The sequence below is a fragment of the Flavobacterium sp. GW823-FHT04A11 genome, from assembly GCF_058796535.1.
In genome coordinates this window covers 692,057-807,399 of record NZ_CM179503.1, presented here as the reverse complement: position 1 = coordinate 807,399, position 115,343 = coordinate 692,057, and the positions used below count along the sequence as shown (strand labels likewise).

The window sequence follows — 115,343 nt, the reverse complement described above, 5'->3', positions numbered from 1 at the left end:
AAATTACAAGATACTCTGATGCAGATTTAGCAGAGTTCAAAGAAATTATTCAAAATAAAATACAAAAAGCACAAGCCGATCTGGATTTAATAAAAAGTGCTTACATGAACGATTTAAATAACGGAACTGATGACACTTCGCCAACTTTCAAAGCTTTTGAAGAAGGAAGTGAAACAATGTCTAAAGAAGCAAACTCACAGTTGGCTATCAGACAGGAAAAATTCATCCGTGACCTTAAAAACGCATTATTCCGTGTAGAAAATAAAACTTACGGTATTTGTAAAGTAACAGGTAAATTAATCAGTAAAGAAAGACTGAAAATTGTACCTCACGCAACTATGAGTATCGAAGCAAAAAATCTACAACGATAACATATAATTACGCTCCTTTTTAGGGGCGTTTTTTTATTGTATTAAAAAGGAAAAATTGCCTTTGAGGAAAAATCTGCTCTGAAAGGAAAGGATCAGGCTGGAAATAACAGAAAGTGAAAATATATAAAAACAATTTAGAACTATCCTTTTTAGAAGATAGTTCTAAATTATCTTGATTGCTTAAGCAAGGTTTTTCTCTAAATCTAATTTATGTTTTCTTAAAACAGCTCTTGTCATTCCTAAATTCGCTTTTGAAGCATCTGCTGCAAGATAAATCATGAATTTCTTGTTTGGAGAAATGTCGATAATGTGAATTTGATTCGAAAGTGTAATCAAAATATCTTCTATATCCTGATTTAAATTTAGGGCTTTTACAGCGCTTAATTTTGCTTTTACTACTTCCAGGTTATAAGCCGCTGCAAGTTCAGGATCAAAAGACGGATCAATTGTTAAGTTACCAAAACTTAATCCGGATTCAATTTCAGTTACAGCTACGGCTATAAAGCCATTTACGTTGGTTTTCATTTCGTTTAAAAACACATTTAAAAAATCGTTACTCATAGTTTGTGGGGTTTGTTGTTAATAGATGTATGTTTATTTTAATAGGGAATTTTTACTGAGTTCGCTCGAAAGTTCATCTGTATTTCGCATTAATAATCCCAGATTACTTCCGTCTTTTGAAAAAGCAATCACAAAATTGGAACTATTTATCTTGTTTCCAATTACGACTCCTTCAGATGTTTTTAAAAATAATTGTTTCAGTGAGCCTTTTTCTAAATCAGACAGAAATTTTTCGCTCATTGATAAAATTGCGGCACTCATAACAGCAACGCTGTCACCGTAATCCAGATGCAGGGAAGTGATTAGTTTTCCTTTTCCGTTTAAAATTAAGGCTGAGGTAGACTTTGTAGTAGTCAAAAATGTGTTTAGGGTAGAGGTGATTTCATTCATTCTTTCAGTTGTTTGGGAGTTGTTAAAAATGATAGATATCAACAGCTTATTTAAAGTAAACATGAATATTTACTTTAAACAAGTGTTAATTTTATTAACAAATATAAATTAAATTATGTATCATTGTAATATCAAACCGTTAAATAATTTATTTTTTTACTTAAAAAACTTACATTATGGCTAAAGTACTGAAATTCAAAGATGTGAACTCTGATGTTGAAAGCAGATTGAAAGAATTTGAAAAAGCAAGGCTTAAATTAAAGTCTCAAATTGAGAAAGATGTTGCAAAGAAAGGAAAAGACGGAAAAGAGGGGAAAGGTTTGCTAAAATCGATTTCTGAATTTTTTGCCGATAGTCCAAAAACCGCCCCTAAAACTCCTGTTAAAAAATAGATTTTATTCTGTTTAACATTTAGGCCTGCAGTGAATAATTTATTGCATAAACAATTAACGTTCTATAGGGAGCGTTTTTTTTGATTAAATTGTTACTTTTGCGCATCAAAAATTCATAAAATGTCATTACGAAAAGCGTATTTCCTTATATTTTTAGTTTTACTTATCGATCAAATTTCAAAAATCTATGTAAAAACCAATTTTATTTTAGGTGAAGAGGTTACAATTTTTAACTGGTTTAAAATACATTTCATCGAAAATGAAGGAATGGCTTGGGGAACAAAAATTCCAGGTGAATACGGAAAATTAATTTTAACCGTTTTCAGGATTTTCGCAGTATTCGGAATTGGATACTGGTTAGCTGATGCAATCAAAAAACGTCATTCGAATTATTTGATCGTGGCAATTGCATTAATTTTTGCCGGAGCGGCCGGAAACATTTTAGATTCTGTTTTCTACGGAGTAATTTTTGATGACAGTACACACAATCTTGCAACACTTTTTTCGCCACATCCGTACGGAACATGGTTTCACGGTTTGGTAGTAGATATGTTTTATTTCCCTATTTGGGAAGGAAATCTGCCAACCTGGATACCTTTTTTTGGTGGAAAACACTTTATGTTTTTTAATGCCATTTTTAACGTTGCCGATATGGCGATTTCTACCGGTGTTGGTATTTTGCTTATTTTTAATAAAAGAGCATTTCCAAAAAATTAAATTCCAAATTATATAAAATCTCAATCATTTAAAATTCCAAATTCCAATATTTGAAGCGCTAATGGCATGCAGATATTGGGATTTGGAATTTTTATTATTGGAATTTCTTTTTAATATTTAATGTGCTATTTTTACAGATACTAAAGTCAAACTCATGCAAAGTCCGTCTTTTTCTATATATGATGCATCTGCAGGTTCAGGAAAGACCTATACTTTGGTCAGAGAATATCTTAAAATCATTCTTTCGTCACCCAAAAACGATGCATATCGTAATATTCTCGCCATAACTTTTACCAACAAGGCAGTTCATGAAATGAAAAGCCGTATTGTGGGAAGTTTGTCTGAATTTACCAAAGACGAACCTTCGGCGAAAGCCCTTGATTTAATGGAAGATTTGTCTCGCGAAACAGGACTTTCAATAATTAAAATTAAAACCAAATCTCAAAATATCATAAAGCATCTTATTCATAATTATGCCGCTTTTGATATTTCGACCATAGATAAATTCACCCATAAAGTGATTCGTGCTTTTGCACACGATCTAAATTTGCCAATGACTTTTGAGGTTACTTTAGATACCGAAAATTTATTGGTAGAAGCCGTTGATGCCATTATTGCGCAAGCGGGTCAGGATGAAACTCTGACAAAGCTGCTCATTGATTTTACGATGGAAAAAACCGATGATGATAAAAGTTGGGATGTTTCGCGCGAAATTCTTGAAACAGGAAGATTGGTCCTGAATGAAAATAATCGAAATGAAATTTCGCATTTTCATGATACTACAATAGAGGAATTTGTTGTCATAAAAAAGAAAATGACGCTTTTGTGTGCCGATTTAGAAAAAGAAAATGCTGAATATGCTTTACAGCTTCTTTTGCTGATTGAAAAAAACGGAATTGATTTAAAATCATTTTCAAGAGGTACTTTTCCAAATCATCTGGAAAGTATTCGTGATGGAAAATTCAATCCCAGAAATAAAACCTTTCATGAATTTGAAGATATAGCGATTAATAAAACAGCCAAAGACAGGGTTTTAATTGAAAATATAATTCCGGAGTTGCTTCAAAATTTAAGTAAAGTTTATAAAAATTTCGAAAAAAGAGATTTTTACAAAGCGTTCTTAAAAAATATTACACCGCTTTCACTGCTAAATACCGTTAGTAATGAATTGGCTAAAATACAATCAGAACAAAATATTTTGTCGATTTCAGAATTCAATGCCATAATTCACCGTGAAATTCAAAATCAGCCCGCGCCTTTTATTTATGAACGCCTGGGGGAAAGATACCGCCATTTTTTTATAGATGAATTTCAGGATACTTCTGAAATGCAATGGCAAAATTTGATTCCGTTAATTGATAATGCACTTTCCGGTCAGGATGATTTAGGAAATAAGGGGACGTTAATGATTGTTGGCGATCCTAAACAATCAATTTATCGCTGGCGCGGAGGAAAAGCAGAGCAATTTATTGAATTAAGTAAAGACATCAATCCATTTAATAATCCAGATAAATTAATCAAACATTTAGATACGAATTATCGGAGTTATAGCGAAGTAATTGATTTTAATAATGCTTTTTTTAAATTGATTTCTGCTGAATTTTCAAATGCTGATTATAAGGATTTATATGAAAATCATAGTTTTCAGAATTCAAATTCTAAAAAAGGCGGTTATGTAAATATTTCTTTCCTTCCGATAATTGAAAAAAATGATTTTGCAGATGAAGAAGAGGTAGTCGAAAAATCAGATTTGTATGTTTTGGCGACTTTAAATACGATTCAGAATGTTGTTCGTGAAGGTTTTGAATATCGCGATATTGTCATCTTAACCCGAAAAAGAGACCAGGGAATTGCCATTGCAAATTATTTGACAGAGCAGAATATTCCGCTTTTGTCCTCAGAAACTTTGATGATTCAAAATGCAACAGAAGTTCGTTTGATAGTGCATTTGCTGAAATATCTCAACAACAGTATCGATTTGGAAGCAAAAGCGAATTTCCTTCATTTTTTAGGAAATACGAAAGAAATCGAAATGCCCATTCATGATTTTATCGCGCAGGGAATGGCTCAGAAATTTGAAAATGATTTCGAAAAATGGCTTTTGTCTTTTGATGTTTCCCTTTCTTTTGAAGATATTCGAAAAAAATCATTGTATGAAGCTGTAGAGATTATCATTTCTAAATTTGTACTTCCTTCAGAAGGAAATGCTTATGTTCAGTATTTTCTGGACATTGTTTTAGAACGGGATATTCGTAATCAGGCTGGAATTGCAGATTTTTTGAGTTATTGGGATAAAAATGCGCACAAATTCAGCATTCCGTCTCCTGAAGGAAATAACGCAGTTCGAATTATGACTATTCATAAATCAAAAGGTTTGGAATTTCCTGTCGTAATTATGCCTTTTGCGGAAGAAGATTACAGCAGAAAACCAAAAGATAAATTATGGCTCGATGCCGAAGAGGCTGATTTAGGCGTTCCAAAAGCTTTGATAGATAATAGCAGCGCTGTGGAAGGTTTTGGCGAAAGTGCATCGGCAGTTTTTAATTTGAAAAAACAAGAAGAATTACTGGATAATATTAATGTTTTGTATGTCGCATTAACACGTGCCGAGGAACAGCTATATGTTATTTCTCAATCTTTGATGGAAAGAAAAGATGGAGAATTTCCGAGTAATATGGCTTCTTTTTTTATTAAATATCTCATACATAAAGGAGTTTATGATCCGGAGAAATTAGAATATGAATTTGGAAATAAAAAAAGACTTTCTATTCCTGGTGAAATATTAAATCTGGTGAAGACAATTCCTGTTGTTTCGGAAGTTCTGAATCCGAAAAATATCAAAATTGCTCAGCGAGAATCCTTAATGTGGGGAACGCATCAGCAGGAAGCCATCTCTTACGGAAATATTGTTCATGAGATTTTGGCTTTTATAAAAGATAAATCAGATGTTGATCTGGCAGTTACAAAGGCATTAGAAAATGGTTTAATTACTTTTGATCAGTCCGAAAAAGTTTTGCAGACGCTTTTGGAAATAGTCAATCATCCGGAATTAAATATTTGTTTTGACGGAAAAAATAATATTCTGAACGAGCAGACAATCGTGCAAAAAGAAGGTAAGATTTTAAAACCCGACCGAATTGTTTTAACTCAAAACAAAGAAGCGTATTTGCTGGATTATAAAACCGGTGCAATTAATTCAAAATATACACAGCAAATTCAAGAATATCAGCACGCGATTGAAGATTTAGGATACAAAGTGTTAAAAAGGGCATTGGTGTATATTGGAACCGAAATCGATGTGGTAAATTTGTGATAAAATTAATCAGATGTTAAGAGGTTTAACTAGTGTAACTTGTTAATATTTAACATATTAAATATATAAAAATGTACGGTAAAATTAAAGATTATCTGCAAAGTGAGCTGCAGACCATTGAAGAAAACGGGATTTTCAAAAAAGAAAGAATTATAACTTCAGCACAAGATGCTGAAATCACTATTTCGACAGGAGAAAAAGTTTTAAATTTTTGTGCTAACAACTATTTAGGGCTTTCATCACATCCGGAAGTTGTTCAGGCTGCAAAAGATGCCATGGACACACACGGTTTCGGAATGTCATCTGTTCGTTTTATATGCGGAACACAAGATATTCACAAAACATTAGAAAAGAAGATTGCAGAATTTTATGGCACAGAAGATACTATTCTGTATGCTGCCGCATTTGATGCCAACGGAGGTGTTTTTGAACCATTGTTAGGAGAAAATGATGCGATAATTTCAGATAGTTTAAATCATGCTTCTATTATAGATGGTGTCCGTTTGTGCAAAGCAGCGCGTTATCGTTATGAAAATAGCAATATGGAAGATTTAGAACAGCAATTAATAAAGGCAAATGAAGCCGGAGCGCGTTTTAAATTAATCGTTACAGATGGAGTTTTCTCTATGGATGGGGTTGTTGCGCCTTTAGATAAAATCTGTGATCTGGCTGATAAGTACGATGCCATGGTAATGGTAGATGAATGCCATGCTGCAGGATTTATTGGGGCGACAGGAAAAGGTACACTTGAGGCAAAAGGTGTGATGGGAAGAGTTGATATTATCACGGGAACACTTGGTAAAGCATTAGGCGGTGCAATGGGAGGCTATACAACAGCCAAAAAAGAAATTATCGAATTATTGCGCCAGCGTTCACGTCCTTACTTGTTTTCAAACTCTCTTGCGCCGGCAATTGTTGGGGCATCAATCAAGGTTTTTGAACTATTAGAAAAAGATACTTCGTTAAGAGATAAGTTAGAATGGAATACAAATTATTTTAAAGCTGGAATGAAAGAAGCCGGTTTTGATATTATTGACGGAGATTCGGCTATCGTACCAGTTATGCTATACGATGCCAAATTATCGCAGACAATGGCAAATGAATTGTTGAAGCAGGGTATTTATGTAATTGGTTTCTTCTTTCCTGTAGTTCCTAAGGAAAAAGCAAGAATTAGGGTGCAATTATCGGCTGCTCATACCAAAGAGCACCTAGACAGAGCGATAGATGCTTTTAAAGTTGTCGGTAAAATGTTAAAAGTTATATAATTTCCATATAGGGAAATTTTTGTAGGTTTTTTTTAACATTTCATTTTGTATTTAAAAATTTTGGTGTTACTTTTGTCTGTAATTAACTAAATTGTAATTAAAAAAATTAAGTATGAAACATCTTAACAAACTTTTAGTTGCTGTATTGATGACGATGGGTTTAAGTTCTCACGCACAAGATAGTAACAATCCATGGGCAATCTCTTTCGGAGTTAATGCTGTGGATACTAGAACAAGCTCAGGTTCTGGTCATGGTTTCTTTGATCAGCACTTCTCACAGCCATTCGCTGTAAAAGACAACTGGAATATTCTTCCTTCTCTATCTTACATTGGTGTGTCTAGATATGTAGGTAGTGGTTTCTCAGTTGGTTTGCAAGGATCTGTAAACAAAATTGATAAATTCGTTATCCTTGATCGTACTAGTCCTGATGCAGATGGTAGAGGTAATGTAGTAGTTAATCCTGGAGATTTAATGTACTACGGAATTGATGCTACTATTAAATATAGCTTCCAGGAGTTAATCAAATCCAAAGTGATTGATCCTTCGTTATCTGTTGGTGGAGGTTATACTTTCTTTGGAGATAGCAGCTATGGCACAGTTAATCCAGGTGCTGGTTTAACTTTTTGGTTTACAGATGCTATTGGTCTTGAACTTGCTACTAGATACAAATGGTCAGTTAGTGGAGATAGAGTAGATGCTTCGGGAACTCCAGATGCTCCATCTCACTTCCAACACACTGCAGGTTTAATCTTCAAATTCGGAGGTAAAGATACTGACGGAGACGGAATCTATGACAAAGACGATGCTTGTCCAGATGTTGCTGGTTTAAAACAATTCAACGGATGTCCTGATACTGACGGAGACGGAATTGTTGACGCTAGTGATGCTTGTCCAGATGTATTTGGTTTAGCTGCATTAAACGGATGTCCTGATACTGACGGAGACGGAATTGCTGATAAAGATGATGCTTGTCCAGATGTTGCTGGTTTAGCTGCTTTAAGAGGTTGTCCAGATGCTGACGGAGACGGAATCGCTGATAAAGATGACAAATGTCCTACAGTTGCTGGTCCTAAAGAAAATGGTGGTTGTCCTTTCTTAGACGCTGACAAAGATGGTGTTTTAGACAAAGATGATGACTGTCCTACAGTTGCTGGTCCTGCTTCAAACAGAGGATGCCCAGAAGTAACTTCTGAGGCTTTAGAAGATCTTAAAGTTCAAGCTAGAGCAATCTACTTCAACTCAGGAAAAGCTACTTTCAAAACAGGAGACAAAGAAACTCCAGCTAGATTAGATGCTATTAAAGAAATCCTTAAAAACTATCCAAACGCGAAATTCTCTATTGAAGGACACACAGATAGTACAGGTTCTGCAAAAGTGAACGAAAAACTATCTCAAGATAGAGCGGACGCTGTTAAAAATGCATTAATCGAAAGAGGTGTTAATCCAGAAAACTTAGAGTCTAAAGGATTTGGATCTTCTCAACCAGTTGCAAGTAACAAAACTGCTGCAGGTAAAGCACAAAACAGAAGAACTGAAATCAAACATATTGGTTCTAAATACCAAGGTAAACTATAATTTACCTTAGTAAAATAATACAGAAAAGCCATTCTTAATTGAATGGCTTTTTTTATTTTTATAAAATGATAAATTCTTCTTTTCTCGAAAAAATAGCCAATGTTATAATTCAGGATTATTCAGCTAAACTTGCTGAAACAACTATTATTTTACCAAATAAAAGAGCCAAAGTTTTTTTAATAGAAGCTCTGAAAAAAGAAATTAAACACACTATTCTTTCTCCTGAAATTATTAGTATTGAAGAGTTCGTTCAGGATGTTGCTTCTATTAGATCTGTTGATTCTATTGAGCTTCTTTTTGAGTTTTATGAAGTCTATCTTTCGGTTACCGAAAAACAAAATCAACAATCATTTGAATTGTTTGCAAATTGGGCCAAAACGCTGTTGCAGGATTTTAATGAAATTGATCGTTATTTATTAGAGCCATCCCATGTTTTATCTTATTTGAAAGATATTGAAGATATTAAAAAGTGGGGTATCGAGGTTGAAAACAAGACAAAACTTCTGGAAAATTATATTGATTTCTGGAAACTCCTGCCACTTTATTATACTTCATTATATGATCATTTGCTAAATAAGGCAATTGGTTATCAGGGTTTAATTTATCGTGAAGCCGTTAATAATTTAAATCATTTTTCGAATACAATTTCAAATCAGGTTTTTGTTTTTGCAGGGTTTAATGCTTTAAATGCAGCCGAAGAAAAAATTGTGCAGCATCTTTTAGCTCTTGATCAGGCTAAAATCTATTGGGATGCAGATCAGACTTTTTTAAATGATCCCTATCATGATGCCGGTTTATTTGTCAGACGTTTTAAAGAGAACTGGAAACATTATAAATCAAATCCTTTTGAGTGGATTGTTGATGACTTTTCTCAATCTAAAAATATTCAGGTAATAGGAACTCCAAAAACAATTGGCCAAGCAAAATTAGCGGGTAATATTATTGATAGAATAATAAATGAAAATCCAACGACGTCTCTTGATAAAGTCGCCATTGTTCTGGGTGAAGAAAATTTATTAATGCCGGTTTTATATTCTCTGCCATCTTCTGTAGGAGCATTGAATATAACAATGGGATATTCCGGTAAAAATAATCCTTCGCAAATATTGATTGCAAAATTGTTTAAGATGCATACAAACGCGCTTTCAAGAAAAGGCGAGAGTTATGTGTTTTATTATAAAGATGTGCTCGATGTTTTAACACATCCCTTAATTGAGCCTTACGCCAAAACAAATAATTTGGTAAAAATCATTAAGGAGAACAATTATACTTTTATTACGCACAACAGACTCATCGAGCTTGGATATAATTCCTCAAATTTATTTCAGTTATTATTTCAGAAATGGGAAAGTGGTGCAATTGCAGTTTTAGAGAATATATCGGCACTTTTACTTTTGATAAAAGAAAATTTCAACAATGATAATGAAGAAGAAAAAATCGCCAAAGCATTTGTTTATGCAATCTTTAAGGTAATTAATAAACTGATCAATTATTATTCTAAACATAAACACATTGATAATATCGATACGTTGTATGCAATTTATAAACAGGTTATAGATGTTGCAGAAGTTTCTTTTGAAGGCGAACCTCTTCGCGGATTACAGATTATGGGAGTTTTAGAAAGTCGTGTTTTAGATTTTGATACCGTGATTGTTACTTCTATGAATGAAGGGAAATTTCCTGCCGGAAAATCTCAGAATTCCTTTATTCCTTATGATGTAAAGAAAGAATTGGGTTTGCCTACATTTAAGGAAAAAGATGCAATTTATACCTATCACTTTTATCATTTATTGCAAAGGGCAAAAAACATCTATCTTATCTATAATACAGAAAATGATGGTTTAGATGCTGGTGAACGCAGTCGTTTTATCACGCAATTAGAAGTCGAAAAACAGCGAAACCACAATCTTACTTTTGATATTTATAATCCAGCTTTGCCCACAACAGCATATCAGCCAATGGTTATTCCAAAATCTGAGGCAGTTATGGAGCGTTTAAAAGAGATTGCACTGAATGGATTTTCTCCTTCGGCACTGACAAGTTATATTCGGAATCCGATTGATTTTTATTTCCAGAAAATCCTGCGCATTCGCGAAGTGGAAGAAGTGGAGGAAAATATTGCGTTGAATACTCTTGGAACAATTATTCACGAAACTTTAAAGGCATTATACGAGCCATTTATTGGTAAGTTTATTTCGGAAACAGATATTACAAACTGCTTTAAATTGTTGGATGACGAGGTTTTAAAACAATTTAAATTAGTTTATAAAGAAGGTGAAATCAAAAAAGGACGTAATCTTTTAGCTTTTGAAGTGGCAAAACGCAATGTTTCTAACTTTCTAAAAATAGAATTGGATTTAATTCAAAATGGCGATGCAGTTCAGATTATTGCTTTGGAACAAACTTTTGGACGCGAATTTATTCATCCAGCTTTGCCTTTTCCTGTTTTAATTAAGGGAAATGTCGACAGAATTGAGTTGCGCAACGGACAAATAAGAATTATTGATTATAAGACCGGAAAAGTTGAAAAGACTAATGTTATACTGAAATCCTGGAATGGATTGACGCAGGAGCTTAAAAACGATAAAATTATTCAGGTTCTGGCGTATGCATTCATGTTTGAGAAAGAAGCGAAAGGTGTTCCTATAGAAGTTGGAATTATTTCATTCAAAAATCTAAAATCCGGGTTTCTGCCTTTTGGTTTCAAAGAAGATAAAGAGCTTACTATTACAGTTACTTCTGAAATCCTGAATAATTATTTGGAAGAAATTGCGGTGCTTTTAAAAGAGATTCTTGATGTTAATATTCCTTTCGAAGAAAAAATTGTTTAACATTTTCATCAAAATGAGACGATTTTGTTAACAGCCAAAAATAAAAGAATAAACAATTTTTAAAATTATCGGCTTGTTTATTATTTATTAGGGAAACAAATATAAAATTGGATAGTAAGAATTTTATTATTCTCAAATAAAATAATGATTCGGTATTTTTTGATAAAGATAATTTTTGAAGTAGACTTCTTTTTAGATTTTATTTTAAAAAGATATACTTCGAGAAATAAATTGAAAAGAGAAAAAGCGATGAAAAAATAAAGAAATTAGAGTTGATAAATTTGTTAAAATGTAATCCTTATTTTTACCGGATTTAGGTTTAATCAAAACGTAAATTTCTCCTATTAAAAGAAAAAAGCTAAAACTTTTAGAAATTTGTGTCTAAAAATTTTAGCTTTTTTGTAAGTAGTTTTTAACTGAATATTTTTTTAAAGAACCCTTTTTTTATAGGTTCTTCTGTTGGAATATTGTTTATGCTTCCGTTTTCAAAGCGAAATCTTCTGAACTTCATTAGCTTTACATTCAGGTCAAATCTTAATTCTTCTACAGTTTTCATCTTGATAAAATTTTTGCAAATTTATGAAAACTTCTCCTAATCACGCTTGGGCGCATTCGGTTAATTTTAAAATTGAATTAAACAGAAGAAAATGTTTTATTTTTGAATGAATCCTCTTTTTCTGTTAAATATTTTTGCATATTTTATTCTAAAAATTGCCAAAAAATAGAGGATAAGTAAAAGTAAGTGAGATGATTGTGCGAATGTTATTTTTTAACAAGTGTTTATCGGGCAGTTGTGTTTTCTTAAAATATCTTTGATTATTGATAAACAATATAAAATACATGATTGACATAAATACATTAGTAGAAGAGACTGGCGCTGAATCCGGATTGGTTTTTAACATAGACGGAATTTTGCTTAAATCTGTGAATTTAGAATATGACGGGAATGTAGCAGCAATGATTGGAATGATATTGAAGATGAGTTTAGAGATGTCTGAAGATCTAAATAACGGAGATCTTAAACAAATCATGATCAAGAACAATGATGGAATCGTGGTTGCAAATAAAGATCAGGACGACAATTGTGTTGCACTGCTTTCTAAAGATATAAGTAAAATGGGACTTTTGTTACGCAAAATGGATACCGTTTTCAACAATTAATAAAATACACATTAGATGTTTATGAAGATGGTAAATACATTATTTATTTGGCAGTTGACTCCAATAAAACCAATTTAGGTTTGACAAGAGCAACGTTGTTCTAAATTTAAAAAGACATCATCTCAAACTATAGTTTTGCCCCCAACAATGAGAAAAAGGCTGTTTCAAAATTCTTTGAACAGCCTTTTTTGATTTATGTTATTTCGGTTATTGAAAAAACTCTGATAATACGATTTTCAATTCTCCCTTGTTTTCAATCGCACTCATATGTCCGTCATTAAAAGAAACAAGTTCTGCGGTTGTGTCTTCGATTTGGGCAATACTTTCTTCGTAGTTTAAAACCGGATCTTTTTTTCCTAAAATCAATAAAACCGGAAATAGGTTTTTTTGCAAAAGTTCTTCCCTGTCTTTTCTGATTTTCATTCCTTCCAGCGAAGCGATAATGCCTTGTAGCGGAGTTTTTAGTGCTTCTTCTTTTACTTTTTCGATTTCTGTGGCAAGACGCGTTCTGTTGTTTTCGCTAAACAAATTGGCAATTGCAAGACTAACAAAACCTACATAATTTTGTTTTACAGCTTTTATGGCGCGGGTTCTGTTGAGTTTCTTTTCGGCGGTATCTTCTTTTGAAGTCGAATTTAGCAAAACTAATTTCAGGATATTCTTGGGAAATAATTCGGCGAAAGCCACACCAACATAACCTCCCATAGAATGCCCAACAATAATGGCTTTTTCGATTTGTAAATGCTCTAAAACTTCGTGAACAGCATTTGCATTTTCTTCCATCGAATGAACATAACCCAAACAGTCTGATTCACCGTGGCCTAATAAATCAATTGTAATAACGCGATGTTTTGCTGAGAAGAGATCAACATATTCCGCCCACATTTTTTTGTTTTCCAGAAAGCCGTGAAGGAGTACAATTGCTGTTCCTTTGCCCGAATCTGTAAAAGATATTTTGGTGTTTTTATATAGAATAGTTTTCAAAATAATAGTTTAAATGATAAAACACAAATATAAGAAAGCACAAACTTTATAAGAAATATATGTGCTTTTGAGTTAACATTTATTCTATTAATGCTATCATTTATTAGAATCGGGAAGTTGTGAAATAGAAAATGGTTTCCATTTCTGAAAACCATTCTATAAATTAAAACCGATTATCGCCATCCAGAAGATTTCCTAATCCGCCAAGCAGGCTTCCTTCGTCACGGCTGTTTCCGCCAGATCTTGGTGCCGAAGCAATAATGCGGTCGGCTAATCTGGAGAAAGGCAATGATTGTATGTAAACCGTTCCGGGACCTTTTAAAGTAGCGTAGAATAAACCTTCACCACCAAAAATGGAATTCTTGATTCCGCCAATAAATTCAATATCGTAATCTACGTCTTTGGTAAAACCAATGATGCAGCCTGTATCTACTTTTAGAACTTCACCGTGCGCTAATTCTTTTTTAGCCATTGTTCCTCCGGAATGTACAAATGCCATTCCGTCTCCTTCAATTTTTTGCATAATAAAACCTTCACCGCCAAATAAGCCGCGGCCAAGTTTCTGAGAGAATTCTATTCCTACCGAAACTCCTTTTGCAGCGCATAAAAAAGAACTTTTTTGGCAGATAAACTTGCCCTGAAATTGCGTTAAATCAATAGGAAGAATTTTTCCCGGATAAGGAGATGCAAATGAAACTTTGCTTTTTGTATTTCCCTGGTTTAAAAATGCTGTCATAAACAAGCTTTCGCCGGTAAGAACTCTTTTTCCGGCATTCAAAAGTTTGCCAAACAAACCCGATCCTTGTTGTTGTGAACCATCTCCAAATATAGTTTCCATCTGGATATTATTTTCCATCATCATAAAACTGCCGGCTTCGGCAATTACAATTTCCTGTGGATCCAGTTCTATTTCCACATATTGCATTTCTTCTCCAAAAATCTGATAATCTATTTCGTGTGCCTGCATGATTTCTACATTATTTAGTTTTAAAATAAGTCGAACGATGTTTTAGAACGTTACAGGGTTTTCTATATTTTCTTAAAAGGCTGTTTTTTAATGAGAAAAATGGTGATAAAGTTTTTTTTTAAAAATATAAAATGCTTTTGTTATTTTAAATTAGTCTTAATTACGTGTTTAATTAGTTTAAATTCTATATTTTTGCAGCGTTATTAATTTTATCAAAATGGCATTAGTTAGCGATTTGACCACCAAAATATTGTTTGAAACCGAAAAAGGATACAGTTATCAATGTGATTTGACTAATAGTATAATTATCAATTTTGTAGATACAGTATCAAGTTATAAAATTCATGATTTTTTGATTTTTCAAAGAAAGGTAAATAACGTTGACATTCTCAACATGCTTTATGACTTGTCTGATAAGTCGGATGCACAATTGATTGAAACTACAAAAAGAAACTTCTCAAGAAATCTCACAATCTGCGAAATAGTTCAGCTTAGGGAATTGTTAAACGGAACTAAATTTACTCTCAACCTGCATTCTATGCTTTGCAATATTCTTAAAGTTGAGTTAATTTAAGGCTTTACTTAGATTAAATCCAAATTTGCAAGTGTCTAAACCTGTTCGCTTTAATTTTTGTAACTTTACATGTATAAAAATTATAAGGTTATGAAAGATTTACTAAGAACAAGTACTTCATTAGTTGAAGGAATAGAAGATATATTGAATTTACAGGCAAAAATAGAAAGTGACGCTTCCAATAAATATTTAGCTATGGCTGCATGGCTTGATAGAAACGGTTTTGACAATACAGCATCGTATTTGTATAAGCAAGCCGAGGAAGAAAGAGAACATTTTCTTAAAGTTTTCAGATATATTACAGATATGGGAGGGATTGCAATTACGCCATCTGTTCCTGAAGTGCAGCAGGAATTTGCTTCTTTCAGAGAAGTATTTGAAATTGCTTTGCAAAATGAAATCGCCGTTACTCAGGCCATTAACAGGGTAATCGCAAAATGCAGGGCAGAAAATGATTATGCTACAGAAGATTTTATGATGTGGTATGTTGCTGAGCAAAGAGAAGAAGAGAAAAATGCAAGAAGAGCTTTAGAGCTTTTTGAGTTGATTAACGAAAACGAAGCTACAGGCAAATTTGAATTAGATTTACAAATATCAAAGATTGGATAATAACCAATTTATAAAATAAAAAAAGCCCTTAATATTCAATTATTAAGGGCTTTTTATTTATTTACTCATTCATCAGGCTTTCAATCTCATCCACTTCAACCGGAATATTGCGCATTAAGTTAAAAGGAGCACCTTTTTCCTGAACTACAACATTGTCTTCCAGACGAATTCCGAAACCTTCTGCCGGAATGTATATCCCTGGTTCAACCGTAAAAACCATATTGGCTTTCATTGGTTCGTGAAGCAAACCGTAATCGTGCGTGTCAAGTCCCATGTGGTGAGAAGTTCCGTGCATGAAATATTTTTTATAAGCTGGCCAATCCGGATTTTCGTTCTGAACATCAGCTTTGTCGATTAAGCCTAAACCAAGCAATTCTGAAGTCATGATTTTACCCACTTCAACATGATATTGTTTCCAAAGCGTTCCCGGAGTTAACATTGTTGTAGCTTCATTTTTTACATTCAAAACCGCTTTATAAACCGCTTTTTGACGCTCAGAAAAACGTCCTGAAACCGGAATCGTTCTCGTCATATCGCTTGAATAATTGGCATATTCTGCTGCAACATCCAATAAAATTAAATCTCCGGCTTTACATTGCTGATTGTTTTCGATATAATGCAAAACATTCGCATTATTTCCCGAAGCAATAATTGGCGTATAAGCAAAACCTTTAGAACGGTTTCTGATGAATTCGTGTGCTAATTCAGCTTCGATTTCATATTCAGTAACATTTGGTTTTACAAACGACAATAATCTGCGGAAACCTTTTTCGGTAATATCACAAGCATGCTGAATCAAATCGATTTCTTCGCTTTCTTTTACAGAACGAATGCGTTGTAATATTGGATTACTTTTCGCCACATTATGTGCCGGATAACGTTCTTTCCACCATTTTACAAAACGAGCCTCGCGGGTTTCAGTTTCAACAGTCGCGCGGTAATGTTCGTTTGTGTTAATATACATCGTATCTGCATATGTCATCATTTCGTTCAAAATTTTATGAAAATCCTGCAGCCAATAAACCGTTCTGATTCCTGAAACCTGATAAGCACGTTCTTTAGTCAGTTTTTCACCTTCCCAAATTGCAATGTGTTCGCTGGTTTCTTTCAGGAAAAGCATTTCTTTTTGATTCTCAAAAGGCGCATCCGGAAATAAAAGCAAAATACTTTCTTCCTGATCTACACCACTCAGATAAAAAATATCCCTGTGTTGAGCAAACGGCAAAGTACTGTCGGCACTAATTGGATAAATGTCATTTGAGTTGAAAACGGCAACAGAATTAGGTTTCATTTCTGCCGTAAATTTTCTGCGATTTTTTACAAAAAGAGCGCTGTTTATTTGATGATATTTCATAATAATTTCATTTTTGAACTTCGAATTTCAAAATTACATTTTTTTACAGAAGTGACGTATAATTGATTTATTAAAGTTTTCTTATTTGTTTGAGATTTTTTGCACGCAGATTTATACGGATTGAAACAGATTTTCGCAGATTTTATTAATGCAATATTTGTCTTCACAATCTTGTCATTCTGAGGAACGAAGAATCTCCGCAAGTAACTCGACAAAGATTGATAAATGCAAAGTTTTCTCATTTCAATAATATGAAAAAATCTTAGCATCTCAGAATCTTACTAAGGGCGTACCCCTCCGGGTCGGGCTTTCGGCTATATCTTTTGTTCCGTTTCACTTCACAAAAGGATACCGCCTCTATCCCTCACGCGAATCTCAGTTCCATAAGAAAATAAAGTTACAATGTCCTTGCGAGGAACGAAGCAATCTCATGCGGATATAACATTAGTTGTTTTTTTAGTGAGATTGCTTCGTTCCTCGCAAAGACAAAAAAAACCGAAGTTTGTGGCTTCGGTTTTTTTATAAATATATCGTAGAAATTATTTTTTCTCGCTCAACAACTTCTCCAAATAAGCAGCTTTATCTTTTTCAACCTGAATCAATCGTTCATAAAGTTTTTCATTCTTGTCAATAGTTTCAAGAAGTTTATCTAACGGATTAAAAGTGCAATTGTAATTTTTTATAGAAGAAGAATCGTCATGATAAGTATTCCCAATAATATTAAAAACAGCTTCTTCAGAAAAATTTCTGATTACTTCAGCCGGAACGCCCAAAGCCTCGGCAATAGCTTTTAGTTTTTCGTCATCAACGCTTTCGCTTCCTTCAATAATAGAGATCGATTGTTGCGTAGTGCCAATTGCAATCGCAAGCGCTTCTTGTTTCATATCTCTAAGTTCTCTAATTCGGCTTATGTTTCTCCCGATGTGTCTTGGTTTTGGTGCTGTGCTCATAGTTCAAAGATATTTAAAATTCTTTTACATTTTCGGTTTCGGTAGAAAACAAGTGTGTGTTTGTGAGATACATTTTGTAAATTATTTTCTCGGTTGTAAAAATACAATTTTTCTGACGATTGTTGATTTTGAATATAGAATTGTGTAATCTTGGTAATCAATAGAAGTTGTAAAAACTAAAAAATGAAATTAAGTACAGATATAAAATATCTAACAATTAAACAAAGTGTAATCTTTTTGCTGGTTTCTTTGTCTCTTATTTGGTCTTGGATGCTTATTACTTCCAAAATTGATAGAGGAAATGATCGGGGATTGATGACTAGTTTTGGGGTGATAATAATTTTGACTTTTATACTGGTGAAATTCTTTGCAAAAATTAAATCAGGAGAGTATCTGGCAACATTCTTTTATCTCAGTTTTGGGAGTTTATTAAGTTTTTTTATAATCATTACAATTGGGCTCATTATTTCGGCAGTTATCAAATCGGGTTGGGTTTGGTTTATAGTTCCGTTAACGGCAACTGGTTTTTTATTGTTTTTTATTCTTAGACGATTGTTTTCTTTTCCTGATAATTTTGTTGCATTTTGGGTATTGTTTTCATTGCCAATCCTAACAGTTGGGATTTTAGAACTATTACCTTTTTATGATAGTATTGCTAAGTATAAATTAGGATTAGGGTTTCCAATTGCAATTTATCTTAGTTCTGTTTTTGTTGCAATTGCAATACTTTGCAGGGAAAGAATAAATAAAGTAGATTAATTTATGTCATTAAAGATTAAAATAAAAAAAGCTGAAAAACAAGACCTCGATTTCGTTTTCAAATCAATCTGCGAACTCGAAAACCAAGTTTTAGATTTCGAAGTATTCAAGGCAATCTTCAACGAAAACATTTCGAACCCAAACAATTTATATTTACTGGCCGAAAACGAAATTGAACGTGTTGGTTTTATTAGTTTTCACATACAAAATTTGCTGCATCATTGCGGATTAGTGGGCGAAATTCAGGAATTTTTCATACACCAAAATTATCGCGGACAAGGAATTGGTCGACAATTAATAAATGAGATCATGCACTATGCCGATCAGAATAAGCTAAAAAGTATTGAAGTAACTACAAATAAAAAGCGAACAGAAAACGTGTTTATTTACGAAAATCTTGGTTTTAAGTTAACGCATAATAAGTTTACGATTTATAAGTAACTCTTCCCGGCGATGGAAAGGTTCAATATAAAAAAACTGCTATTTGTTAGTAGCAGTTTTTAATAAATTGATAATTATGTTGTTATAGTGCGTATTCCATACAGATACTATTTGTTGCTGTTCTGTATAAATACCAACCACATAGGTTTCTTCCATAGTAAGAAACTTCATCGCCGTTGCATAGTGGATAAGGTACGCAATTTACAGCTCCACCGTTAATTGATTTCAATTCCTCTTTTGATAGTTTTTGTAATTTTGATAATTTTTCAAGATTTTTCATAGGTAATTTGTTTTTGGTTTTCCTACTCTATAAGTTTTTCGGATACGACTGTGATAAAAATACAAATTATTTCTAAATAAATACTTACAAAAAAAGCAATCCTAAGTCTTTGCGAGGAACGAAGCAATCTCACGTAGAAGATCGTCAAGGTTTGCTCTTTTTAGTGCGGGTGCTTTGTTTCTCGCAATGACAAAACAAGGCTAAATAAAAAAAACCTTTATCAAAGTTTAAAACTTTGACAAAGGCTCTATAAAGTAACTAATTGGAATTTGGTCCCGAAGCCTCGGGATAAAAAATTGGAATTTACCTTTTAGTCAATCCATTTATAATATCTCGCTCCAATTAAATTTGGAATTTCCTTTTCGATTCTGTCCAAAACCCATTCGTTTTTAGGAGTTCGAATGCTTTGTTTTTGTTCTTTTTTGTGAAGACTTTCGTAAGTTTCAAAACCAATTTCTGTACTTTCTTCCAGATTTTCAAAAAGTTTGGTATTGGCTAAAGCCGATTGCCATTCCGGTTGAATTGTTCCTTCAAAAACTTTCGATTTCGATCCGCTTCCGTAAGCCAGAAATCCGAATTTAGTTCCGGCAATTTCTTTCTTCGTATCATAATAATGAGCCAAAGTGGATAATAATCCCATGAAAATGGAACCTGTATAAAGATTTCCAATTAAAGACGAAGCTAATTCTGCAGGTTGTAATTTCTCGGTTACAAACTTTTTATATTCCTCAGATTTTCCAACTTCTTTTATTTTAGTTTGATAATCTGCTGACTCTATATTTTCTGAAATGATTTTATCAGCGTGATCTAGAGCATAAATTTCAGATAACATTCTGCGTCCCTGAAAAGAGTAGGGAAGATGCATAATAATGCTGTTCCAGGAATTGTATAAAGTTTCGGTTGTATTTTTTAATTTCTTAAATGAAAAGTAGGCAGATCTCGTACGATCCATATAACATTGATTCGAATACTGACCATCAAAAACCGGTTGGTCTTTATGAATTTCGATTTCGGCTTCTAAATTATCAAACCAGGGATCGTTGTTTTCGTTTTGCGTAATCGCTTCTTTTGCAATACTTCTGTAAGGTTTAAAAAAGTCAAAAACACCTTTTGTGCTTGTGGCCCAATTTTCATCAAAAGCAATAATTCTTGGGTTTGAAGTTACAAGCATTGCAAGAGCTCCTGCGCCTTGTGTGTATTCTCCGGTTGAATTCAAATCGTATTTTGCAAAATCAGTCGTAACGACAATTGCTTTTTTGGTTGGATTCAATTTTACAAAATCTATACAGTTTTGCAGCGCGTCAACTCCGCCAATGCAGGCAAAAGTAAAATCGACAACATCACATTCGGCTAAAGAATCTTCACCAAGTTTTTGCTCCATTAAACTAATTAAGAAAGAACTGATTGGTTTCGAACTGTCGATTCCGCTTTCTGTTCCAACATAAATTCTGCTTATTTCGTTTAAATTTATATTGTTTTCAAGGATAAGTTTTGTCAAAGCGTTTGCACCAAAAACAACGGCGTCCTGATGAACGTCAGGCAAAGTCATTTTAATTAAGCCAAGACCTTTTTCTAGTTTTTCCGGTTCTATATTTCTGGCTACAGCCAAAGTTTTTATGGGTAAATGTATGTTGGCTACGTCAAAAGAAATAGCGTCAATTCCTGTTTTCATTCTGATTTTTTTTGAAGCCGATAAAGGTAAAATTATGCTATTAAAATTCGGCCGTTTTCTTGGATTAAAATTAGTGACGGCTTTATTTTTGAGGAAAATAAATCAAAAAGCTTAAAAAAATAGCAAATTAGTAATTGTATAAAAATCAGGATTTCGGCAAAACGCCTTTTTAATTTCGCTTATTTGGTTGTTTTCTAATATTTTGTACAATAGTCTTAAAAGCTCTTTAAAATCATTATAAATAACAGCGAAATGGTTGTAGTTCTTTTGTAATTGAGTTATTTTTGTCTAATTTTTTAAAACAAACTACTTAAACACTTATGGCACAATCTGCACTATTGAATGCTTCCATCTTAAAGAAAGTGGCTATGGCTCTTTCGGGAATATTCTTAATCACGTTTTTAGCGCTGCATGTTTCCTTAAATTTCATTTCTATTATTAGTGAAGATGTTTTTAACGAAGCTTCTCACTTTATGGGTTACAATCCGCTAATTCAATATGTAATGCAACCTGTTTTGGCATTCGGAGTAATTTTCCATTTCGTTATGGGATTTGTACTAACGGCTCAAAATAGAGCTGCACGACCAATTGCTTATGCAAATTACAACGGAGCTGCAAATGCTTCATGGAGTTCTAGAAATATGATTATTTCTGGATTGGTTATTTTGGCTTTCTTAGGATTGCATTTCTATGATTTTTGGTTTCCTGAAATCGGATACAAATATGTGGAAGGTAATGCTCCTGATGCAACAAGATATTATGGAGAGTTAGTGCATAAGTTTCAAGATCCAATTCGTACAGGATTGTATTGTATATCATTTGTGTTATTAGGTTTTCACCTTTGGCACGGATTCGGTTCATCTCTTCAGTCAATGGGGATGCATAACAAATATTCAAGATTTTTAAGTAAAGTAGGGTACTGGTTCGCTGTTGTAGTTCCGGCTGCTTTCGTAATTATCGCATTATTTCATCATTTCAATCAACATAATTAATATCAATTATAATGGCATTAGATTCAAAAATTCCACACGGCCCAATATCGGACAAATGGACAGATTATAAAGATCATATTAATTTAGTGAACCCTGCAAACAAGCGTAATTTAGATATTATTATTGTTGGTACAGGTTTGGCTGGAGGTTCGGCTGCGGCTACTTTGGCTGAGCAGGGATATAACGTAAAAGCTTTCTGCTTTCAGGATTCACCTCGTCGTGCGCACTCTATTGCTGCACAAGGTGGTATCAATGCGGCAAAAAATTATAAAGGTGACGGTGACTCGGTTTACAGATTATTTTATGATACTGTAAAAGGAGGTGACTACCGTGCACGTGAGGCAAACGTTCACCGTTTGGCTGAAGTTTCTGCTAATATTATCGACCAGTGTGTGGCTCAAGGAGTTCCATTGGCTCGTGAATATGGTGGATTATTAGATAACCGTTCTTTTGGAGGAACTTTGGTTTCTCGTACTTTTTATGCACAAGGACAAACCGGACAACAATTATTGTTAGGAGCTTATTCTGCAATGAACCGTCAGATTGGTCGTGGAAAAATAAAAATGTACAACCGTCACGAAATGCTTGACCTTGTTATCGTGAACGGAAAAGCAAGAGGTATTATCGCTCGTAACTTAATCACCGGAGAAATAGAAAGACATTCTGCTCACGCGGTAGTAGTTGGTTCTGGAGGATACGGAAACGTATTTTTCTTGTCAACAAATGCTATGGGAAGTAACGCAACAGCAGCCTGGAAAATACATAAAAAAGGAGCGTTTTTCGCAAATCCTTGTTATACACAAATTCACCCAACATGTATTCCGGTTTCAGGAGATCACCAGTCAAAACTGACTTTGATGTCTGAATCTTTACGTAATGATGGTCGTATTTGGGTTCCTGCAAAATTAGAAGATGCTCAGGCAATTCGCGAAGGAAAGAAAAAAGCAACTGATTTATCTGAAGCTGAGAGAGATTATTTCTTAGAAAGAAGATATCCTGCTTTTGGTAACTTAGTACCTCGTGACGTTGCATCTCGTGCTGCAAAAGAAAGATGTGATGCTGGTTTTGGTGTTAACAAAACCGGAGAAGCTGTTTACTTAGACTTTGCTGCGGCTATCAAACGTTACGGAACTGAAGAAGCTTTCGTAAAAGGTTTAGATGCTAACGATGCTGCTTTGGTAACTAAATTAGGAGCTGAAATCGTGAAAAGTAAATACGGAAACTTATTCCAGATGTATTACAAAATCGTTGACGAAGATCCGTATACAACACCTATGATGATTTACCCAGCGGTTCACTACACAATGGGTGGAACTTGGGTTGATTATAACTTAATGACTACAATTCCGGGATGTTTCTCAATTGGAGAATCTAACTTCTCTGATCACGGAGCAAACAGACTTGGAGCTTCTGCTTTGATGCAAGGTTTAGCTGATGGATATTTTGTGTTACCATATACTATTGGAGATTATTTGGCTCCGGATATTAAAATGGGACCAATTTCTACAGATTTACCAGAATTCGTAGCAGCAGAAAAAGAAGTAAAAGATCAAATCGACAGATTTATCAATAATAAAGGAACTCATTCTGTAGATTATTTCCATAAGAAATTAGGAAAAATCATGTGGGATAAAGTAGGTATGGCTCGTAATGCTCAGGGATTAACTGAAGCTATCGAAGAAATTGCCGCTTTACGTGAAGAGTTTTATAAAGATGTAAAAGTTCCTGGAAGCGCAAACGAATTTAATCAGGAATTAGAGAAAGCGACACGTGTTGCCGATTTCTTAGAGTTAGGAGAATTGTTCGCAAAAGATGCATTGCACCGTAATGAATCTTGTGGAGGTCACTTCCGTGAAGAATACCAAACAGAAGAAGGAGAAGCACTTCGTGATGACGAAAACTTTGCATACGTTGCAGCTTGGGAATACAAAGGAAAACCAAGTGATGCCGTATTACACAAAGAACCTCTGGTTTACGAAAACATTAAATTAGTTCAAAGAAGCTACAAATAGTATTTAAAAAAGTCCAGATACTTTTTGATACTTAAAACTTATACAAAATGAAACTTACATTAAAAATATGGCGTCAAAAAAACGCCCAGGATAAAGGAGGAATCGTTGATTACCCAATCGACGGAATCGAACCAGATATGTCTTTCCTAGAAATGCTTGACGTTCTTAACGAACAATTAATCAACAAAGGAGAAGAGCCGGTAGCATTTGACCACGATTGTCGCGAAGGAATCTGCGGAATGTGTTCTTTATTCATCAACGGAGAAGCACACGGACCAGACAGAGGAGTTACAACTTGTCAGTTACACATGCGTATGTTTAAAGATGGTGACACGATTTTTATCGAGCCATTTAGAGCAAAAGCTTTCCCGGTAATTAAAGATTTAGTTGTTGACAGAAGTTCTTTTGACAGAATTCAGCACGCAGGAGGATTTATCTCGGTAAATACTTCAGGAAATACAATTGATGCCAACACCATTCCGATTAACAAACACGATGCAGATAAATCATTTGATGCAGCTGCTTGTATTGGTTGTGGAGCTTGTGTTGCAACTTGTAAAAACTCATCTGCAATGTTATTCGTTGCTGCAAAAGTTTCGCAATACGCATTATTACCACAAGGTAAAGTTGAAGCTGTTGATCGTGTATTAAACATGGTACACCAAATGGATCACGAAGGTTTTGGTAACTGTACCAACACCGGAGCTTGTGAAGTAGAATGTCCTAAAGGAATTTCTCTTGAAAATATCGCACGTATGAACCGTGAATATTTAGCAGCAAGCTTAAAAGGATAATCTAAAAACACTTTTAGTTTTAAATAAAAAAAGGTTCCGATATGTCGGAACCTTTTTTTATTCATAATACAATTGCGAAGCGCTAATTTCCTGTTTTTCTTTTCTTTCCTGCTGAATAAAACAGCTTAAGGTAGTTCCGCCAATTTGGTCAAAATAACTGATGTTGATTTTATGGAAGCCTTTTTCGAGTTGTACAGCGCCATACGCTTCATTAAGCCAATGAATACCATCATTATTTACGACTAATTCATTATCGATAAAAAGCTTTGATCCATCGTCTGAAAGCGTTGAAATCGTATAATTTGCCGTTTCTGCGATATAGATATATCCGTCAAATTTTAAGCCGATATAACGCTCTGTTTTTGATTTCCATTTTTCACTGCTTATTGCGCCTTCAAAAATGCCTGAATTAACCGGTTTTACCAATTCTAAATCCTGAACATGTTGAAATATTGTTCCGGTATAATAATCATATTTCAAACCTTTTTTAGTTGGTTTTATGGCTAAAGCTGGTTTTAAATCCGGATTTCTGACTAATATTTTATTGATCGAACTTCTCCTCCCACTTGGACTAATCTGAACCGTTTTTATGATTCTAAATTCTCCTTTCGGAATATTTATGGTTACAGGTTTTTCATAAAGTTCAGCTGTTTCATCCGGATTATAACCGTCAATCGTGTAGAAAATTTGACCGTTTTTAATGGTTGGTTTTAAATCCAAAACATATTTTGATGCGATTAAAGCGGTTTCATTAGAACCAAAAGGAGATGGAACTTTATATAATCTTTTTTGTAATTCCAGTTTTTCCAAATGATGCGGAATTTGATTCAGAATAAAATGATTGTAATTTTTGTTTTTCGGTTCTGTCCAGGCAATTTCGGCTAAAGCAAATAAGCGAGGATAAAGCATGTAATTTAGCTTCGCGGGACTTGTTAGATATTCTGACCAAAGATTCGATTGAACTCCCCAAATATATTTTTGCTCCTCAACCGTTAAACTATCAACCGGAGTTGGATTGTACTTGTATATTTTTTCGACCGTAGTTAATCTTCCAATTGTTAGCGGTTCATTCGGCGAATATCCTTGATTATAATCCAGATAAAGTACTTGTTCCGGATTCATGATTACATTGTGTTTTTGTTTGGCTGCCGCAATTCCGCCAGATTCTCCGCGCCACGACATTACAGCGGCATTTGGAGCCAATCCGCCTTCGAGCATTTCATCCCAGCCTAAGATTTGTCTTCCGTTTGCATTTAGGAATTTCTCGATTCTGGTGGTGAGGTAACTTTGTAATTCATGTTCGTTTTTTAAACCGAGATCTTTAATTCTCTTTTGGCAATTCGGACATTCTTTCCATTTTGTTTTCGGGCATTCATCACCACCAATATGGATATATTTACTCGGAAACAAAGCCATAACTTCAGTCAAAACATCTTCCAGAAAAGTAAAAGTTTCTTCTTTTCCGGCGCAGAAAATGTCATCAAAAACGCCCCAATATTCGACAACTTTATATTGTCGATCAGGAAAACAGGATAAATTTGGGTAAGCGGTAACGGCAGCGGTTGCATGACCCGGCATTTCGATTTCCGGAATAATATTCACATAATGGTCTTCGGCAAATTTTACAACTTCCTTAATTTCTTCCTGTGTATAAAATCCTCCGTACGGATTTCCATCAAAAAAATACGGTGATCTTTCGAATTTATTGCCCACTAATGTCTGTGCTCTTTTCGATCCGACTTCGGTTAATTTTGGATATTTTTTTATCTCAATTCTCCAGCCCTGATCATCTGTTAAATGCCAATGAAAGTTATTTAATTTATAACTGGACATTTGTGCAATAAAATCTTTTATAACAGAAACAGAGAAGAAATGACGGCAGACGTCTAAATGCAAGCCTCGGTACAAATATCGGGGTTCATCATCGATAATGACGCAGGGAAATTTGATTTCAGGACCTTTTGGTTGGTTTGGAAGCAGCTGAAGCAAACTTTGCACTCCGTAAAACAATCCTTCTTCACTTCCGGTAACGGTTATTTTCTTCGTTGTGATGTTAATTTTATACGCTTCTTTTTTTAATGAAGCCGAAGGATTTTGAGCAACAAATAAAACCACAATTTTGCTCTTTTTTGAAGCTGTATTTTTGTTAATCGCACTTTCAAAAATTTGTGCCGTTTTAAGTTCTTTCGCGCTGAACTTATTATTTTCGAAAACAACTTTTATTTGTCCATCAATTTTAAGACTATCTCCGGTTGCTTTGTATGAATTTGGAGCAGGAATAATAGTATTATTGATTAGGGATGTTTGTGCATTTCCGAAGGAATAACAAAATATTAAAAAGAGAAATAAACTTTTTTGCATGGTTATTTTTTTGGTAGTTAAACAAATTTACGGTTTGTAAATTAAGCTGCATTTTTTTTGCAGTACTTAATTGTGTATAAATGTCTTTAAATTAGGCTTGTTAACTTTTTTATTACTTTGTGTTATAATTCGCTTCGCAATAATATTGCATTTATTGTTTACATTTGTTCAAAAAAGAATTCGCATGAATAACGATAATGAAGTGGTAAATTATAGCAAGGAAGAACGTAAAAATCTTATTTTAAAAGAGATTAACCTGCATACCCGTGTAAGTTTTGAAACGCTTTCGGCTAAATTATTTGTTTCAGAAGATACTGTGAGACGTGATATTAATGAACTTGAATCAGAATCTTTACTGATTAAAGTAAAAGGCGGCGCGATGACAAAAGCGTACCATCATTCTTCATCCAATCAGACTTATGCAGGCGAATCAAAACAAATCATTGCGCAAAAAACTTTAGGTTTACTTCACGACGGAATGGTTTTATTGATTGGTGGCGGAACGACCATTCGCGAATTCATTCGTTTGATTCCTAATGATTTAAATCTTACTATTTTTACTGTTACCGTTTTATCTGCGGTTGAACTTCTGGATAAACCCAATGTTAAAATTATCATGATTGGCGGCAGCATTTCATCCTACAGCCAAATGTGCGTGAGCGGCGATGTTTATAATCAACTGGCTAATATTAAAGTCGATTTATTAATATTAGGAACCAATGCCTTAGATATCGAAGGCGGATTTTCAGACTCTGACTGGGAAACCGTTCAGGTAAAAAAAGCAATGATTCAGGCTTCTGAAAAAACAGCAATTTTAACTATTTCTGAAAAACTCGATACTGTTCTAAAAATGAAAATTGCCAATTTATCTGAAGTTGATTACGTAGTTACGGAAGTTGATCCAAACGACGAAAAATTACAATCGTATAAAAAGGCAGTTCCAAGTTTAGTTTTTATTTAAAAAGTTTGCCACGATTTTCTCGAATTAACCCGAATTATTTTGATTGTATAGATCTAAAAAGTCGGTGCAATTTGAGGCTGGTTTTTAAACAGTTTCAAAATAAAAACTCGAGTAAATTCGAGAAATTCGTGGCAAAAAACAAGTTTAGTTTTCCTTGCTGAATGTCATATTATTTAATCCCAATTCTTCATTAAAAAATTAATCCAGTTCTGGTGAAAGATTTTGTTTAAATCTTCATCAGAATAACCTTTGTCTTTAAAAATCAAAACCAATTTTTGCAAATCGGCAATGGTATTTAAATCATATGGAGATTGTTCTGTACCAAAAGCGCCGTCCAAATCTGAACCTACGCCAATATGATTTGCATTTCCTGCCAACTGACAAATGTGATCCATGTGTTTGAAAACGGTTTCTAAATTGCAATTCATTCCCAAAGGCATAGAAACACCACGTTCCCAATTCGGAACCAACATCCAAGCATCCAAAGCGCCGCCAATAACAGCTCCTCTCGAAATCAAAGCTTTAATCATTTCATCGCTGTATTGGCGATTATGATCCACCAGACTTCTGCAATTGTTGTGACTTGCCCAAACTGGTCCTTGATAATGATCAAGAACCTGCCAAAAAGCATCATCGCACAAATGTGTCGCGTCCAGAATAATATTCAAACGCTCCATTTCTTTTAATAAATCAAGACCGTTTTGATTCATTTTTCCCGTTGCATCCGTGCCGTTTGCGTAACGTCCGGGGCCATAATGTGCGGGTCCAATGGCACGCAATCCGTAATTGTATGCTTTTTCAAGATATGAAATATCAATAATCGAATCGGCACCTTCTAAACTCAAAATGTAACCAATTGGTTTTTTATCGTTTGGCATTCCGTCATTCCATAAATCAATTTGTTTTTGGAGCGATTTTTTATCGGTAATTGCGGTAATTTCTCCGGCTTCTTCCATGGCTTTGTACCACGCTAATTGCCCTTGTGTTTGTGCCCAGGCTTGTTCAGGAGAATTCCAACCGGGAATAATGCTGTCGGGTTTTACAAATCTTGCAATTTGAGTAGCCACAACAATTCCAATATTTCCCTTTCGCAAATCAGGAAATGAAACCGTCGCACGTTCACGATCCGGTTTATCCGTCATTCCTTTTTCTAAATGGCGCAAAGTTGTTACGTCATTTCTTAAATCTCGATTCCATTCCATCGCATTCATGCTCAGGTCCAAATGGGCGTCTATTATAAACATATTGAGTGACTTAATTTTAAATATTAATTTTTCGGCCACGCGCTGCCACCAGCCATTGATCGCAAATTTGCTGTTCTTTGTTAATGACCTGAACAGAATCGTACAGTGCGCAGGTTGGGCAAACATGATACGGCTGTGCATAAACGGTATCGCCAATTTTATATTGATTTTTGCCCCGATTTTCTACAATCAAATGTTCTTCTGAATGGGAAATCGGAATTAAATTTTCATCATTTAAAATCACTAATCTTTTATCAATCGGATTTTCTGATGAAACGGCTTTGTATCCAATATCAATACAAAGTGTTGTATTTGTGGGTTTTGAAATTATCGTTCCCATAATAACCAAAGCAGGTTTAAATTCCTGTTCCGGCAAATTAGTCTGATAATTCGAATCCCAGAAAACAAAAGTTCCAGGACTTGATTCTACATTTTCCTGAGCCGCATAAAACGGAAATGTATTCGATCCTCCGGCAACAATTTTTAATCTGTAATGTACTTTTTGCTGCAGTATTTCAATTCCTTTTTTAATAATCGAAAAGGAATTTGAAGCTTGTAATTCCCGTTCCTCAACGCTTCCTTTTAAATGTCCGTCATAAATATGGAATCCTTCAAAATGAATGTTTTTGAGGGAAATTATTTCAGCTGCCAAATCAATCCATTGATCCGAAATAGAGATTCCGGTTCTGTTCATTCCGGTATTTAAATCCAGATAAATGCTTAGAATTAGATCATTTTTCCCGGCAATTTCATTCAGGGCTTTCGCCGATTCTAAATTGTCAACAATAGTCGAAAAATTTATATTTGGATATTTTTGAATCAGCAAAATCCATCTTTCTTTTTTTTCTCCCACAGGCTGATAGGCGAGGAGAACGTCCGGAATTTCATGTATGGCCGCAAGTTCAGCTTCGGCAATTGTAGCACATTTTACTTTTTTGATGTTGTAGATTTTAAACAACTCCAAAATTTCCCCTATTTTATGTGTTTTGATGTGAGGTCTTAATTTTTGAGTATCGCCGTTTACCGCCCCAATAAGGCGTTCCAGATTGAACCGGATACGATCTTCGTAAACGGCTAAAAATGGAGTATCAACGTGAATTTCCGATTTAATTTTCCACCAATTTTTCTGCATAATCTAGTTTCTTGTTTTTTCTACAACTTCAATTAAATTCTGAAAAGCCTCAAGCGATTGCTCGTACTTTAAATCCAAAAGCATTTCTTTCGAAAATAAATTAGAACCAATTCCAACACAAACAACACCGGATTTAAACCAGGATTTCAGATTGCTTTCTTCTAAAGTTACGCCTCCGGTTGGCATTATTTTTAAATCCGGAAATGGCGCTCTGATTGCTTTTATATATCCCGGTCCGCCAATTTTATCGGCAGGAAAAAGTTTGACAAGATCTGCGCCTAATTTATTAGCATGAAGCACTTCGTTTAAAGTTGCCGCGCCCGGAATCCAGTAAATATTATTTTGAATGCAATAAGTGCCAATTTCTAAATCTGTATGTGGGCACACAATACAATCTGCGCCTAATTCATGATACGTTTTGGCATCATTTACATTTAAAATAGAACCAACAGCAATTTTAAGGTCTAAATTATTCGCTTTTTTAAAGGCGACCATTTGCGTAAATACTTCTTTTGCATCTGTTGCACGAGCGGCAAATTCGATAATTTTTATGCCGGCATCACTGGCAGATTGCAGTACAATTCTGGCTGTTTCAATATTGATTTGTGTTACTAACGGAAGTACGCCTTGTGCTTTTAAAATGCTGTACATATTCTTGAATATAATTTTATCTATTGATTCTGTTACTCGCGCCATTTGCAATAAAATGACTAATTTCTGTTGGATTGCTCATGGCAAAATCTCCGTGAATACTTTGTTTGATCACACTGCAAGCCGTTGCCCATTCGATGCATTCCTGTCCGGATAATTTCTTGGATAATCCGTATAATAATCCTGCGTTAAAGGCATCTCCGGAACCAATCTGGTCGGTTACCAAATGAATTTTGTATTCTTTGGTTTCATAAAAATGTCCTTCGTGAAATAACATTCCTTTGTATAAATGCGCAAGTCCGTCTGATTTTCTAAAACTCATCGCCAGCGTTTTTAGCAAAGGCATTTTTTCTTTTAATAATTCGAATGTTTTCCTGAAACGATTGGCATCCGATTCGTTTTTGTCGGTTTTTATTCCGAAATAAATTTCAATCGCGTCTAAATCTGCAACCGTGATTGTGCTGTATTGAAGCAAATCCGGCATAATTTCAGAAGGATGTTTTCCGTATTGCCATAATTTAGAGCGGTAATTAAAATCAGAAGAAATGGGCAATCCTTTTTGATGTGCGGAAAGTATGGCTTCTTTACAAACCAAACCTGCTTCATAAGAAACTCCCGGACTTATTCCGGACCAATGAAAATGGGTTACATCGGCGAAAGCCAAATCCCAATTAATCTGATCTTTCTGAATCGTGGCAAACGATGAATTGCTTCGGTCGTAAATAACCTGCGATTGCCTTATTTGATTTCCGGATTCGACAAAATACAATCCCAGACGTTCACCGCCATACACACATTTTGAGGTATTTACTTTGTATTTCTGCAATTCGTTTAAGGCCAGTTGTGCCAAATCATTTTGAGGCAATCTCGTAATATAATCGGTTTGAATGCCGAGTTGGGAAAGTAAAACACAAACATTGGCTTCGGCACCGCCAACATGAATTTTTATTTCATTGGCCTGCGTAAACCGATTTCCATCTGCAATATTCATCCGAAGTAATAATTCTCCGAAAGTTGCAATTCTTGTTTGTGATGTAGCTGTATTCATGAGTTTATTTTTTTGTCACAGATTAAATATTTTTTACCATTAAGATATTAAGAAAATTAAGTTTGACTGCTTAATGAAACTTATGAGTTAAGAAAAATTAAGCTTAGTTCTTAATAAACTTAATATCTTAATGGTTCAATTAAATAATCCATGTTAATCATTTTTAATCTGTGGCATAACTTTTCTTTAATACAATTCGAAAACAGCTTCAACCTCAACAGGAATGTTGTCCGGTAAAGAGCCCATACCAACGGCGCTTCTTACGCCAATTCCGTTTTCTTGTCCCCAGACTTCAGCGAATAATTCGCTGCAGCCATTTATTACGTAAGGATGTCTGAGGAAATCGCCATTGCAATTCACCATTCCCAATACTTTTATAACTCTTTTGACTTTGTTCAGACTTCCAAAATTGGTTACAATTGTCGAAAGCATGGTTAGTCCGACTTGTCGTGCGGCTAGTTTTCCTTCTTCAATATCCATATCGTCGCCAATTCTTCCAATAATTAAGGATTTGTCGTCGCGAACCGGACCGTGACCAGAAAGGTACAAATACTTTCCGTCGACTAAATAAGGTTTATATATACCAAGAGGTTGAGGCGCCGGCGGTAATGATAAGCCGAGTGTTTCAAATTTTTCCTGAGGTAATAAATTCATGATATTAATGTATTATAGTGTTTAAAATAAAGACGAAAATGATTCCTAAAACAGATACCAGGGATTCCATGACGGTCCATGATTTGAAAGTATCTTTTAGGCTGATATTAAAATATTCTTTGAACATCCAAAAACTTGGATCGTTTACATGCGAGCACATCAAACTTCCTGCTCCAACAGATAAAACTAAAAGATTGGGGTCGAGACCATTAGTTTGTAACAAAGGTAATAAAACGCTGGCGGTCATTAATCCTGCCGCAGTTGCAGAACCGACACAAACCCTGATAATGCCCGCCATAATCCAGGCCAGTAAATACGGATGAATGTTGATTTGGGTTAAAGTAGAAACAATAGTTTCGTTTACACCGCTCACAATCATTACTTCTTTCAGACTTCCCGCGCTGCCAACAATTAAAACAATCAGTGCCACATCTTTGATGGCAATTGCATAATCATCCATGACAGAGGTTAGGCTTCGGTTCATTCTGATTCCTAAAGTGTAGGTGCAAATCAATAGCGAAATCAGCATTATCATACTTGGTTCGCCAACCGTTTTGCAAATGTTCAGGATTGTTTCATTATCTGAAATTAAAGGCAATAGTGAAGTCAGCGTTAATGCGAAAACGGGAAATAAAGCCGAGAATAAACTAACGGCGAAACTTGGCAATTTTCCTTCGTTCACTACTTCTTCGACATTTAAAATTTCATGATCTGATTCGGTTTTGATATTCTTCAATAAATTCGAAAATAATAAACCCGCGATAAAAATGGTTGGAACGGCAATGATGATTCCGTAAACTAAAACAAGACCAATATCAGCATTTAAAATACTGCTTAACGCCATTGGAGACGGATGTGGAGGCAAAAAACCGTGCGCAACAGAAAGTGACGCAAGCATAGGGATTCCCAGATATACTTTTGACAGTTTAAATTGATGGGCTACTGAAAAGATTAAAGGTACTAACAAAACAAATCCAACACTATAAAATAGCGGTATCCCAACAATAAATCCGGTAATCATTAAGCCTAAGCGGACATATTTTTCGCCCGTCCATCTCATAACTGTTTTGGCAATAACATTGGCGGCGCCTGAGGAAACGGTAAGTTTACCAATGCAGGTTCCGAAAACTATGATCAGCGTAATTGAACCTAACATTTCGCCCAAACCTTTTTGCACTGTCTGCGACAAGGTGTTTATTGGCAGGCCTAAAAAAAGACCTGCCAATAAAGCTGTAATGATAAAGGCAATAAACGGATTGAGTTTAAACCACGCGATTTGAACGATTAAAAACGCAATGCATGCCGTAAGAATTAATATGCTCATTTATTTTTTTTAATTAAAAATTGAGAATTAAAAATTAAAAATATTTGAAACTGCATTGAAACATAGCTATGTGCTTTTATGAAAGTGAAAAGCTTTTTTTAGCGCAAGCAAAAGCTATGTTTCTATGTGTTTAAATTTTTTTCACCAACGGTTATTATTTATCCCACCAGATTCTTGTTGTGAAATTATCTTCACCCTGACGTTTAACCGCTTCTGCTAAGTTAGCTGAATTGACTGAATATTCGCTGGTTGGATATTTGAAACGTCTTGGAATTGTGCCGTTTGTAACATTGCCAGGAAAGTTAACAGGAACTAAAACCGGATACCCTGTTCTTCTCCAATTGGCATAAACTTCCTGCTCGTCTACAAAAAGAGCGACCCACATTTGCGTATGAATTTGGTTCATTTTATCCTCAAAAGATCCGGCGGCATTAAAAGGATTTAGGGTTAAATAAGGTGTTGCGTCTGCAATTGTATAACCGGCTCCATAAATTCCCATGTTTAAAAACGAAGCTTTTACTGCTTTTTCATATAAAGCCTGATCGGTTTCACCAGAATACCAGCCTCTTGCAGCAGCTTCGGCTAATAATAAATTTGTTTCGGCATTGCTTAATATAACAAGCGGCGCATCATATTTGAAAACAGTACTTTGATTTGGTTCAGAATAAGTTGCCTGTTCTGTTGGGGCTGGGGCAATTTTTAATCCGTTAGGGAAACCTTTTTGTACCGCAATATTGGTGTTTTGAACCGTTCCTTGCCAAACTCCTGCATAAACACTAATTCTTGGATCTGCAGTAGTTTGTAAAAGATCGATAAATGTTTTGGATAATTTCCCGCCTTCCACATTTCGCTGACCGTAAGATCCAGCGGTAAAATCTTGTTTTCTCGAATCAAAACCAACCGGATTTCTATTGATATCATTTGGTCCGTCGGTATATTTCATAATTGCATTATCGGTTCCGTCTATGATAATGCCGCCTGCGATTGCTTTTGTAGCCCAAGTTTGTGCCAGTGCAGGATCAACTTTAGTCAATCGCATTGCCAAACGAAGCATTAATGAATAGGAGAATTTTTTCCATTTGACTACATCTCCGTTATAAATAAAATCGGCACCGCCAAAACTTGGTTTAGCAGCGTCTAATGCCAAAGCAGCTTCGTCAAGTTCTTTCAATAAATCTTTGTAGATGAATTCCTGTGTATCATATTTTGGCAGAAAAATTTGTGTGCTGTTTGCTTTTGCAGCTTCAGAATAGGGAACATCGCCGTACAAATCTGTAATTCTGTGATACAAATAGGCTTTCCAGATTCTGGCAACATTTAATTTATTGCTGTCGTTTGCATTGTCTTTTACGGCATTAATTACAATTTCGGTTTCATTTAATGCCGTTGGATACACCTGATTAAAGTAAGCAGAATAGTAAACTTCGTTGCTTAAATATTTATCTCCCACTCCAGATGCTTCTTTGTAAGTTGCATAATGTTGCAGCATTCCGCCACATTCCAAAATATTGGTAGCAAAATAATTATTGTTTAAACCGTCTAAAATAGATTTGCTGAAAATGAAATTCGGGTTTGGTTTTTCAACAACGTTTGGGTTGGTGTTTATTTCTTCAAAATCTTTGGTACAAGCCGTCATGCTTCCTAAAAGCACGGCTGTTATATATAAAATGGTGATCTTTTTCATGTCTTTTAATTTTAGAATTTAACGTTTAAACTTAAACCGAAACTTCTGGTTTTTGGCACCCCAAATTGTTCTACACCCTGAGCATTTCCGGCACTAAATACAGATTCAGGATCTACGTTTGGTGTTTTCTTGTAAAGAATGAATAAGTTTCTTGCCACAAATGAAAGTGAAACGCCCTGAAGTTTAGACAGCGATTTTAGTTTTTCAATTGGCAATTGATATCCCAGAATAATTTGTCTTAATTTGACAAAACTTGCATCATAAACAAAAGTGGATGAAATGTTTCTTAAACCATCATAATACGTTCTAAGGTTTTCAGGAGCAATAACCATATTCACCGGATTTCCATTGGTGTCAACTCCGGAAATTGGCAAACCATTTTCACGACCGTCAAGTGTTAGTTTCGTTAAACCCATACGAGTTCCGTACAAATCAGTTCCAGAGTATAGGCTTCCGCCGAATTTTCCATCAATTAAAAAGCTGAATGAGATATTTTTATATTTAAATTCATTACTGATTCCCGCTCCCCAAGGATGAACTCCCTGACCTAATTCTTCCAGCGGACCTTGCGCTATGGTTGCAGAACCACCGCTTACGTTATAAACTGTGTTTCCAGCTGCATCAACACGAGGTTTGTACCCTTTTATAATACTGTACGGACGGCCAACATCACTTGCAATTGTTACATAACCATTTACAGAAGTTGCCATGGTAATCGAGTTTAACTGATCTGTAAGCGCTTCAACGGTGTTTTTATTATAAGATCCGTTGAAAGTTGCATCCCATGAAAAGTTTTCATTGTTGATGATTTTTCCTGTAAGTAAAAGTTCGACACCTTTATTTCTCATTTTTCCAAGATTCAGCAAAGCTGTGTTTGCTCCCGAAGCAGTTGAGATTGTAGTTTCGACAATATCATTTGTAGTAGCACGATTGTACCAGGCAAAATCTACGTTTAAGCGATTATTAAAAAATCCTAAATCGGTTCCAATTTCAAAGGTTGTAGAAGTTAGCGGACTTAATGTTGCGTTTGGAACTCTTGAACTTGTAGGGCCTTGCAATTGCTGACCATTATGCCCTCCCTGAATCATAGAATACGATTGGTTTAATGCATACGGATCCGGAGTGGCGCCACCAACCTCGGCCCAGGAAGTTCTTAATTTTGCAAATGATATAAATTGAGGCATTGTAATCATATCCGAAACGATTAAACTTGTCCCGACAGAAGGATAAAATACCGTGTTGTTTTCTGCAGATAAAGTCGAAAACCAATCCTGACGACCTGTAAAGTTTAAGAAAACGATATTTTTATAATCTAAATCTACAGCGCCATAGACAGAGTTTGTTTTTGTTTTTCCGTAAGGGTAACTATAAGTAAGCGTCGATAAATTGCTCAAAGCATAGAAATCATCCAACACAAAATTAGATCCTTCTACTTTGGTTTCGTCTCGCAGCGTTGTTCTTGAGTTGACTCCAACTAAGGCATTTAAAGAGAAATCTTTGTAAATGTTTTTCTTCGAATAGTTTAAAATCGCTTCAGAATTCAGGTTTGATAATTTCATTCTTGAACCCTGCGCATAACCAACCGGATTGTTCAAAGTTGTTTTTGGAATGTATCCAAAGAAATCATAATCGGTGTAATCCTGACCAATTCTACCCTGAAGAAATAAATCACGTGTAAAATTCAATTTTACGTTTACCATTCCGATAAAACGGTTTTTAGTATCGTGGTTTTTAATTTTATTCACCACAAAATACGGGTTTGTAGCAACGGCAACCGGGTTCCATGCTTCCTCAACACCATTTGCATCATAACCCGGGGCAAGGTTTCTAATGTCCACAGTATTTGCAATCATGTAAGTTCCCCAGTTGGCATTTGCTTCAGCATCAGAAACGGTAGGTCTGTTTTCTGATTTTTCTAAATTATATTGCGTTACCACATCAAACTTTAGCCAGTCTGTTAAATTGACATTTCCGGCAATGTTTAAAGTTTTGCGATTAAAACCTGAGTTTGGTAAAATACTTTCGTTATCCATATTCGAAAACGAAAGACGTCCCGTAGCTTTTTCAACACCGCCGGATAAAGCGATCGAGTTGATAAAAGTAGTTCCCGTTCTGTAGAAATTCTTGATATTGTCTTTTTGAGCAACATAAGGTCTGGCAACTCCGTCAAACTGAATAACATCGGTTCCATCCATTTTTGCACCCCACGACCAGCGGCCATCAGCAATAGCTTCCGCCTGCGTAGTTGGTTTTTTTCCATTGGCTCCTGAACCGTATTCATATTGCCAATCCGGAATGATAGATGGTGTTTCAAAAGTAAAAGATGTATTGTACTCCACACCAATTCCTTGTTGCGCCGCACCTCTTTTTGTCTGAATCAAAATTACTCCATTTGCAGCATTTGCGCCGTAAAGAGCCGCCGCAGTTCCGCCTTTAAGAACCGTAATGGTTTTAATATCATCCGGATTTATAACCGAAGTTCCGTCACCTCGATCCACATTAATTCTTGTTGATCCGGCGCCATTTCCAATTCCCGGTAAATTTAATTGTGTATTATCAATAGGTAAATCATTTACCACATACATCGGCTGGTTGTTTCCGTTTAAGGAACCGTTTCCACGAATTACAACTCTGCTCGATCCATTTGGTCCGGTTGCGGTGCTGCTCACGTTTACACCGGCAATTTTTCCAACCAATGCATTGGCGATATTTGTTTCTTTTGCTTTTGTAAATTCTGTTCCTTTAAGTTCCGTTACCGAATATGCGATTGCTTTACTGCTTTTTTTAACCCCAAGAGCGGTTACTAAAACTTGTTCTAATACATTTTCGGCAGGTTTTAATCTGATGGTTAAGTTTGAAGTTTTGATTAAGGCAAAAGATAAAGTTTCGTAGCCCATGTAGGTTATAATAATGTGGGCTTCGTTTTCCGGAACAGTTAATTTGAATTTTCCGTTTTCATCAGATATTGTTGCTATTTTATTATTGCTTTCTGCATAAATAGTGGCTCCGGCAATCGGCATTCCGTCGTCCTGACCCAGAATTTGGCCTGAAATTTCAACCTGATTGCTTTGTTGTTCAAAAAGATGCTTTTTTATTGCAACATCTTTTGCGTTTACAGAGAAGATGATTCCTCCAATAAACACTAATGAAATTAGCGTTGTTTTCATAATTTTTTTTGGTTAGTTGTTTTTTTGGTTTTGCATTGATGTCCAAATATATATATTTATTTTTCACAGTTGCGTTTTTTTTGCACAAAATGCATATTTTTTGCAATATTTTTTATTCAAGTATTTTTAATTTCCAAAAGAAGTGTGATTTCTAAAGGTGTTTTTGAGAAAATTTTGCAGAATACACTTTTTTTGCAAAAAATAATTTTCATATTAAAATTCGTATTTTTGAAGGATGAAAATCGCACTTATACAATCAGATCTTTATTGGGAAGACATTTCTAAAAACAGAAATAACTTTGATTCCAAAATAAATCAAATCGATTCAGACGTTAAATTGATCGTCTTGCCCGAAATGTTTTCTACCGGATTCACTATGAATGCTTTGGCTGTAGCCGAAACCATGCAGGGAGAAACTATTTTGTGGATGCAATCAATAGCAAAACAGAGAAATTGCGCGATTACAGGAAGTTTGGTAATAACAGAAAATAATCAATTTTATAACCGAATGTTCTTTGTTTTTCCTTCCGGAGAAATAAAGTATTATAACAAAAGACATTTGTTTACGCTCGCCGGCGAAGACAAAACCTATACTGCCGGAACCGAAAAAGTAATTGTAGATTATTTAGGCTGGAAAATTTGCCTTCAGGTTTGTTATGATTTAAGATTTCCGGTTTTTGCAAGAAATACAGAGAATTATGATTTGCTTGTATATGTAGCAAACTGGCCAAAAGTGCGCACCAATGCCTGGGATATTTTGCTTAAAGCGCGTGCTGTAGAAAATCTTAGTTATGTCGTTGGGGTTAATAGGCTAGGTTTGGATGCCAATAATTACGAGCATATTGGACATTCGCAAGTAGTGGATTATTTAGGACATTATATCCTCGAACCACAAGAAACAGAAGGTGTTTTTGTGGTCGAACTGGATAAAAATATAATGTTGGAAATCCGAAAAAAATTGGATTTTTTAAGTGATAAAGACAATTTCGAAATGAAGATCTAGAAGGCTTTTTGCTTCTTCTGATTTTCCTTTTTCTTTTTAGTATCTTCTTTTTTCTCTATTTCAGGATTGTACGGAATGCTTAAATCAATAGTTTCATCGACATCCCAATTGGTTCGAACGTCAATTTCTTTCTGATAATAAAAAACTTCTTCGGCATATTCTTTCTTCAGGAAATTACCTGAGTCGTATATTTTGTTTTTATTATCATCATATATTATCCGCAAAGTAAAAGTTTCGGGCTGCAATAAGTCAAACTGAATTTTTGTATTGCCTTCAGAATAGTCACTTGCAAGTACAACATCTCCTTTTCTGTTGGTTATTTCAACAATAATTGGAAATCGTTTTACATTCTTTAAATTCAAAATTAAATTTCCGTAATCAGCAAATTCCCGCGTGGTCAATTTATACGATAATGTATCGTTTGTTTTATCGAAAAAATCAGTCAGAGCGCCGGGAAGAAAAGTAAAGTGATATTTTTCTAACGGTTCTTTTTTAAAGTCAAAATATAACTTTTGTTCTAATTCGTTGTATTCTGTCGTAAAATCTAAAGCAATTGAATCTTTGTTGATTAATTTCATTTTCGACTTATCAAACTTCACCAAAGGCGTAGCAGATTCTAATGTAAATCGGTCTCTGAAATTAAGAACTCCGTTTTGTGCAGCTATTATATTCAGCGTATCTTTCTTCTGGTCTTTAACCCTGAAACTAAACTTTTTATTGTAGTTTTCTTTCGTTACTTCCAGCGATAATGAATCTGCTTTTAGAGGTTTATACCAAACTTGCAAGGAGTCTTTTTTAGGAAATTGCGTTACAATAGTTTCTAAAATTTCGTTATTATTTTTAAGGACAATCGTTGGTTTCGAAAGTTTAAAATTCTGTTTTCCGTCATACGGAAGTAATAATCTGTTTCCAGATGCCTGTATTGGTTTAAAAGTTTTTAAAGGCAATGTTTCCTTAAATAATTCCAATTCATAAAGCGTGTCGTTTGGTACCGTAATAAAATGTTTGATAAACCCAATTTTATCATCTTTAGGATTGTATTTATTGTTAGAACCTTTGTCTTTCATAGCCACCAAAAGATATTTTCCGGCCTTTAGATTTTCTAACCTGAAAGTTCTCATACTATCCAGAGTATTGGTAATATATCGTGGGTATTCTTTGTAAACAACAGAATCTTTGTATTTATCATTTGCTTCATAAAGCATTACCGAAACAAAATTTTCGACATTTTTTTCATAAGCATCCTTTACAATCCCGCCAATTGAAAGTGAATCAATGTAAGGGCCTGTTGAAAAGATGTATTTAAACTGATTCATCGCATTACCTTCATTATTATCAGTAATACTTTCCCCAAAATTGAAGCTATATGTTGTATTCGGCTCTAATGTATCTTTAATTTTTATAGTCAGAACCTTACTCACGTTGGTTGGCGTAATAATAGGTTCGTGTTTCATTGGAGGCGAAATGATAAGCTGTTTGTTGAGGTTTTTCAGCTTTACATATTCATCAAAATTTAAAATGATCTGATCTCCTTTAAAATTGGTATTGAAATTTTTAGGCGAACTTGAAGTTAAAACAGGCGCCAGAGTATCTTTTAATCCACCGGTTATGCTGCCTCGTTTGGCGCAACTTATCGTTAATAATACAAGTAGGAATGAAATATATTTGAAGTTGTTTTTCAACATAACGGTTTTAAATTTGATTGCACAAAATAACGATTATATTTGCTTTAATCGAAATTTTTTATCTATTTATTAGGAATTACAGCTTTTGTTTTTTGCTGTTTTTTTTGAAGATAGATTAAGAAACGGTTTATAATTTCTTACTTTTGAATTACTATTTAATTTAATTGGTTTGAAAAATAATATTTTAATTGGTTTTATACTTCTTCTGCTTGTTTCGTGCAGTAAAACCAAAGAACCAATTGTATCTTTTTATTATTGGAAAACCATCTTCAAATTATCTGAAACGGAGAAAGAGGTTTTAAAAGACAATAATGTCACCAAACTTTATATCCGTTATTTTGATATAGGTTTTCATCCAGAATCGAAAGAACCAATTCCTATAAGTCCGATACATTTTCAGGAAAACATGAGTCAGTTTGAGATTGTTCCGGTGGTTTTTATCAAAAATAAAATCATGTTGGAGAATAATCTTGATATTGAAGATCTGGCTGAAAAGACGTTTCGATTGATCGAAGAAATAAATGCGAAAAATAAAATTGTCTCCAAAGAAATTCAAATTGACTGCGACTGGACACTTTCCAGCAAAACCAATTATTTGAAATTTATTGAACGATTTAAAAAATTGTCGCATAAAAAATTGTCGGCAACAATACGATTGCATCAGGTGAAATATTTTAAAAAGACAAAAATTCCAAATGTTGATTCCGGCGTTTTGATGTTTTATAATATGGGTTCCATTGCGCCCGATTCACTAAACTCAATTTACAGCCATAAAATTGCCGAAAGATATCTTGAAAGTTTAAAAAAATATCCGCTGCATCTTGATTTTGCTTTGCCCATATATTCCTGGGGAGTTCATATCAGAGAAGGAAAAGTAATTGGTTTGCGTTCGAAACTGAATATAAACGAACTTAAAAAAGACGAAAATTTTACGCAAGTCAGTAATCTGTTTTTCAAAGTAAAAAAATCCAATTATAAAAATGGTATCTTTTATGAAGAAAATGATTTACTCAAAATAGAAGCCATTTCTGCAGAAGATTTGAAAGAAATGGCACAAGAGTTGAACGATAATTTAGCTCAAAAACCAAACGAAATTATTTTTTACGATTTAGACGAATTCAATATAAAAACCCATGAAAAGAATATTTTTAAACAAGTTGTTTCTTATTTCTAGTGCTTCTTTCCTTTTTATTTACGGAATAATTTATGCCTGCGCAGGCGGAGACGACTGGGATTTTTTTAGTTACAACTCTAATTTTACGCCCGAAACCTTTACGGATAAATCCTATACGCCACTTTTTTTATCAGGAGATATTTTCTACGGAATTGGTTTTGATACACAGCATAATTCCAGATTTAATGAAGATATAAAATCAGATTGGAATACGTATTTGAAAGGAAAAATGGATGCTGCAACGGTAAGTTATTTTTTAATTGGGGAAGAAACGCCAATGTATTCGTCAGAGAAAAAAGAAGCTCAGAATAAAACCGATATTACGCAGCTTCATGTTTTTTTGAAAACCAAAAAAGACAATCCGACTTCGGTAAAATGGGGAAAGAAAATCAATTTGAAAGATGAGAAAATTAAAAACTTTATCGAGTTTTTGTATTTGGCACAAAAAATAGAAACCGTTTCTATTGGCGAAGATTACTGGAGTTATGATCCGGTTGTGGCTAAAACTTTCAACGATTTAAAGATGATTCAGTCTATCGAAAATGTTTACAATACCACAAAAGATACATTTTTAGAAAACAGATATTGGTTTCTTACCATGAAAGCGTATTTCTATAGCAGCAACAAGCAAAAAGCGATTGATTTTTTTAATAAAACAGAAAAATCAGTTGCTAAAAATGTGTTGTATTATCGTGCGCTTTCTTATGTTGCCGGAATAAAACACAAACAGAAAAAATATTCAGAATCGAATTGTTTGTATGCACAGGTATTTGATAAATGTCCGGAATTAAGAATTGTTACGGCTTACAGTTTTCATCCACAAAATGATGCTGATTGGAATAAATCGCTGTTTTTGGCGAAAAACAATAGCGAAAAAGCGGCGCTATGGGCGATTCACGGATTTTATAAAGATGAAAAACAAGCCATTTCAAAAATTTATGAATTAGATCCTAAGAGTGAACATTTGAATTATTTGCTGACCCGCTTGGTAAACAAACAAGAGCAGGAAATCAACAATTCATTTCAAGATGCAGCCAAAGAAAATCTTCCTGCAAAAAAACAAACTGTTGCCGAAAATAAAGAACTTAATAAAAGCAAAATTGACAAAAGTGCTTTTGATGTAGTGGCAAAAATTGCCGCCGCAGGAAATACCAATAAACCGTATTTATGGGACATTTCACTTGGATATCTTCAAACGCTAAAAGGCGATTATGCAAGTGCTGAAAGTAATTTTGACAAAGCCGAAAAGTCAATGCCAAAAACAGAATTGGCGAAACTTCAATTAAGACTGCTTCGTTTTGTAAACAACATGAGTAAGATTGATAAACTTACAGATAAAAACGAAAAAACAATTCTTGTAGATTTGAACTGGCTGTATCAGGAACTTCCAAAAACATACAAAGGGCAGGAGTTTCGTTATCAAAATGCGGCACAATGGAGCAAAAATTATTTAGCAACATTGTACAGAGCAAAATCGAATCCGGTTATGGCAGAATTATTTGGCGATACTCCGGATAATTATTGGGGACGCGGAAATTCTTTTTACGATAATGAAAAGAATTTGCTGGATATGAAAGCATTTTTAGCGAAAACGGATAAAACTGAAATCGAAAAAATTGCCGCAGGAATTTATAGTTTGAAATTAAAGGATATTAATAATTTTCAGGCTGTTCAGGCGACTTTCAAAAACAAAATTTCAGATGCGATTGGTTTTATTCAACAAACAGATTCAGTTCAGTATTATCAATTTTTAGGAAATCCATTTAATGGAAATATAAAAGATTGTCACGATTGCGATCATGCGGCCTATCAAAAAAAGAAATATTCTCAATTGGATTTTCTAAATACAATAAAAGGAATGCAGGATAAACTGGCTCAAAAAGAAGATGTTTATACGAACAGTTTGTTGTTAGGAAATGCATTTTATAATATTACACATTTTGGAAATGGCAGAACTTTCTACGAAATCAGTATTGTGGGTTACGGTTCAAGTCCGTATTCTTTTAGAGATTCGATGAAAAAAATGATTACGAATTGTGATCTTCCAAAAATGTATTATCAAAAAGCACTCGAAGCAGCTACTACAAAAGAACAAAAGGCAAAATGTATCTACATGCTGGCAAAATGTGAGCGCAACGAGTATTACAATACGAAGTATAACAGTGTAAACAGCTGGTGGGAAATTCAGGATGATAAAGTAAATTTCATCGCCTGGAATTCGTTTAAAACCCTGAAAAAAGAATATTCGGATACCAAATATTATCAGGATGTAATTGCAGAGTGTGGTTATTTTAATACTTATGTAAATCAATAATAGCAATGGTAAATAAGATAGAACATATCGGAATCGCGGTAAAAAACATTGAGGAATCAAATGTTTTGTTCGAAAAACTATTGGGCGTTTCTTCTTATAAATCGGAAGAAGTAGAAAGTGAAGGAGTTTTAACGTCTTTTTTTCAAACAGGAACCAATAAAATTGAACTTTTGATGGCAACAAATCCCGAAAGTCCAATCGCGAAGTTTTTAGAAAAAAAAGGAGAAGGAATTCATCATATTGCTTTTGATGTTGATGATATTAATTCAGAAATAGAACGTCTGAAAAGCGAAGGTTTTGTATTAATTAATGAAGTTCCGAAGAAAGGAGCCGATAATAAATGGGTTGTTTTTTTACATCCGAAGAATACAAACGGCGTTTTGGTGGAGCTTTGCCAGGAAATTAAATAAAAAAACTCAGTTTTAGATTTCAAATAAGATATTGAAAATCAATTGTGTTTTTATAAAGAGCCGATGTGATTTTAAATTAAATACAAATCAGGTCTTAAAATATTTGGAGTGAACGAAAAATAGTAGTAATATTGCATCCTCAAACCGGTCCTATAGCTCAGCTGGTTAGAGCACCTGACTCATAATCAGGTGGTCCCTGGTTCGAGCCCAGGTGGGACCACCAGCTTATTCGTCCAGACTTTCAAAATGATTGTCTGGACGTTTTTTTTGCAGTAAACTCAAGGGTTGCAGAACTTCATGCCCTTTTCTCAAATCACTTCAATAGAAGCAAGCCTAAAAAAAGGCATTCTTTTAGGCACCCCAAAAATTAAAATAGGTACCCCACTTTTAAATTATTACTATTATGAAAATCAATAAAATATCAATTTTGTTTTTATTGGATAAGGTAAAAACAAACAAACAGGGTAAATGTCCTGTAAAATGCAGAATCACATTTAGTGGGAAAAGAAAACCATTTTCAACAGGATTGTTTATAAAACCTGAGTATTGGTTTAATGATGAGCAATTAGCTAAGCCACCTAATGAAGACAATAATTACATAAATACTCAAATGAGCCTGATTAAGAATAAAATTAATCAGGCTTTTTTATTTCTACAAGTTCAACAAGACGCCTTTGATGTCGAAGATATTTATCTACAGTATAAGGGAGAAAATGTAAAATCGAACAAAACTATTTTGGTACTGTTTCAGGAGCATAATGATAAAATGGAGAAATTAGTAGGTAAAGATTATGTGATAGGCACCTTATGGAAGTTTAGGCAAGCACGAGAGTTGTTGAAAGCCTTTTTGAAATATCAGTATAAGAAGACAGACTATGAATTTGCAGATCTTAATCTGAAATTTCTTCTTGATTATGAGTTCTTTCTTAAAACCGAGAAAAATCTGAGTCAGGCTACTATAAACAAAACAATTCAAAGATTTAGAAGAATAGTGAGAATTGCTATTTCAGAAGATCATTTGGAGAAAGAACCATTTTTGATGTACAAAGTTAAGAGGTCAAAGAAAGAAGTTGTTTTCTTAACACCAGAAGAATTTGACAAGCTTGAAAAACATCAATTTGCTCAACAAAGACTTCAGCAAGTTAAAGATATGTTTGTTTTTTGCTGTTATACAGGCTTGGCATTTAATGAAATGTCAAAACTTGAACATAAACACATTGTAATAGGTTTTGATGGTCATAAATGGATTAAAATAAATAGAGAGAAAACAAAAAAGCTAGTCTCTGTCCCAATATTATCCAAGGCCACTAGCACAATAGAGAGGTATTGTTCTGAAAACTCTCCATTTATATTGCCTAGGATTAGTAATCAAAAGTTTAACTCCTATCTTAAAGAAATTGCTGAGGTTTTAGGTATTGAAAAGAAGTTTACACATCATACCGCAAGAAAGACTTTTGCTACTACAGTATTATTATACAATGATGTCCCAATGGAAATTGTGAGTGAGCTTTTAGGGCATTCAAAAGTTACCGTTACACAAGAATACTATGCAAAAGTTGTACAGAAAAAAGTAAGTGAGCATATGGGACTTTTATCCAGAAAGCTTGATATGTTGGATTAGTTAATTTTAAGATTTTTACAAAGCTTGCAAAGTTTGCAAGGTTTGCAGATTTTGCAGATTTTGCAGACCTTGCAAATAATTACTCTAAAAAATGTGATTTTTATGACATATAAATGGAAAAACTTTACTAGTGATAATCGCAGATCAATAGAATATGGTACTAACACAATAGAGGAGTGTGAATTAAATTTTCAAGATTTACCTACAGAAATTGATTTAATAGTAAAACCATTTTTTAAACATTATCAAACTGCTGAAATGCCCACGTTTAATAAGAGGTTGCTTGTGGATTTATTAGCACTAAACCGTTTAGATATATCATTAGAACAATTTATTACCATTGGATGTGCTTTGCAGTCTCAATGCAATATGGCTTTAAAGATGTATGAAAATGATGATTTAGTAAAGGATTTTGATTTGGAAAAAGAAAATTATAAATCCCTTTTTGATGTGTTAGAAAAGTTTCTTTTTGCTGAAAATCATAAAGATTTGAATTCTCTTTCTTTCAAGTTCAATTCTAGCGGAACAACAACAGTCAAGAATTTATTCGTTTTGAGAGATTTATATGAGGCTATCTGTATAGGATATGACATTAATAAAGATAATTTTCACGAGAGAAAGCTGTAATACTCTCAATGACTAATCAGGTAAAACTTTCTAAGCAAGGAGAAAAGATAAAAACTGACTATGCTCGAGCATTATATAATACTATAGAATCAAAGTTCACTAAAGAAGCTGACATATTAAGATTTATCGGGGCATTTTTTCACATCTTCCAAGTTCTAACTAATAATAATCAAACAGTAGAATTACTGTATGATAGTATTTTTGATACTTTAAAGTCAATAGACATCAAAAACTTTAAACATTATCTAACAAACAGACCAAGGATATTTCATGTTTAGTTTTTGAAACAAAAAAGTCTCTGTTTTTGTTTTTTTCTGTTTCAAATAGCCCTCTACATTCGACGTAATTTTGTTGCCGAAACAATGGGATAGTCTCATTGTAAATAAAAAACAAAATACATTATGAATTTAGATTCAAAACAAGCGGATTCTGAGGGTTCATCATCTTCTGCGCAATTAGTAAGTTTAAATAAAAAGATGCCAGATGAGGTGTTTGAAAACTTGCCTGAACCATTAAAAGCAATTACTTCAAAATTTGAAGGTAGAGAAAGAGATATTTTGCTCCTTTCATCAATAGGAGTAATAAGCTCTGTCCTTCCAAATGTCTATGGGGTTTATGACGGAAGGACTTTTAATAGTAATCTTTATGTTTTTATTGTTGCTTCTGCTGCTTCTGGAAAAGGAACAATGAATTGGTCAAAAAAATTAGTTGAGCCAATACATGAAAAACTGCTTAAAGAAAGTAATGCAAATAAAATTAGATGGAAACAATCTGAAGAAAGAACTAGAGGAGAAAAACCAAAAGCACAATTAAAAATAGTTCCTGCAAATACTAGTTCTTCTATGTTATATAGTCATTTGGAGGAAGCAAACGATAGTTTGTTGATGTTTGAAACTGAGGCTGATTCTCTTTCAAATATGTTAAAACAAGATTGGGGGAATTTCTCTGATTTGTTAAGGAAATCTTTTCAACATGAGACTTTATCACTTAGTAGAAAAAGTGATGACAGATTTATAGAAATTAAGAAGCCAAAATTGTCTATTGTTTTATCTGGGACACCAGATCAAGTGAAGCCATTAATTGAATCCAAAGAGAATGGGTTGTTAAGTAGATTTATTTTTTATGGCTTTGATGAGTTAAGTGGTTGGAAAGATGTATCTCCTAAAGCACATAGGATCAATTACGATGATTTTTTTGAAGAGCAATCAAAGTTAATTCTTGAGATTCATGAAAAGTTAAAGCAAAGTAAAGGTGTAGAAATAACTCTAACAGAGGATCAATGGGATAGATTTCAAGAGAAAATGCAGATAGCTTTAAATATCATTGTAGGAAATAATAAAATTGATTTTTTATCAGTAATTAAAAGATTTGGATTAATCTGTTTTAGGATATGCATGATATTAACGATATTAAGAAAGAAAGATAGAATTACTGTTCCTGAAAAAATAGAACTAGAAGCTATTGATGAAGATATGAAAATTAGTTTGATGATGGTTAAGAATTTGATTGATCATTCGCTTTTAATTTTTGATAAATACGAAAAAAATGTTGTCTCATTGACAATGACAGAGAGAAATCTATTAAATCAATTGCCAAAAGAATTTAAAAGAGGCAAGGGCTTAGAAATAGCCAACAAATGCTTTATACCCGAAAGAACATTTGATGAGATGTTAAAGAAATGGGAAAGACAAAAAGTCTTAGATAAAATAGCATATGGTCAATACCAAAAAAGAGCAATAAAATAGAACTACAATAATTGCAAAGTTTGCAAAGTTTAAGTCATCAATTAGAAGCAGATATCGTAAGGTATTTGCTTTTTTTATACATCAAATATTCATTTTAATATTAACAATTTTAAAGATTAAAATTATGCAATTAAAACAATCCGAAAGAAAACAAGTAAAGCTACGCTCAGGAATTAGTGGAGCATCGGGATTTGGTAAGACCAAATCAGCACTTTTATTAGCTTATGGTATGACTAATGATTGGAGCAAAATAGCAGTTATTGATACAGAAAACTCATCTGCATCTTTATATTCAGATTTGGGCAACTTCAATGTAGTTGATTTGTCAGCACCATATTCTCCAGAAAGATATGTAGAAGCTATTGAGCTATGTGAAAAATCAAATATCTCTGTGGTAATAGTGGATTCAATTTCTCATGAGTGGAACGGTGCAGGAGGTTGTCTGGAAATACATGAAAAACTTGGAGGTAGATTTCAAGATTGGGCAATTATTACACCAAGGCATCAGGCTTTTATTGATAAGATCCTTAATTCTAGTTGCCATATCATTACAACAGTACGACGAAAAATTGATTACACTATGGAATCAGAAAATGGTAAATCAAAGGTTGTAAAGCACGGGACAAAAGAAATAACACGTGAAGGATTTGAGTATGAGTTAACAGTCAATTTTGAACTAATTAATGATAACCATTTAGTAAGAGCAAGTAAAGACAGAACATCCTTATTTGCTAATAAACCTGAGTTTGTAATTACTTCTGCCACAGGTAAGCGAATTTTAGATTGGTGTAACGTGAAGCCAACTTCGATCAAAGAAATGTTGGATAAGATAGAAAGCTCATTATCTGTTTCTGAGTTAACAAAGCTGTACAATGAAAATCCATCTTATCAGGCAACATTAAAAACACAATTCACTGATAAGAAAATACATTTAGAAGGATTAACTAACCAACAAAATTTTAGTTCAAATGGACACAAGCATCTTTGAAATTAGCCAAGAGAGGGAATTACAAATAAAATCTGTAATTCCTGAAAGTAGAATTCTTCAAAGGAATGATAATACTATTAGTTCTAGTGCCTTGTATCTTCCGAAGCCATTTATAGAAGCAAATACAATGGAAGTGAATTTAAGCCACTTAAAAAACAATTGTGTTATACCAGTCTTTTCAAAAGATAATGAAAGGACAATTGCGCATCAAGAGTTTATTGAAATTGTTCAAGGATGTACAAGTAGAGTGTTTCCTAATCGTGTCTTTGATAAACCTGAAATTAGAGTTAGTCATGAAATCAAAGGTAGAATTCCCGAAGCGATACAAAAGCAAGCAAAAGATTTACTTGATCATGAGAGAACTCAGTATTTTGAGAGAATGGCTTTTATAAGAATTCCTAGTATCACAGAAACAATTAATGGTAATGAAATGAGCCTTGTAATAGGTGGTGTTCGAAGTTATAATTTAGAGAATTTATATAATAAGAAATCTTTTGAGAAGTTCAAGTTCTTTGTCGGATTTCAAGTAAAAGTTTGTTGTAATCTTTGCGTAAGTACAGATGGTTTTGCAGAAGAAATGAGAGTAACTAGCTATGTGGAGCTACAGTCTAAAATTATGGAAATTCTTCAAAATTATAATGCTGAAAAACATTTGGCACAATTAAACAAACTTTCCGAGTACTCTCTTTTAGAGCATCAATTTGCAACTCTATTGGGAAGAAGTAAGCTTTATCAGCATCTACCGAAGAAAGACAAGATCAATATTCCAGCATTGCATTTTAATGATGGACAACTCAATACTGTTGCTAGAGATTATTATGAAGATGAAAACTTGGAAGAGATTTTAATGGAGAGTTGAATCTTTGGAATATGTGTAATCTGTTCACGCAGGCTAATAAGAGTAGTTATATTGATACATTTTTACATAGGAATGTAAATGCCCTTGATTTTTCAAATAGTATTTCTAAGGCACTAAATGGTAGTAATAATTATCATTGGTTTTTGAGTTGATTAATGGGGCTATTTATTTAGCCCTAATAATTATTTGTTTAGATTGAAATATCTTACTTTTAAGCCATGTTTAAAATATAACAATGGAAAATTTTAGAGTTATTGGTTTAAGAATAGATGAAGGTTGCAATGTCAGAATTCATAAAGTATTAGAGCCAAAAGTTATTTATTATTTCTACACTGATATTATTATAGATGAAAAGTCAGAAGAGATAATTATAAATAATAAATATTGTAAAAACTTGTATGAACTTCCAAATGTTCATATTAATATTTCTGCCATAGCAGGTAAAAATGGAAGTGGTAAAAGCACGATACTTGATTTGTTATTTATGATGATAAATAACCTATCATATATGAATCAAGATTTTAAAAATCAATTAGATTTTATAAAAGGTTTGCAGGCATCATTATATTTTGAAACAGATAATTTTTATAAGCTTGTAATAAATGATAATACTTTTGAAGTTTTTAAATACTCGGATAATAAAATTTCTCAAACTGCCGAAACTAATTTTGAGTTGGATAAACTCTTTTATACTGTTGCAATTAATTACTCTCAATATGCATTAAACTCATTGGAAATAGGACATTGGATAGATGGATTATTTCATAAAAATGATGGATACCAAATACCAATTGTGATCAATCCAATGAGAACTGAAGGTAATTTCGATATTAATACAGAAAATAATTTAGCAAAATCTAGACTAATTACTAACTTGGTAAGACCGGTACAAGATGGAGATATTAATTTTAGAATAATAAGTGAAAACCTCATTGCTACGAAATTGAAATTAACTTCTAATCATAGAAATCTTCATGAAAAAATACTTTATACTAAAAGTGAAAAAAGAGAAGAAAAATCTAATGACACAACTTTTTCAAGTGAAACAAGAATTAACATAAAGTTAAATGATTTAAAAATTGATTTAAATTTAATTTTAAGTAAAGCAAGTGAGGTATATGGTTTTAAGATTTCCGATTTAGAGGTTTATGAATATGAAGACATCGTTAATCCTATTCTAAAATTAAGTCTTGATTATCTAGTTTACAAATTAGTAAATATTGCATTAGTTTATCCTAATTATGCACGATATTTTGACAGAGATGAAAATTCATTCGTGAATGATAAGTTTGAAAATTATCTTCAAGAACTCTTATTTGAAGATAAAAGTCATATTGGTTTTAAAATAAAACAAACACTAAATTTTTTAAAGTACCAACACTATAGTTTGTCAACACAAAGTTTAAAATTAGATAGTGTCACAAAAAAAATAGATGCTTTAATAAATGATCCAAATAATGATTTAACAGAAGAGAATAGGATAGAATTAATTCCTCCTCCAATTTTTAAAACAGAAATTATTTTGCAAACCATTAGAGGGGATAAAGAGATTGTTGAGTTTCATACGTTAAGTTCCGGCGAAAAACAATTGATTTATTCTGTTAGTTCAATTTTATATCATCTTATAAATTTAGATTCAGTTGGAAAAGGTATTAAGTATAATAATGTCAATATTGTTTTAGATGAAATTGAATTATATTTCCATCCTGATTTTCAAAGAAGGTATATTAAATATATCCTTGATAGTATTAGTGTCATCAAATTTAATAGTATCAAAAATATTAATTTTTGTTTCATTACACATTCTCCCTTTATACTGTCGGACATACCCACTTCGAATGTTATGTTTTTAGAATTAAATCAAGAGAAAAGTAAGTTTACACGACAAATTAGAGTATTAGCTAATACTTTTTCAGCTAATATACATGATTTATTAGCTCGGAGTTTTTTCTTGAATAATGGGTACATGGGAGAATTTGCAATTTATAAAATTAAAGAAGTGATTTCAAAACTTGATTTTATAAAAAAAAATATGCAAAACATCAACAGTGAATATCTTGAAAATGAATTGATTAAGATTAAAGATGTAATTGATATTATTGGTGAACCAATATTAAAACAAAAAATAAATGAACTTTTTGAGGAATCAACTGTAGGTTATGAATCGACAGAAGCAAAAATAAGCAGATTGGAATTTGAATTAGCTCAAGCAAAAGAAGAACAAAATAAAAAGTAACATATGATTAAGATTGAAAAAGGCTATAGTAGTTTAAAAAATACAGCTGTTACACTTGATGTCCTTGCATTAGAACACTATACTAGGCTTACAACAGTTACTGGAAATTATAAAATTACGCCTTTAAAAAAGCTAAAAGAAGAATTAAGAAAAACTCTTTTAATAACGCCTCGTGACGCTGATGTTCAATTGAAGATCGAATTTTTACAGAAAGTTACTGATGATAATGAGTTTAAAAAATTAATAATTGCACCTTTAAATGATTTTTCAACAATTATTAATGAGTATGCTAGATTTAATACTTTGTTTGAAAATAAAGGCTATAAGAGTTATGTGGAATTATTTGGGTATTCTAGAATAAGAAAATTAAGGATGATGTACACTTTTGCTCTGGATCTTGGTATTAAAACATGTCCTTACTGTAATAATCACTATGTTCTAACAATAAAAAAATCAAAAAAGGCTAATCTTCATTTTGATCATTTCTATTCAAAAAGTAAATATCCATTCCTTTGTTTATCCTATTATAATCTCGTACCGTGTTGTTCAGTCTGCAATACAGCTAAAAGTGATAAAGATTTTAATATTACTAGTTATATTCACCCTTATTTTGATTCTATTAATGACAAATTTGATGTAATAACAGATAAGAACTCGATAATAGATATGATTTTGAGGGGAGATAGAAAATTTGCAAATTTATCGATAGAATTAAATCCAAAAAAAGGATATGAAGATTTAGTCAAAGCGCATGATTTAGTCTTTAATTTAAAACAAGTTTATAATGAACATAAAGATGTTGCTTTTGAAATATATTCTAAACAATATATTTATACTGATAGTTTTATAGAAACTTTGAAAGGGACATTTGCAAAAGAGTTCTCGGATAACGAAATTGAAAGGTTTATTTTAGGAAATTATACATTAGTTGAAGAAATAAACAATAGACCTTTAGCAAAGTTAATGCAAGATATTTATAAGGAGGCTAGAATAGTAAAAGCAACGAAAAAGTAATCTAATCTGGTTTAAGGTTAAATAATTCACTGACTTTTTTTTCGATGATTTTTTTGAAAGGTCTGAAACTTTTGTATTCATATGATTTTGAATTCATTAATTTGATCTTTGTTTTCAGGTTTACAATTGACTTAATAGTAATCATGCCGCGATTGCTATATCTAATGCCCAGTCAAAACCTGATGCTCTTAAACAAAACCTTACTGTCCCTGCATACTGCATATCTGCATGGGCTAATTGCTTAAGTTCTTCCATTTTTCTTGAAATTTCTTTAACTCTATCATATTCATTTTTGATTTTTTCTAGATCTAATAGGTCAGATATTTCACCAATTAAGGTGTTTGCTTTCTTATAAAGATCTCCTCTTGATATTTTCATATCAGGTTTATTGAGATAATATTTTTCAATTGAAAACAATGCTCTTTTGTAATCAATTGAATTTTTGTCTGTATTTCGAGGTTGAGCTTTTCCTTCCAAATCGAATCCAATTTTAAAAGTATCTGATAAAATGATAGGATCTAGTAACAAGATTTCTTCTTTTTCGGTAGAATCACCATAATCATTCGCTTTGTTTTTAGAAACAGGAAAATGACTTTTTTTACGAATATTGGGTGCGGGGCCTGCGTATCGATAATTCATCCATTGAAATGCAAGCCACCAATACCCTCCTTTATTATTTCCTAATTCATCTAGAGCTTCTTTTTTAGGTCTAAAGTGATCAACATGACTATGTGCTCCATCATTTATTGATTCAGAATACCAACATTTTTTGTTTCTAATATCTCTTAAGTGCTCTTTTAATTCGCCCCATAATTTTTCATTTTTGTCTATTATCTGATGTTTCTCAATCAAAGTTTTAGCTGCAATTAGTTCTTTTTCAACTAGTTTTGCTTTGTCTAGCCACTCCTTTTTAGGAGGATGGTTTTTTAAATCAATATGAATCATTTTTCATCATTTTTTAATAGATTCTGTAAGATCTCATGAGCAATCTTTTCTTTTATTTTGTTGTCTTCAGTAGATATACTTTTGGCAATGTTTCTTTTCTCTTTTGTATAAGCAATAAGAAATTTTTCAAATAAAGGATCTCTATCCACGTGATTTATTCCTAGGTTTAGTAACTCATTAAAAAGTTTTTGTAATCGAATTTTGTCTTTCTCTGTAAAAGAGCCTTCATCTCTTTTTAAAAGAAGTTCATTTCTTTCATAAATTAGCTCTAAAGTGTCTTCGTCAAGTGTACTTGGGAGTTTAAATAAATCACTAGTTAATATTCCAGCAACTCCTAAACCTTTTGGATCAAAATCAGGTTCAAATGTTTCTATTTTTTGATAATCTTTCCCCTGATCATCTTTACTTTTAATAGTTTGAAAAATTCTAATTTCTTCCTTAGTTAGCCCTCCAATAACCAGTGGGTCATGTGTTGTCATTAAAATTTGACTTGATTCATCTTTACCCGAATATTCTTCCAGTAGATTCATGTATTTCCATTTCCATAAAGGATTTAAGTGAGTATCTGGTTCATCTAAAAGAATTAATGATTCGTTTTCTTTTGTAAATCTTAACAAGCCTAAAACTGTCAATAATTGTTGTTCTCCTTCTGATAATTCTTTGAAAGTAATTTCGCCATTGACATTAACTTTTTTAACTTTGACTCTTACTTCTTGAATTAAATCTGATATATAGGTGCTCTCTAAACTCTTAAAAAATTCGGTGTTTGTGCCATATTTTTTGGCAATTTCTATTAATTTATTTTGATTAGAAATGTAAAGGTATAGCTGTTCTTGCTTATGACTTCTTCTAAAGTCTTCCCTAACTGTGTCTTCATGCACTATTGGAGCTAAGGATGCATCCCATAGATCATTTAAAAAATTACGAACGACCCCTTTGGAAGTCCAAAAATTTAATGGATTTGCATCTTTTTTGTTTTTTGCCCACACAGGCTCTTTTAATACAAAAAGAACTGATTCTAAACCTGTAATACCAAGAAATTCTGTTAAAAAATCACTAACTTTTTTATCTGAAAATGCATAAAATGCCATTAAAACAAAATAACTATGTATTTGTCTTGCATAAAATAATGGTCTTGGCGGTGCATCAATTCCTTCTAATAATGCTTTATAAAAACGCGTTTGGTGTTTGTCGAAATGTTCTAATAATCTGTTGCTAATTCCGGAATAATAACTAAAGACATATTTAGGCAAATAACTTTCTTTGTTATGTTTAATAAGAGTTTTAGAGATTGGTTTTACTGTGTATAAAATTTGATTATTTTTTGTTGTAATACCACTATAAAATTGAAATTTACCTTTGGTATCTGGCCCTCCAACAACTCTAAGTTTTTTATTGCTACATTCGTACTCAATTGAGTAATTAAAACTTGTGAGCTCTTCTAAATCTAAATCTCTGAATATAATAACAATTGCCTCCAGTAAATTAGACTTACCGGCTGCATTTTGGCCTAATAGAACAGTACTCATTTTTTTACCATTCAAATCAATGGTAAAATTTCTTAAATTTTTAAACTCTTCTATATATATATTATTAATCCTCATATCAATTCAAGATAGCCTTTTTCACTACTTTCTTTAATGGATTTTACGATTTCTATTTGTTTTTTAAGCTCAGCATAAAAAGAATCTATATCATCTGGGAATTTAGACATTTTCCAAAGATCCTCAGCATGTAACTTGCCATTTTTTTGTAATACTTCTACCAAATCCATAACTGTTGTTTTACTATTGTACATTATTTCCCTTATATCTGCTTTATTTGGCTTTTTTATAGCATTAGTATTTGTTAGTAAATTGTTTTCATCGCCCAATAATTCTGATAAAAATGAGCCCATTAGTTTTTCAGCATTTTCAATAGATGAAATTATATCTTGTTCAAGTAAATTAAAGTTTAATTGGAATTGATTAATTTTTTCAATTATAACATTTTGTTCCGCAATTGATGGTAAAGGAATTAATAGTTTTTTTAAGCTTGTCATACTCAAGCCTTCTCTTGATACCCCAACCTGTACTTCCATTATTTTTTCTTTAAAATATGGAGAAATGATTACATTATGTACATATTGTCTAGTATCTAATTCAATCATACGAACTATTGCAACGTGCTGACTTACGTTAGCAGTTTCAAAATCATCATCGATTAATGTGCTTCGCCCAATGGAACCTCCTGTAATATTTAAAAGAATATCTTTTGCAAAAACCTTTGTCCCTTTCATTCTTTCATGAACCTCGTTCGTAATAAAGACTACATCATCAAGAAATAATCCTTCGTTATGAATATTTTGAGATCTAAAAAACATTATTCCTTCCGATATATAAACTGATTTCCCTCCTTTTGGAGTACTTCCTGCACCAAGTTTCTCTGAAATATCTTGTATTCTGCACCACTCCCAAGTTTCTGGAATTTGGAAGGGAATTTCATTTTCAGTGATTGTTGATGTTGATATTTCTTTTTTTATCTTTTTCTCCTTAACGAGTTGTTTTTTTCTATCTTTAATTCTATCTAATAAGCTAATTGCGGATTCATCTGGTACATTGTTTAATCTCCAATCTCTAGTCAGCCTTCCTTCAATTGCCTCTTGTATTATTGATTTTTTTATTAAGGTTAAATTTTTTCGTTGGAGTTTTATTTCTTGGATTAATTTTTTGTTGTTAATTTCAACTTCCTTAATTTTATCAATAATTGTTTTCTGTTCATTTTTTGGGGGTAAATAAATGTCTAAGTCAAATATTTGTTTTGGCTGAATTCTTTTCGATCCAACACCTTTAGCTAAACTTTCGAGTTTTAAATAGAAATTATTCTTTAAAAAAAAATAAAAAATCCATTCGGGATAGCAAGAATCATTAATATCAAATGCAGGTATATCCTGACTTGATTCAAAACCATCTAATTCTTTAGGAATTATTCCAAATGCTCCCTTATGTAAATTTTGTTTGCCATAAACAAATTGCCCCTCTTTTCTTATGTAATATTTCGTAGCTCCTTTTTTGTCTTTTGTAATAGGTCTTTTTTCTATACCCAATACATTAAGTTTTACTCGAATACGATTGTCTGCATTTGGAGTTGCTGAAATGACTTTAGATTCGGTTAAAAGTGTTCCTAATTTTACTTTATTCCAGTCTTTCATAAAAGAGCATTTTTAATTTCAGCTAATAATTGAGCACTTTTTTGAAAAGAAATATCGAGTATTGATAATAATTCTTCCGTTGAATGTATTGTTTTTTCTTCTGAATCAAGATTATTTTTTTTTATATCCAAATCGAAATTTCTTTCTTTTATTTCATTTATAGAAACTTTCCAAGAATTTTTATTTTCAGTTCGATTACCCCACCATTTTTTAATTTCATCGAAGTGTTTAATATCAACAGGTCTAGAGGTGCTAAAGTTTTTTATTCCTTCAGGGTAGGGCATTTCATAGTACCAAATTTCTTTTGTTGACTTCCCTTTTTCAAAGAAAAGTAAATTTGTTTTAATTGGCGTATAGGGGTTAAAAACACCGTTTGGTAATCTTATGATTGTGTGTAAGTTACATTTTGTTACGAGTTCTTCTTTTATTCTTGTTTTTACTCCCTCACCAAATAAAGAACCGTCAGGTAATACTACAGCTGCACGACCATCCTTTTTTAGAATTTTAATAATTAGCGCCAAGAACAAATCTGCTGTTTCTTTAGTCCTAAATTCTTCAGGAAAATTTTTCTCAGTTCCATCTTCTTCTTGTCCACCAAAAGGAGGATTTGAAAGCACAATGTTTACTTGGTCTTCAGTTGTCCAACTGTCATATTTGATTGATAATAGATTTCCTTTAATTATAGCTGGTTTTTCAATACCATGAAGTATTAAATTAGTAGTGCAAAGTAAATGTGGGAGCGGTTTTTTTTCTACTCCTCTTATAGAATTCTGAATGACTATTGAAGTCTCATCAAAATCTTTTAGCTTTGATAATCTATCCAAAGAACAAGTAAGAAATCCTCCAGTACCGCAAGCAGGATCTAAGACACTTTCTCCTATTTGGGGATTAACCATGTCAACCATAAATTGAGTAACTGCTCTAGGTGTATAATATTCACCTGATGATTTAGCACTTTGTAGTTCTTTTAAAATTGATTCATAAATATCGTTAAAAACATGTCTATCCTTATTGTTTTTTGAAAAATCTATTTTATTTATTTCATTAATGACTTGACGAAATAGATTTCCGCTTTTCATGTAATTATAAGTATCATTAAAAACTGATTTTATAATTACAGATTGATCTGTATCTGTGGGGTCAATTGTTTTTAAAATCGGAAATAAATCATCATTGATAAATGCTATTAATTCTTCTCCGGTTAATCCATTTTCATCTGCTGCCCAATTCTGCCATTTTAATTTTTCAGGGATTGGACTTTTATATTCCTTTCTTGTTTTTTTCCACTCTTCTTCTTTGTCTGCAAATATTTTCATAAAAAGCATCCATACCATCTGAGAAATACGTTGTGCATCTCCATCTACGCCCTCGTCTTTTCTCATTATGTTTCTAATGGATCTAATTATACTTGTTGTACTCATTTATTGTTTTTAATTATTTTTGATATTTTGCTTAACTACATTTGAAGTTTTTTCTATAAATTTTTAGTAAATTCATGTCAATAGCAATAACCATTAAGTTTAAATATTGAATCGATATTAATCTGATAAAACTAATTTTAAGTAGTTATGAAATTTAGATTATAAATATATTATTTTATATAATAGTTTAAGCATAAATGATGTTATAAAAATTGATTATGAAATTTATAATCTAAGTAACTATTAATTAGTGGTAAACAACATGTTTTTGTCATTTGCCACAATTAATTATTAAAAAAAAATCTGCTCATCATTTTACATATTCGTAATCCACCTCTAAACCTCCCCCCTCCCTTTTTATAACTTACTAAATACCCCACTTATTCTGAGCGAGAAGAAATTTTTTGCTCCTGATTTTTAAAGCATTTTTTCCTTCATAAAAATTCAAGTTGAAAGCCGTAATTTTTCAAGAAGAAAGGATGCTTTGGAATCAGGATATTATCAACTCAAAAAAACAAAAACATGGTACGAATTGTAAACTATCAAAAAAGACAAACAGAGGAAGGGAAACCATTCTTTGTTTTAGAAATCCAAAGTGGAATTGAAATGGTATTAAGCACCAAAACAGGGCAATATTACGCCACAGCAAAAAAAGCGAATATCTCATCTACGTTTGATGAGGAAACCTGTAAGGCATTATTAGGAACTGATATGCCAGGAAGCATTAGAAAAATGGATTCAGAACCTTATGAATACACTGTTAGAGAAACAGGAGAAATTATAATGTTAACCCATAGGTATGTTTATCAGCCAGAGATAAATATTCCTAGTTCCACTAGCTCTAATAAAGGGGTACTTGAAAATGATTTTGCTACGAAAATAGAAACATTCTCTCGTAATGGTCATTTAGCGGAAATGTCAATTCAATAATTAAGAAGTGTTAGTTCTTGTATGGTATATCTATATTGGTTTTAACACTTAAATTCTTTATGGAAGTAGCAGAAATAAAAGTTTCCTATTCGAATAATAACTTTGAAAGGATAAAAGTAACAAATAGCCAAATTTTATATAATCTGGTTTTGAAGCAGTGGGATTTAGATCTTATAGAATTCCAAGAAGAAGTGAAAATCGTACTTCTTAGTAGAGCTAATATTGTGTTAGGAATTCATGAAATGTCTAAAGGGGGAACTTCAGGAACTGTGGTGGATATTAAAATAATTCTGGGTATCGCACTAAAATGTAATGCCTCGAGTATTGTAATAACACATAATCATCCAAGTGGTACTTTAGAGCCTAGTGAGCCTGACAAATCAATAACAAAAAAGCTTAAAGAAGCCTGTAGAATATTAGATTTAAATCTTCTTGATCATTTAATAATTACAGGACAAGGATATTATAGCTTTAGTGATAATCTCATATTATAATTTCTAGTGTGCAGGGAGATTGTTGAGGTCTTATGATAAAGTAAAAGTGTATACGTGTTATTACTTGATTGTATTTAATACAAAATACACTTTTTACTTTTATCCAATACATATATAGATAGCTAAATCTTACTCGTTGTTAGCACTGAACCTCATAAGTTCTTCTATTGTAATTTCAAGTCCTTCACAAACCTCTAATAAATAAATGTAAGTAGGATTTATTGCACCTCTTTCCAATCTTGCAATTGATTCCCTATCCTTATCAATATTGTGCGCAAGTTGAGCTTGAGTTAATCCTTTGGATTCTCTTATTTCTTTGATCTTCTTGCCAAATCTTTGAAGTGTCTGCTCTTTATCCATTAGTCAAAATTTGACCTTTGGGTTGAATTTTAGAGGAACGGATGCGTTACGTGGTTGATTGATTCGTATCTATGTACTCTAAATTATGAAATTATAAACGTCAAATAAATTTTAAGTAAATCTAATATGAAAAAAATTATAGCGCTTTTGCTAATGATGAAGTCATTTGCTTCAATTGGTCAAAATCAATATTTTTCAAGTTATTACACTGAAAATGAAAATGTTTTTAAATATCCCACTACTGTATTTTTTGATTGGGATTCAAAGTCTCTTAGACATACAAATGGATTTAATATCTCTAACTATCCATTAAAGCTTAGAGATGTTAAAGATGATTCTGAAATAAAGGTTATCATTTTGGAACCAGACGTTAACCCCGATAATTATAAGAGTGAGGTTTTTAAAAGCTTTGGTTTAGAGGATTTCAAATATATATTGGAAATGGATTAGACGATTTTAGAGGATTAGTCGAGATAATTACATATCCTAATTCTCAGAAAGTTAAAATTATTAAATACAAACTCTAAACGAATTAAAATGACAAAAACTTTGCAATTATCAATCTTATTACTGATTTCTATGTTTGCAGTAAATTGTAGCAATGATGAAAATTCTACGAGTGTAAGCAAGGAAGAAGAAAAGCTTGTCGGGACTTGGGAAGTTATAAGTACCGGAAATAGAAATTTAACTACAGGAGTAGAAACTATAAAGCTAAATACTAATGCTTGTAAAAACAGCTATACCTTTAATAGCGATAAAACAATCAACTATAAAAATTATTTTGATTGTTCAGATATGGACGAAGAAAATGGCACGTGAAGTTTAGTAAATGGATTATTAATCCGAACATTCCCTAAAGGTGTTACAGTCGTAATGAAAGACAATGTTGTTTTTATGAGTGGCTATAAAATTAAATTATTTAAAGATGGAGAAACTTCAAATTTTACAATTTATGAAAAAAAGACAGGTACAAATACAGTAAATACTAGTTACAAAGTTGAGGTAGGTGGTACATTAAAAACAAATAGTTGTGATGTTTCAAGTAATTCCTATCTATAAAAGTAGAATATCTTTCAGATGACAACGTTAAAAGCAGTTTAAGTTTTAGTGGAAACACACAAGAAGCAGTTTCTAAAGAATGAAAATCTTTCAGGTAAAATAATAGGAATCAGAATTAAGCTCTTAAATTTTAATCCAGCTAATTCTGGGAGCGGGAGAGGTACTGGAATTTCAAATCTGAATTTAAAAATAACAGGTAATCAATCAAGTGAAATTCTTTATTCTGATTCTAATTTGGGGAGCTTATTTATATGTCAAGATTCAGTGTATGAAGCTTTATTTCTATACAATACTTTTGATAGAACATTTACTCCTACATTCAAATCCTATGGATTTTAAATTTGATAAACAATTAGTTTTGATTACATAAGTTTATGAAATATGGTTAAGATAAATCTGAACTAAGAAATGCAATTGTTAATTTTCAAATGAATATATCTAGATGAGATTTTTAAATCTTAAATTTAGTTTAGAGGCATTCATTTCGGACACCCAATATTTGATGGCAAAAAGAAAGACTTGCAATATAGGGATTTACCACACGTTCTTCGAGCCCAGGTGGGACCACAGTTTTAGTAAAGCCTTTACAGCAATGTAGAGGCTTTTTTTATACATCAAATTTTTGGAATCTGGTTGAAAACCTGTAGATTATTATTCGCATCAGATATTATTTAATTAAAATTGTACAGGAAAATTTTTTAATCCACGAATTATGGAGTTTGCTTTAAAGATTCTGGAATAAAAATAAGAAACATTTCTTATTTTTAATTAATTAATTGTAAATCAATATATTCGGTTTTGTTTTTTTATTTGTGAAAAAATAATAGGGATGAAAAATAAAAAGTTCATCAAAATGAAATCAAAAAATAATACTCACTAGTTTGGTTGTAATTATTAAAACCAAAGATTAAAATTATTCGTAAATAGAGAAACATGTGTTACAATATACTGTAGCATGTAATTTGTTGATTCCATAAAAAAACACGCAAAAAATTGCAAAGTTTTTTCGTTTAAAAAAGTTGGATTTCAGACAAAATCTTATACATTTGCCAAAGTAATAAAGCGTAAAACATTGTTTTTGTGCGAATTATAATAAAAAAAGTTGAATTTAATAATGTACCTTGCTGTTAGTCAGTAAGTTGAGATTTATGAAAATAACAAAGACTGTTTTTTTAGTATTATTTGTAACCTTGATAAGTATTTCAAGTGTTATAGCAGGACCAAATCCGCCAGCACCAACGTCAACATCAAGGTCAGCGGCTGCACCGCCACCGCCTCCTCCCGGAGGAGCTATTGATCAAAACTTAATGGTTTTATTGGTTGGCGCCTTAGCTTTCGGAACATATACCATATTTAGATATAAAGGCATAAAAAAAGCTTCAATATAAATTGAAGCTTTTTTTATGGATTAACTTTTCGATTATTTGTTTATCAAATAAAGTCTCGAAATATATTTTCCAACTACATCAAACTCCAAATTGATTTTAGTTCCCACTTTAAAGTTCTTGAAATTAGTATTTTCAAAAGTATAAGGTATAATCGAAACGCTAAATTCATTTGTTTTAGAGTTTACAACCGTTAAGCTAACTCCGTTTACGGTAATCGATCCTTTTTCTATAGTGATATTATTTGCATTTTTATCATATTCAAAAGTATAATTCCAGCTTCCGTTTGCTTCTTCAATTTTAATACAGGTTCCGGTTTGGTCTACGTGACCTTGTACAATATGTCCGTCAAGTCTGTCTCCCAATTTCATTCCTCTTTCAAGATTTACAATATCGTTTACCTGCCATTCGCCAATATTGGTTTTTAAAATGGTTTCATCTATCGCTGTTACGGTATAAAAAGAATCTTTTATATCGACAACGGTTAAGCAAATTCCGTTGTGCGAAACGCTTTGGTCAATTTTTAATTCATTTGTAATTGATGAATCGACAGTTATATGAAGATTGTTTTGGTCTTTTCGTATTTCGTGAATCCTTCCTAGGGTTTCTATAATTCCTGTAAACATTGTTGTTTTATTTTACTAAATTTGCACATCAAAATTAGTAATAAATAATCTGAGCTCATGAATAAAAAAGCAGAAAATATAATTGTTGGAATTTCAATAGGAGATTTAAACGGTATTGGAAGCGAAGTTATATTAAAAACATTCGAAGATTCTCGTATGTTAGAACTGTGTACGCCGGTTATTTTTGCAAATGCCAAAATACTTTCTTTTGTAAAGAAAAGCTTTACTTCGACAGTTCAGTTTCATGGTGTAGATAAATTAGATCAGGTAATACCAGGTAAGGTTAACGTCTATAATTTATGGAAAGAAGGAGTTGATATTAATTTGGGTGCCAATGATGAGAAAATAGGAACTTATGCTATCAAATCATTTGTTGCCGCAACTAAAGCTTTAAAAGAAGATTTAATTGATGTTTTGGTTACAGCGCCTATCAATAAATACAATATTCAGTCAGAAGAATTTAAATTTCCGGGACATACAGATTATTTAGATCAGGAATTAGAAGGAAATGCTTTGATGATGATGGTTCAGGATAATTTAAGAGTAGGGTTGTTGACCGATCATGTTCCTTTAAATGAAGTTTCATCTCATTTAACAGAAGAATTAATTACAAGAAAAATCGAAACAGTAAGAAAATCTCTGATTCAGGATTTTAGTATTGTAAAGCCGAAAATCGCCGTTTTAGGATTAAATCCACATGCCGGTGATGGAGGAGTTATAGGAAAAGAAGACGATTTGGTTTTAAAACCGGCTTTAAAGAAAATATTCGATTCGGGAACGATGGTTTTTGGTCCGTTTCCGGCAGATGGTTTTTTTGGAAGCGGTCAATATGAGAAATATGATGCTATTGTAGCGACTTATCACGATCAGGGATTGATTCCGTTTAAAACACTTTCTTTCGGGAAAGGAGTTAATTATACAGCCGGATTAAATAAGGTGAGAACCTCTCCGGATCACGGTACAGCGTATGATATTGCAGGAAAAGACATGGCAGATTACAATTCGTTTAAGGAAGCAGTTTATCTCGCGATTGATATTTTTCGCTCGCGTAATCAGTATGAGGAGATTAGCCAAAAACCTCTTAAAATAAAAGAAAAACAGTTATAAACAAAAAAAGGTGAATAAGATTATTAGTTTTACAATAATTTTATATCTTTGCACCCCAATTCGGATATCTAGTTTAGATATGAAGAGGACAAATTGATGTTGAAATGAGCAAAACAAAAGAATTTTTAATTCCATTTATTGGATTAAAGCTGGGAAAACACCATTTTGAGTATCAGATAAGTAATGCGTTCTTTGAGAACTTTGATTACGACGAATTTCAGAGTTCGGATATCAAAGTAAATTTGGTTTTAGATAAGAAAAGCAACATGTTAGAGTTGGAATTCAAACACAAAGGAACTGTAAATGTGCCTTGTGATCTGACAGGCGAAGATTTTGATCTTCCTATAAAAGGAAAAATGAAATTGATTGTTCGTTTTGGAGATGAATTCAATAATGATAATGAAGAATTGCTAATCCTGCCGCATGGCGAACATGAATTAGATGTTGCGCAATACATTTATGAAATGATTGCACTTTCGGTACCGCTAAAACGAGTTCATCCAGGCGTAAAAGACGGAACTTTACAAAGTGAAGCTTTAACAAAACTGAATGAATTAACAGTAAAAGAACAAAAAGAAGAGAGTAAACAAGAAGAAGATATTGACCCGCGTTGGGACAAACTAAAGAAACTATTAACGGATAAATAATATAGTAAAATGGCACATCCTAAGAGAAAAATCTCGAAAACAAGAAGAGATAAGAGAAGAACACATTATAAAGCTACTGTAGCTCAAATCGCTACATGTCCTATTACTGGAGAAGCACATTTATACCACAGAGCTTACTGGCATGAAGGTAAAATGTATTACAGAGGACAAGTTGTTATCGATAAATCTGAAGCGGTTGCTTAATACGTTTTTGTAAATTATACTGGAACTCTCACATAGTGAGAGTTTTTTTTGTTGGTTATAATTTTCGGTTTTTAAGAAAATAGATACAAATTCGCTTCGTTTTTTTTTGTACTTTTCAAGTCTTTTAAAAATTTTTCAAATAATAATATTTGGAAGGAAATAATAGAATATAATGAATACAATCACAGCCGCAATTACCGCTGTTGGAGGCTATGTTCCAGACTTTGTTCTTTCGAACAAAGTATTAGAAACAATGGTAGATACCAATGACGAATGGATTACCACTCGTACCGGAATTAAAGAAAGAAGAATTCTTAAAGATGCTGATAAAGGAACATCGTTTCTTGCTATAAAAGCAGCACAAGATTTAATAGCAAAAGCTAATATTGATCCATTAGAGATTGATATGGTAATCATGGCAACAGCTACTGCAGATATGCCGGTAGCCTCTACAGGAGTTTATGTTGCAACACAAATTGGAGCTACAAATGCATTTGCATACGATTTGCAGGCTGCATGTTCAAGTTTCTTATACGGAATGTCAACTGCTGCGGCTTATGTGCAGTCAGGTCGATACAAAAAAGTACTGTTAATTGGTGCAGATAAAATGTCATCAATTGTAGATTATACAGACAGATCAACTTGTATTATTTTTGGAGATGGAGCAGGAGCTGTTTTATTCGAACCAAATTATGAAGGCTTAGGCTTACAGGATGAATACTTACGAAGCGATGGACAAGGACGCGATTATCTTAAAATTCCTGCCGGAGGTTCTCTAATACCTACTACAGAAGAGACCGTAAAAAACAGACAGCACAATATTATTCAGGACGGAAAAACCGTTTTTAAATTTGCTGTTACCAATATGGCTGATGCAAGCGAATTGATCGTAAAAAGAAACAATTTGACTAATGAAGATGTAAGCTGGTTAGTGCCACATCAGGCAAACAAACGTATTATTGACGCAACTGCAGGCAGAATGAATCTTGATGATTCTAAGGTATTAATGAATATCGAAAGATATGGTAATACAACTTCAGCTACTTTGCCATTAGTACTATACGATTTTGAACACCTATTGAAAAAAGGAGATAATATTATTTTTGCCGCTTTTGGTGGTGGATTCACTTGGGGATCTATCTATTTGAAATGGGCTTACGATAAAAAATAAATTAAAACTAAAAACGAATCATTATGGATTTAAAAGAAATTCAAAACCTAATCAAATTTGTAGCAAATTCGGGAGTTGCAGAAGTAAAGTTGGAAATGGATGATGTAAAAATCACGATCAGAACAACTTTAGAAGGAAACGTTACTGAAACTACTTACGTACAACAATTGCCAGCACAGGCGCAATTGCCACAAGCAGTTGCTCCACAACAAGCTCCAGCTGTTGTAAACGTAACTAGCGAAGCATCTGTTCCTGCAGAAGATTCGAAATTCATTACTATAAAATCACCAATAATTGGTACTTTTTATAGAAAACCATCTCCAGACAAGCCAGTTTTCACTGAAGTAGGAAGCACAATCGCTAAAGGTGATGTTCTTTGTGTAATTGAAGCAATGAAATTATTCAACGAAATCGAATCAGAAGTTTCAGGTAAAATTGTGAAAATTCTTGTAGATGATATGTCTCCGGTAGAATTTGACCAGCCTTTATTCTTAGTTGATCCATCATAAAAAATTTAGATTTTAGATTTTAGATTTTAGAATGAGAAACAATTGTGAATCATCTAAAATTATCTAATGATCAAATTGTCTAATTATCTAATTAAAATAAAGATGTTTAAAAAAATATTAATTGCGAATAGAGGAGAAATTGCACTTCGTGTAATTCGTACATGTAAAGAAATGGGAATCAAAACTGTAGCAGTTTACTCTACAGCCGATGCAGAAAGTCTACATGTTAAGTTCGCTGACGAAGCGGTTTGTATTGGTCCTCCTCCAAGTAACTTATCGTATTTGAAAATGTCAAATATTATTGCCGCTGCCGAAATTACAAATGCAGATGCAATACATCCAGGATATGGATTTCTTTCTGAGAATGCTAAATTCTCAAAAATTTGTCAGGAACACGGAATCAAATTTATTGGTGCCGCTCCTGAAATGATTGATAGAATGGGAGATAAAGCTTCTGCAAAAGCGACAATGAAAGCGGCAGGAGTTCCATGTGTACCAGGTTCAGAAGGATTATTAGAATCTTTCGAACAAACACAAAAATTAGCTAAAGAATTTGGTTACCCGGTTATGCTTAAAGCAACTGCCGGTGGTGGTGGAAAAGGAATGCGTGCTGTCTGGAAAGAAGAAGAGCTTTTGAAAGCTTGGGAAAGTGCACGTCAGGAAGCTGCTGCTGCTTTTGGAAATGACGGTATGTACATGGAGAAACTTATTGAAGAACCACGTCATATTGAAATTCAGGTTGTGGGAGATTCTTACGGAAAAGCATGTCACCTTTCTGAAAGAGATTGCTCAGTTCAGCGTCGTCACCAAAAACTTACTGAAGAAACACCTTCGCCATTCATGACAGATGAATTGCGTACTGCAATGGGAGAAGCTGCTGTAAAAGCTGCTGAATTTATTAAATATGAAGGTGCAGGAACTGTAGAATTTTTGGTTGACAAACACAGAAATTTCTATTTCATGGAAATGAATACCCGTATTCAGGTAGAGCACCCAATCACAGAACAGGTTATTGATTATGATTTGATTCGTGAGCAAATTATGGTAGCTGCCGGAATTCCAATTTCAGGAAAAAATTACTTACCGGAATTACACGCTATAGAATGTCGTATTAATGCCGAAGATCCTTATAATGATTTTCGCCCTTCACCAGGAAAAATTACTACGCTTCATATGCCAGGAGGACATGGAGTTCGTTTAGATACTCACGTTTATTCAGGTTATAGCATTCCGCCAAATTACGATTCAATGATCGCTAAATTAATTACTACGGCACAATCGCGTGAAGAAGCTATCAGCAAAATGCGAAGAGCTTTGGATGAGTTTGTTATCGAAGGTGTTAAAACAACAATACCTTTCCACAGACAATTAATGGATGATCCGAGATATATTGCAGGAGATTATACAACTGCATTTATGGATACGTTTAAAATGAATCCAATACAAGAATAAATTAAAAGGCTGTCAATTTCGACAGCCTTTTTTGTTTTACATCGATATTATATAAAAAAGCCGATCGTATTTCAAATTATAGCCCAAGGTTTCAACCTTGGGAATGAATTGCTAAATGCATTGCGGTCCAAACGGTTAAAACCGTTGGCTATGTTTATAAAAACTGTCAATTTCGATGGCTTTTTATTTTAACCCTATTACAAACCCGACAGATTTTTGAAATATGTCGGGTTTCGTGTAATAAAATATATCCTATAAAATTCTATCACATTTCAATTATAGCCCGTGGTTTCAACCACGGGAAGCGAATCGTAATCATATATCCTTATATTTTGTTCCAACGGTTGAAACCGTTGGCTATGTTTTGATATTGTTTTGATAATCTTTTTATGTCAAACCCGACAGGTTTTAAAAACATGTCGGGTTTCGTTTTTTAACAAGTAAACACTTTTTGTGTATACTTTTTACACACATTATCAATGAATTACACACTTTTTGAATTTGCTGATTTTTGGCACAATACTCCAAAAGCCTTTAAAGACAGGCTTTTAGGCGAATTGGAAGGTTACGATTGCATTACGGCATAATAATTTCATTATCTAAAGCGTAAACAACTATTAACTACATTAAATATATACACTATGAAAAATTTATTTTTATCAGCCGCAATCGTTTTGGGAAGTTTTACATCATTTGCTTCAGCTTCTCCAATTTCAAATACAATCGTGAAAACAATTTCTATTGAAGAAGAATATACAGAAATTAAATTAGAAGAAGTACCAGCTGCAATTACTGAAGCTTTGAAAAAAGCATATCCGGAAGCAGTTATTAATAAAGCATACAAAAACGAAAAATCAGAATACAAAATCGAGGTTACGGTAGGAGACAAAGTAGGTTCTCTTTTTGCTAACGCAGATGGAAGCTGGATTAAAAAATAATTTTAATGAACACAAATGTTTATTCAAATTAAGAATACTAAAATAAAATTACGAATACTAAAATACAACTATTATGAAAAATCTATTTCTATCAGCCGCAATCGTTTTGGGAGGTTTAACATCATTTGCTTCAACTTCGCCAATTTCAAATACAATCGTAAAAGCAGTAACTATTCAGGATGAATATACTGAAATTAAAGTAGTAGAAGTTCCTGTAGCAGTTACAGACGCACTTAAAAAAGCATATCCTGATGCAGTGCTTACAAAAGCATACAAAAATACAAAATCAGAATATAAATTAGAAGTTGCCGTGGGAGACAAAGTAGGTTCTCTTTTTGCTAACGCAGACGGTACCTGGATTAAAAAATAATCCGGATAATACCTTTTCTCATTCCAATTAATAATACTAAAATATAACTATCATGAAAAATTTATTTTTATCAGCAGCAATCATTTTGGGAGGTTTAACATCATTTGCTTCAACTTCACCAATTACAAATACAATAGTAAAAACAGTTTCTATTCAGGATGATTACACAGAAATTAAACTGGAAGAAGTTCCGGCTGCAATTACAGAAGCTTTGAAAAAAGCATATCCGGATGCAGTTCTGACTAAAGCTTACAAAAACACAAAGTCTGAATATAAATTAGACGTTACTGTAGGTGACAAAGTAGGTTCTCTTTTTGCTAACGCAGATGGAAGCTGGATTAAAAAATAAGTCGAATAACCAACGACTTCAATAAATATTATTACAACTAAAAAACTATATTATGAAAAAGTTAATCTTATCAGCGGCAATCGTTCTAGGAGGATTGTCTATGCAAGCGGGAAATACAGTGGTTTTAAATTCAAATATTAGAACAGTAAATTTTCAGGACGAATATAAAGAAATCGATGCTGTTCCTGCAGCAATAAAAACAGCTTTAGATAATGCTTACCCTGGTGTAAAACTGGAAAAAGCATATGTAAACGAAAAAAAAGAATATAAAATCGAAATTAGCGTTAGAGATGTAAAGTCTATTGTCTACACTGATGCACAAGGTAATATTCTTAAGAAATAATTAATTAAATATCAACCCAAAAAACAATCACTATGAAAAAGTTACTATTATCAACAGCAATCGTTTTAGGAAGTTTTACTGTTAATGCAGCGACGGTTCCGTTAAGAACAAATTCAATGAATCAATCAGTAGCTATTCAGGATGAATACACTGAAGTTAGTGCTGATGCGGTACCAGCTGCAGTTAAATCGACGGTTGAAAAATCTTTTCCGGGAACTAAACTTGAAAAAGTTTATGTAAACGCAAAGAAAGAATATAAACTTGAAATCTCTAAAGGAGATAAAAAATACACTGTATTCACAGACGCTGAAGGAAACATCATTAAAAAATAATTATTATGAAAAAGATAGTCCTTTCAGTATCGATCGTTTTAGCTAGCTTATCAATTTATGCAACTACAACTTTACAATCTGAAATAGTGAAAACTGAAGTTGCTATACAAGCCGAATATACTGAAATAAGCGCCGATGCGGTTCCTGCAGCTGTAAAAACAGCTCTGGAAACCGCTTATCCTGGAGCAAAAGTTGTAAAAGCTTACGTAAACGATAAAAAAGAATACAAATTAGAAATATCGGTTAAAGACCAAAAGGCTACTGTTTTTTCAGATGTCAATGGTAACTGGTTAAAAATATAATTAGGTGAATTAGATTTATGTTTTTGGTGAAAAAGAGATTGTTGAGGAACAATCTCTTTTTTTTTGCAAAATTTTATGAAATTACAACTTTAATAGTATTATTTTAGCAAAAAAGTCCCTAAAAACAAATGCCAAAGATATTATTGATAGAAGATGACATTGCATTCTGCAAATTATTAGAACGATTTCTGATAAAGAAAGCATACGATGTAACTATTGCATTCACAGCAGAAGAAGCAAGATTAGCAATCAAAAAAGAATCTTTTGATTTGATTTTGACAGATCTTCGTTTGCCTGATTCTGATGGTATTGGACTTATGACAGAATTTAAAAATTCGAACCCTGAAATTCCTGTGATTTTAATGACTGGATATTCAGATGTAAATACTGCTGTTAAAGCCATTAAAAATGGTGCTGCAGATTATATTTCGAAGCCATTTAATCCGGATGAGGTTTTGTTGGTAATTACAAATGCACTACAAACAGAACAAACCGAAATTCCTTCAAAAGAAAAAAAAGCACCAAAGAAACCGGCGAGTTCTTCTGAAAACGAATTTGTAAAAGGAATTTCTGTAGCTTCAAAAAAACTTTTAGATCACATTCAATTAGTAAGCCCAACCGATATGTCAGTTTTGATTATCGGCGAAAGCGGAACCGGAAAAGAAATAATCGCCAAAAGCATTCATCAGCAAAGCAACCGAAAAAATAATAATTTTATAGCAGTTGATTGCGGAGCGATTCCGAAAGAATTAGCAGCAAGTGAATTCTTCGGACATTTGAAAGGATCTTTTACCGGAGCTATCAGCGATAAAATGGGCTATTTTGAGGCTGCTAACGGCGGAACTCTTTTTTTAGATGAAATAGGGAATCTCTCGTACGAAAATCAAATACAGCTTTTAAGAGCGCTTCAGGAACGTAAAATCAAACCCGTTGGAAGTAATAAAGAAATCAATGTTGATATTCGAATTATTACCGCAACAAACGAAGATTTACGTGAGGCGGTTAAAAACGGTGATTTCCGTGAAGATTTATACCACAGAATAAATGAATTTTCGATTCAGTCTCCATCGCTAACAGAAAGGGGAGAAGACTTAATGGTTTTTGCAGATTATTTCCTGGAGAAAGCCAATCAGCAATTGAACAAAGATATTATCGGTTTTTCGCCAGAAGTTGTGGCTATTTTTCAAAACTACAGCTGGCCGGGAAATTTACGTGAATTGCAAAATTGTGTAAAACGCGCCACTTTGCTATCACGTGGAGATTATATAGAAAGTGATGTTTTGCCTGCGGAATTTTTTCAGATTCAAAAACAAAGTTCTAATACGGGTAATTTCTCCTTATCAGAAAATGAAAAAGAAGCTATTATTCATGCGCTTTCAAAAGCACAGAACAATAAATCTGAAGCGGCAAAATTACTTAAAATTACCAGAAAAACGCTTTATAATAAATTAAAGCAATACAACATCGATTAAACTATTTCTTGCTGTAAAGAAGCGAAAAGTGTTTGGGTTTTGATTTTTAAGTTTTCAAAAATGTCTTCCAAACCTTCTTCTTCAAGATCTTTTCTTTCTAAATTTTTAAGGATATTTCCAATTTCATTTGCCTGAATTTGTCTGAACATGGGAGCAATTCGATGTGCGATCGTATTGATTTCAGGAATGTTTTTGTCTGCAGCGGCTTTTTGTAAAAGAGCCATATTATCATCTGTACTTTCAACAAAAGATACAATAACATCTTTTAAAGCATCGTCATCGTTGCCCAAAAACTCTTTTAAGGTTTCTAAAGAATACAATTGCAGAGAATCACTAGCTTCTGTTTTAGTAATTTCAAAAGCCAGCAAAGTATTATCTTCCAGAATATGCTGAATCGTTTCCAGCAATACTTTTGGCGAATATGGTTTTTTTATCACAGTTGTAAATCCCGCATCCTTATAAACCGAAAAATCTAAATCTGTTCTTCCGGTAAGCGCAATTATTGGCTGATCCTTATAAGTTGAAAAATTATAGCTTTTCAGTTTCTTAACGAACACAAAACCGTCCATTTCCGGCATTTGAATATCGGTAATGATAAAATCAAAATTAGTGCTCGAAATCGCTTCTAAAGCTTTTGTAGCTCTGTCAAAAGATAGAACGGTATGTTTTTCCTGTTTTAAAACACCGCTCGTTAAATTCAGCAAATTGATATCATCGTCAATTACAATAAAAGTATATTTTTTATTGTCGGCAAAAACGGGCTTTTTAACTTCAGGAATTGCATTATCACTACTGTCAAATAATAAAGGAAGTTTAATTTCAAAAGTACTTCCGGTTCCAAAAGTGCTTTCAAGATTTAAATTACCGCCTAAAATAGAAATGATCTTCTGGCAAATCGCTAATCCTAAACCGGTTCCGCCATATTTCTTTTCGATACCTTCATTGGCCTGCGCAAATTCTTCAAAAACCAATTTCTGATTTCCTTTTTCAATTCCAATTCCGGAATCTTCAATGGTGATGATAAAAAATGGTTCTTCAACATCTGCAAAAGCGCTTATTTTTATAAAACCTTCTTCAGTAAATTTATAAGCATTTCCAATAATATTGCTCAGAATTTGTTTTAAACGAAAAGGATCTCCAACAATTTTCGTGTTCAGCTTTTCGTCCACATTAATAATCAGTTCAATATCTTTTTGCTTATAAACCGTCTGTATATTTTTAGCTGTATCTTCAATAATTTCAGGCAAATAAAACGGGACTTTTTCGATCGTAATTTTTCCGGCTTCAATTTGAGAGAAATCCAATAAATCCTGAACCAGTTGTGAAATATATTCAGATGAATTTTTAATATTTTTTACAAAATAAGATTGCTTCGTATTTACATCAGAATTCCCCAAAAGTTCGGTATAACCCACAATGGTACTCAAAGGCGTTTTTAAATCATGACTTACTGTCGAAATCAATTGCTCGCGGCTTTTAAGCAGGTTTTTCGTTTTGAAATTGGCGATTTCGAGCTGTTTCTTATACAATTGCGATTTTGAATAATCGCTTACAATTAAAATCGAGAAAAACAACGTTAAAACCAAACCAATAATCGCCGAAGCTGTAACAATTTCGTTGACTTTTTTAAGCGATTTTTCCTTTAATGAATTGTTTTTTATCGAATTGATGATAATTTCTCTTTCGATAATTCGAAGCACTTTTCTAAGTTGTTCCGAAATTGCAATTTCATTCTTCAGGAGTTTATTTTCCTCAAAGTTTAAAGATTCTTTTTTCTTCTCCGCTTTGAGTTTTACGTTACTAAGCAGTTTTTTTGAATTCGCCAAAATAGAATCCGAAGCCTGTTTGCTCAGCGTATTGGTGCTGTCATCCGGAATATTCTGATTGAGATAATCCACGTATTTCTGCAATACATTTCGCTGATAATTGCCTAAATCATTTGGATTTTTGGTAAAATCCTGAAGTTCTAATTTTCGAAGTTTAAACTCCATTTTGGTAATTTCATCAATCGCCGTGTTTACAGAAACTTCATCTTCCGCTTTATTTTTTATGGTTTTTAACTGTCGAATATTATCTGTTTTCTCAGATAGCAGATAAGTCACACTATCTAATAAAACTTTCTGATAATCGGTGGTGACAATTTGTTTTAAGGTATCGATTCTTGATTTTAAGGAATCTGTTTCAATAAGATAACTTTTAAAATCATTTTCAGAATTGGTCTGAATTGTTTTTCTGGCGAGACTTTCGGTTTTGTACACATTCGAAAAAAGCTTGCTGACTCTTAAAATTTTTGTTTTTTCGAAGGCAATTTTATCTTCAAGTTTATTGTAAACCTGATTTTCAGAATACAGAAACCATCCAACGGTAACAACCAAACCCAGTAATGCAATATAACTAAAGAGGACTTTGATTGCAGTATAACTTCTTTTACTCTCCATAGACTATAATTGCTGGGATTTTTAAAATTGAAATTACTGCAATTTATTTAAAATTTTCTGATTTTCCGATATAAAATCAATTCTATGTGTTATAAAATTGTAATACTAATTATAAAAAAGCCACCTATTTTTGCGGATTAACAAAGTTGAATCTGCAAAAATAGATGGCTAATTTTATTTATTTAATGTATTAAAGCGTTTCGCTCAGCCATTTAAAAAATTCACCTTGCCAAACCTGAGCGTTTTGCGGTTTTAAAACCCAGTGATTTTCTTCTGGAAAGTACAAGAATCGGCTTTTGATTCCTCTTAATTGTGCTGCCTGAAAAGCTTCTTGTCCTTGTCCAATCGGCACACGGAAATCTTTTCCACCCTGAATAATTAAAATAGGTTTATTCCAGTTTTGAACCAAAGTTGCCGGATTAAAAGTCGTGTAGGCTTTTTGAGCGATAGCATTGTCTTTTTCCCAATAAGCACCGCCAAAATCCCAATTGTTAAAGAAAACTTCTTCAGTAGTTCCCAACATACTTACGGTATTGAAAACACCATCGTGAGCAATAAAAGTTTTGAAACGGTTATTGTGAATTCCCGCTAAATAAAACACAGAATATCCGCCGTAACTTGCACCAACACAACCTAAACGAGATTTGTCTACATAGTTTTCCTTAGCTACATCGTCAATTGCCGAAAGGTAATCGTCCATAACTTGTCCGCCCCAGTCCTTGCTGATTTGTTCATTCCATTCCACACCGTGACCTGGCATTCCGCGGCGGTTTGGCGCCACAACAACATAACCTTTAGCGGCCATTAAAGAGAAATTCCAACGGAAAGAATATGATTGAGTCAACGCACTTTGTGGTCCACCCTGGCAAAATAACAACGTTGGATATTTTTTTGACGCATCAAAATTTGGAGGTAAAATTACCCAAACCAACATTTTTTTGCCATCAGTAGTAGTTACATAACGTTTTTCTGTTTTACTCAACGCCAATGTTTTATACGTTTCAGTATTTACATTAGAAAGTTGTTTCCAGGTATTTTTCTTCAAGTTAAAAGAATAAATTTCCGGAGCGTGATTCATATCATTTCTGGTTACAATGATATCATCGCCGGCAAAACCAACTAAATCATTAACATCAAAATCACCATTTGTCAATTGACGAACCTGAATGGCAATTCGGGTTAAACCCGGAAAATTTACCGTAAACAATTGTTTAGTTCCGTCAACCGGAGCAACAAAATAAACATTTTTACCATCTTTACTCCAGATAAAATTGTCTACAGTTCCGTCCCAATTTGCAGTTAAGTTGGTTTTGATTCCTTTAAACTCAACAATAATATCGTTTTTATCAGCCTCATAACCATCACGTTTCATTTGCAGCCACGTTAAATTTCCTGTTGGCGAAAATTGCGGAGCCGTATCATAACCCAAATTATCTTCGGTTCTGTTAGTCGTTTTTTGAGTTTCTAAATTGTACTCATAAATGTTTGTATTGGTCGAAATCGCATACTCAGTTCCTGCTTTTTTCTTGCATACATAAAAAATGCTTTTTCCGTCAGGAGACCAGATATAATCTTCGTCACCGCCAAAAGGTTTTTGCGGAGAATCAAAAGTTTCACCTTTCAAAATATCAATTCCGGTTGCGCCTTCTTTATTTTCTTTATAAAAAACGTGATTAAATTTCCCTTCATTCCAGGTGTCCCAATGACGATAATCAAGGCCATTATAAATTTGAACATCAGATTTTTGAAGATTCGGATAATAATCTTTACCTAAAACCTTGTCGATTTTTACTTCTTCATTATACACTAAAAATTTTCCGTCAGGCGAAATGTTTTTGTCTTTCAAAACGTCTTTAGTGTCTTTAATTTCAGTTGCATTTCCGCCGTTTACCGGTAAAATATAATATTTAGAACTTGATTTGTTTTCTTCTACAGAAGGAGTTGAAACCTTAAAAACAACATTCTTTTCATCTTTTGAAAGTCCAAGTGCAGACACTCTTCCTAACTTCCATAACAATTCCGGTGACATCACATTTTGTCCGATAGCGTTTAAACTCATCATTATTAAGGTTGTAAATAATACTTTTTTCATAATAAAACTTCTAATTTTTGTGGAGCTAAAAGTACGAATTTTAAATTCCAATTATTTGTTAAACTTTATTGTCACCCTGAGCGAAGTCGAAGGCTAGTGCGTGCAAAAGTGCTTCTCCCGAAGTTTTGGGATGCTCAGCGTGAAAAAGAATTTAAATGCACTTATATAAATTACATGGTTAAAAAACATTTTAAAGATCTAGAAAAAATCATATTAATCATTTCAATCTGTGGCTAAAAAATAAATTTTAAATGAACTTATATTACTTATATGGTGAATAAAAAATCATTATTTTTATAAAAAATTGCCAAATGGATTTAAGTTACTGGGAACTGAAAAATTGGTTTACCAACGTTGATTATACAATTGTTGGCAGCGGAATTGTAGGATTGCATGCAGCATTACGCTTACGCGAAAGATTTCCAACAGCTAAAATTCTCGTTTTAGAAAAAGGCGCATTGCCACAGGGCGCGAGTACCAAAAATGCCGGTTTTGCCTGTTTTGGAAGTCTCTCTGAAATTATGGATGATTTAAATACCCATTCAGAAGAAGATGTTGTGCAGTTGATCGAAAAACGCTGGCAAGGCTTGCAATTACTTCGCAAAAGACTGGGAGACGCAGCCATAGATTTTAAACCTCACGGCGGATATGAACTTTTTTTAAAAGACGACGAAAGAGGTTTTAACGAAACCATAATGCGTTTGCCTTTTATCAATGAAATTTTAAAACCCATTTTTAAAAATGATGTTTTTGCCAAAGAAGTAGACCGATTTGGATTTGAAGGTATTCACGAATATCTAATTTTTAATCCGTTTGAAGCGCAAATCGATACGGGAAATATGATGCAGGAATTGCTGAAACAGGCCATTGCTGCCGATATTTTAATTTTAAACCAGCAAACTGTAACCGGTTATGCCGATTTAGGAAATCAGGTTGAAATTGCATTGGGGGATTTCAGTTTCAAGTCTCAAAAGATACTTTTTGCTACAAATGGTTTTGCAAATACGTTAACCAAAGGTGAAGTTCAGCCCGCCAGAGCACAGGTTTTAATTACAGAACCCATTAAAAATCTGGATATAAAAGGAACTTTTCATTTAGATCGCGGTTATTATTATTTTAGAAATATTAATGACAGGATTTTACTTGGCGGAGGAAGAAACCTTAATTTTGAAACCGAAAATACAACCGAATTTGGCCAGACTAAAATTGTACAAAATAAGTTGGAAGATTTACTTAAAAATGTAATTTTACCAAATCAGGATTTCCAGATTGCGCACCGTTGGAGCGGTATTATGGGAATTGGAAATAGTAAAAAACCGATTGTTTCGCAATTGTCTGAAAACGTGTTTTGTGGAGTACGTTTAGGCGGAATGGGCGTTGCAATAGGAAGTTTAATAGGAACCGAATTAGCAGATTTAATATAATGGCAGTTAAAAAACCAGCACCAAAAAAAACAACAACCGCAAACAAAGCAAAACCAGCTTCGAAGAAAAAAACGAACCGTTCTTTTGGCGAGAAAGTAAAATGGTTCCTGATTAAATTATGTTTATGGTTTTTCGGACTTTCAATTTTTTCAGTGATATTTTTTAAATACGTACCCATTCCGTTTACACCTTTAATGGTCATTCGTGCCATTGAAAATAAGCTTGACGGAAAAGAGGTTTATTTTGATCACGACTGGGAACCAATTGAAAAAATTTCGATGAATCTGCAAAAAGCCGTTATCGCCAGTGAAGACGGAACTTTTTTAACGCATAATGGTTTTGACTTTAAAGCACTTCAAAAAGCATATAAAAGCAACGAACGCGGACGCCGAATTCGAGGTGGAAGTACGATTTCGCAGCAAACGGCCAAAAATGTATTTTTATGGCAGGGAAAAAGTTATTTCCGTAAAGGTCTTGAAGCGTATTTTACCGTTTTAATCGAAATTATCTGGGGCAAAGAACGCATTATGGAAGTGTACCTGAATAGTATCGAAATGGGAGATGGTGTTTACGGTGCTTATGCCGCCACAGAACATTGGTACCGTCGTGATGCTTCGAGTTTAACGCCAATGCAGGCCGCCGGAATTGCGGCTATTTTGCCAAATCCAAGAAAATTTAAAGCCACAGGATCTTCAAGTTATATAAATAGACGTAAGGAAAGAATTGTTCGTGAAATGCGCGCCGTTGGAAAAATAAATTATAATGCGAAGTAAAAAGAGTGTTTTTGCATTCCTGATTTTATCGTCAATATTGACTTTTGGACAAGGAAAAACGAAAGAAATAGGTTTTATAACCGATAATGATTTATATACATCGTCAAAAAATGACATGTATTATACCAATGGTTTAGAGCTTTTTTACCGATTTTTATCGAAGAACGAAAACGAAAAAATCAACAAGAAAGTCACTGAATTTCGTGTTGGGCAATATATTTACAATCCCAGATTTATTAATAAAGAAGCCGTTGATATTAATGACCGTCCTTTTACGGGTTATCTTTTTGCAGAAGCCGGACGAAGCTTTTTCTATCAAAGCGAGTCGGTTTTAAAGACTGATTTTCACCTTGGTTTTATGGGGCCAAATGCTTTTGGAAGAGAAACTCAGGAAAGTTTTCATCATATTATTGGATATAAAAAAGTATTTGGTTGGGAAAATCAGTTGCATAATGCATTTGCCGTTCAGGCGAATGTAATGTATTCAAAGAAATTATTTCCATCAAAACACAATGATTTTATAGATCTTCATTTTCAGTCGGAAGCCAATATTGGAACTATTTTTACTGGAGTCTCCACAGGATTCTTAACTAGAATTGGTTTTAAGAAACTGCTTCCAATTTACGATTCTAATCTGCATGATGCTTCTGTGAGTTCTCAGCCGCAATATAATGTAAGGGAATTTTACTTTTATGCGATGCCAAGTGTCAATTACCAATTTTACGATGCCACAATCGAAGGAAGTATGTTTAGCGACACAAGTCCGATTACTTTTGATTTAGAACCACTTCGTTTTAATGCAGAGTTTGGGCTGAAATACCGCCACAATAGCTTTAATATGTCATATTCTTTTATTTATCGAGGCAGAGAATTGAATGATCCAAATACGAATACAAATTCAGGTTATTTTTATGGATCGATTCGTTTGGGATATTTGTTTAGATAAATTCCTATGGGTTTAAGATTCTGAGTTTTTTAGGTCGCAAACTCGCACAACTGTAACTCTTTTATTCCTTGTTTTGCCAATATTATCAGTTGCACTTTTAAAACATCAAAAAATATATTAAAAAATAATTATGATATTAAATAGCCTTCCTTTCGAGAATGACGAAATTACCATTGAAAAAGTGATGGCAGGAATAGTTTTGTTATTCGTTTATTTTATTCCAACTATACTTTCATGGAAAAAGAAAAACAGCAAATTTTTGATAATTTGTAATTTGCTTATTGGCTGGACAGGTATTGGCTGGTTTCTGTGTTTATTATGGGCTTTAAATATAAGTAGACAACACACTGCAATTATCGCACAAGAAAAAAAGAAACGAAATCAGAATAGAAAAGAAGCAAAGCGTAAAGCTTTGTCAGACATCGAGAGCGCAGATTTGTAATTCATGCCTTAAATGATAAAATATTTAAAACGATTCTCTTTGCTGGAACGAATTAGAAACCTACTCTCTCGGATCGATTTGTTTGATATATTGTTGGAGTAGTTATTTTGCTCTTAAAATGAAAAATTTATAATTTGTTTATTGAATATCATTCGGGGTTGATACAAAATACAATAAACGTCTCAGATAATGACTTATTCCTATTCTGAAATTGCTATTAAAAAGTTTACAATGCATGCAATTAAAAGAACCAATCCAATAATAAGAAGCACGTTGTCTTCTGTTGTACTTATATTTTTTTTGGCCAGATAAAAACGATCAATTAACATTCCGATTTCGTATAAAATCAGAAACCCAATTAAGGAGAGTAAACCGTATATTTTGGCTAAACCGCCGCTTCCGCTAAAGGCTCCTTCATGCGCAAACCAGCCAATGATGATAACTAAAGGAACAATTAACAATGTTACTTTTATAACAAGCGGACTGCCTTTCCAGAACAGTAATGCAATGAGTGCTAATATTGGGATTAATAACCAACGTAGTAATATTGTCATCTTTTTAGTTTTTTATTGAATTATAAAAATACAATAAAAATATAGATTATTGTTTTATATAAAATCCCGGTAAAAAGCCTTTTGATTCCATTTTATTCTCCGATGTTTTTACAAAATTAAATCGAATTACCGGGCTTTGAGTACTTTGAGTAAAATCGACTATGTATAAAGTAGGAGTAGAAGATATTTGTTGTGGATAAGGATTGCTTGAAAACCTTGTTGTTTCTTTACTTAAGGAAATCTGTTTTTCATTTTTTGCACTATACTTAATGTCATTTTTAGTAATGATTAATGTTTCCCCGTCCGAATTTTTCCAGTTTCCCTGAATCCAATTTGGAGTATTAAAAAGTCCACGAGATTCCTCGTCGCTTGATGAACAAGAAGCAATAATATATAAACTCAATATTAAAATTATTTTTTTCATTTTGTATTTTATAATAAAATATCAACAAATGTAAGAAAATAATTATAATTTTAGATTTAATGTAAATGTGAATCTAAAGTTTAACTTTTGAAAAGAATTACCTTTCAAAATAAAAAAAAACCGTATTTCAATTAAAAAATACGGTTTTGGGTATTTGTTTGTAAAATATTTGTGGAGAATACCGGATTCGAACCGGTCACCTCTTGCCTGCCAGGCAAGCGCTCTAGCCAAATGAGCTAATCCCCCTTTTTATGACTTTAAAGATTACATTCGAACCGTTACCTTCCCGATTGCATCGGGACGCTCTAGCCAAATGAGCTAATCCCCCAAAGCGATAGCAAATAAAGTCAATTAATTTTCAAAAAACAAATTTCAAAACGCGTTCGAATGAAAATAGTTGCCAAAACCGTAACTTTACGATCAAATCTATTTTTATGAGTTCAGAAAATCAAAAAGGTACTTTACAAACTACTTTTCAAAATGCTGTTGCAACAGTTCAATTTGGTCATCCGGCAAGTAATTCTTTTCCGCGCGAATTGTTAAATCGTTTAACTACCGAAATAAATTCTCTAAGTCTCAATGAAACGATTTCGGTTATTGTTTTGCAAAGCGAAGGTTCGAAAGTCTTTTGTTCCGGAGCTTCTTTTGATGAACTTTTACAAGTCGAAAATGAAGAACAGGGAACAGAATTTTTCTCTGGTTTTGCACATTTGCTTAACGCTATGCGAAATTGTTCTAAATTAATTATTGCCCGAGTTCAGGGAAAAGCCGTTGGAGGCGGAGTTGGAATAATTTCTGGTTGTGATTATGCTTTTGCAACGTCGGAAAGCTTGGTGAAATTATCTGAATTGGCAATCGGAATTGGACCTTTTGTAATTGAACCAGCCGTTTCACGTAAAATAGGAAAAGCTGCAATGGCCGAAATGACTTTGGCAGCACACGAATGGAAATCAGCAGAATGGGCTTTGGAAAATAAATTATTCTCTGAAATTCATAAAGTGGAAGATCTCGATAATGCCGTTGAAAACTTTGCTCAAAAATTAAGTTCTTATAATCCCGAAGCTTTGTTTGAAATGAAGAAAATTATTTGGGAAGGAACAGATCATTGGGAATCCTTACTTATTGAACGAGCAGCCATTACAGGAAAATTGGTTTTGTCTGATTTTACCAGAAATGCCCTCACGCAGTTTAAAAAATAGAAAAGGGAAATTTATTATTTAAACGGTTATTAATTTGTAAATTTGCAAGCTAAAATTAAAATCGATGAGTAATATCAGAATTACAAAGCAATTTAATTTCGAAACCGGGCATGCTTTATACGGTTACGACGGAAAATGCAAAAACGTTCACGGGCACAGTTATAAATTATCGGTAACGGTTATTGGTTCGCCAATCACGGATCGATCGAATGTGAAATTCGGAATGGTGATTGATTTTTCGGATCTAAAGAAAATTGTAAAAGAAGAAATCGTCGATCAGTTTGATCATGCAACCGTTTTTAACGAAACTACACCGCATATCGAATTGGCTAATGAATTGAAAAATCGCGGACATCACGTAATTTTAGTTGATTATCAGCCAACAAGCGAAAATATGGTGGTTGACTTTTCAAAAAGAATTATTGCGCGTTTGCCGGATGGAATTTCGCTTCATTCACTTAAACTTCAGGAAACAGAATCTTCGTTTGCAGAATGGTATGCAAGTGATAATATTTAAAATTCCATTTTTTCAAATTCCAAATTCCAAATTCCAATTGGCAACTTATAATTCATAACTTATAATTCATAATTCATTTCAATGAAAAAAGTATATTTTGCTTCTGATCAGCATTTTGGCGCTCCAACGCCTGAATTAAGTTTACCGCGCGAACAAAAATTTGTTGCGTGGCTTGATGAGGTAAAACAAGATGCGGAGGCTATTTTTTTATTGGGTGATTTGTTCGATTTTTGGTTCGAATATAAAACTGTTGTGCCAAAAGGTTTTGTGCGTGTTTTAGGCAAACTGGCCGAAATTCGCGACAGCGGAATCCCGATTTATTTTTTCGTGGGAAATCATGACTTATGGATGCATAATTATTTTGAAACCGAATTGAATATTCCGGTTTATCATGATAATAAAGAATTTACCTTTAATGGAAAAACATTCTTAATTGGTCACGGGGATGGAAAAGGTCCTGGTGATAAAGGGTATAAACGAATGAAAAAGGTATTTACAAATCCGTTTTCAAAATGGCTTTTTCGTTGGTTGCATCCTGATGTTGGCGTGAGTTTAGCGCAATATTTATCGGTTAAAAACAAATTGATTTCCGGAGCTGAAGATGTGAAATTTTTAGGCGAAGAAAATGAATGGCTGGTTTTGTATGCCAAACGCAAGCTCGAAACCAAACATTATAATTACTTTATTTTCGGACATCGTCATTTGCCAATGATCATCCCGGTTGGTGAAGATTCTAAATATGTAAATCTGGGCGACTGGATTGGTTATTTTACCTACGGAGTTTTTGATGGCGAAACTTTTGAACTTCAAAAATTTGAAAAGTAATTACTTTTTAGTATTCGGATAAACTGCAATTTTGTGCGTTCTCAGCATATAATTCGACTTCTTTTTATTGTTTGAAGCCTGAAAAGTAATCGCATTCGACATTTGTTTCGGCATATGGCATTCCACACAATTATTCGCCAGCGATTTTCCTGCTGTAGTTTTCAAAGTCGTTTCGCTATGTTTAGTTTGCTGATGACAGCTCATGCAAATTTTAGAATAAGAAGCCAGATTTTGAGAAGCATTTTCATGCGGATTATGACAAGTCATACAATCCATAGTTTCACTTTTCTTAAAACATTTGCTTTGCGACAATAATCCCAATTGATTTCCGTGCACATCATAATGCAAAGTGTCACGAGATCCGGGAACTTCCCTAAAATAAGCCGTAAGTTTTTCTCCCGGTTTAAATTGAAAACGAGATTTTAGTTTCATTTTATCATTTCCGGAATGGCATAGGGCACAGGCATCTATTTTTTGTTGTCGGGCTAAATTTTTAAAAGAAACAATGTCTTTTGCCATTTTTAAGTCGGGAAATTTAAGGTGTGTCTGTACATGTTTTTTAGCCGGACCATGACATCTCTCGCAATCAATACCATAAATCAGTGTTTTTTTACTCATGAAATCTTCGACTTCCATAGTCATAAAAGTAATACTGTCAGAACTTGTAGTAATGTACCGGCTTGCCATATTTGAACTGTGACACCCGTAACATTCCTTATCTATTTTTCTTTCGAAGTTAGGTATCGTTGCCGAATAACCCGGACTTGTGGCCCAGCTATTTAGCGATTTATAATATGAAACAGGCAATTCATACGTGTAATGATTTTTCCAATAAGCACTGGTTTGTGCATGTTTTGCTCCAAAAATAATTTCGAAAGGATAAGCCTGAACTTCTTTATTGTTTTTGTAAAGCACCTGATATAAAGTGTCGTTTCGTTCTTCCATGACTAATTTGGTATTTTTGTCATAAACGAAAGTATTGCGTCCAGTTGTAAAGTGACCTAAAATGTTTTCTTTTGTTGCAGGAGAAGTTGCTTTAAAATGCGAAGTATGAAAAGCAGTTTCATATTGTGATTGATGACATTGAATACAGCTTTCAGAACCGGCATAATCAGTTCCGCGTGGATCAATGTAATTATCAGAATCATTTTTACAGCCTGTTAAAAATAAGACTAAAGCAAAAATGGAAAAAAGAATACTTGTTTTTTTCATTATTGTAAATATACTTTTTTCTGAATAAATTCAAAATATATTTCAATTACGAAAAAATGTTGTTAAATAATTTAGATTAATTCTAATTCATGCCTGCGCCGTAAACATATTCATCAAGGTCAATTCTGAATAACGAACCTTCAACAAGATCTTTAATAGATTTTAATTCTGTCATAGAAACAGCAAGATCTATGGCTGCGCATGGCGTTTTCAACAAAAATTTATGGCAGGAATATTTTAATTCGCAAGCCTCACAACAAGCGTTTTCAATCAAACTATCTTCAATTAAATCACAAAAATGATTCAATTCCTGAATGGTAAAATAAAAACCGGTTTCTTTAAATACCAATTGAATTTTGTCGGTGATGGTTTCGTTTTCCTTTTTCCAGTAAAAAGCAATTCCAAAATTGTTATGGTATAATTGTTCAATTTCTCTCATTACAAATCCTTTTGTTTCAACAAATATAAATATTATTTATATTAGTTCTAAATAAAAAATCATAAAAAGAGCGATTTTATCAGACTGTATGAATTATTATAGGTGTTATAATTTTTTTGATTTTAAAATAAACGGAAGTTTAATTTTACTTATATCAAATATCGAAATTAAAACCTTATTTAAGCCAGTTTTGTGTTTGAAATAAATTTATCTTGCTGATCTACAAAGAGATAATGAGAGCAGTTTTCAAGTAATGCAAAATGATTTTCGCCAGCTATCTTTTTTATTGAAGAAATCTGTTTATTGGAAAAAATTCCGTCTTGCTTTCCGTAAATAGCATAAATTGGAATTCCTTTTGCCTTTATTCCCTTTAAAAAAGGTTGACTGTCAATATTATTTTGCTTTTCATTTCGATAAAAAAGCAACGGAGCATTTTTATTTCTAATGTTGGTTTTATGAAATTCACTTGCTTCGTAATCTGCATATAATTTTTTTGATTCTGAAGTTGAATTCGGCATTTTAAAATAATCATTTTCACCAGCTAAATCAAAACATGCTTTTCGATATTCAGCAGAATTTTTATTGAGTTTTTTGATCGCCTTTATTTTATCTAATGGAGTTGAATCACCTTTTTGCGATGCTGTTTTTGAAACCGAATTCAAAATATGATCATAAGTTTCCTGTTGAGAAAATAATGCGCCTGCGAGAACAAGAGAATTCACTTTTTGAGAATATTTTAAAGTATAAAGCGTAGCCACTAATCCGCCAAAACTATGACCGATTAAGGTTGCGCTTTTTAAATCATATTTTTTTAAAATAGAATTTAAGTCCTGAAAAGCTTCTTCATAAGTAAAAGTTGCATCAGGATCTGTTGATCTTCCTTCGCCTCTTCGATCATAGACCAATAGATAAAAACCTTTGTCGGCTAATTTTTGAGCTGTTGTAGCTTCAAATAAAGTCGAATTACCGCTTGGGCCACCATGAATAAAAACTATCGCTTTGTCTTTTTTATTTCCGTATGTTTTGATGTAGAGATTTTGTCCTGTCGCAAAAACAGACATTATAAAAAAGAAAGCTACTAATAGTTCTTTCATTATTCCGCATTGTGATGATCATCCATATCTTTATTAAGATCGAGATTTCTAAATGTAGGCGATTTTAATGCGGTTACAATAACAGTCAAAAGTGTAATACTTCCTCCAAAAACAACAGATGTTACAGTTCCCATTAATTTTGCTGTTGCACCACTTTCAAAAGCACCTAATTCATTAGAAGATCCAACAAAAATCGAATTTACAGCACCAACACGTCCGCGCATATGATCGGGAGTTTTAAGCTGTAAAATTGTTTGACGAATTACTACAGAAATTCCGTCAGCAAGTCCGCTCAAAAATAAAGCGAAAACAGAAAGCCAGAATGACGTAGAAAGACCAAATAAAATGATCGATAATCCGAAAACAAATATGGCAACTAAAAGTTTCTTTCCTGCATTTTTATACAAAGGTACATAAGCAGAAACGAGCATTGTAATGAAAGCTCCTACTGCAGGAGCAGCTCTTAATATACCAAAACCTTCTGCGCCAACTTTTAAGATATCCTGGGCAAAAACAGGCAATAAAGCTACAGCGCCTCCAAAAAGTACAGCAATCATGTCAAGCGATAAGGCGCCTAAAACTATTTGGTTTCTAAATACGAAAGTTAAACCTTCTGTAAGACTGTCTTTTATTGATTCTCCAATCTTTGGATTTGTGATTGGTTTTTTACTAATTTGTGATAAAGCAATTAAAGAAAGAATCGAGAATCCAAAAACAAGACACATTGACCAGTGAACGCCAATCCAGTTAATGGAGAATCCAGCCAGCGCCGGTCCCATAACGGCTCCGATTTGCCAAACTGAACTGCTCCAGGTCGCTGCATTTGGATATGCTTTTTTAGGAATAATAAGTGACAGAAGAGAGAAAATAGTCGGACCAAGAAAAGCTCTGACTAATCCGCCCAAAAAAACTAAAGTATAAATGGAATATAAAATAACAGTTGGAGATAAATCACCAACCACTTTTGGCCAGGTCAATAAAAATAATCCAAAACTAATTACAGAAAATCCCAGAATACATTTTACCAATAATCCCTTTTTTTCCTTTTGATCGACAATATGTCCGGCAAATAATGCCATTCCAACAGCAGGAATTACTTCCATTAAGCCAATAATTCCTAACGAAAGCGGGTTTTTAGTTAAGCTGTAGACTTCCCATTCGATTACGATAAATTGCATCGCCCAGGCAAAAACCATAGCAAAACGCAATAATAAAAACACATTAAATTCTCTGTAACGTAAAGCCTGATAAGGATCTCTTTTAGTTGTCTGGTCTTTCATTTGTTCTAATATCTTTAAGCATTAGTTGTGTCGAAACGTTTCCGTTCCATTCGTTTTCAGCCAGCGAATAAGCTAGCTGAAAGTTATTTTGATTTTTTGTAATATCTATTTTTTTTCCAAGTCCAAAACCAATTGCTGCGATTCCGTCTGAATTAAATTGTTTGACAAAAAGCCTTAAATGTTCTTCGTCTGCACCAAGTGTTTTGGCATAACCTGTATCTTTTACATCTTTAGTCATAAATACAGGCGTCATGTTTTGAGGTCCAAAAGGCTCAAATTGTTTTAAAATCCGAATCAGTTTTGGAGTAATATCAGTAAAATTAATTTCGGCATCAATTTCGATCTCCGGAGTTCGCATTTCGGGTAAAATGGTGGCTGAAACTTGTTTTTCAAAAGCCTCTTTGAAAATGGGATAATTTTCGGCTTTCAAGGTCATTCCCGCGGCATACATATGTCCTCCAAATTGTTCTAAATGTTCAGCACACGCATCCAAAGCATTGTAAACATCAAAACCTTTTACAGATCTTGCCGAAGCAGCATATTTATCGCCGCTTTTGGTAAACACCAAAGTGGGACGATAATAGGTTTCGATTAATCTTGAAGCGACAATTCCGATCACGCCTTTGTGCCAGTCTTCCTGAAAAACAACGGTCGAAAAGCGTTCTTCTTCCTGATTTTCCAAAATTTGCTGAAAAGCTTCTTTGGTGATTCTTTTATCTAAATCTTTTCGGTCAGAATTGTATTGTTCAATTTCTGAAGCAAATTGTTGTGCCTGTTCAAAGTTGAATTCAGTCAGTAATTCAACCGCATGATTGCCATGTTTGATTCTTCCCGCTGCATTTATTCTTGGCGAAATAATAAAAACAACATCTGTAATATCCAGTGTTTTCTTTTTTATCTGATGAACCAAAGCCTTAATTCCCGGTCTTGGTTCGCTATTGATAACCTGCAATCCGAAATAAGCCAAAACGCGATTTTCACCCGTTATCGGAACAATATCTGCTGCAATTGCCGTAGCGACCAAATCCAGATACTGAACCAAATCTTCGGTTGTTTCATTTCGGTTTTGTCCTAACGCCTGAATCAATTTAAATCCAACGCCGCAACCACATAATTCATCATACGGATAATTACAATCTTCTCTTTTTGGATCTAAAATCGCAACTGCATCCGGAAGAAATTCTCCTGGTCTGTGGTGATCGCAAATAATAAAATCAATGTTTTTTTCTTTCGCGTAGGCGATATGATCTATGGATTTAATACCACAATCGAGTGCAATAATTAAGGAGAATCCATTGTCATCGGCAAAGTCAATTCCTTTAAAAGAAATTCCGTAACCTTCGTCATAACGATCCGGAATATAAGTGGCAATGTTAGGATAATGTGATTTTAAATACGCTGAAACCAAAGAAACTGCCGTTGTTCCGTCGACATCATAATCACCAAAAACCAGAATGTTTTCTTCATTTTCGATGGCCAGTTCAATTCGGGCCACTGCTTTATCCATATCCTTCATCAGGAACGGATCATGAAGATGTTCTAATGAAGGGCGGAAGAAATTTTTGGCATCGTCAAAAGTTTCAATGCCACGCTGAATCAAAAGTGTTGCTACAAAATCTTCTACATTTAGGGCTTGCGCCAAATGTTTGATTTTATCTTCAGAAGGTTTTGGTTTTAATGTCCAACGCATTTTTTTATTGTAGATTTTTGATTTTAGATTTTAGATTGGAGAAATCCAAAATCGTTTAATCTGATATTTATTTTTTTTGTTGCCACAGATTAAAAGATTTAAAAGGATTTTTTAATCTGTGATAATCTTTGGTTTTGCCTTTGTCAAAGTTTAAAACTTTGACAAAGGTTTTATGATTCAGGTTTCAGGGTTAAGCAGACTTAGGGAAATCTAAAATTATTTTGCTTCTAAAGCATTTCCTTGAAATTTAATTCCGTCCCAGCCCAAGTTGATGAAATTTCTAATGTTTTGGTGATTTGTTCCGTTTGGATCTCCCAAAACTTCTTCAAAATAAAAAGCTCCAAAACACGCTAAAGTTTCTTCTTTGTTTAAGTTTTGCAACTTTGCGAAAGAAAATAATTTACAAGAACCTGAGTTTTCTCCAGCTGCATTATGCTGAGTTCCGTTTTGAAAAGCTGTTGGAGTAAAGTTGTAATTTTCCTCAATTACTGCAATAGTTTCCGGGAATGTTATTTCTTTTGGAGTTTGTTTTACTTTTTCTAAAAAGGCTTGAATGCTCATGTTATTTATGCTTTTATTTTTTTTAAATTTTAATTTTTGCTAATTATCTCTTCGTGTCGAATAAGTGATCTTGAAGCGTCAAAATAAATTTCTTTAGCTTTATAGAACTTACTTGGTTCATTTGAGAACTTATCACATAATCCAGATAATGATTGGGAACCTAATTTCGAAATTTCAAAATAGTCGTAAATCATATTATATTCATCAGAAACGTAGATGACTTTGAATGCTGAATCACAGCTCAAGCCGTTACCGCTGGAAGCTATTACTTTTCTGAAATCTCTATATCTTTTTTGATATTTTTTCCATTCAGATTCAGGTTTTCCTAACTTAAATAAGGCATAACCCATTTTATTATTTGCAACTAAACTTACTGGATTTTTGTTAAGGATTTTTTGACATTCTATTTTTAGTTTTTCATATTCTTCATTATTGGTCAAGGTCTCTAACTGTTCTTCTGTTGGCTTATTATTTAGATAATCTTTTTGAAATGAAAAACCATAGTAAATGAGCATGTTTTCTTCTAATGATAATGTTGAATCAAACTCATTGAACCTTTTTAAAAGTTTTGGATAGTAGTTTTCTGAATTCACATTTTCTACTTTCAATTTTATTTCATCAAAATTCACATTAATTTCATTTTGACCAAATGAAATTTCAAAGAAGCATAAGGCAATTAATAAGTATGCGTATTTTGTCATCTTTTTTAATCTGTAGCATAAATAATTTACTCTTCTTTTTCGTCTTCTTGCTCCTTCGAAAACTTACTTTTCTTAGGTTCTTTTGTTATTGTTTTTCCGGCAACCACAACTACGATTTCGCCGCGTGGTGCTGTTTTTTCAAAATGAGTTAAAACTTCTCTTGCCGTTCCGCGAACATTTTCTTCGTGCATTTTTGATAATTCACGCGAAACACAAACTTGTCTGTCTTCTCCAAAATATTGAATAAATTCAGCTAAAGTCTTAACGAGTTTATGAGGTGAAACGTATAAAATCATCGTTCTGGTTTCTTCGGCTAAAGCTAAAAATCGAGTTTGACGTCCTTTTTTGTCAGGCAGAAAACCTTCAAAAACAAATTTATCATTTGGTAGTCCGCTGTTTACAAGTGCTGGAACAAAAGCTGTCGCTCCGGGTAAACATTCTACTTCAATTTTATTTTCGACACAAGCGCGCGTCAATAAAAATCCGGGATCAGAAATCGCCGGAGTTCCCGCATCTGAAATCAAAGCGATGGTTTCGCCGGCTTTCAAACGCGCAATTAAATTTTCGGTTGTTTTGTGTTCGTTGTGCATGTGATGGCTGTGCATGTGCGTGCCAATTTCAAAATGCTTCAACAATTTGCCACTCGTTCTGGTGTCTTCGGCCAAAATCAAATCGACTTCTTTCAGGATGCGAATGGCACGAAAAGTCATGTCTTCAAGATTGCCAATAGGCGTTGGAACGATATATAATTTAGACATAGTTTTTATTTTATACCACGAATTTCATTAATTGACACAAATTTTAAGTGCCTGTAAAAATTTCACAAAGAAAAGATTCGTGATAATTCGTGAAATCTCTGTTTTATTCTTTATGAGAATTTTTTCTCGACAATTCCCAGAAAACGTTCTGCGTAATCGTCTTTTCCTTCCCAGTTATTGTAATCCGGTTTTACCATGTTTTCGATAAAATCTTTTGCTTCACCATAAGTATCAAAAGTTAATAACTGGTTTAAAACGCGGCTGTAATCTTCGGTACTATTTCCGAAAAGGTTTTTGGTAAAAGCAATTCTGTCATTCAAATCAATGTGAAAACCTTTTGCCAGTTTCTCGTTTAACGGAACTGATTTTGGTTTCTCAGACTCTATAGTTGCAGTTTCAGAAGCGGTTTTAGCTTCCTTAAATTCATTTATTGACGGCGTTGGAGTAGGAGGAACATTATCAAAACTGTCTACTTTTACAAATTGGGCATCAGCATAATTAACGCCTAAAATATCCTCAAATGAAATATGAACCGGATCTGGTTTTTTTGAAGTTTCAACTTTCGGTTCTTCTTTTGTTTCCTCTTTTATTTCTTCTCTGTCTAATTCAAAAGCAGGTTTAAAATCAGGAATTGGTTTTGATTCGCTAATGGTTCTGAAATAAAGTTCCGTTGCCGTTTCTTTTTTCTCTTCAACAGCCGGTTCTTTTGTTTTTTCAACTATAGGTTCTTCAACTTTTTCAGCGATTGGTTCTGGAATAGTTTCAGCAACAGGTTCCGGAATTACTTCTTCGGGAATTTCAGCCACTATTTCTTCCGGAGTTTCTTCAACAATTTCAGGTTCAGGAGTAACTTCTGCTTCGACTACAGTTTCTTCAGCCTCTTCAACGGCCGGAAGTGTTTCTTCAACTTTAGTTTCAACAGGAAGATTTTCTTCTTTATCAAAAATACTTTCTACTTTAGATTCTATTTCGCTGTATCCAATAGTTGGTTTTACGTCGTCGAAATTTTCATCTACAAATTTTAAAATAGCTAACTTCTCGTATAATTTCTGCGTTTCAAGATATAATTGATTGATATCGGATTTATTTTTGAGCTTTAAAATTCGATGTGCAATGCTGATTAGATCGGCTTCCAATTTTTTTTTCATAACTGTTGAAATTATAGTGAATTAGGATATTTTATATATTCTGTATTTTGAATGTCTTTATTTGTGAAGGAAAATACGCAGAACTATTTTTTATTTTCTGTTAATAAGCATTTGCGAATCTTCGATTTGATAAAAATTTTCTACTTTTGAAAAAACGTAAAAACGTCAAAAATTTGCGTCAATTTATTACCAGTACAAAGTAATAAAAACTATTCATTTTAAAAGGTAGAAAAATACAAAATGTTTCTCGAAAATACAGTAAATCACAAAGAACAATTTGGTTGGATTGAAGTTATTTGTGGATCAATGTTTTCGGGTAAAACCGAGGAGTTAATCCGCAGATTAAAACGCGCCCAATTTGCCAAACAAAAAGTCGAAATTTTTAAACCCGCTATTGATACCCGCTATCATGACGAAATGGTGGTATCGCACGATGCCAACGAAATTCGCTCCACTCCGGTTCCGGCTGCTGCCAATATCGCAATTTTAGCACAAGGCTGCGATGTTATCGGAATTGATGAGGCTCAGTTCTTTGATGATGAGATAGTTACTGTTTGTAATGATCTTGCTAATCAGGGAATTCGAGTAATAGTTGCAGGACTTGATATGGATTTTAAAGGAAATCCTTTTGGTCCAATGCCGGCACTTATGGCTACAGCAGAATATGTGACAAAAGTGCACGCTGTTTGTACCAGAACAGGAAATCTTGCCAATTATAGCTTCCGTAAAACAGATAATGATAAATTAGTAATGCTTGGCGAAACTGAAGAATACGAGCCGCTAAGCCGTGCAGCTTATTATAATGCAATGAAAAAAAGCCAGGAAAAATAATCTTGACCATCAAATAATTTAAAATATGCAACAGCCTACAAAGAAAAAGAGATTAATTGTTTTAGTAATAAGTGCCATTGTCGCATTATCATTGACGTTAGTTTTGTTTTATTCTTTTAAAGATCCTGTCGCAGATAAAGAAATGACTGAATTGATAGCCAAGTACAATGAAAATTGTCCTTTAATAATTCAGGATGGAATTCAGTTAGAAAGCGTAAGTCTTCCCAAAGAAAAAGTTGTTCAGTACAATTTGACTTTGGTAAATGTTAAGAAAGAAACCGCAGAAATTGATGTTATTAAAAAAAATATTGAAGAAAGCCTGATTAGTACAACCAAAGAAAATCCCGGACTTAAAGTATTTCGCGATAATAATTATACTTTGATTTATAATTACAAGGATCTAAAAAATGAATATCTATTTGAAGTTGTAATAACGCCGCAACAGTATAAATAATTAAGAGATTAGATATAATATAAAGCCCGACAGTTTTTAAAACTGTCGGGTTTTTTGTTTTTGGAAATATTTGTCACCCTGAGCGAAGTTGAAGGGCGCGCCAATTGGAACGTGGGATTCGACTTCGCTCAGCCTGACAACGACTTCGCTCAGCCTGACATACCTTGAAATTTCTATAATTTTGAAAGTATTTATAAACGAAACCCGACAGGTTTTAAAAACCTGTCGGGTTTACTATTTGAAAACGACTGTCATCCTGAGCGAAGTCGAAGGCTGGATTTGTACAAAAGGGCTTCTCCCGAAATTTCGGGACGCTAAACCTGACATAACTTGAAACTTCTTTAATTTGGTAAAGTTTTTATAAACGAAACCCGACAGGTTTTTAAAACCTGTCGGGTTTGCTGTATGTGTTAAGCTTAATTTTTCTTAATCTCTTAATGGTAAAAAAAACAAAACCTATATTTTCTTTCTCATTCTCGCCACCGGAATATCAAGCTGTTCACGGTATTTGGCAATAGTTCTTCTGGCAATTGGATATCCTTTTTCTTTTAGAATTTCTGCCAATTGATCGTCTGGAAGCGGTTTCTTTTTGTCTTCTTCTTCAATTGTATTCTTAAGGATTTTTTTGATTTCTAAAGTCGAAACATCTTCACCCTGGTCATTTTTCATCGCTTCAGAGAAAAATTCTTTGATCAGTTTTGTTCCGTATGGTGTTTCAACGTATTTGCTGTTGGCAACACGTGAAATTGTCGAAATATCCAAACCAACCATATCTGCAATATCTTTTAAGATCATTGGCTTTAATTTGGTTTCGTCGCCGTCTAAGAAAAATTCTTCCTGATAATGCATAATCGCATTCATCGTTACAAAAAGCGTTTCCTGACGCTGTCTGATTGCATCAATAAACCATTTGGCCGAATCCAGTTTTTGCTTGATAAACTGAACTGCATCTTTCTGAGCCGTTGATTTATCACGAGAATCCTTATATGTCTGCATCATTTCCTGATAATCCTTAGAAACGTGCAGAGAAGGAGCATTTCTTCCGTTTAAAGTCAGTTCAAGTTCGCCGTCAACAATTCTGATGGCAAAATCAGGAACCACATTTTCGGTAACTTTATTATTTCCGGTGTAAGATCCGCCCGGTTTTGGATTTAGTCTTTCTATTTCGTGAATCGCTTTTTTAAGCTGTTCGTTTGAAACACTGTATTTCTGCAATAATTTATCGTAATGTTTCTTGGTAAAAGCATCAAACTGGTTTTCAATAATATCAATCGCAAGATCAACATATTCCGTTGGTGTTTTATGCTTTAATTGTAATAACAAACATTCTTGTAAATCACGCGCTCCAACTCCCGAAGGTTCCAGTTCGTGAATAACATGCAGCATTTTTTCGACCATTTTCTCATCGGTATAAATACCCTGAGTAAAAGCCATATCGTCTACCATGTCCGGAATGCTTCTGCGGATGTAACCCATATCATCAATACTTCCAACAAGGAATTCGGCGATTTCGCGTTCTTCATCATTCAAAATAAAAGTATTCAGCTGATTGATTAAATCCTGATGAAAACTGATTGGCGAAGCAAAAGGTGTTTCTCGCTCTTCGTCTTCACTATAATTATTCACCTGAGTTTTATAGTCCGGCGTATCGTCGTCGCTTAAGTATTCGTCAATGTTAATATCGTCTGCTTCGATTCTGTCAGATTCTGCATCATCATAATCGTCGTAGTCTTCATTTGCAAATTCATCTGCTTCGTATTCATCTTCTTTTCCAGCTTCCAAAGCCGGATTTTCGTTCATTTCTTCTAATAAACGTTGCTCAAAAGCTTGCGTAGGCAATTGAATTAACTTCATCAGCTGAATTTGCTGTGGAGATAATTTTTGTGATAATTTTAAATTTAAAAATTGCTTTAGCATTTATAATGTTTAATCGTTTATTTGTTTAATCGTCAATTCGTTAATTCGTGAAAATCGGTTAACCGAATGAACGATTAACCGATTAAACTTTTCTTAAAACTCTGCACTTCCAGGAGTTCTTGGAAAAGGAATCACGTCTCTAATGTTTGTCATTCCTGTTACAAACAATACCAAACGCTCAAATCCTAAACCGAAACCTGCGTGAGTTGCAGAACCAAATCTTCTGGTGTCTAAATACCAGTATAATTCTTCTTCGTCGATGTTTAAGGCTTTCATTTTTTCAACCAAAACATCGTAACGCTCTTCTCTTTCAGAACCTCCAACGATTTCCCCAATTCCAGGGAAAAGGATATCCATCGCACGAACCGTTTCTCTTCCTGGTTCTGTGTTATCATTCAAACGCATGTAAAACGCTTTAATGTTTGCCGGGTAATCATATAAAATTACCGGACATTTAAAGTGTTTTTCAACAAGGTAACGCTCGTGTTCAGATTGTAAATCAGCTCCCCATTCTTCGATGATATAACTGAATTTTTTCTTTTTATTTGGAGTCGAATCTCTCAAAATATCAATAGCTTCCGTATAAGAAACACGTTTAAAATTGTTTTCTAAAACAAAATTTAATTTCTCTAACAAAGCCATTTCGCTTCTTTCTGCCTGAGGTTTTGATTTTTCTTCTTCTAAAAGTCTTCCTTCCAAAAATTTCAAATCATCTTTACAGTTGTCTAAAGCATATTTAATTACATACTGAATAAAATCTTCAGCCAAATCCATGTTGTCGTCCAAATCATTGAAAGCAACTTCCGGCTCAATCATCCAAAACTCAGCCAGGTGACGGGAAGTATTTGAATTTTCTGCTCTGAAAGTTGGTCCAAACGTATAAATCTGACCCAAAGCCATTGCAAAAGTTTCCCCTTCTAATTGTCCTGAAACTGTTAAGTTCGTATGTTTTCCAAAGAAATCTTTTTTGAAATCAATATTTCCTTCTTCTGTTTTTGGAAGATTATCCAATGGCAAAGAAGTTACCTGAAACATTTCTCCGGCACCTTCAGCATCAGCTCCCGTGATAATTGGCGTATTTACGTAAACAAAACCTTTTTGTTGAAAATAGTTGTGAACCGCAAATGACAATACCGAACGCACACGCATAATCGCCCCAAAAGCATTTGTACGAACACGTAAATGTGCATTTTCTCTCAAAAATTCTAAAGAGTGTTTTTTAGGCTGCATTGGGAATTTTTCCGCATCAGAATCTCCAAGAATTTCAAGCGTTTTCACCTGAATTTCATATTTCTGACCTGCGCCTTTACTTTCAACCAAAGTTCCAATTACAGAAACCGCAGCTCCGGTCGTGATTCTTTTTAAAGTTTCTTCCGGTGTATTTTCAAAATCAACAACACATTGTATATTATTAATGGTAGAACCGTCATTAAGCGCGATGAACTGATTATTTCTAAAAGTTCTCACCCATCCTTTTGCATTAACTTCCTGAAGCGTCGTAGTACTGTTTAATAAGTCTTTAACTTTTGTGTGTTTCATTTTATATATAATGTTGAAATTAAATTATTTGTTGTGTAATAACTGCAAATATAAACGATAATAATTAAAATTAGAAGCTATTTCCCGCTCTCCGCTATATCTTTTATTGCTTAAAGAAAGCAACAAAAGGATATCGCTGCGATCGGGGCTAGGGCTTCAGTTTTCATAAGAAGCAATTGTTTCTTATTAAATTTGCAATTTCTAATTTTTGTCATTCTTCTCAAAATGAAAATCACATATTTATTTATCGATAAATTCACTCTTATGTTGGCGAATGTATTCTATCTGTAAATCTTCTAGTTTTTCTGATTTGTATAAATCATAAAACTCATCATCCAATTCATTAAGAGGATTATCATCATATGATTTACTAAAACCTTCAAGAGTTCCATCCTGGTGTTTTGTTATGTTTTTGTACTCTTTTTTGTAAAGCATATTCGCCTTATTTACTAATTCAGCAAATTTATTTGCTTTTACAAGTTTTAATGCGTCGGGTGCTAAATCTGCAAATTCTCCGCTCGAGTTAAAATAATATTGATTAAAACCTCCATTATTAATTTCTCCTTCTAAAACCCAAATTATATAAATTGCTTGTTCTGCTTTAGATAATTTTAAAACGCTTTCATACTGCTTGTCGTAATTTTCTGAAAGTTTTGATGAAATATTATTCCACACCTTTTCAAGTAATTCAGAATCGGTTGTTTTGTCTATTATTTCTACAGTAAAACAAGATTTTGCTGTTTTTGTTTCAGCTTTTTTTTCACATCCAAAAAAAACTTAAAATTGATGTAAGCATTAATAATAACGTTAATTTGTTCACTTATTTTTTTTATAAATTTTCAATTTGAGTTTTTAATCTTTCGATATTACGATTAATGAACTCGATAAACAAAAACTTTACCTGATTAATATCATTTAATTGTTTGCGGATTTGATTTTCAGAATCTCCAGAAAAAATAGCAAATAAAACCAAGTCTTTGTGGACTTCTAAGACATTTTCATTTTCATCAACAACCCAAAATACACCATGTTCTTCATCTGATTGTTGTAATTCTTCAATAGCTATCTCTAAATTTTCTATTGTACAATTATCAAATGAAGAAGCATTTGCAGATTCCAAATATATCATTGCCTTATAGATTAAAATTTAGCTTAAACCTTACCCCTCCAAATTCTCCAAATCCTCTTTCTTCGCTTTTTTCTTTTCAAAAGTCAAAACCAAAGCCGGTAAAACCAATAAATTCGCAAACATCGCAAATGCCAATGTGCAGGAAATTAATCCACCAAGAGCAATTGTTCCGCTAAAGCTTGAAAGTGTAAAAGTTGCAAATCCTAAAATCAAAACGATTGATGTATAGAAAGTACTGATTCCGGTTTCTCTTAAAGCACTGAAAACAGATTTTTTGATTTTTCCATTATTCTGCAACAAATCATGACGGTATTTTGCCATAAACTGAATTGCATTATCAACCGAAATTCCGAATGCAATACTAAATACTAAAATCGTAGACGGCTTCAGCGGAATTCCAAAATAACCCATTAATCCGGACGTAATACAAAGCGGTAAAATGTTTGTAATTAAAGAAGCAAATACCATTTTAAAAGATCGGAACAAATACAACATCAATGCGGCAATAACCAAAATGGCGAAAATCAGCGATTCAATTAAATTGTCTACCAAATAAGAGGTTCCTTTCTGGAAAACCAATGCTTTTCCGGTAACGGTAACTTCATAACGGTCTTTCGGGAAAATTTCATCTATTTTAGAATGTAGTTTTTTCTCGACTTTCGCCATTTCATCCGTACCAATATCTTTCATAAAAGTCGTGATTCGGGCGTATTGTCCAGTCGAATCAACATAGCTTTTCATTAAATTTTCTTTGCTGTTCTTTGTCGCATTTTTAGCGTAACCCAAAATAAAAGTCTGCTCCTGCGAAGTTGGCAATTGGTAATATTCCGGATTTCCGTTATAAAAAGCCTGTTTTGAATATTTAACCAAATTTACAATGGAAACCGGTTTTGCCAATTCAGGAATTCCCGCAATTGTATTTTGCAATTCATCCATTTTGCGGATTGTAGACGCTTTCATGACACCTTTTTTCTTTTTAGTGTCAATCATAATTTCAAGCGGCATTACACCGTTAAATTCTTTTTCGTAGAATAAAATATCTTTAAAGAAAGAAGCGCTTTTTGGCATTTCACCAATCAAACTTCCGGAAACTTTCATTTGCAAAACGCCAATTACACTAAAAACCAAAAGCAAACCGTAAATGGTATAAATTACTTTTCGTTTATTTCTTACCACATTTTCAACAAAATCCAATAAAGTCGAAATATAGGTTTTTGTCAAGTGATATAAATGCTTTTCTCCCGGAACCGACATGAAACTGTAAATAATGGGCACGATTAAAAGCGTTAATAAATATACCGAGATTACGTTGATGGAAGTTACCAGACCAAACTCAAAAAGCAGATCATTTCCGGTAATCATAAACGTCGCAAAACCCATTGCCGTTGTTAAATTCGTCATCAGAGTCGAAACTCCGATTTTTGAAATAATACGCTGCAAAGCTTTTGCCTGATTGTTGTGTAATTTGATTTCCTGCTGGTATTTATTAATCAGGAAAATACAATTCGTGATTCCGATTACGATAATTAAAGGCGGAATAATCGCCGTTAAAATCGTGATTTTATAATGGAACAATCCTAAAGTTCCAAACGACCAAATTACGCCAACAATTAAAATACAAATCGAAATAAATGTCGCTCTGAACGAACGGAAAAAGAAAAAGAAAATCAAAGAAACCGTCAATAAAGCAGCGCCAATAAAAAGGGCAATTTCACCTTTCATATTGTCTGCATTGATCGTTCTGATGTATGGCATTCCGGAAACACGCAAATCGATTCCGGTTGTTTTTTCGAATTTATCGATTTTCGGAACTAAATTTTCAAGTATAAAAGTCTTTCTTCCCGCCGTATTTACAAGTTGCTTGTTGATGTAAATTGCCGAACGAATACTACCGCTTTCCTTGTTAAAAAGCAATCCTTCATAAAAAGGCAAATTATGAAATAAATCGTATTGTCTCTTTTTTAAATATTCTTCGTCGCCAGTTTTACTTTGATCAATAAACGGACTAAGTACAAATTTTTCGTTAACCGTATCTTTTTCCAGTTTCTTTAAATCGTTTAAAGAAACGACCAAATCCACTTCTTTTGATTTTTTTAAACCTGTCATTAACTCATTCCAGGCTGCGTAGTTTTTTGGCGTAAAAAAGTTGGGATCTTTAAAACCAATTACGATAAGATTTCCCTCTTCGCCAAACTTATCAAGAAATTTTTGATAGTCTTTATTGGCGCTATGATTTTTAGGAAGCAAATTGGCTTCGGTATAAGTCATAGCAAGGTTTTTCCATTGAAAAGCAAGGAAAATAGTGATTGCCGCAACAACAATTAATATCGTAATTCTATTTTTAAGTATGATTCGGGCTAATTTTTCCCAAAATCCAACTTGTATAGTGTTTTTCATAATTTTTTAAAATGGATGCAAATGTAGTGAAAAGAGCTCTAAATCTTAAAAAATCGCGCCGTTTTTACCTTTTGTTAACACAATTTGTGCGCTATTTTCTAAGATAAAATTGATGGTTTTCTACAATTTCTACGGTAGCTTTTCTCATATTTGTACTTAATTTAAAAAGGAAAGGAAAATGAATTGGATTTTATTGATAATAGCAGGGCTTTTTGAAGTTGGATTTGCATCTTGTTTAGGCAAAGCCAAAGAGACATCGGGAATTATTTCAACCTATTGGATGATTGGTTTTTTTATCTGTCTTTCGATCAGTATGATTTTATTATATAAAGCCACGCAGGTTTTACCAATTGGAACCGCTTATGCCGTTTGGACAGGAATTGGAGCCGTTGGAACTGTTTTAGTTGGAATTTTTATTTTTAAAGAACCGGCAACTTTCTGGAGGATATTTTTTCTTTCGACATTAATTGCTTCAATTATTGGGTTGAAATTTGTTTCTAGTCATTAAGTTGTTTGAACACGGATAACGCGGATACAACTGATTTACGCAGATTTTTTTTAACGCAATATTCCACAGATTTAAGTATATTTTATAATAAAATAATTCGTGATAATTCGTGTAATTCGTGGCGAAAAAAACATATTAAACAATGCAGGAAAACAATACCATTACTTTTATTTTTTTAGCGATTCTATTATTGCTAATCGTCATTATTTGTTTTATGATGTATCAATTACTGCAGGCCAGAAAGGCAAAAGATGATGCAGAAAAAAGTTTTTATGCACTCGAAATGAAAGTAAACGATTTGCAGTTAGAAACTTTAGAATCAAAACTGAATCCGCATTTGTTTAAGAATATTCTAAATTCGATTCAGTCGCATGCATATCAAACTTATTTTGCTCTGGATAAACTCGCCAATGTTTTGGATTATATTCTGTATGAAAGCAAAAAGAAATTTGTCACGGCAGAAGAAGAAATTGACTTTGCGTTGAATTTAATCGAAATCAATAAAATTAAAATCAGTCCGCTTTTTGAACTGAAGATAAAAACCAATATCAATAAAGAAGATAAATTGTACGACCAGCCATTATTGGCGCCGTTAATTTCGATTGATTTAATTGAAAATGCTTTTAAACACGCTGATTTGCAAAGTGCCGACGCTTTTATTTCGGTTGTTTTTGAGTTTAAAGACAATGCTTTTTTTATGACGGTTTCGAATAAAATCTCGGATAAAAAAGTACTAAAAAAAGAACGCAGCGGTTTTGGTCATGCGACTTTAGAACATCGTTTGCGCATTATTTATAAGAATAATTTCAAGCTTGATAAATTCATAGAAAACGATATTTATATAGCTCATTTAAAAATAGATTTACTTGAATACAAAACTGAAATGCTTGCTTCTGGACGATGAGTTGCCGGGATTAACGTATCTGAAAATGCTTTGCGAACAAATTCCTGAACTTGAAATCGTAAAGACATTTAATAATCCGGAGAAACTGCTTGCCGAAATTTCGGATCTCGATTTTGATTTGCTGATTTCAGATATCGAAATGCCGGGAATCGATGGTTTGCATCTGGCCGAAATGATTCAGGATAAATTGGTGATTTTCTGCACCGCTTATAAAGAATATGCCGCCGATGCTTTTAATATTGATGCGGTCGATTACATCACAAAACCGGTAAAACTGGAACGTTTACAAAAAGCAATCTCAAAAGCTTTTGAACGATTTCATAAACCTCAGGCTGCCAAAAAATTTATGCAGTTAAATACAGACAAAGGAAAAACCCTGCTGTATTTTAATCAAATTGAATATATCAAAACGGCAGTAACGGATAGCCGTGATAAAACAGTTCTTTTGACCGATGGAAGTTTCCTGAATTTGAAAAACGTAAAATTTGACACCCTTTTAAATGAATTGCCAGAAGCTGATTTCTGTCGCGTAAATAAAAAAGAAATCGTCGCAGTTAAAGCAATTAAATTTTTTAATCATAACGAAATTGTGCTGCATCACCTAGAAAAAAAGGACAAAAACAGCACTTTGATCCTCAGCGAAACCTACCGTTCTGATTTTTTGAAAAAGGTGAAATTATAACTTATTACAAAGTTTTACCGACTTATTACATACATTGAAAATTAGCTTTAAATTTCCTTTTCCACTTAAGGATCAGTTCTGATATTTGCGGCAATTAATAAAAATAAGTTATGAATAAGATAAAAAACTCTTTGTTTTACGTAGCAATTATTGGAGGTTTTGGTGCCTTAATATATTGGGTAATTTCAAAAGGAGCCGCACTTGAAGTGGGTCGTGGCATTGTTCAAAAAAAGATAGAAAGCAATCACTGGAATGATTTTTTACATTCGATGGTAGAAAACCTGCAGCATCCGTTGGCTATTTTATTGGCACAGATTGTTACCATTATTTTAGTAGCACGTTTATTTGGATGGGTTTTTAGAAAAATAGGACAACCATCTGTAATTGGTGAAATGATTGCCGGAATTGTTTTAGGACCCTCTTTGGTAGGAATGTATTTCCCCGAATTTTCAGCAGCTTTATTTCCAAAAGAATCATTAGGAAACTTACAGTTTTTAAGCCAGATTGGTTTGATTTTATTCATGTTTGTTATCGGGATGGAACTGGATTTGAAAGTGCTGAAAAATAAAGCACATGAATCTGTAGTAATCAGCCACGCCAGTATCGTAATTCCCTTTGCCTTGGGATTAACCTTTGCTTATTTTATCTACGGAACTTTTGCACCGGAAGGAGTTGAGTTTTCATCTTTCGGATTGTTTATGGGTATCGCGATGAGTATTACTGCTTTTCCGGTTTTGGCCAGAATTGTGCAGGAACGTGGTATGCAAAAAACAAAATTGGGAACCATTGCCATAACCTGCGCTGCTGCAGATGATATTACGGCATGGTGTATTTTAGCTGTTGTAATTGCAATCGTAAAAGCAGGTTCGTTTACAAGTGCTTTATATGTAATAGGTTTAGCTATTTTGTATGTAATGATTATGCTAAAAATAGTTCGTCCGTTCCTGAAACGTGTTGGAGATTTAAATTCAACCCGCGAAAGTCTGAACAAACCGGTTGTAGCAATCTTTTTTATCACGCTTTTATTTTCGTCTTACGCATCAGAATTAATAGGAATTCACGCTTTGTTTGGAGCATTTTTAGCAGGAGCTATTATGCCGGAAAACAATAAATTCAGAAATATATTTATAGAAAAAGTTGAAGATGTTTCTATCATCGTTTTGTTACCATTATTCTTTGTTTTTACAGGTTTACGTACACAAATAGGATTGCTAAATGATCCTTATTTATGGAAAGTAACAGCGGTAATTATTGCTGTTGCCGTGACCGGAAAATTCTTTGGAAGTGCTTTGGCAGCCAAATTCGTAGGTCAGAATTGGAAAGATAGTTTAGCGATCGGAGCTTTAATGAACACACGTGGTTTAATGGAACTTGTGGTTTTAAATATCGGATATGACTTAGGAGTTCTTTCCACAGAAATTTTTACCATGATGGTCATTATGGCTTTGGTAACTACTTTTATGACGGGTCCGGCGCTAGATTTTATCGGTTTTATTTTTAAAGATAAAGTAACGGCGATTCCACAGGAAATTGGAAACAAAAGTAAATACAAGATTTTGCTTTCGTTTGCAACTCCGGAGAGAGGGAAAAAATTGTTAAGAATTGCAAATAGTTTAGTAAAAAAACAAGGAGACAATTCTATTATAACGGCAATGCATTTGTCTTTAAGTACAGAAATACATTCGTTTGATATAAAAGATCACGAACGTAAAATGCTGGTTCCGGTTATTCAGGAAGCAGAAAACCTGAATCAAAACATGATAAGCGTTTTTAAAGTAACCAATGATATTGATACTGATATTATCGACACGGCAAATCAGGGAGAATATGATTTATTGTTAGTTGGTTTGGGACAATCTATTTTTGATGGAACATTACTTGGAAAAATCCTTGGTTTTACGACCAGAATTGTAAACCCGGATCGTTTGATTGATAAGTTTACCGGAAAAGAAGGTTTGTTCGAAAATTCACCTTTTGATGAAAGAACGCGTCATATTATTGCAAAAACTAAGATGCCTGTCGGAATTTTTATTGATAAAGATCTCGAAGAAGTCAACCAGATTTTTATGCCGATTTTCAGCAAAGAAGATTCTTTCCTAATCGATTATGCTAAGAAATTAATCAATAATAATGGTTCGCAAATTACGGTTCTTGATGCGAGCGGAGAGGTAAAAAACACGCGTGACATTCAGGAAAGTATACGTTCAATCGAACAAATTGCACCCAATCATATTATGATCATGCACGACAGAACGATAAAAAAAGAATTTTTAGAAACTCAAAACTTAATGATTATTAGTTTAGACAGCTGGAAAAAACTAATTGAATCTCAAAGTACATGGTTGAATAATACGCCTTCTGTTTTGATTTTGAAACCATAAAATTTTTTAAATTTCAATATTTTAAATCCCAAATTCCAATTTATGATTGGAGTTTGGGATTTTTTTGTGCTGTTCTGTCGTTGATAATCTTTGTCAAAGTTTAAAACTTTGACAAAGATCGTGCAAGATGTTGTCGTGATTTATGAGTGGTTTTGTCATTTCGACGCAAGGAAAAATCACACTAGGAATTCCGCAGAGAAAAGTCGTCAGCTTTGTCGAGTTACTTGCGAAGATCCTTCCTCCGTCAGGATGACAAGATTGTGTGTAAACATTTGTCGATTCTGCTAGTGAGATTGCTTCGTTCCTCGCAAAGACACGGGATTGGAATTTGGACCCGAGCGTTAGCGAACTGGCGAAGCAATTTAAATGAGATTGGAATTTAAAACTTAAAGTCCCAAATCAAGTACATAAGAAATCTTAACCGCAATATTGTCTTCAAACTTCAACAATTGATTTGGTCCATAACGATAGAATCCGCCTAAACCAAAACCTTTGTAAATTTTGTTAAGTTCAATACCGGATTCAAAAAAGCCTTTATTTAAAGTCTTGTAGGTTGGTCCAACATGTTGTTCCGGGTTTTCCATATTTCCCCACGCCATTCTGGTTACTAGAACCAGTGACGGACGCACTTTTCGAAGTAATTTAATTCGATCAAAACCATGTTTTATCTGAAACATAATATATTGACTGGAGAAAAACTCGTTAAAATACATGGTTTCAAAACTGTTTCTTCCGGCAAAAGTAATACGTTGTACAACGGTTTCCTTGGTTAAATTGTTAGGTGCAGTATTGTATAAATGCGTAATTGGTACATCGCCAATTGCATAACCTCCCTGCAAAAGTAAACTTGTTTTCTGACCGTTCAGGTATTTCTTTTCGTATTCGGTTTTAAAATCTATTTTTCCAAAAACAAAATCGTTTCCTAATACATCAGGTAGTGATTGTGTGTACTGAAAAGTAAATCGCGGGAATTTTTTATCAGATTCGTTTCTGCCGGTTGGCGTTTGCATAAACTCGCTAAAAGGCGCCCATACAATTGACAACATTGCCGTTGTCATGATATAACTCGAATATAATTTTCCGTTTAAATTATACAAGTAATCAAATTTTGGCTCGATATAATTTCTTGACAATTCTAAAACAGCTTCGGTTTTAGGAATTATTTTTGTCTGAAGATTGGTCTTCCAGCTCGTATAATGATAAAACGTACTAATGTTGATTGGCCGAGGATCATAAATTTTAAAAACACGTTTATCAACTGCAAAAACGGTACTTGCAATTTCGCGAACGTCATCTGTATAATAGCCGTTTAGCCATGTATTGGTGTTTTTGTCCAATAAAACTCCCGCGCCTAAACTGTATTTGATTACTCCGTCTTTTGTTCCGTAAGCAGAATATCCTTCAATTCTGAAATTTCTGGAAAATTTATCATTGGTAATTCCGCCAAGACCCAAACGAAACCCTTCGTAGTTATTGTAACTTACTATTTTCTTTAAATCAAGATCAACCGGACCAATAGGGAAGTATCCGTTGATGATTTTTCTGCCCAATCCTAAACGTTTTTCAATTCTTTTATTGATCGAAAGGCTGTCTAATAACTGATATGTTTTTTGCCCTTTTGAATCCAGGCTGTCTTTTCGGTATTGTTTCCAGAATGTTTCCGGCTGTTTGTGAGCGTCGTCTTTGATTTCAATATAAAGCGACGGATTTTTTATAGCAGAATCAATATTATAATGAATATCAAAATTGTTGCTTTCAGAAAGTAAATAAGTAAAATCTGAAGCTACTTTTTTTCGAGGTTCAAAGTCTTCTTCAGCGTCTGCATCAAACTGAATTGTTCCGCCCAAAATTTTAATATCCTCGTTGTTTTTTCCTTTTACGATTTTGAATGTGGTATTACTTTGAAACCATATTTTTTCGCTCGGAACATATTCAAATTCATGAATGCCACTAATATCCAGAACCGCTTTTATGCGCATTACAGCTTTGGCGACAGCAAAATTTTCCTGATCGATATACAAAACACCTTCGAGCCCGTTTGATTTCCTTTTTTTCTTGTTTTTAAAGTAAATCATATAGGTATTTCTGCCTTTGATTGCTACAGTGTCCAGAAGTTTATAGTTGTAATCTGCAAGTGCGTTATTGGAAATTGGACTTTCATGTTTGGTTTCAAACAATTCATATTTAGAATCATAAATAGAAATTGATTGTAAATTGACGGCAATTATTTCATAAACGGGCTGCTTGAATCCGGCCATTTTAGAACCTAAAACAGTTTCCTTGAGTTTGTTGTTTCCAAATTGATATTGCGATACTTTTTCAGTTTGAAATAAATGCTGTTTGGTGATTATTTCTTTAAACTTATAATCAGAGGAATCAATGTTTATTTCTTTTTTATTGAAGTCTTTATACGCTGCAGAAGAATCGATTCTGCCATCAATAGAATCCGGATTTGCCGTTACAATAAGCTTGTTATAGGTTTTATATTCAAAACTGCTTAGCTTTTTTTGCGGATTATTGTTGTTTTTATTGGCAATTACTTTTCGAATAATGGCCAAAGCCGGATTTTCATTCGAAACCACAACTTCTTTTAAATCATCTGTTTTCTCGGAAAGCGAAACAGCATAGAATTTTTTGTTGTTTAAAACAGTAACAATTTTAGTATTGAAGCCAATGTAAGAAACCGTAAACGAAGGAATATTACTTATGGATTTCAGGATAAATTTTCCATCAACATCTGTAATTGTATTGTTATTGTCTGATGTCGTGATGGTGGCAAAAGGAAGCGGTTTGTTTTTTGAGTCGGTTACAATTCCGTTTATTTGAAATTGTGCCTGAATACTAAGCGTGAAAAATAAAGTCAATAAACAAAATAGCTTCATACAGAGGATTATAGTTTCAAAACGAAAACAATTTAATTTTGGTATGCAAAAATAGTAATAAAAAAATCCGTCTAGTAAATTTTACTAAACGGATTTCTAATTTGTATCCAATAAAAATTAAACTTTCATGATTTCTGCCTCTTTAGCAGCCAATAATTCGTCAATTTTTTTGATATATGTATTGGTTAAGTTCTGAACTTCTTCTTCTGCAGATTTGCAAACATCTTCTGAAGTTCCTTCTTTTTCTAATTTTTTGATATCGGTATTAGCGTCTTTACGCACGTTACGAACACCAATTTTTGCATCTTCAGCTTCAGATTTTGCTTGTTTTGCCAAATCTCTACGACGCTCTTCTGTCAATGGCGGAACGCTGATGATAATCATGTCACCATTATTCATTGGGTTGAAACCAATATTGGCAATCATAATTGCTTTTTCGATTGCTTGCAGCATATTTTTTTCAAAAGGCTGTAAAGTAATCGTTCTTGCATCAGGAACACTAATTTTTGACACTTGCGAAAGTGGTGTTGCAGATCCGTAATAATCTACAAAAACGCTTCCTAACATTGCCGGAGAAGCTTTTCCTGCACGAATGTTTAAGAATTCTTTTTCTAAATGCGCTATCGAACCATTCATTGATTCTTCAGTACTTTCTAAAATAAAATCTATTTCTTCACTCATTTCTTTTTAAGTTTTCAGTTTTCATTCTCAGTTTTCAGTTCTTGCCGTTTATTGCGACTTTTACTGTTACTGATGACTATATATTTACTACAGTTCCAATATTTTCGCCTTCGCAGATTTTCAATAAGTTTCCAATTTTGTTCATATCAAAAACAACGATTGGTAATTTATTTTCCTGGCTTAATGTAAAAGCGGTTGTATCCATTACGTTTAATCCTTTTTTCAAAACATCGTCAAACGAAATGATATCGAATTTTACAGCCGAAGCATTTTTCTCAGGATCAGAATCGTAAACACCATCAACACGGGTTCCTTTTAGGATAACATCTGCATTAATTTCGATTCCTCTTAAAACAGCTGCAGTATCAGTTGTAAAATATGGATTTCCGGTTCCGGCTCCAAAAATTACAATTCTTCCTTTTTCAAGGTGACGGTCGGCTCTTCTTTTGATGTAAGGTTCTGCAATAGATTCCATTTTTAAAGCAGTCTGCAAACGCGTTTTCATTCCTTTGTCTTCCAGAGCGCCCTGCAAAGCCATTCCATTAATAACAGTAGCAAGCATTCCCATATAATCGCCTTGTACTCTATCCATACCGGCACTTGCACCTGCAACGCCTCTAAAAATATTTCCTCCTCCTATAACAATAGCAATTTCTACTCCTTTACTGTGAATTTGCTTAATTTCTTCAGCATATTCGGCTAGTCTTTTAGGGTCAATTCCGTATTGTAAATCACCCATTAAGGCTTCGCCACTTAGTTTTAGAAGAATTCTTTTATATTTCATGTGTTGTTGCGTTAATTTGTGCAAATATAGACATATTCTGATTTTTAAAAATAAGTTTTAAAAAAATTAATTGTTTCTTTTATGTTTAAATTTATGGAGATTTTTAAGATTTATTTTATCTCCATGTGATAAAAGTCATTCGGACATCTTTTTAAAAATTGTATTTTTATCGCATCAAAACGAAATAAATATGAAAAGTATTGTAGCCAAAGCATTATTCAATAGTTATTCTTATACTGAATATCGAAAATTAGTTACCGATTTATTATCCGAAGGAAAATCAACCGGGAACAATCAGTCAGAAAGTCTCACCAATTATACAAGTTTGAACGAAGCGAGAATGAACCGACTCGAAAAAACAATTAAAATTTCTGAAGATGTTATTGCAAAACTACAAAGCTTAAACAATCATTATATCTGGCTTGTAATTTCTGAAGGCTGGTGCGGAGATGCAGCTCAAATACTTCCGATACTTAATAAAATGGCTTTGGCATCTGATAAAAAAGTCGAGCTTAAAATTGTTTTAAGAGATAAAAATGATGAATTAATGAGCCAGTATCTTACGAATGGAGGAAAAGCAATTCCGAAGGTTATTGTAATTTGTAAAGAAGCCGGAATTGTTCGCACAGATTGGGGACCAAGACCAAAAGGCGCAACAGAATTACTGGCAAATTATAAAAAAGAATTTGGTGTAATTGATGATAAAATAAAAACCGATTTGCAGTTGTGGTATCTTGCAGATAAAGGAATTTCGGTACAGGATGAGTTAACGCAAATCATGGAAAATATCAAATATGACCGACTTTAATTTGGTTAATGCATTGAGCGTAAATATTTTAATTCAAAAAAAATCTTAAAATATTTTTTTTAGTTTGAATTTTTTGTATCTTGCTGTAGTAATATAACCCACTTCTATTATCTATTTTTTGATTTACTCTTTATTGGTGTTTATTTAATGTTTAACTATTAAAAATCCACTATTATGAAAAAGTTATTCGAAAAATTTTATGATTTTTTTTCGAGATTATTGTTTGACGGGAAAAATGTACCACACTATTAATTTCCAAAACAATTAATTTAGGAGTTGGCACATTACAATAGCACTACCTTTTGTAATGTGTTTCTAATTTTATATCAAGCATAAAGATTTTTATTGCAGGCTTTCTTCAAATAAAGTAATATCAATTGCATTCTTAACATCATAATCTCCAATTTTTGTTCGGCGTAAAACTGTTAAATGCGATCCTGAATTCATTGCTTTTCCAAAATCAAAAGCGAGTGAACGAATATAAGTTCCTTTACTGCAAACCACTCTAAAATCTATTTCAGGAAGTGCAATTCTCGTAATTTCAAATTCGTGAATCGTAGTTTTTCTGCTTTCAATTTCTATCGTTTCTCCGGCGCGTGCATGTTCATACAAACGAACGCCGTCTTTTTTAATAGCAGAAAAAATAGGCGGTTTTTGATCAATTTCACCCAAAAACTGTTTTACCGTCTCGTGAATTAAGGCTTCATCAATATGAGAAGTTGGAAAAGTCTCATCAATTTCGGTTTCTAAATCATACGATGGAGTAGTGGCTCCAATATAAAAAGTTCCGGTATATTCTTTGGCCTGACCCTGAAGTTCAGAAATTCTTTTGGTGAATTTTCCCGTACAAATTAATAATAAACCTGTTGCTAATGGATCTAAAGTTCCGGCATGACCAATTTTGAACTTTTTTGGAAGTCCGACTTTATTGATTAAAAGGTATTTTAATTTATTGACAGCTTGAAACGAACTCCATTTTAAAGGTTTGTCAATCAATAAAACTTGTCCGTCTAAATATTCTTCAGTTGTCATTATATAATCGTAAGGGGATGAATGAAAAAGTGAATCAATAATAAAATGATTCCGGCAATAATTCGGTAATAACCAAAAACTTTAAAACCGTTTTTAGTCAAAAATCCTATGAAAGATTTGATCGCTAAAAGTGCTACTATAAAAGCCACAACATTTCCAATAACCAACAAGTTAATCTGATCGTGCGATAAAACGAATCCGTCTTTATAATAATCGTAGCATTTTTTTACTGTTGCACCCAACATGGTTGGAACCGCTAAAAAGAATGAGAATTCTGCCGCCGTGGTTCTTGATAATTTTTGCGACATTCCGCCCATAATACTGGCACCGCTTCTTGAAACTCCAGGAATCATAGCCAGACATTGAAATAAACCAATTTTAAAAGCTTGCAAATAAGTGATTTCCTGAGTTGTTTCTGCTGCGTTTGGATTGTTGAACCATTCGTCGACTTTCAGTAAAATCAAACCTCCGATTAAAAGAGAAACCGCAACCGTGACCGGGTTTTCTAATAAACCATCAATAAAATCACTCAATAATAAACCCAAAACCACAGCCGGAATAAACGCAACCAAAAGTTTAAAATAGAAATCAAGTGTTTGAAAAAAGCGTTTGAAGTATAAAACAACAACCGAAAGTATCGCGCCAAGCTGAATAACGATTGTAAAAAGTTTAGTAAAATCTTCGTGTGCGATTCCGAAAAAAGAAGACGCAATAATCATGTGGCCAGTTGAAGAAATAGGCAGAAATTCTGTAATTCCTTCAATAATGGCAAGAACGATAGCTTGTAATGTATTCATGCAGAATGTATGATTTTAGATTTTAGATTTTAGATCTGTCACCCTGAGCGAAGTCGAAGGGCGCACCAAATAAAAATCTAGAAAATCTATTATTTTGATTTTTTGAAGATCGAATAAATCGTGATTCCAAAACCAATTAAAACAGTTGTTGGAGCTAAACGAATACGTCTGAAACTAAAAACATCTTCATTAAAAACATTCGGATTATCGCTTCCGCCGCCGGACATTAAAATAAATCCTAACGCAATAACTCCAATTCCAATTAAAAGGATTTTGTAGTTGATATCGTCAAAAAGGAATTCCTGTTTGTGCTGTTGTTGCTCTTCTTTAATATTGTTTTTCATCTTGTCATTGCGAGGAACGAAGAAATCTCACCCTCTTTTATATGAGTTTATTTTTTAAAAAATCTTAAATCTAAAGGCTGCAATCTAAAATTAATAAAGATCGTCTGTTCTTAAATTAAGGAAACGTTGCGTTGCAAAATGCGTACTTACCCAGGTAATTAAAACGCCTAATCCGAAAACGGCCAATAATACCAATCCGATTAGAGCTTTATCTTCCAGAATTCCTAATCCCGGAAAGTTGGTTTCAACATACATTAAAACACCGATCAAAGCAATAATAGCC

111 protein-coding genes and 2 tRNA genes (2 of these 113 running past the window's edge) are annotated in these 115,343 nt (G+C 33.3%); 62 read left to right on the top strand and 51 right to left on the bottom strand.

The genetic code is table 11. The features are described from left to right. Nucleotides 1-371, top strand: partial view of a TraR/DksA family transcriptional regulator gene (locus AC3QL1_RS03685; protein WP_026983623.1) — the 3' portion only. 10 nt of this gene lie to the left of the window's left edge; the window shows 371 of its 381 coding nt (coding positions 11-381); its start codon lies off the left edge, out of view; its stop codon occupies nucleotides 369-371. A 180-nt stretch (nucleotides 372-551) separates the two neighbouring features. Here AC3QL1_RS03685 and AC3QL1_RS03680 read toward each other — a convergent pair whose 3' ends face one another. Both AC3QL1_RS03680 and AC3QL1_RS03675 read right to left on the bottom strand, forming a co-directional pair. Next, nucleotides 552-932, bottom strand: coding sequence for a hypothetical protein (locus AC3QL1_RS03680; protein WP_115847857.1), 381 nt, complete (start codon nucleotides 930-932; stop codon nucleotides 552-554). Between the two features lie 33 nt (nucleotides 933-965). Next, nucleotides 966-1,322, bottom strand: coding sequence for a roadblock/LC7 domain-containing protein (locus AC3QL1_RS03675; RefSeq protein WP_492495199.1), 357 nt, complete (start codon nucleotides 1,320-1,322; stop codon nucleotides 966-968). 176 nt (nucleotides 1,323-1,498) lie between these two features. On the opposite strand from AC3QL1_RS03675, the gene AC3QL1_RS03670 reads away from it, so the two are divergent. The 6 genes from AC3QL1_RS03670 to AC3QL1_RS03645 all read left to right on the top strand — a co-directional run bounded on the left by AC3QL1_RS03670 (nucleotide 1,499) and on the right by AC3QL1_RS03645 (nucleotide 11,416). Then, nucleotides 1,499-1,714 carry a hypothetical protein gene (locus tag AC3QL1_RS03670; protein WP_492495197.1) on the top strand — a complete coding sequence of 72 codons (216 nt, stop codon included), beginning with the start codon at nucleotides 1,499-1,501 and terminating at the stop codon, nucleotides 1,712-1,714. Nucleotides 1,715-1,834: 120 nt separating this feature from the next. Then, the gene (locus AC3QL1_RS03665) at nucleotides 1,835-2,431 is read left to right on the top strand and encodes a lipoprotein signal peptidase (protein WP_492495195.1); all 597 of its coding nucleotides are present in this window, start codon (nucleotides 1,835-1,837) and stop codon (nucleotides 2,429-2,431) included. A gap of 154 nt (nucleotides 2,432-2,585) precedes the next feature. Beyond that, complete coding sequence (locus AC3QL1_RS03660; protein ID WP_492495193.1) at nucleotides 2,586-5,744, top strand: UvrD-helicase domain-containing protein; 3,159 nt, start codon at nucleotides 2,586-2,588, stop codon at nucleotides 5,742-5,744. A 71-nt stretch (nucleotides 5,745-5,815) separates the two neighbouring features. Beyond that, nucleotides 5,816-7,009, top strand: a complete 1,194-nt coding sequence (kbl, locus tag AC3QL1_RS03655) for a glycine C-acetyltransferase (RefSeq protein WP_492495191.1) — start codon at nucleotides 5,816-5,818, stop codon at nucleotides 7,007-7,009. 112 nt (nucleotides 7,010-7,121) lie between these two features. Continuing rightward, nucleotides 7,122-8,585, top strand: coding sequence for an OmpA family protein (locus AC3QL1_RS03650; RefSeq protein ID WP_492495189.1), 1,464 nt, complete (start codon nucleotides 7,122-7,124; stop codon nucleotides 8,583-8,585). Nucleotides 8,586-8,650: 65 nt separating this feature from the next. After that, nucleotides 8,651-11,416, top strand: a complete 2,766-nt coding sequence (locus tag AC3QL1_RS03645; RefSeq protein WP_492495187.1) for a PD-(D/E)XK nuclease family protein — start codon at nucleotides 8,651-8,653, stop codon at nucleotides 11,414-11,416. 412 nt (nucleotides 11,417-11,828) lie between these two features. Here the strand turns inward: AC3QL1_RS03645 and AC3QL1_RS03640 are convergent, their stop codons facing one another. Further along, nucleotides 11,829-11,972 (bottom strand): hypothetical protein, encoded by a 144-nt coding sequence (locus AC3QL1_RS03640; protein WP_492495185.1) that lies wholly within the window; start codon nucleotides 11,970-11,972, stop codon nucleotides 11,829-11,831. 284 nt (nucleotides 11,973-12,256) lie between these two features. On the opposite strand from AC3QL1_RS03640, the gene AC3QL1_RS03635 reads away from it, so the two are divergent. Next, entirely contained in the window at nucleotides 12,257-12,577 is a 321-nt protein-coding gene (locus AC3QL1_RS03635) for a roadblock/LC7 domain-containing protein (RefSeq protein ID WP_264535382.1), read from the top strand. 207 nt (nucleotides 12,578-12,784) lie between these two features. On the opposite strand, the gene AC3QL1_RS03630 is transcribed toward AC3QL1_RS03635, so the two are convergent. Both AC3QL1_RS03630 and AC3QL1_RS03625 read right to left on the bottom strand, forming a co-directional pair. Further along, complete coding sequence (locus AC3QL1_RS03630) at nucleotides 12,785-13,561, bottom strand: alpha/beta fold hydrolase (RefSeq protein ID WP_492495183.1); 777 nt, start codon at nucleotides 13,559-13,561, stop codon at nucleotides 12,785-12,787. Between the two features lie 163 nt (nucleotides 13,562-13,724). Beyond that, nucleotides 13,725-14,528 (bottom strand): TIGR00266 family protein, encoded by an 804-nt coding sequence (locus tag AC3QL1_RS03625; protein ID WP_308068085.1) that lies wholly within the window; start codon nucleotides 14,526-14,528, stop codon nucleotides 13,725-13,727. Between the two features lie 217 nt (nucleotides 14,529-14,745). Here AC3QL1_RS03625 and AC3QL1_RS03620 point away from each other — a divergent pair, with 217 nt between their 5' ends. Both AC3QL1_RS03620 and AC3QL1_RS03615 read left to right on the top strand, forming a co-directional pair. Then, a complete protein-coding gene (locus AC3QL1_RS03620; RefSeq protein WP_127339073.1) occupies nucleotides 14,746-15,102 on the top strand; it encodes a hypothetical protein in 357 nt (118 codons plus the stop codon). Between the two features lie 90 nt (nucleotides 15,103-15,192). Continuing rightward, entirely contained in the window at nucleotides 15,193-15,711 is a 519-nt protein-coding gene (locus AC3QL1_RS03615) for a ferritin (RefSeq protein ID WP_492495181.1), read from the top strand. 61 nt (nucleotides 15,712-15,772) lie between these two features. Here AC3QL1_RS03615 and AC3QL1_RS03610 read toward each other — a convergent pair whose 3' ends face one another. Both AC3QL1_RS03610 and AC3QL1_RS03605 read right to left on the bottom strand, forming a co-directional pair. Beyond that, entirely contained in the window at nucleotides 15,773-17,065 is a 1,293-nt protein-coding gene (locus tag AC3QL1_RS03610; RefSeq protein ID WP_492495179.1) for an aminopeptidase P family protein, read from the bottom strand. A 539-nt stretch (nucleotides 17,066-17,604) separates the two neighbouring features. Beyond that, entirely contained in the window at nucleotides 17,605-18,015 is a 411-nt protein-coding gene (locus AC3QL1_RS03605; RefSeq protein ID WP_492495177.1) for a helix-turn-helix domain-containing protein, read from the bottom strand. 183 nt (nucleotides 18,016-18,198) lie between these two features. Here AC3QL1_RS03605 and AC3QL1_RS03600 point away from each other — a divergent pair, with 183 nt between their 5' ends. After that, nucleotides 18,199-18,774 (top strand): hypothetical protein, encoded by a 576-nt coding sequence (locus tag AC3QL1_RS03600; protein WP_492495175.1) that lies wholly within the window; start codon nucleotides 18,199-18,201, stop codon nucleotides 18,772-18,774. Between the two features lie 3 nt (nucleotides 18,775-18,777). Further along, nucleotides 18,778-19,215 (top strand): GNAT family N-acetyltransferase, encoded by a 438-nt coding sequence (locus AC3QL1_RS03595; protein ID WP_492495173.1) that lies wholly within the window; start codon nucleotides 18,778-18,780, stop codon nucleotides 19,213-19,215. 82 nt (nucleotides 19,216-19,297) lie between these two features. Here AC3QL1_RS03595 and AC3QL1_RS03590 read toward each other — a convergent pair whose 3' ends face one another. Together AC3QL1_RS03590 and AC3QL1_RS03585 are read right to left on the bottom strand one after the other, a co-directional pair. Next, nucleotides 19,298-19,495 (bottom strand): bacteriocin-like protein, encoded by a 198-nt coding sequence (locus tag AC3QL1_RS03590; RefSeq protein ID WP_492495171.1) that lies wholly within the window; start codon nucleotides 19,493-19,495, stop codon nucleotides 19,298-19,300. Between the two features lie 310 nt (nucleotides 19,496-19,805). Next, nucleotides 19,806-21,167, bottom strand: a complete 1,362-nt coding sequence (locus AC3QL1_RS03585; RefSeq protein WP_492495169.1) for a hydroxymethylglutaryl-CoA synthase family protein — start codon at nucleotides 21,165-21,167, stop codon at nucleotides 19,806-19,808. Between the two features lie 320 nt (nucleotides 21,168-21,487). On the opposite strand from AC3QL1_RS03585, the gene AC3QL1_RS03580 reads away from it, so the two are divergent. Genes AC3QL1_RS03580 through AC3QL1_RS03570 form a run of 3 tightly spaced genes read left to right on the top strand, consistent with a single transcriptional unit; the run spans nucleotide 21,488 to nucleotide 24,965 of the window. Further along, complete coding sequence (locus AC3QL1_RS03580; RefSeq protein ID WP_492495167.1) at nucleotides 21,488-22,159, top strand: succinate dehydrogenase cytochrome b subunit; 672 nt, start codon at nucleotides 21,488-21,490, stop codon at nucleotides 22,157-22,159. An 11-nt stretch (nucleotides 22,160-22,170) separates the two neighbouring features. Further along, nucleotides 22,171-24,171, top strand: coding sequence for a fumarate reductase/succinate dehydrogenase flavoprotein subunit (locus AC3QL1_RS03575; protein ID WP_492495165.1), 2,001 nt, complete (start codon nucleotides 22,171-22,173; stop codon nucleotides 24,169-24,171). Nucleotides 24,172-24,218: 47 nt separating this feature from the next. Then, entirely contained in the window at nucleotides 24,219-24,965 is a 747-nt protein-coding gene (locus AC3QL1_RS03570; protein ID WP_492495163.1) for a succinate dehydrogenase/fumarate reductase iron-sulfur subunit, read from the top strand. Nucleotides 24,966-25,022: 57 nt separating this feature from the next. On the opposite strand, the gene AC3QL1_RS03565 is transcribed toward AC3QL1_RS03570, so the two are convergent. Next, entirely contained in the window at nucleotides 25,023-27,326 is a 2,304-nt protein-coding gene (locus AC3QL1_RS03565) for a family 20 glycosylhydrolase (RefSeq protein ID WP_492495162.1), read from the bottom strand. 184 nt (nucleotides 27,327-27,510) lie between these two features. Between AC3QL1_RS03565 and AC3QL1_RS03560 the strand changes: the two genes are divergently transcribed. After that, nucleotides 27,511-28,287 (top strand): DeoR/GlpR family DNA-binding transcription regulator, encoded by a 777-nt coding sequence (locus tag AC3QL1_RS03560; protein WP_264535372.1) that lies wholly within the window; start codon nucleotides 27,511-27,513, stop codon nucleotides 28,285-28,287. Between the two features lie 173 nt (nucleotides 28,288-28,460). On the opposite strand, the gene AC3QL1_RS03555 is transcribed toward AC3QL1_RS03560, so the two are convergent. The 8 genes from AC3QL1_RS03555 to AC3QL1_RS03520 all read right to left on the bottom strand — a co-directional run bounded on the left by AC3QL1_RS03555 (nucleotide 28,461) and on the right by AC3QL1_RS03520 (nucleotide 39,191). After that, on the bottom strand, nucleotides 28,461-29,531 hold the full coding sequence (locus AC3QL1_RS03555; protein WP_492495159.1) for a dipeptidase: 1,071 nt from the start codon (nucleotides 29,529-29,531) through the stop codon (nucleotides 28,461-28,463). Nucleotides 29,532-29,547: 16 nt separating this feature from the next. Beyond that, entirely contained in the window at nucleotides 29,548-30,663 is a 1,116-nt protein-coding gene (locus tag AC3QL1_RS03550) for a D-TA family PLP-dependent enzyme (RefSeq protein WP_492495157.1), read from the bottom strand. A 3-nt stretch (nucleotides 30,664-30,666) separates the two neighbouring features. Beyond that, nucleotides 30,667-31,314 (bottom strand): bifunctional 4-hydroxy-2-oxoglutarate aldolase/2-dehydro-3-deoxy-phosphogluconate aldolase, encoded by a 648-nt coding sequence (locus AC3QL1_RS03545; RefSeq protein ID WP_492495155.1) that lies wholly within the window; start codon nucleotides 31,312-31,314, stop codon nucleotides 30,667-30,669. A gap of 16 nt (nucleotides 31,315-31,330) precedes the next feature. After that, nucleotides 31,331-32,362: a PfkB family carbohydrate kinase gene (locus AC3QL1_RS03540; protein WP_492495153.1), complete on the bottom strand. Its 1,032-nt coding sequence runs from the start codon at nucleotides 32,360-32,362 to the stop codon at nucleotides 31,331-31,333. Between the two features lie 186 nt (nucleotides 32,363-32,548). Further along, nucleotides 32,549-33,016, bottom strand: coding sequence for a RidA family protein (locus AC3QL1_RS03535; RefSeq protein ID WP_042565550.1), 468 nt, complete (start codon nucleotides 33,014-33,016; stop codon nucleotides 32,549-32,551). Between the two features lie 4 nt (nucleotides 33,017-33,020). Next, nucleotides 33,021-34,340 (bottom strand): GntP family permease, encoded by a 1,320-nt coding sequence (locus AC3QL1_RS03530; RefSeq protein ID WP_492495151.1) that lies wholly within the window; start codon nucleotides 34,338-34,340, stop codon nucleotides 33,021-33,023. A 154-nt stretch (nucleotides 34,341-34,494) separates the two neighbouring features. After that, nucleotides 34,495-36,024: a SusD/RagB family nutrient-binding outer membrane lipoprotein gene (locus AC3QL1_RS03525; protein ID WP_492495149.1), complete on the bottom strand. Its 1,530-nt coding sequence runs from the start codon at nucleotides 36,022-36,024 to the stop codon at nucleotides 34,495-34,497. 11 nt (nucleotides 36,025-36,035) lie between these two features. Then, nucleotides 36,036-39,191 carry a SusC/RagA family TonB-linked outer membrane protein gene (locus AC3QL1_RS03520; protein WP_492495148.1) on the bottom strand — a complete coding sequence of 1,052 codons (3,156 nt, stop codon included), beginning with the start codon at nucleotides 39,189-39,191 and terminating at the stop codon, nucleotides 36,036-36,038. A gap of 235 nt (nucleotides 39,192-39,426) precedes the next feature. Between AC3QL1_RS03520 and AC3QL1_RS03515 the strand changes: the two genes are divergently transcribed. Continuing rightward, nucleotides 39,427-40,194, top strand: coding sequence for a nitrilase family protein (locus AC3QL1_RS03515; RefSeq protein ID WP_492495146.1), 768 nt, complete (start codon nucleotides 39,427-39,429; stop codon nucleotides 40,192-40,194). Here the strand turns inward: AC3QL1_RS03515 and AC3QL1_RS03510 are convergent. Then, nucleotides 40,191-41,879, bottom strand: coding sequence for an Ig-like domain-containing domain (locus tag AC3QL1_RS03510; RefSeq protein ID WP_492495144.1), 1,689 nt, complete (start codon nucleotides 41,877-41,879; stop codon nucleotides 40,191-40,193). The two genes, AC3QL1_RS03515 and AC3QL1_RS03510, sit on opposite strands and share 4 nt — an antisense overlap. Before the next feature lie 169 nt (nucleotides 41,880-42,048). On the opposite strand from AC3QL1_RS03510, the gene AC3QL1_RS03505 reads away from it, so the two are divergent. From AC3QL1_RS03505 to AC3QL1_RS03450, 12 genes are all read left to right on the top strand, one after another. Then, a complete protein-coding gene (locus AC3QL1_RS03505; RefSeq protein ID WP_492495142.1) occupies nucleotides 42,049-43,053 on the top strand; it encodes a hypothetical protein in 1,005 nt (334 codons plus the stop codon). After that, complete coding sequence (locus AC3QL1_RS03500; RefSeq protein ID WP_492495141.1) at nucleotides 43,013-45,367, top strand: hypothetical protein; 2,355 nt, start codon at nucleotides 43,013-43,015, stop codon at nucleotides 45,365-45,367. The genes AC3QL1_RS03505 and AC3QL1_RS03500 overlap by 41 nt, the downstream gene beginning before the upstream one ends. Nucleotides 45,368-45,372: 5 nt before the next feature. Then, complete coding sequence (mce, locus tag AC3QL1_RS03495; protein WP_492495139.1) at nucleotides 45,373-45,777, top strand: methylmalonyl-CoA epimerase; 405 nt, start codon at nucleotides 45,373-45,375, stop codon at nucleotides 45,775-45,777. A gap of 146 nt (nucleotides 45,778-45,923) precedes the next feature. Further along, nucleotides 45,924-46,000: transfer RNA gene (locus AC3QL1_RS03490), tRNA-Ile, on the top strand. A gap of 180 nt (nucleotides 46,001-46,180) precedes the next feature. Beyond that, nucleotides 46,181-47,398, top strand: a complete 1,218-nt coding sequence (locus tag AC3QL1_RS03485; RefSeq protein WP_492495137.1) for a tyrosine-type recombinase/integrase — start codon at nucleotides 46,181-46,183, stop codon at nucleotides 47,396-47,398. Nucleotides 47,399-47,500: 102 nt separating this feature from the next. Continuing rightward, on the top strand, nucleotides 47,501-48,025 hold the full coding sequence (locus AC3QL1_RS03480) for a hypothetical protein (RefSeq protein WP_492495134.1): 525 nt from the start codon (nucleotides 47,501-47,503) through the stop codon (nucleotides 48,023-48,025). Between the two features lie 401 nt (nucleotides 48,026-48,426). Next, nucleotides 48,427-49,770 (top strand): DUF3987 domain-containing protein, encoded by a 1,344-nt coding sequence (locus AC3QL1_RS03475; protein WP_492495133.1) that lies wholly within the window; start codon nucleotides 48,427-48,429, stop codon nucleotides 49,768-49,770. Between the two features lie 124 nt (nucleotides 49,771-49,894). Further along, nucleotides 49,895-50,758, top strand: coding sequence for an AAA family ATPase (locus AC3QL1_RS03470; protein WP_492495131.1), 864 nt, complete (start codon nucleotides 49,895-49,897; stop codon nucleotides 50,756-50,758). Continuing rightward, nucleotides 50,739-51,617 carry a DUF3871 family protein gene (locus tag AC3QL1_RS03465; RefSeq protein ID WP_492495129.1) on the top strand — a complete coding sequence of 293 codons (879 nt, stop codon included), beginning with the start codon at nucleotides 50,739-50,741 and terminating at the stop codon, nucleotides 51,615-51,617. Before AC3QL1_RS03470 ends, AC3QL1_RS03465 begins: the two co-directional genes overlap by 20 nt. 11 nt (nucleotides 51,618-51,628) lie before the next feature. Then, nucleotides 51,629-51,769, top strand: coding sequence for a DUF3871 family protein (locus AC3QL1_RS03460; RefSeq protein WP_492495127.1), 141 nt, complete (start codon nucleotides 51,629-51,631; stop codon nucleotides 51,767-51,769). Between the two features lie 83 nt (nucleotides 51,770-51,852). After that, nucleotides 51,853-53,853: a hypothetical protein gene (locus AC3QL1_RS03455; protein WP_492495125.1), complete on the top strand. Its 2,001-nt coding sequence runs from the start codon at nucleotides 51,853-51,855 to the stop codon at nucleotides 53,851-53,853. Between the two features lie 3 nt (nucleotides 53,854-53,856). Further along, a complete protein-coding gene (locus AC3QL1_RS03450; protein WP_492495123.1) occupies nucleotides 53,857-54,867 on the top strand; it encodes an HNH endonuclease in 1,011 nt (336 codons plus the stop codon). A gap of 141 nt (nucleotides 54,868-55,008) precedes the next feature. On the opposite strand, the gene AC3QL1_RS03445 is transcribed toward AC3QL1_RS03450, so the two are convergent. Genes AC3QL1_RS03445 through AC3QL1_RS03430 form a run of 4 tightly spaced genes read right to left on the bottom strand, consistent with a single transcriptional unit; the run spans nucleotide 55,009 to nucleotide 60,423 of the window. After that, nucleotides 55,009-55,812: an HNH endonuclease family protein gene (locus AC3QL1_RS03445; protein WP_492495121.1), complete on the bottom strand. Its 804-nt coding sequence runs from the start codon at nucleotides 55,810-55,812 to the stop codon at nucleotides 55,009-55,011. Next, entirely contained in the window at nucleotides 55,809-57,416 is a 1,608-nt protein-coding gene (locus AC3QL1_RS03440) for an AAA family ATPase (protein WP_492495119.1), read from the bottom strand. The genes AC3QL1_RS03445 and AC3QL1_RS03440 overlap by 4 nt, the downstream gene beginning before the upstream one ends. Next, nucleotides 57,413-59,002 carry a restriction endonuclease subunit S gene (locus AC3QL1_RS03435; protein ID WP_492495117.1) on the bottom strand — a complete coding sequence of 530 codons (1,590 nt, stop codon included), beginning with the start codon at nucleotides 59,000-59,002 and terminating at the stop codon, nucleotides 57,413-57,415. The genes AC3QL1_RS03440 and AC3QL1_RS03435 overlap by 4 nt, the downstream gene beginning before the upstream one ends. Continuing rightward, nucleotides 58,999-60,423 (bottom strand): class I SAM-dependent DNA methyltransferase, encoded by a 1,425-nt coding sequence (locus AC3QL1_RS03430; protein ID WP_492495115.1) that lies wholly within the window; start codon nucleotides 60,421-60,423, stop codon nucleotides 58,999-59,001. The genes AC3QL1_RS03435 and AC3QL1_RS03430 overlap by 4 nt, the downstream gene beginning before the upstream one ends. Nucleotides 60,424-60,945: 522 nt before the next feature. Between AC3QL1_RS03430 and AC3QL1_RS03425 the strand changes: the two genes are divergently transcribed. Continuing rightward, on the top strand, nucleotides 60,946-61,353 hold the full coding sequence (locus AC3QL1_RS03425; RefSeq protein ID WP_492495113.1) for a hypothetical protein: 408 nt from the start codon (nucleotides 60,946-60,948) through the stop codon (nucleotides 61,351-61,353). A 59-nt stretch (nucleotides 61,354-61,412) separates the two neighbouring features. Beyond that, nucleotides 61,413-61,847: a JAB domain-containing protein gene (locus tag AC3QL1_RS03420; RefSeq protein ID WP_492495111.1), complete on the top strand. Its 435-nt coding sequence runs from the start codon at nucleotides 61,413-61,415 to the stop codon at nucleotides 61,845-61,847. Between the two features lie 129 nt (nucleotides 61,848-61,976). Here the strand turns inward: AC3QL1_RS03420 and AC3QL1_RS03415 are convergent, their stop codons facing one another. Continuing rightward, nucleotides 61,977-62,207 carry a helix-turn-helix domain-containing protein gene (locus tag AC3QL1_RS03415; protein WP_492495109.1) on the bottom strand — a complete coding sequence of 77 codons (231 nt, stop codon included), beginning with the start codon at nucleotides 62,205-62,207 and terminating at the stop codon, nucleotides 61,977-61,979. Between the two features lie 126 nt (nucleotides 62,208-62,333). On the opposite strand from AC3QL1_RS03415, the gene AC3QL1_RS03410 reads away from it, so the two are divergent. From AC3QL1_RS03410 to AC3QL1_RS03395, 4 genes are all read left to right on the top strand, one after another. After that, nucleotides 62,334-62,657 (top strand): hypothetical protein, encoded by a 324-nt coding sequence (locus tag AC3QL1_RS03410; RefSeq protein ID WP_492495108.1) that lies wholly within the window; start codon nucleotides 62,334-62,336, stop codon nucleotides 62,655-62,657. 87 nt (nucleotides 62,658-62,744) lie between these two features. Continuing rightward, nucleotides 62,745-63,026 carry a hypothetical protein gene (locus AC3QL1_RS03405; protein ID WP_492495106.1) on the top strand — a complete coding sequence of 94 codons (282 nt, stop codon included), beginning with the start codon at nucleotides 62,745-62,747 and terminating at the stop codon, nucleotides 63,024-63,026. A gap of 54 nt (nucleotides 63,027-63,080) precedes the next feature. Beyond that, a complete protein-coding gene (locus tag AC3QL1_RS03400; protein ID WP_492495104.1) occupies nucleotides 63,081-63,266 on the top strand; it encodes a hypothetical protein in 186 nt (61 codons plus the stop codon). A gap of 1,148 nt (nucleotides 63,267-64,414) precedes the next feature. Beyond that, a complete protein-coding gene (locus AC3QL1_RS03395) occupies nucleotides 64,415-64,654 on the top strand; it encodes a hypothetical protein (RefSeq protein WP_492495102.1) in 240 nt (79 codons plus the stop codon). Between the two features lie 32 nt (nucleotides 64,655-64,686). On the opposite strand, the gene AC3QL1_RS03390 is transcribed toward AC3QL1_RS03395, so the two are convergent. Further along, nucleotides 64,687-65,277, bottom strand: coding sequence for a riboflavin synthase (locus AC3QL1_RS03390; protein WP_492495101.1), 591 nt, complete (start codon nucleotides 65,275-65,277; stop codon nucleotides 64,687-64,689). A 57-nt stretch (nucleotides 65,278-65,334) separates the two neighbouring features. Here AC3QL1_RS03390 and pdxA point away from each other — a divergent pair, with 57 nt between their 5' ends. The 13 genes from pdxA (at nucleotide 65,335) to AC3QL1_RS03325 (ending at nucleotide 74,473) form a co-directional block, all read left to right on the top strand. After that, a complete protein-coding gene (pdxA, locus tag AC3QL1_RS03385) occupies nucleotides 65,335-66,384 on the top strand; it encodes a 4-hydroxythreonine-4-phosphate dehydrogenase PdxA (protein WP_492495099.1) in 1,050 nt (349 codons plus the stop codon). Nucleotides 66,385-66,488: 104 nt separating this feature from the next. Continuing rightward, the gene (locus AC3QL1_RS03380) at nucleotides 66,489-67,031 is read left to right on the top strand and encodes a YceD family protein (RefSeq protein ID WP_492495098.1); all 543 of its coding nucleotides are present in this window, start codon (nucleotides 66,489-66,491) and stop codon (nucleotides 67,029-67,031) included. A gap of 9 nt (nucleotides 67,032-67,040) precedes the next feature. Beyond that, entirely contained in the window at nucleotides 67,041-67,235 is a 195-nt protein-coding gene (rpmF, locus tag AC3QL1_RS03375) for a 50S ribosomal protein L32 (RefSeq protein WP_031455170.1), read from the top strand. Nucleotides 67,236-67,407: 172 nt separating this feature from the next. Next, nucleotides 67,408-68,406 carry a beta-ketoacyl-ACP synthase III gene (locus AC3QL1_RS03370; protein WP_264535354.1) on the top strand — a complete coding sequence of 333 codons (999 nt, stop codon included), beginning with the start codon at nucleotides 67,408-67,410 and terminating at the stop codon, nucleotides 68,404-68,406. Nucleotides 68,407-68,429: 23 nt separating this feature from the next. Beyond that, a complete protein-coding gene (gene accB / locus AC3QL1_RS03365; RefSeq protein ID WP_492495095.1) occupies nucleotides 68,430-68,915 on the top strand; it encodes an acetyl-CoA carboxylase biotin carboxyl carrier protein in 486 nt (161 codons plus the stop codon). Between the two features lie 102 nt (nucleotides 68,916-69,017). Next, nucleotides 69,018-70,367 carry an acetyl-CoA carboxylase biotin carboxylase subunit gene (gene accC, locus AC3QL1_RS03360; protein WP_492495093.1) on the top strand — a complete coding sequence of 450 codons (1,350 nt, stop codon included), beginning with the start codon at nucleotides 69,018-69,020 and terminating at the stop codon, nucleotides 70,365-70,367. A gap of 641 nt (nucleotides 70,368-71,008) precedes the next feature. Further along, nucleotides 71,009-71,305: a hypothetical protein gene (locus AC3QL1_RS03355; RefSeq protein WP_492495091.1), complete on the top strand. Its 297-nt coding sequence runs from the start codon at nucleotides 71,009-71,011 to the stop codon at nucleotides 71,303-71,305. A 73-nt stretch (nucleotides 71,306-71,378) separates the two neighbouring features. Beyond that, a complete protein-coding gene (locus AC3QL1_RS03350; RefSeq protein WP_264535350.1) occupies nucleotides 71,379-71,675 on the top strand; it encodes a hypothetical protein in 297 nt (98 codons plus the stop codon). 52 nt (nucleotides 71,676-71,727) lie between these two features. Beyond that, nucleotides 71,728-72,024, top strand: coding sequence for a hypothetical protein (locus tag AC3QL1_RS03345; RefSeq protein ID WP_492495089.1), 297 nt, complete (start codon nucleotides 71,728-71,730; stop codon nucleotides 72,022-72,024). Nucleotides 72,025-72,076: 52 nt separating this feature from the next. Then, a complete protein-coding gene (locus tag AC3QL1_RS03340; protein WP_492495087.1) occupies nucleotides 72,077-72,367 on the top strand; it encodes a hypothetical protein in 291 nt (96 codons plus the stop codon). A 32-nt stretch (nucleotides 72,368-72,399) separates the two neighbouring features. Further along, the gene (locus AC3QL1_RS03335) at nucleotides 72,400-72,699 is read left to right on the top strand and encodes a PepSY-like domain-containing protein (protein WP_492495086.1); all 300 of its coding nucleotides are present in this window, start codon (nucleotides 72,400-72,402) and stop codon (nucleotides 72,697-72,699) included. Between the two features lie 5 nt (nucleotides 72,700-72,704). Continuing rightward, complete coding sequence (locus tag AC3QL1_RS03330; protein ID WP_492495084.1) at nucleotides 72,705-73,001, top strand: PepSY-like domain-containing protein; 297 nt, start codon at nucleotides 72,705-72,707, stop codon at nucleotides 72,999-73,001. Nucleotides 73,002-73,129: 128 nt separating this feature from the next. Continuing rightward, entirely contained in the window at nucleotides 73,130-74,473 is a 1,344-nt protein-coding gene (locus AC3QL1_RS03325; protein WP_492495082.1) for a sigma-54-dependent transcriptional regulator, read from the top strand. On the opposite strand, the gene AC3QL1_RS03320 is transcribed toward AC3QL1_RS03325, so the two are convergent. Continuing rightward, on the bottom strand, nucleotides 74,470-76,911 hold the full coding sequence (locus AC3QL1_RS03320) for a hybrid sensor histidine kinase/response regulator (protein WP_492495080.1): 2,442 nt from the start codon (nucleotides 76,909-76,911) through the stop codon (nucleotides 74,470-74,472). The genes AC3QL1_RS03325 and AC3QL1_RS03320 overlap by 4 nt on opposite strands. Nucleotides 76,912-77,101: 190 nt before the next feature. After that, the gene (locus tag AC3QL1_RS03315) at nucleotides 77,102-79,003 is read right to left on the bottom strand and encodes a S9 family peptidase (protein WP_492495078.1); all 1,902 of its coding nucleotides are present in this window, start codon (nucleotides 79,001-79,003) and stop codon (nucleotides 77,102-77,104) included. 311 nt (nucleotides 79,004-79,314) lie between these two features. On the opposite strand from AC3QL1_RS03315, the gene AC3QL1_RS03310 reads away from it, so the two are divergent. From AC3QL1_RS03310 to AC3QL1_RS03295, 4 genes are all read left to right on the top strand, one after another. Next, a complete protein-coding gene (locus AC3QL1_RS03310; RefSeq protein WP_492495076.1) occupies nucleotides 79,315-80,427 on the top strand; it encodes an NAD(P)/FAD-dependent oxidoreductase in 1,113 nt (370 codons plus the stop codon). Next, nucleotides 80,427-81,200 carry a monofunctional biosynthetic peptidoglycan transglycosylase gene (gene mtgA / locus AC3QL1_RS03305; protein WP_492495074.1) on the top strand — a complete coding sequence of 258 codons (774 nt, stop codon included), beginning with the start codon at nucleotides 80,427-80,429 and terminating at the stop codon, nucleotides 81,198-81,200. The genes AC3QL1_RS03310 and mtgA overlap by 1 nt, the downstream gene beginning before the upstream one ends. Beyond that, nucleotides 81,190-82,146, top strand: coding sequence for a lipid A deacylase LpxR family protein (locus AC3QL1_RS03300; protein ID WP_492495072.1), 957 nt, complete (start codon nucleotides 81,190-81,192; stop codon nucleotides 82,144-82,146). The genes mtgA and AC3QL1_RS03300 overlap by 11 nt, the downstream gene beginning before the upstream one ends. Before the next feature lie 130 nt (nucleotides 82,147-82,276). Continuing rightward, nucleotides 82,277-82,588, top strand: coding sequence for a superinfection immunity protein (locus AC3QL1_RS03295; protein WP_492495070.1), 312 nt, complete (start codon nucleotides 82,277-82,279; stop codon nucleotides 82,586-82,588). Between the two features lie 200 nt (nucleotides 82,589-82,788). On the opposite strand, the gene AC3QL1_RS03290 is transcribed toward AC3QL1_RS03295, so the two are convergent. From AC3QL1_RS03290 to AC3QL1_RS03280, 3 genes are all read right to left on the bottom strand, one after another. Then, nucleotides 82,789-83,142: a hypothetical protein gene (locus AC3QL1_RS03290; protein ID WP_492495069.1), complete on the bottom strand. Its 354-nt coding sequence runs from the start codon at nucleotides 83,140-83,142 to the stop codon at nucleotides 82,789-82,791. A gap of 46 nt (nucleotides 83,143-83,188) precedes the next feature. After that, on the bottom strand, nucleotides 83,189-83,566 hold the full coding sequence (locus tag AC3QL1_RS03285) for a hypothetical protein (RefSeq protein WP_492495067.1): 378 nt from the start codon (nucleotides 83,564-83,566) through the stop codon (nucleotides 83,189-83,191). A gap of 172 nt (nucleotides 83,567-83,738) precedes the next feature. After that, nucleotides 83,739-83,812, bottom strand: a tRNA-Ala gene (locus tag AC3QL1_RS03280). Nucleotides 83,813-84,000: 188 nt separating this feature from the next. Between AC3QL1_RS03280 and AC3QL1_RS03275 the strand changes: the two genes are divergently transcribed. The 3 genes from AC3QL1_RS03275 (at nucleotide 84,001) to AC3QL1_RS03265 (ending at nucleotide 86,107) form a co-directional block, all read left to right on the top strand. Next, the gene (locus tag AC3QL1_RS03275; protein WP_492495065.1) at nucleotides 84,001-84,765 is read left to right on the top strand and encodes an enoyl-CoA hydratase/isomerase family protein; all 765 of its coding nucleotides are present in this window, start codon (nucleotides 84,001-84,003) and stop codon (nucleotides 84,763-84,765) included. A gap of 64 nt (nucleotides 84,766-84,829) precedes the next feature. Further along, nucleotides 84,830-85,282 carry a 6-pyruvoyl trahydropterin synthase family protein gene (locus AC3QL1_RS03270; RefSeq protein WP_492495063.1) on the top strand — a complete coding sequence of 151 codons (453 nt, stop codon included), beginning with the start codon at nucleotides 84,830-84,832 and terminating at the stop codon, nucleotides 85,280-85,282. An 81-nt stretch (nucleotides 85,283-85,363) separates the two neighbouring features. Continuing rightward, nucleotides 85,364-86,107 (top strand): UDP-2,3-diacylglucosamine diphosphatase, encoded by a 744-nt coding sequence (locus AC3QL1_RS03265; protein WP_492495061.1) that lies wholly within the window; start codon nucleotides 85,364-85,366, stop codon nucleotides 86,105-86,107. On the opposite strand, the gene AC3QL1_RS03260 is transcribed toward AC3QL1_RS03265, so the two are convergent. The 9 genes from AC3QL1_RS03260 to AC3QL1_RS03220 all read right to left on the bottom strand — a co-directional run bounded on the left by AC3QL1_RS03260 (nucleotide 86,108) and on the right by AC3QL1_RS03220 (nucleotide 94,990). Further along, nucleotides 86,108-87,319: a cytochrome c3 family protein gene (locus tag AC3QL1_RS03260; RefSeq protein WP_492495060.1), complete on the bottom strand. Its 1,212-nt coding sequence runs from the start codon at nucleotides 87,317-87,319 to the stop codon at nucleotides 86,108-86,110. A gap of 82 nt (nucleotides 87,320-87,401) precedes the next feature. After that, a complete protein-coding gene (locus tag AC3QL1_RS03255) occupies nucleotides 87,402-87,758 on the bottom strand; it encodes a hypothetical protein (RefSeq protein ID WP_492495058.1) in 357 nt (118 codons plus the stop codon). 179 nt (nucleotides 87,759-87,937) lie between these two features. After that, the gene (locus tag AC3QL1_RS03250) at nucleotides 87,938-88,852 is read right to left on the bottom strand and encodes an alpha/beta hydrolase (RefSeq protein WP_492495056.1); all 915 of its coding nucleotides are present in this window, start codon (nucleotides 88,850-88,852) and stop codon (nucleotides 87,938-87,940) included. Beyond that, entirely contained in the window at nucleotides 88,852-90,132 is a 1,281-nt protein-coding gene (locus AC3QL1_RS03245) for an MFS transporter (RefSeq protein WP_492495055.1), read from the bottom strand. Before AC3QL1_RS03245 ends, AC3QL1_RS03250 begins: the two co-directional genes overlap by 1 nt. Further along, nucleotides 90,113-91,822, bottom strand: coding sequence for a single-stranded-DNA-specific exonuclease RecJ (recJ, locus tag AC3QL1_RS03240; RefSeq protein WP_492495053.1), 1,710 nt, complete (start codon nucleotides 91,820-91,822; stop codon nucleotides 90,113-90,115). Before recJ ends, AC3QL1_RS03245 begins: the two co-directional genes overlap by 20 nt. 216 nt (nucleotides 91,823-92,038) lie before the next feature. Beyond that, a complete protein-coding gene (locus AC3QL1_RS03235) occupies nucleotides 92,039-92,383 on the bottom strand; it encodes a HopJ type III effector protein (RefSeq protein WP_492495051.1) in 345 nt (114 codons plus the stop codon). 29 nt (nucleotides 92,384-92,412) lie between these two features. Beyond that, nucleotides 92,413-93,084: a DUF4919 domain-containing protein gene (locus tag AC3QL1_RS03230; RefSeq protein WP_492495049.1), complete on the bottom strand. Its 672-nt coding sequence runs from the start codon at nucleotides 93,082-93,084 to the stop codon at nucleotides 92,413-92,415. Between the two features lie 26 nt (nucleotides 93,085-93,110). Beyond that, on the bottom strand, nucleotides 93,111-93,842 hold the full coding sequence (gene rsmI, locus AC3QL1_RS03225; RefSeq protein WP_492495047.1) for a 16S rRNA (cytidine(1402)-2'-O)-methyltransferase: 732 nt from the start codon (nucleotides 93,840-93,842) through the stop codon (nucleotides 93,111-93,113). Between the two features lie 110 nt (nucleotides 93,843-93,952). Then, entirely contained in the window at nucleotides 93,953-94,990 is a 1,038-nt protein-coding gene (locus AC3QL1_RS03220) for a DUF8457 domain-containing protein (protein ID WP_492495045.1), read from the bottom strand. Nucleotides 94,991-95,230: 240 nt separating this feature from the next. On the opposite strand from AC3QL1_RS03220, the gene AC3QL1_RS03215 reads away from it, so the two are divergent. Both AC3QL1_RS03215 and AC3QL1_RS03210 read left to right on the top strand, forming a co-directional pair. Continuing rightward, nucleotides 95,231-95,821 carry a thymidine kinase gene (locus tag AC3QL1_RS03215; RefSeq protein ID WP_115847924.1) on the top strand — a complete coding sequence of 197 codons (591 nt, stop codon included), beginning with the start codon at nucleotides 95,231-95,233 and terminating at the stop codon, nucleotides 95,819-95,821. Between the two features lie 25 nt (nucleotides 95,822-95,846). Continuing rightward, nucleotides 95,847-96,275, top strand: coding sequence for a DUF8479 domain-containing protein (locus AC3QL1_RS03210; protein ID WP_492495043.1), 429 nt, complete (start codon nucleotides 95,847-95,849; stop codon nucleotides 96,273-96,275). Between the two features lie 456 nt (nucleotides 96,276-96,731). Here AC3QL1_RS03210 and rpoN read toward each other — a convergent pair whose 3' ends face one another. The 5 genes from rpoN to AC3QL1_RS03185 all read right to left on the bottom strand — a co-directional run bounded on the left by rpoN (nucleotide 96,732) and on the right by AC3QL1_RS03185 (nucleotide 103,257). Then, nucleotides 96,732-98,192, bottom strand: a complete 1,461-nt coding sequence (rpoN, locus tag AC3QL1_RS03205; protein WP_492495041.1) for an RNA polymerase factor sigma-54 — start codon at nucleotides 98,190-98,192, stop codon at nucleotides 96,732-96,734. Between the two features lie 93 nt (nucleotides 98,193-98,285). After that, the gene (gene asnS / locus AC3QL1_RS03200) at nucleotides 98,286-99,731 is read right to left on the bottom strand and encodes an asparagine--tRNA ligase (RefSeq protein ID WP_492495038.1); all 1,446 of its coding nucleotides are present in this window, start codon (nucleotides 99,729-99,731) and stop codon (nucleotides 98,286-98,288) included. A 240-nt stretch (nucleotides 99,732-99,971) separates the two neighbouring features. Continuing rightward, nucleotides 99,972-100,406, bottom strand: coding sequence for a DMP19 family protein (locus AC3QL1_RS03195; protein ID WP_492495036.1), 435 nt, complete (start codon nucleotides 100,404-100,406; stop codon nucleotides 99,972-99,974). A 154-nt stretch (nucleotides 100,407-100,560) separates the two neighbouring features. After that, nucleotides 100,561-100,860: a hypothetical protein gene (locus AC3QL1_RS03190; RefSeq protein ID WP_492495035.1), complete on the bottom strand. Its 300-nt coding sequence runs from the start codon at nucleotides 100,858-100,860 to the stop codon at nucleotides 100,561-100,563. Between the two features lie 30 nt (nucleotides 100,861-100,890). After that, complete coding sequence (locus AC3QL1_RS03185) at nucleotides 100,891-103,257, bottom strand: efflux RND transporter permease subunit (protein ID WP_492495033.1); 2,367 nt, start codon at nucleotides 103,255-103,257, stop codon at nucleotides 100,891-100,893. 178 nt (nucleotides 103,258-103,435) lie between these two features. Between AC3QL1_RS03185 and AC3QL1_RS03180 the strand changes: the two genes are divergently transcribed. From AC3QL1_RS03180 to AC3QL1_RS03165, 4 genes are all read left to right on the top strand, one after another. Then, the gene (locus AC3QL1_RS03180) at nucleotides 103,436-103,765 is read left to right on the top strand and encodes a DMT family transporter (protein WP_492495031.1); all 330 of its coding nucleotides are present in this window, start codon (nucleotides 103,436-103,438) and stop codon (nucleotides 103,763-103,765) included. 142 nt (nucleotides 103,766-103,907) lie between these two features. Next, complete coding sequence (locus tag AC3QL1_RS03175; RefSeq protein WP_492495029.1) at nucleotides 103,908-104,669, top strand: sensor histidine kinase; 762 nt, start codon at nucleotides 103,908-103,910, stop codon at nucleotides 104,667-104,669. Further along, nucleotides 104,632-105,351 (top strand): LytR/AlgR family response regulator transcription factor, encoded by a 720-nt coding sequence (locus AC3QL1_RS03170; protein ID WP_492495027.1) that lies wholly within the window; start codon nucleotides 104,632-104,634, stop codon nucleotides 105,349-105,351. Before AC3QL1_RS03175 ends, AC3QL1_RS03170 begins: the two co-directional genes overlap by 38 nt. Nucleotides 105,352-105,461: 110 nt before the next feature. Beyond that, on the top strand, nucleotides 105,462-107,732 hold the full coding sequence (locus AC3QL1_RS03165; protein ID WP_492495024.1) for a cation:proton antiporter: 2,271 nt from the start codon (nucleotides 105,462-105,464) through the stop codon (nucleotides 107,730-107,732). A gap of 386 nt (nucleotides 107,733-108,118) precedes the next feature. Here AC3QL1_RS03165 and AC3QL1_RS03160 read toward each other — a convergent pair whose 3' ends face one another. From AC3QL1_RS03160 to pyrH, 3 genes are all read right to left on the bottom strand, one after another. Beyond that, nucleotides 108,119-110,614, bottom strand: coding sequence for a DUF5686 family protein (locus AC3QL1_RS03160; RefSeq protein WP_492495022.1), 2,496 nt, complete (start codon nucleotides 110,612-110,614; stop codon nucleotides 108,119-108,121). A 117-nt stretch (nucleotides 110,615-110,731) separates the two neighbouring features. Continuing rightward, a complete protein-coding gene (gene frr, locus AC3QL1_RS03155; RefSeq protein WP_492495020.1) occupies nucleotides 110,732-111,295 on the bottom strand; it encodes a ribosome recycling factor in 564 nt (187 codons plus the stop codon). Between the two features lie 76 nt (nucleotides 111,296-111,371). After that, the gene (gene pyrH / locus AC3QL1_RS03150) at nucleotides 111,372-112,079 is read right to left on the bottom strand and encodes a UMP kinase (protein WP_492495018.1); all 708 of its coding nucleotides are present in this window, start codon (nucleotides 112,077-112,079) and stop codon (nucleotides 111,372-111,374) included. A gap of 190 nt (nucleotides 112,080-112,269) precedes the next feature. Between pyrH and AC3QL1_RS03145 the strand changes: the two genes are divergently transcribed. Further along, complete coding sequence (locus AC3QL1_RS03145; protein WP_492495016.1) at nucleotides 112,270-112,887, top strand: thioredoxin family protein; 618 nt, start codon at nucleotides 112,270-112,272, stop codon at nucleotides 112,885-112,887. 342 nt (nucleotides 112,888-113,229) lie between these two features. Here AC3QL1_RS03145 and truB read toward each other — a convergent pair whose 3' ends face one another. The 4 genes from truB to AC3QL1_RS03125 form a co-directional block, all read right to left on the bottom strand. Continuing rightward, nucleotides 113,230-113,919 carry a tRNA pseudouridine(55) synthase TruB gene (truB, locus tag AC3QL1_RS03140; protein WP_492495014.1) on the bottom strand — a complete coding sequence of 230 codons (690 nt, stop codon included), beginning with the start codon at nucleotides 113,917-113,919 and terminating at the stop codon, nucleotides 113,230-113,232. After that, nucleotides 113,919-114,716 (bottom strand): undecaprenyl-diphosphate phosphatase, encoded by a 798-nt coding sequence (locus tag AC3QL1_RS03135; RefSeq protein WP_492495012.1) that lies wholly within the window; start codon nucleotides 114,714-114,716, stop codon nucleotides 113,919-113,921. The genes truB and AC3QL1_RS03135 overlap by 1 nt, the downstream gene beginning before the upstream one ends. A gap of 89 nt (nucleotides 114,717-114,805) precedes the next feature. Beyond that, nucleotides 114,806-115,060 carry a DUF3098 domain-containing protein gene (locus tag AC3QL1_RS03130; protein WP_492495011.1) on the bottom strand — a complete coding sequence of 85 codons (255 nt, stop codon included), beginning with the start codon at nucleotides 115,058-115,060 and terminating at the stop codon, nucleotides 114,806-114,808. A gap of 90 nt (nucleotides 115,061-115,150) precedes the next feature. Continuing rightward, nucleotides 115,151-115,343: the final stretch of a cell division protein FtsX gene (locus AC3QL1_RS03125; protein ID WP_492495009.1), read on the bottom strand. Its footprint extends 683 nt past the window's final position; the window shows 193 of its 876 coding nt (coding positions 684-876); its start codon lies off the right edge, out of view — the gene reads right to left on this strand; the stop codon is at nucleotides 115,151-115,153.

Bases quoted from the DNA above. Each gene is read 5' to 3' on its own strand.
- AC3QL1_RS03250 (WP_492495056.1), bottom strand. From the start codon at position 88,852: ATGAAAGAACTATTAGTAGCTTTCTTTTTTATAATGTCTGTTTTTGCG.
- kbl (WP_492495191.1), top strand. From the start codon at position 5,816: ATGTACGGTAAAATTAAAGATTATCTGCAAAGTGAGCTGCAGACCATT.
- AC3QL1_RS03660 (WP_492495193.1), top strand. From the start codon at position 2,586: ATGCAAAGTCCGTCTTTTTCTATATATGATGCATCTGCAGGTTCAGGA.
- AC3QL1_RS03540 (WP_492495153.1), bottom strand. From the start codon at position 32,362: ATGAATACAGCTACATCACAAACAAGAATTGCAACTTTCGGAGAATTA.
- AC3QL1_RS03600 (WP_492495175.1), top strand. From the start codon at position 18,199: ATGAAATTAAGTACAGATATAAAATATCTAACAATTAAACAAAGTGTA.
- AC3QL1_RS03145 (WP_492495016.1), top strand. From the start codon at position 112,270: ATGAAAAGTATTGTAGCCAAAGCATTATTCAATAGTTATTCTTATACT.
- rsmI (WP_492495047.1), bottom strand. From the start codon at position 93,842: ATGTCTAAATTATATATCGTTCCAACGCCTATTGGCAATCTTGAAGAC.
- AC3QL1_RS03185 (WP_492495033.1), bottom strand. From the start codon at position 103,257: ATGAAAAACACTATACAAGTTGGATTTTGGGAAAAATTAGCCCGAATC.
- AC3QL1_RS03425 (WP_492495113.1), top strand. From the start codon at position 60,946: ATGGTACGAATTGTAAACTATCAAAAAAGACAAACAGAGGAAGGGAAA.
- AC3QL1_RS03525 (WP_492495149.1), bottom strand. From the start codon at position 36,024: ATGAAAAAGATCACCATTTTATATATAACAGCCGTGCTTTTAGGAAGC.
- pdxA (WP_492495099.1), top strand. From the start codon at position 65,335: ATGAATAAAAAAGCAGAAAATATAATTGTTGGAATTTCAATAGGAGAT.
- mce (WP_492495139.1), top strand. From the start codon at position 45,373: ATGGTAAATAAGATAGAACATATCGGAATCGCGGTAAAAAACATTGAG.
- AC3QL1_RS03270 (WP_492495063.1), top strand. From the start codon at position 84,830: ATGAGTAATATCAGAATTACAAAGCAATTTAATTTCGAAACCGGGCAT.
- AC3QL1_RS03485 (WP_492495137.1), top strand. From the start codon at position 46,181: ATGAAAATCAATAAAATATCAATTTTGTTTTTATTGGATAAGGTAAAA.
- accC (WP_492495093.1), top strand. From the start codon at position 69,018: ATGTTTAAAAAAATATTAATTGCGAATAGAGGAGAAATTGCACTTCGT.
- AC3QL1_RS03645 (WP_492495187.1), top strand. From the start codon at position 8,651: ATGATAAATTCTTCTTTTCTCGAAAAAATAGCCAATGTTATAATTCAG.
- AC3QL1_RS03395 (WP_492495102.1), top strand. From the start codon at position 64,415: ATGAAAATAACAAAGACTGTTTTTTTAGTATTATTTGTAACCTTGATA.
- AC3QL1_RS03605 (WP_492495177.1), bottom strand. From the start codon at position 18,015: ATGAGCACAGCACCAAAACCAAGACACATCGGGAGAAACATAAGCCGA.
- AC3QL1_RS03565 (WP_492495162.1), bottom strand. From the start codon at position 27,326: ATGCAAAAAAGTTTATTTCTCTTTTTAATATTTTGTTATTCCTTCGGA.
- AC3QL1_RS03675 (WP_492495199.1), bottom strand. From the start codon at position 1,322: ATGAATGAAATCACCTCTACCCTAAACACATTTTTGACTACTACAAAG.
- AC3QL1_RS03210 (WP_492495043.1), top strand. From the start codon at position 95,847: ATGCAACAGCCTACAAAGAAAAAGAGATTAATTGTTTTAGTAATAAGT.
- AC3QL1_RS03245 (WP_492495055.1), bottom strand. From the start codon at position 90,132: ATGAAAGACCAGACAACTAAAAGAGATCCTTATCAGGCTTTACGTTAC.
- AC3QL1_RS03575 (WP_492495165.1), top strand. From the start codon at position 22,171: ATGGCATTAGATTCAAAAATTCCACACGGCCCAATATCGGACAAATGG.
- AC3QL1_RS03615 (WP_492495181.1), top strand. From the start codon at position 15,193: ATGAAAGATTTACTAAGAACAAGTACTTCATTAGTTGAAGGAATAGAA.
- AC3QL1_RS03295 (WP_492495070.1), top strand. From the start codon at position 82,277: ATGATATTAAATAGCCTTCCTTTCGAGAATGACGAAATTACCATTGAA.
- AC3QL1_RS03470 (WP_492495131.1), top strand. From the start codon at position 49,895: ATGCAATTAAAACAATCCGAAAGAAAACAAGTAAAGCTACGCTCAGGA.
- recJ (WP_492495053.1), bottom strand. From the start codon at position 91,822: ATGCGTTGGACATTAAAACCAAAACCTTCTGAAGATAAAATCAAACAT.
- AC3QL1_RS03435 (WP_492495117.1), bottom strand. From the start codon at position 59,002: ATGAAAGACTGGAATAAAGTAAAATTAGGAACACTTTTAACCGAATCT.
- AC3QL1_RS03190 (WP_492495035.1), bottom strand. From the start codon at position 100,860: ATGATATATTTGGAATCTGCAAATGCTTCTTCATTTGATAATTGTACA.
- AC3QL1_RS03400 (WP_492495104.1), top strand. From the start codon at position 63,081: ATGAAAGACAATGTTGTTTTTATGAGTGGCTATAAAATTAAATTATTT.
- AC3QL1_RS03315 (WP_492495078.1), bottom strand. From the start codon at position 79,003: ATGAAAAAAGTATTATTTACAACCTTAATAATGATGAGTTTAAACGCT.
- AC3QL1_RS03275 (WP_492495065.1), top strand. From the start codon at position 84,001: ATGAGTTCAGAAAATCAAAAAGGTACTTTACAAACTACTTTTCAAAAT.
- AC3QL1_RS03340 (WP_492495087.1), top strand. From the start codon at position 72,077: ATGAAAAAGTTAATCTTATCAGCGGCAATCGTTCTAGGAGGATTGTCT.
- AC3QL1_RS03570 (WP_492495163.1), top strand. From the start codon at position 24,219: ATGAAACTTACATTAAAAATATGGCGTCAAAAAAACGCCCAGGATAAA.
- AC3QL1_RS03585 (WP_492495169.1), bottom strand. From the start codon at position 21,167: ATGAAAACAGGAATTGACGCTATTTCTTTTGACGTAGCCAACATACAT.
- AC3QL1_RS03440 (WP_492495119.1), bottom strand. From the start codon at position 57,416: ATGAGGATTAATAATATATATATAGAAGAGTTTAAAAATTTAAGAAAT.
- frr (WP_492495020.1), bottom strand. From the start codon at position 111,295: ATGAGTGAAGAAATAGATTTTATTTTAGAAAGTACTGAAGAATCAATG.
- mtgA (WP_492495074.1), top strand. From the start codon at position 80,427: ATGGCAGTTAAAAAACCAGCACCAAAAAAAACAACAACCGCAAACAAA.
- AC3QL1_RS03325 (WP_492495082.1), top strand. From the start codon at position 73,130: ATGCCAAAGATATTATTGATAGAAGATGACATTGCATTCTGCAAATTA.
- AC3QL1_RS03310 (WP_492495076.1), top strand. From the start codon at position 79,315: ATGGATTTAAGTTACTGGGAACTGAAAAATTGGTTTACCAACGTTGAT.
- AC3QL1_RS03285 (WP_492495067.1), bottom strand. From the start codon at position 83,566: ATGAAAAAAATAATTTTAATATTGAGTTTATATATTATTGCTTCTTGT.
- AC3QL1_RS03335 (WP_492495086.1), top strand. From the start codon at position 72,400: ATGAAAAAGTTACTATTATCAACAGCAATCGTTTTAGGAAGTTTTACT.
- AC3QL1_RS03135 (WP_492495012.1), bottom strand. From the start codon at position 114,716: ATGAATACATTACAAGCTATCGTTCTTGCCATTATTGAAGGAATTACA.
- AC3QL1_RS03405 (WP_492495106.1), top strand. From the start codon at position 62,745: ATGACAAAAACTTTGCAATTATCAATCTTATTACTGATTTCTATGTTT.
- AC3QL1_RS03215 (WP_115847924.1), top strand. From the start codon at position 95,231: ATGTTTCTCGAAAATACAGTAAATCACAAAGAACAATTTGGTTGGATT.
- AC3QL1_RS03595 (WP_492495173.1), top strand. From the start codon at position 18,778: ATGTCATTAAAGATTAAAATAAAAAAAGCTGAAAAACAAGACCTCGAT.
- asnS (WP_492495038.1), bottom strand. From the start codon at position 99,731: ATGAAACACACAAAAGTTAAAGACTTATTAAACAGTACTACGACGCTT.
- AC3QL1_RS03330 (WP_492495084.1), top strand. From the start codon at position 72,705: ATGAAAAAGATAGTCCTTTCAGTATCGATCGTTTTAGCTAGCTTATCA.
- AC3QL1_RS03235 (WP_492495051.1), bottom strand. From the start codon at position 92,383: ATGAGCATTCAAGCCTTTTTAGAAAAAGTAAAACAAACTCCAAAAGAA.
- AC3QL1_RS03220 (WP_492495045.1), bottom strand. From the start codon at position 94,990: ATGAAAAAAAAATTGGAAGCCGATCTAATCAGCATTGCACATCGAATT.
- AC3QL1_RS03290 (WP_492495069.1), bottom strand. From the start codon at position 83,142: ATGACAATATTACTACGTTGGTTATTAATCCCAATATTAGCACTCATT.
- AC3QL1_RS03415 (WP_492495109.1), bottom strand. From the start codon at position 62,207: ATGGATAAAGAGCAGACACTTCAAAGATTTGGCAAGAAGATCAAAGAA.
- AC3QL1_RS03445 (WP_492495121.1), bottom strand. From the start codon at position 55,812: ATGATTCATATTGATTTAAAAAACCATCCTCCTAAAAAGGAGTGGCTA.
- AC3QL1_RS03515 (WP_492495146.1), top strand. From the start codon at position 39,427: ATGAAAATCGCACTTATACAATCAGATCTTTATTGGGAAGACATTTCT.
- pyrH (WP_492495018.1), bottom strand. From the start codon at position 112,079: ATGAAATATAAAAGAATTCTTCTAAAACTAAGTGGCGAAGCCTTAATG.
- AC3QL1_RS03530 (WP_492495151.1), bottom strand. From the start codon at position 34,340: ATGAGCATATTAATTCTTACGGCATGCATTGCGTTTTTAATCGTTCAA.
- AC3QL1_RS03300 (WP_492495072.1), top strand. From the start codon at position 81,190: ATGCGAAGTAAAAAGAGTGTTTTTGCATTCCTGATTTTATCGTCAATA.
- AC3QL1_RS03130 (WP_492495011.1), bottom strand. From the start codon at position 115,060: ATGAAAAACAATATTAAAGAAGAGCAACAACAGCACAAACAGGAATTC.
- AC3QL1_RS03635 (WP_264535382.1), top strand. From the start codon at position 12,257: ATGATTGACATAAATACATTAGTAGAAGAGACTGGCGCTGAATCCGGA.
- AC3QL1_RS03390 (WP_492495101.1), bottom strand. From the start codon at position 65,277: ATGTTTACAGGAATTATAGAAACCCTAGGAAGGATTCACGAAATACGA.
- AC3QL1_RS03590 (WP_492495171.1), bottom strand. From the start codon at position 19,495: ATGAAAAATCTTGAAAAATTATCAAAATTACAAAAACTATCAAAAGAG.
- AC3QL1_RS03555 (WP_492495159.1), bottom strand. From the start codon at position 29,531: ATGTTTATAATAGACGCCCATTTGGACCTGAGCATGAATGCGATGGAA.
- AC3QL1_RS03550 (WP_492495157.1), bottom strand. From the start codon at position 30,663: ATGCAGAAAAATTGGTGGAAAATTAAATCGGAAATTCACGTTGATACT.
- AC3QL1_RS03465 (WP_492495129.1), top strand. From the start codon at position 50,739: ATGGACACAAGCATCTTTGAAATTAGCCAAGAGAGGGAATTACAAATA.
- AC3QL1_RS03580 (WP_492495167.1), top strand. From the start codon at position 21,488: ATGGCACAATCTGCACTATTGAATGCTTCCATCTTAAAGAAAGTGGCT.
- AC3QL1_RS03545 (WP_492495155.1), bottom strand. From the start codon at position 31,314: ATGTACAGCATTTTAAAAGCACAAGGCGTACTTCCGTTAGTAACACAA.
- AC3QL1_RS03475 (WP_492495133.1), top strand. From the start codon at position 48,427: ATGAATTTAGATTCAAAACAAGCGGATTCTGAGGGTTCATCATCTTCT.
- AC3QL1_RS03165 (WP_492495024.1), top strand. From the start codon at position 105,462: ATGAATAAGATAAAAAACTCTTTGTTTTACGTAGCAATTATTGGAGGT.
- AC3QL1_RS03560 (WP_264535372.1), top strand. From the start codon at position 27,511: ATGAATAACGATAATGAAGTGGTAAATTATAGCAAGGAAGAACGTAAA.
- AC3QL1_RS03260 (WP_492495060.1), bottom strand. From the start codon at position 87,319: ATGAAAAAAACAAGTATTCTTTTTTCCATTTTTGCTTTAGTCTTATTT.
- accB (WP_492495095.1), top strand. From the start codon at position 68,430: ATGGATTTAAAAGAAATTCAAAACCTAATCAAATTTGTAGCAAATTCG.
- AC3QL1_RS03640 (WP_492495185.1), bottom strand. From the start codon at position 11,972: ATGAAAACTGTAGAAGAATTAAGATTTGACCTGAATGTAAAGCTAATG.
- AC3QL1_RS03175 (WP_492495029.1), top strand. From the start codon at position 103,908: ATGCAGGAAAACAATACCATTACTTTTATTTTTTTAGCGATTCTATTA.
- rpmF (WP_031455170.1), top strand. From the start codon at position 67,041: ATGGCACATCCTAAGAGAAAAATCTCGAAAACAAGAAGAGATAAGAGA.
- AC3QL1_RS03500 (WP_492495141.1), top strand. From the start codon at position 43,013: ATGAAAAGAATATTTTTAAACAAGTTGTTTCTTATTTCTAGTGCTTCT.
- AC3QL1_RS03320 (WP_492495080.1), bottom strand. From the start codon at position 76,911: ATGGAGAGTAAAAGAAGTTATACTGCAATCAAAGTCCTCTTTAGTTAT.
- AC3QL1_RS03265 (WP_492495061.1), top strand. From the start codon at position 85,364: ATGAAAAAAGTATATTTTGCTTCTGATCAGCATTTTGGCGCTCCAACG.
- AC3QL1_RS03610 (WP_492495179.1), bottom strand. From the start codon at position 17,065: ATGAAATATCATCAAATAAACAGCGCTCTTTTTGTAAAAAATCGCAGA.
- AC3QL1_RS03520 (WP_492495148.1), bottom strand. From the start codon at position 39,191: ATGAAAACAACGCTAATTTCATTAGTGTTTATTGGAGGAATCATCTTC.
- AC3QL1_RS03355 (WP_492495091.1), top strand. From the start codon at position 71,009: ATGAAAAATTTATTTTTATCAGCCGCAATCGTTTTGGGAAGTTTTACA.
- AC3QL1_RS03255 (WP_492495058.1), bottom strand. From the start codon at position 87,758: ATGAGAGAAATTGAACAATTATACCATAACAATTTTGGAATTGCTTTT.
- AC3QL1_RS03345 (WP_492495089.1), top strand. From the start codon at position 71,728: ATGAAAAATTTATTTTTATCAGCAGCAATCATTTTGGGAGGTTTAACA.
- AC3QL1_RS03455 (WP_492495125.1), top strand. From the start codon at position 51,853: ATGGAAAATTTTAGAGTTATTGGTTTAAGAATAGATGAAGGTTGCAAT.
- AC3QL1_RS03350 (WP_264535350.1), top strand. From the start codon at position 71,379: ATGAAAAATCTATTTCTATCAGCCGCAATCGTTTTGGGAGGTTTAACA.
- rpoN (WP_492495041.1), bottom strand. From the start codon at position 98,192: ATGCTAAAGCAATTTTTAAATTTAAAATTATCACAAAAATTATCTCCA.
- AC3QL1_RS03420 (WP_492495111.1), top strand. From the start codon at position 61,413: ATGGAAGTAGCAGAAATAAAAGTTTCCTATTCGAATAATAACTTTGAA.
- AC3QL1_RS03460 (WP_492495127.1), top strand. From the start codon at position 51,629: ATGTGTAATCTGTTCACGCAGGCTAATAAGAGTAGTTATATTGATACA.
- AC3QL1_RS03230 (WP_492495049.1), bottom strand. From the start codon at position 93,084: ATGACAAAATACGCATACTTATTAATTGCCTTATGCTTCTTTGAAATT.
- AC3QL1_RS03510 (WP_492495144.1), bottom strand. From the start codon at position 41,879: ATGTTGAAAAACAACTTCAAATATATTTCATTCCTACTTGTATTATTA.
- AC3QL1_RS03625 (WP_308068085.1), bottom strand. From the start codon at position 14,528: ATGCAGGCACACGAAATAGATTATCAGATTTTTGGAGAAGAAATGCAA.
- AC3QL1_RS03480 (WP_492495134.1), top strand. From the start codon at position 47,501: ATGACATATAAATGGAAAAACTTTACTAGTGATAATCGCAGATCAATA.
- AC3QL1_RS03670 (WP_492495197.1), top strand. From the start codon at position 1,499: ATGGCTAAAGTACTGAAATTCAAAGATGTGAACTCTGATGTTGAAAGC.
- AC3QL1_RS03410 (WP_492495108.1), top strand. From the start codon at position 62,334: ATGAAAAAAATTATAGCGCTTTTGCTAATGATGAAGTCATTTGCTTCA.
- AC3QL1_RS03450 (WP_492495123.1), top strand. From the start codon at position 53,857: ATGATTAAGATTGAAAAAGGCTATAGTAGTTTAAAAAATACAGCTGTT.
- AC3QL1_RS03370 (WP_264535354.1), top strand. From the start codon at position 67,408: ATGAATACAATCACAGCCGCAATTACCGCTGTTGGAGGCTATGTTCCA.
- AC3QL1_RS03430 (WP_492495115.1), bottom strand. From the start codon at position 60,423: ATGAGTACAACAAGTATAATTAGATCCATTAGAAACATAATGAGAAAA.
- AC3QL1_RS03650 (WP_492495189.1), top strand. From the start codon at position 7,122: ATGAAACATCTTAACAAACTTTTAGTTGCTGTATTGATGACGATGGGT.
- AC3QL1_RS03620 (WP_127339073.1), top strand. From the start codon at position 14,746: ATGGCATTAGTTAGCGATTTGACCACCAAAATATTGTTTGAAACCGAA.
- truB (WP_492495014.1), bottom strand. From the start codon at position 113,919: ATGACAACTGAAGAATATTTAGACGGACAAGTTTTATTGATTGACAAA.
- AC3QL1_RS03680 (WP_115847857.1), bottom strand. From the start codon at position 932: ATGAGTAACGATTTTTTAAATGTGTTTTTAAACGAAATGAAAACCAAC.
- AC3QL1_RS03180 (WP_492495031.1), top strand. From the start codon at position 103,436: ATGAATTGGATTTTATTGATAATAGCAGGGCTTTTTGAAGTTGGATTT.
- AC3QL1_RS03535 (WP_042565550.1), bottom strand. From the start codon at position 33,016: ATGAATTTATTACCTCAGGAAAAATTTGAAACACTCGGCTTATCATTA.
- AC3QL1_RS03380 (WP_492495098.1), top strand. From the start codon at position 66,489: ATGAGCAAAACAAAAGAATTTTTAATTCCATTTATTGGATTAAAGCTG.
- AC3QL1_RS03160 (WP_492495022.1), bottom strand. From the start codon at position 110,614: ATGAAGCTATTTTGTTTATTGACTTTATTTTTCACGCTTAGTATTCAG.
- AC3QL1_RS03665 (WP_492495195.1), top strand. From the start codon at position 1,835: ATGTCATTACGAAAAGCGTATTTCCTTATATTTTTAGTTTTACTTATC.